General features: G+C 70.1%; 107 protein-coding genes, 2 tRNA genes and 2 pseudogenes. 58 read left to right on the top strand and 53 right to left on the bottom strand.

All coding sequences use genetic code 11. The features are described 5' to 3' along the window. Positions 1–146: 146 nt before the first annotated feature. Positions 147–1,130, top strand: coding sequence for a sulfonate ABC transporter substrate-binding protein (locus VFE82_RS20000; RefSeq protein ID WP_414708790.1), 984 nt, complete (start codon positions 147–149; stop codon positions 1,128–1,130). 243 nt (positions 1,131–1,373) lie between these two features. On the opposite strand, the gene VFE82_RS19995 is transcribed toward VFE82_RS20000, so the two are convergent. Then, positions 1,374–3,035, bottom strand: a complete 1,662-nt coding sequence (locus VFE82_RS19995; RefSeq protein WP_325002098.1) for a serine/threonine protein kinase — start codon at positions 3,033–3,035, stop codon at positions 1,374–1,376. A gap of 393 nt (positions 3,036–3,428) precedes the next feature. Between VFE82_RS19995 and VFE82_RS19990 the strand changes: the two genes are divergently transcribed. Genes VFE82_RS19990 through VFE82_RS20055 form a run of 13 tightly spaced genes read left to right on the top strand, consistent with a single transcriptional unit; the run spans position 3,429 to position 13,644 of the window. Continuing rightward, the gene (locus VFE82_RS19990; protein ID WP_325002097.1) at positions 3,429–3,695 is read left to right on the top strand and encodes a flagellar biosynthetic protein FliQ; all 267 of its coding nucleotides are present in this window, start codon (positions 3,429–3,431) and stop codon (positions 3,693–3,695) included. Positions 3,696–3,754: 59 nt separating this feature from the next. After that, positions 3,755–4,507, top strand: a complete 753-nt coding sequence (locus VFE82_RS19985) for a flagellar biosynthetic protein FliR (RefSeq protein WP_325002107.1) — start codon at positions 3,755–3,757, stop codon at positions 4,505–4,507. Then, the gene (locus VFE82_RS19980; protein WP_325002096.1) at positions 4,507–5,595 is read left to right on the top strand and encodes an EscU/YscU/HrcU family type III secretion system export apparatus switch protein; all 1,089 of its coding nucleotides are present in this window, start codon (positions 4,507–4,509) and stop codon (positions 5,593–5,595) included. The genes VFE82_RS19985 and VFE82_RS19980 overlap by 1 nt, the downstream gene beginning before the upstream one ends. Then, positions 5,592–7,649, top strand: coding sequence for a flagellar biosynthesis protein FlhA (gene flhA, locus VFE82_RS19975; protein WP_325002095.1), 2,058 nt, complete (start codon positions 5,592–5,594; stop codon positions 7,647–7,649). The genes VFE82_RS19980 and flhA overlap by 4 nt, the downstream gene beginning before the upstream one ends. A gap of 4 nt (positions 7,650–7,653) precedes the next feature. After that, positions 7,654–8,412: a flagellar hook-basal body protein gene (locus tag VFE82_RS19970; RefSeq protein WP_325002094.1), complete on the top strand. Its 759-nt coding sequence runs from the start codon at positions 7,654–7,656 to the stop codon at positions 8,410–8,412. 34 nt (positions 8,413–8,446) lie between these two features. Beyond that, positions 8,447–9,223 (top strand): flagellar basal-body rod protein FlgG, encoded by a 777-nt coding sequence (flgG, locus tag VFE82_RS19965; RefSeq protein WP_325002093.1) that lies wholly within the window; start codon positions 8,447–8,449, stop codon positions 9,221–9,223. A 50-nt stretch (positions 9,224–9,273) separates the two neighbouring features. After that, entirely contained in the window at positions 9,274–10,182 is a 909-nt protein-coding gene (gene flgA, locus VFE82_RS19960; protein WP_325002092.1) for a flagellar basal body P-ring formation chaperone FlgA, read from the top strand. Between the two features lie 20 nt (positions 10,183–10,202). Then, on the top strand, positions 10,203–10,757 hold the full coding sequence (locus tag VFE82_RS19955) for a flagellar basal body L-ring protein FlgH (protein ID WP_325002091.1): 555 nt from the start codon (positions 10,203–10,205) through the stop codon (positions 10,755–10,757). A 1-nt stretch (position 10,758) separates the two neighbouring features. Continuing rightward, positions 10,759–11,877 (top strand): flagellar basal body P-ring protein FlgI, encoded by a 1,119-nt coding sequence (locus tag VFE82_RS19950; protein WP_325002090.1) that lies wholly within the window; start codon positions 10,759–10,761, stop codon positions 11,875–11,877. 22 nt (positions 11,878–11,899) lie between these two features. Continuing rightward, positions 11,900–12,283: a flagellar basal body protein gene (locus VFE82_RS19945; protein ID WP_325002089.1), complete on the top strand. Its 384-nt coding sequence runs from the start codon at positions 11,900–11,902 to the stop codon at positions 12,281–12,283. 2 nt (positions 12,284–12,285) lie between these two features. After that, a complete protein-coding gene (flgC, locus tag VFE82_RS19940; RefSeq protein ID WP_325002088.1) occupies positions 12,286–12,720 on the top strand; it encodes a flagellar basal body rod protein FlgC in 435 nt (144 codons plus the stop codon). After that, positions 12,717–13,034: a flagellar hook-basal body complex protein FliE gene (fliE, locus tag VFE82_RS19935; protein ID WP_325002087.1), complete on the top strand. Its 318-nt coding sequence runs from the start codon at positions 12,717–12,719 to the stop codon at positions 13,032–13,034. The genes flgC and fliE overlap by 4 nt, the downstream gene beginning before the upstream one ends. Positions 13,035–13,074: 40 nt before the next feature. Next, positions 13,075–13,644 carry a hypothetical protein gene (locus VFE82_RS20055; RefSeq protein ID WP_422662647.1) on the top strand — a complete coding sequence of 190 codons (570 nt, stop codon included), beginning with the start codon at positions 13,075–13,077 and terminating at the stop codon, positions 13,642–13,644. 94 nt (positions 13,645–13,738) lie between these two features. Here the strand turns inward: VFE82_RS20055 and VFE82_RS19920 are convergent, their stop codons facing one another. From VFE82_RS19920 to VFE82_RS19895, 6 genes are all read right to left on the bottom strand, one after another. Then, positions 13,739–14,113: a hypothetical protein gene (locus VFE82_RS19920; protein ID WP_325002086.1), complete on the bottom strand. Its 375-nt coding sequence runs from the start codon at positions 14,111–14,113 to the stop codon at positions 13,739–13,741. 10 nt (positions 14,114–14,123) lie between these two features. Further along, positions 14,124–14,690, bottom strand: a complete 567-nt coding sequence (locus VFE82_RS19915) for a hypothetical protein (protein WP_325002085.1) — start codon at positions 14,688–14,690, stop codon at positions 14,124–14,126. A gap of 410 nt (positions 14,691–15,100) precedes the next feature. Further along, positions 15,101–16,135 (bottom strand): bifunctional nicotinamide-nucleotide adenylyltransferase/Nudix hydroxylase, encoded by a 1,035-nt coding sequence (locus VFE82_RS19910; protein ID WP_325002084.1) that lies wholly within the window; start codon positions 16,133–16,135, stop codon positions 15,101–15,103. Positions 16,136–16,146: 11 nt separating this feature from the next. Continuing rightward, positions 16,147–17,844 carry an NAD+ synthase gene (locus tag VFE82_RS19905; RefSeq protein WP_325002083.1) on the bottom strand — a complete coding sequence of 566 codons (1,698 nt, stop codon included), beginning with the start codon at positions 17,842–17,844 and terminating at the stop codon, positions 16,147–16,149. 12 nt (positions 17,845–17,856) lie between these two features. Next, complete coding sequence (gene pncB / locus VFE82_RS19900) at positions 17,857–19,056, bottom strand: nicotinate phosphoribosyltransferase (RefSeq protein ID WP_325002082.1); 1,200 nt, start codon at positions 19,054–19,056, stop codon at positions 17,857–17,859. 31 nt (positions 19,057–19,087) lie between these two features. Continuing rightward, positions 19,088–19,846 (bottom strand): cysteine hydrolase, encoded by a 759-nt coding sequence (locus tag VFE82_RS19895; RefSeq protein WP_325002105.1) that lies wholly within the window; start codon positions 19,844–19,846, stop codon positions 19,088–19,090. 123 nt (positions 19,847–19,969) lie between these two features. Here VFE82_RS19895 and VFE82_RS19890 point away from each other — a divergent pair, with 123 nt between their 5' ends. The 5 genes from VFE82_RS19890 to VFE82_RS19870 all read left to right on the top strand — a co-directional run bounded on the left by VFE82_RS19890 (position 19,970) and on the right by VFE82_RS19870 (position 27,995). Then, entirely contained in the window at positions 19,970–20,707 is a 738-nt protein-coding gene (locus tag VFE82_RS19890) for an NUDIX hydrolase (RefSeq protein WP_325002104.1), read from the top strand. Positions 20,708–20,848: 141 nt separating this feature from the next. Beyond that, positions 20,849–23,077 (top strand): TonB-dependent hemoglobin/transferrin/lactoferrin family receptor, encoded by a 2,229-nt coding sequence (locus VFE82_RS19885; RefSeq protein ID WP_325002081.1) that lies wholly within the window; start codon positions 20,849–20,851, stop codon positions 23,075–23,077. 8 nt (positions 23,078–23,085) lie between these two features. After that, entirely contained in the window at positions 23,086–27,138 is a 4,053-nt protein-coding gene (cobN, locus tag VFE82_RS19880; protein ID WP_325002080.1) for a cobaltochelatase subunit CobN, read from the top strand. 54 nt (positions 27,139–27,192) lie between these two features. Continuing rightward, positions 27,193–27,684 (top strand): MotA/TolQ/ExbB proton channel family protein, encoded by a 492-nt coding sequence (locus VFE82_RS19875; protein ID WP_325002079.1) that lies wholly within the window; start codon positions 27,193–27,195, stop codon positions 27,682–27,684. 2 nt (positions 27,685–27,686) lie between these two features. After that, positions 27,687–27,995: a DUF2149 domain-containing protein gene (locus tag VFE82_RS19870; protein WP_325002103.1), complete on the top strand. Its 309-nt coding sequence runs from the start codon at positions 27,687–27,689 to the stop codon at positions 27,993–27,995. A gap of 121 nt (positions 27,996–28,116) precedes the next feature. On the opposite strand, the gene VFE82_RS19865 is transcribed toward VFE82_RS19870, so the two are convergent. Together VFE82_RS19865 and VFE82_RS19860 are read right to left on the bottom strand one after the other, a co-directional pair. Next, complete coding sequence (locus VFE82_RS19865) at positions 28,117–29,802, bottom strand: GMC family oxidoreductase (protein ID WP_325002078.1); 1,686 nt, start codon at positions 29,800–29,802, stop codon at positions 28,117–28,119. A gap of 382 nt (positions 29,803–30,184) precedes the next feature. Next, positions 30,185–30,940 carry a 2OG-Fe(II) oxygenase gene (locus VFE82_RS19860; protein WP_325002077.1) on the bottom strand — a complete coding sequence of 252 codons (756 nt, stop codon included), beginning with the start codon at positions 30,938–30,940 and terminating at the stop codon, positions 30,185–30,187. 208 nt (positions 30,941–31,148) lie between these two features. Between VFE82_RS19860 and VFE82_RS19855 the strand changes: the two genes are divergently transcribed. Continuing rightward, positions 31,149–32,468 carry an esterase-like activity of phytase family protein gene (locus tag VFE82_RS19855; RefSeq protein WP_325002102.1) on the top strand — a complete coding sequence of 440 codons (1,320 nt, stop codon included), beginning with the start codon at positions 31,149–31,151 and terminating at the stop codon, positions 32,466–32,468. Between the two features lie 111 nt (positions 32,469–32,579). Next, positions 32,580–33,197, top strand: a complete 618-nt coding sequence (locus VFE82_RS19850; RefSeq protein ID WP_325002076.1) for a pyridoxamine 5'-phosphate oxidase family protein — start codon at positions 32,580–32,582, stop codon at positions 33,195–33,197. A gap of 147 nt (positions 33,198–33,344) precedes the next feature. Here the strand turns inward: VFE82_RS19850 and VFE82_RS19845 are convergent. The 6 genes from VFE82_RS19845 to VFE82_RS19820 form a co-directional block, all read right to left on the bottom strand. Further along, positions 33,345–33,420: transfer RNA gene (locus VFE82_RS19845), tRNA-Lys, on the bottom strand. 42 nt (positions 33,421–33,462) lie between these two features. After that, positions 33,463–33,538 (bottom strand) — tRNA-Ala (locus tag VFE82_RS19840). Between the two features lie 15 nt (positions 33,539–33,553). Continuing rightward, positions 33,554–34,423: an NAD(P)-dependent oxidoreductase gene (locus tag VFE82_RS19835; RefSeq protein ID WP_414708789.1), complete on the bottom strand. Its 870-nt coding sequence runs from the start codon at positions 34,421–34,423 to the stop codon at positions 33,554–33,556. A 60-nt stretch (positions 34,424–34,483) separates the two neighbouring features. Continuing rightward, positions 34,484–35,842, bottom strand: a complete 1,359-nt coding sequence (locus tag VFE82_RS19830; protein ID WP_325002075.1) for an NAD(P)H-dependent oxidoreductase — start codon at positions 35,840–35,842, stop codon at positions 34,484–34,486. A 93-nt stretch (positions 35,843–35,935) separates the two neighbouring features. Then, entirely contained in the window at positions 35,936–36,817 is an 882-nt protein-coding gene (locus VFE82_RS19825) for a phytanoyl-CoA dioxygenase family protein (protein ID WP_325002074.1), read from the bottom strand. 10 nt (positions 36,818–36,827) lie between these two features. Then, positions 36,828–37,514, bottom strand: coding sequence for a GntR family transcriptional regulator (locus tag VFE82_RS19820; RefSeq protein ID WP_325002073.1), 687 nt, complete (start codon positions 37,512–37,514; stop codon positions 36,828–36,830). Positions 37,515–37,578: 64 nt separating this feature from the next. Between VFE82_RS19820 and VFE82_RS19815 the strand changes: the two genes are divergently transcribed. Beyond that, positions 37,579–38,430, top strand: coding sequence for an alpha/beta hydrolase (locus tag VFE82_RS19815; protein ID WP_325002072.1), 852 nt, complete (start codon positions 37,579–37,581; stop codon positions 38,428–38,430). Between the two features lie 67 nt (positions 38,431–38,497). On the opposite strand, the gene VFE82_RS19810 is transcribed toward VFE82_RS19815, so the two are convergent. Next, positions 38,498–39,475: a GMP reductase gene (locus VFE82_RS19810; protein ID WP_325002071.1), complete on the bottom strand. Its 978-nt coding sequence runs from the start codon at positions 39,473–39,475 to the stop codon at positions 38,498–38,500. A 130-nt stretch (positions 39,476–39,605) separates the two neighbouring features. Next, positions 39,606–40,256 carry a hypothetical protein gene (locus VFE82_RS19805; protein WP_325002070.1) on the bottom strand — a complete coding sequence of 217 codons (651 nt, stop codon included), beginning with the start codon at positions 40,254–40,256 and terminating at the stop codon, positions 39,606–39,608. Positions 40,257–40,320: 64 nt separating this feature from the next. Here VFE82_RS19805 and VFE82_RS19800 point away from each other — a divergent pair, with 64 nt between their 5' ends. The 5 genes from VFE82_RS19800 to VFE82_RS19780 all read left to right on the top strand — a co-directional run bounded on the left by VFE82_RS19800 (position 40,321) and on the right by VFE82_RS19780 (position 46,878). Continuing rightward, positions 40,321–42,717, top strand: a complete 2,397-nt coding sequence (locus tag VFE82_RS19800; RefSeq protein ID WP_325002069.1) for a UvrD-helicase domain-containing protein — start codon at positions 40,321–40,323, stop codon at positions 42,715–42,717. 288 nt (positions 42,718–43,005) lie between these two features. Next, positions 43,006–43,983, top strand: coding sequence for a ferritin-like domain-containing protein (locus VFE82_RS19795; RefSeq protein ID WP_325002068.1), 978 nt, complete (start codon positions 43,006–43,008; stop codon positions 43,981–43,983). A 50-nt stretch (positions 43,984–44,033) separates the two neighbouring features. Next, a complete protein-coding gene (locus tag VFE82_RS19790) occupies positions 44,034–44,945 on the top strand; it encodes a ZIP family metal transporter (RefSeq protein WP_325002067.1) in 912 nt (303 codons plus the stop codon). A 107-nt stretch (positions 44,946–45,052) separates the two neighbouring features. Beyond that, positions 45,053–46,378: an aromatic ring-hydroxylating dioxygenase subunit alpha gene (locus VFE82_RS19785; protein ID WP_325002066.1), complete on the top strand. Its 1,326-nt coding sequence runs from the start codon at positions 45,053–45,055 to the stop codon at positions 46,376–46,378. Further along, positions 46,375–46,878, top strand: a complete 504-nt coding sequence (locus VFE82_RS19780) for an aromatic-ring-hydroxylating dioxygenase subunit beta (protein ID WP_325002065.1) — start codon at positions 46,375–46,377, stop codon at positions 46,876–46,878. The genes VFE82_RS19785 and VFE82_RS19780 overlap by 4 nt, the downstream gene beginning before the upstream one ends. A gap of 41 nt (positions 46,879–46,919) precedes the next feature. On the opposite strand, the gene VFE82_RS19775 is transcribed toward VFE82_RS19780, so the two are convergent. From VFE82_RS19775 to tsaE, 3 genes are all read right to left on the bottom strand, one after another. Next, on the bottom strand, positions 46,920–47,135 hold the full coding sequence (locus tag VFE82_RS19775; protein WP_325002064.1) for a glycine zipper 2TM domain-containing protein: 216 nt from the start codon (positions 47,133–47,135) through the stop codon (positions 46,920–46,922). A gap of 153 nt (positions 47,136–47,288) precedes the next feature. Beyond that, complete coding sequence (locus tag VFE82_RS19770; protein ID WP_325002063.1) at positions 47,289–48,605, bottom strand: N-acetylmuramoyl-L-alanine amidase; 1,317 nt, start codon at positions 48,603–48,605, stop codon at positions 47,289–47,291. Beyond that, a complete protein-coding gene (gene tsaE, locus VFE82_RS19765; protein WP_325002101.1) occupies positions 48,602–49,111 on the bottom strand; it encodes a tRNA (adenosine(37)-N6)-threonylcarbamoyltransferase complex ATPase subunit type 1 TsaE in 510 nt (169 codons plus the stop codon). The genes VFE82_RS19770 and tsaE overlap by 4 nt, the downstream gene beginning before the upstream one ends. A gap of 27 nt (positions 49,112–49,138) precedes the next feature. On the opposite strand from tsaE, the pseudogene queG reads away from it, so the two are divergent. Next, positions 49,139–50,173: pseudogene (gene queG, locus VFE82_RS19760) on the top strand (tRNA epoxyqueuosine(34) reductase QueG); the annotation flags it as partial. Here queG and VFE82_RS19755 read toward each other — a convergent pair. Next, the gene (locus VFE82_RS19755) at positions 50,162–51,067 is read right to left on the bottom strand and encodes an AEC family transporter (protein ID WP_325002062.1); all 906 of its coding nucleotides are present in this window, start codon (positions 51,065–51,067) and stop codon (positions 50,162–50,164) included. The pseudogene queG and the gene VFE82_RS19755 sit on opposite strands and share 12 nt — an antisense overlap. 128 nt (positions 51,068–51,195) lie before the next feature. On the opposite strand from VFE82_RS19755, the gene VFE82_RS19750 reads away from it, so the two are divergent. The 6 genes from VFE82_RS19750 (at position 51,196) to VFE82_RS19725 (ending at position 56,477) form a co-directional block, all read left to right on the top strand. Then, positions 51,196–52,167, top strand: a complete 972-nt coding sequence (locus VFE82_RS19750) for a tripartite tricarboxylate transporter substrate binding protein BugE (RefSeq protein ID WP_325002061.1) — start codon at positions 51,196–51,198, stop codon at positions 52,165–52,167. A gap of 10 nt (positions 52,168–52,177) precedes the next feature. Next, positions 52,178–53,104 (top strand): site-specific tyrosine recombinase XerD, encoded by a 927-nt coding sequence (gene xerD / locus VFE82_RS19745; RefSeq protein ID WP_325002060.1) that lies wholly within the window; start codon positions 52,178–52,180, stop codon positions 53,102–53,104. Between the two features lie 14 nt (positions 53,105–53,118). Then, positions 53,119–54,099, top strand: a complete 981-nt coding sequence (locus VFE82_RS19740; protein WP_325002059.1) for a tripartite tricarboxylate transporter substrate binding protein — start codon at positions 53,119–53,121, stop codon at positions 54,097–54,099. A gap of 19 nt (positions 54,100–54,118) precedes the next feature. Further along, entirely contained in the window at positions 54,119–55,087 is a 969-nt protein-coding gene (locus VFE82_RS19735) for a threo-3-hydroxy-L-aspartate ammonia-lyase (RefSeq protein WP_325002058.1), read from the top strand. Positions 55,088–55,155: 68 nt separating this feature from the next. After that, on the top strand, positions 55,156–56,337 hold the full coding sequence (locus tag VFE82_RS19730) for an MFS transporter (RefSeq protein WP_325002100.1): 1,182 nt from the start codon (positions 55,156–55,158) through the stop codon (positions 56,335–56,337). An 11-nt stretch (positions 56,338–56,348) separates the two neighbouring features. Further along, complete coding sequence (locus tag VFE82_RS19725) at positions 56,349–56,477, top strand: hypothetical protein (RefSeq protein ID WP_325002057.1); 129 nt, start codon at positions 56,349–56,351, stop codon at positions 56,475–56,477. 41 nt (positions 56,478–56,518) lie between these two features. On the opposite strand, the gene VFE82_RS19720 is transcribed toward VFE82_RS19725, so the two are convergent. From VFE82_RS19720 to VFE82_RS19710, 3 genes are all read right to left on the bottom strand, one after another. Continuing rightward, positions 56,519–56,755: a hypothetical protein gene (locus VFE82_RS19720; protein WP_325002056.1), complete on the bottom strand. Its 237-nt coding sequence runs from the start codon at positions 56,753–56,755 to the stop codon at positions 56,519–56,521. A 56-nt stretch (positions 56,756–56,811) separates the two neighbouring features. Next, positions 56,812–57,057: a hypothetical protein gene (locus tag VFE82_RS19715; protein WP_325002055.1), complete on the bottom strand. Its 246-nt coding sequence runs from the start codon at positions 57,055–57,057 to the stop codon at positions 56,812–56,814. Positions 57,058–57,148: 91 nt separating this feature from the next. Beyond that, positions 57,149–57,367: a cold shock domain-containing protein gene (locus VFE82_RS19710; RefSeq protein ID WP_325002054.1), complete on the bottom strand. Its 219-nt coding sequence runs from the start codon at positions 57,365–57,367 to the stop codon at positions 57,149–57,151. A gap of 272 nt (positions 57,368–57,639) precedes the next feature. On the opposite strand from VFE82_RS19710, the gene VFE82_RS19705 reads away from it, so the two are divergent. Then, on the top strand, positions 57,640–58,530 hold the full coding sequence (locus VFE82_RS19705; protein WP_325002053.1) for a transglutaminase family protein: 891 nt from the start codon (positions 57,640–57,642) through the stop codon (positions 58,528–58,530). A 10-nt stretch (positions 58,531–58,540) separates the two neighbouring features. Here the strand turns inward: VFE82_RS19705 and VFE82_RS19700 are convergent, their stop codons facing one another. Together VFE82_RS19700 and VFE82_RS19695 are read right to left on the bottom strand one after the other, a co-directional pair. Then, on the bottom strand, positions 58,541–59,323 hold the full coding sequence (locus tag VFE82_RS19700) for a ferritin-like domain-containing protein (protein ID WP_325002052.1): 783 nt from the start codon (positions 59,321–59,323) through the stop codon (positions 58,541–58,543). 33 nt (positions 59,324–59,356) lie between these two features. Then, positions 59,357–60,577 carry an EAL and HDOD domain-containing protein gene (locus VFE82_RS19695; protein ID WP_325002051.1) on the bottom strand — a complete coding sequence of 407 codons (1,221 nt, stop codon included), beginning with the start codon at positions 60,575–60,577 and terminating at the stop codon, positions 59,357–59,359. Between the two features lie 106 nt (positions 60,578–60,683). Between VFE82_RS19695 and VFE82_RS19690 the strand changes: the two genes are divergently transcribed. Beyond that, complete coding sequence (locus VFE82_RS19690) at positions 60,684–61,208, top strand: gamma carbonic anhydrase family protein (RefSeq protein ID WP_325002050.1); 525 nt, start codon at positions 60,684–60,686, stop codon at positions 61,206–61,208. A gap of 36 nt (positions 61,209–61,244) precedes the next feature. After that, complete coding sequence (locus tag VFE82_RS19685) at positions 61,245–62,222, top strand: Hsp33 family molecular chaperone HslO (protein WP_325002049.1); 978 nt, start codon at positions 61,245–61,247, stop codon at positions 62,220–62,222. A 9-nt stretch (positions 62,223–62,231) separates the two neighbouring features. On the opposite strand, the gene VFE82_RS19680 is transcribed toward VFE82_RS19685, so the two are convergent. The 8 genes from VFE82_RS19680 to VFE82_RS19645 form a co-directional block, all read right to left on the bottom strand. Then, entirely contained in the window at positions 62,232–62,633 is a 402-nt protein-coding gene (locus VFE82_RS19680) for a response regulator (RefSeq protein ID WP_325002048.1), read from the bottom strand. Between the two features lie 68 nt (positions 62,634–62,701). Further along, positions 62,702–62,998 (bottom strand): hypothetical protein, encoded by a 297-nt coding sequence (locus VFE82_RS19675; protein ID WP_325002047.1) that lies wholly within the window; start codon positions 62,996–62,998, stop codon positions 62,702–62,704. A gap of 103 nt (positions 62,999–63,101) precedes the next feature. Next, entirely contained in the window at positions 63,102–63,746 is a 645-nt protein-coding gene (locus tag VFE82_RS19670; RefSeq protein ID WP_325002046.1) for an ATP-binding protein, read from the bottom strand. A 23-nt stretch (positions 63,747–63,769) separates the two neighbouring features. Beyond that, positions 63,770–64,051, bottom strand: coding sequence for a septum formation initiator family protein (locus VFE82_RS19665; protein ID WP_325002045.1), 282 nt, complete (start codon positions 64,049–64,051; stop codon positions 63,770–63,772). After that, on the bottom strand, positions 64,051–65,334 hold the full coding sequence (gene eno / locus VFE82_RS19660) for a phosphopyruvate hydratase (protein ID WP_325002044.1): 1,284 nt from the start codon (positions 65,332–65,334) through the stop codon (positions 64,051–64,053). Before eno ends, VFE82_RS19665 begins: the two co-directional genes overlap by 1 nt. Before the next feature lie 90 nt (positions 65,335–65,424). Continuing rightward, the gene (locus tag VFE82_RS19655) at positions 65,425–65,718 is read right to left on the bottom strand and encodes a DUF1330 domain-containing protein (RefSeq protein WP_325002043.1); all 294 of its coding nucleotides are present in this window, start codon (positions 65,716–65,718) and stop codon (positions 65,425–65,427) included. Further along, entirely contained in the window at positions 65,711–66,565 is an 855-nt protein-coding gene (gene kdsA, locus VFE82_RS19650) for a 3-deoxy-8-phosphooctulonate synthase (RefSeq protein ID WP_325002042.1), read from the bottom strand. The genes VFE82_RS19655 and kdsA overlap by 8 nt, the downstream gene beginning before the upstream one ends. A gap of 61 nt (positions 66,566–66,626) precedes the next feature. After that, complete coding sequence (locus VFE82_RS19645; RefSeq protein ID WP_325002041.1) at positions 66,627–68,294, bottom strand: CTP synthase; 1,668 nt, start codon at positions 68,292–68,294, stop codon at positions 66,627–66,629. Between the two features lie 78 nt (positions 68,295–68,372). On the opposite strand from VFE82_RS19645, the gene coaBC reads away from it, so the two are divergent. From coaBC to VFE82_RS19630, 3 genes are all read left to right on the top strand, one after another. Further along, the gene (gene coaBC / locus VFE82_RS19640; RefSeq protein WP_325002040.1) at positions 68,373–69,593 is read left to right on the top strand and encodes a bifunctional phosphopantothenoylcysteine decarboxylase/phosphopantothenate--cysteine ligase CoaBC; all 1,221 of its coding nucleotides are present in this window, start codon (positions 68,373–68,375) and stop codon (positions 69,591–69,593) included. Then, the gene (dut, locus tag VFE82_RS19635) at positions 69,590–70,036 is read left to right on the top strand and encodes a dUTP diphosphatase (RefSeq protein WP_325002039.1); all 447 of its coding nucleotides are present in this window, start codon (positions 69,590–69,592) and stop codon (positions 70,034–70,036) included. Before coaBC ends, dut begins: the two co-directional genes overlap by 4 nt. 158 nt (positions 70,037–70,194) lie before the next feature. Then, positions 70,195–70,740: a glycine zipper 2TM domain-containing protein gene (locus tag VFE82_RS19630; protein ID WP_325002038.1), complete on the top strand. Its 546-nt coding sequence runs from the start codon at positions 70,195–70,197 to the stop codon at positions 70,738–70,740. Positions 70,741–70,845: 105 nt separating this feature from the next. Here the strand turns inward: VFE82_RS19630 and VFE82_RS19625 are convergent, their stop codons facing one another. Beyond that, positions 70,846–71,367 carry a peptidylprolyl isomerase gene (locus tag VFE82_RS19625; RefSeq protein ID WP_325002037.1) on the bottom strand — a complete coding sequence of 174 codons (522 nt, stop codon included), beginning with the start codon at positions 71,365–71,367 and terminating at the stop codon, positions 70,846–70,848. 22 nt (positions 71,368–71,389) lie between these two features. Here VFE82_RS19625 and VFE82_RS19620 point away from each other — a divergent pair, with 22 nt between their 5' ends. The 3 genes from VFE82_RS19620 to VFE82_RS19610 all read left to right on the top strand — a co-directional run bounded on the left by VFE82_RS19620 (position 71,390) and on the right by VFE82_RS19610 (position 73,455). Continuing rightward, complete coding sequence (locus VFE82_RS19620) at positions 71,390–72,520, top strand: cupin domain-containing protein (protein WP_325002036.1); 1,131 nt, start codon at positions 71,390–71,392, stop codon at positions 72,518–72,520. Further along, positions 72,517–73,008 (top strand): hypothetical protein, encoded by a 492-nt coding sequence (locus VFE82_RS19615; protein ID WP_325002035.1) that lies wholly within the window; start codon positions 72,517–72,519, stop codon positions 73,006–73,008. The genes VFE82_RS19620 and VFE82_RS19615 overlap by 4 nt, the downstream gene beginning before the upstream one ends. A 150-nt stretch (positions 73,009–73,158) precedes the next feature. Next, the gene (locus tag VFE82_RS19610; protein ID WP_325002034.1) at positions 73,159–73,455 is read left to right on the top strand and encodes a hypothetical protein; all 297 of its coding nucleotides are present in this window, start codon (positions 73,159–73,161) and stop codon (positions 73,453–73,455) included. Between the two features lie 177 nt (positions 73,456–73,632). Here the strand turns inward: VFE82_RS19610 and VFE82_RS19605 are convergent, their stop codons facing one another. From VFE82_RS19605 to VFE82_RS19575, 7 genes are all read right to left on the bottom strand, one after another. Continuing rightward, on the bottom strand, positions 73,633–74,406 hold the full coding sequence (locus VFE82_RS19605) for an MBL fold metallo-hydrolase (protein WP_325002033.1): 774 nt from the start codon (positions 74,404–74,406) through the stop codon (positions 73,633–73,635). Between the two features lie 54 nt (positions 74,407–74,460). Continuing rightward, positions 74,461–75,543 (bottom strand): outer membrane protein assembly factor BamC, encoded by a 1,083-nt coding sequence (gene bamC / locus VFE82_RS19600; RefSeq protein WP_325002032.1) that lies wholly within the window; start codon positions 75,541–75,543, stop codon positions 74,461–74,463. A gap of 19 nt (positions 75,544–75,562) precedes the next feature. Next, positions 75,563–76,450, bottom strand: coding sequence for a 4-hydroxy-tetrahydrodipicolinate synthase (gene dapA / locus VFE82_RS19595; RefSeq protein WP_325002031.1), 888 nt, complete (start codon positions 76,448–76,450; stop codon positions 75,563–75,565). 30 nt (positions 76,451–76,480) lie between these two features. Further along, positions 76,481–77,017: a class I SAM-dependent methyltransferase gene (locus VFE82_RS19590; RefSeq protein WP_325002030.1), complete on the bottom strand. Its 537-nt coding sequence runs from the start codon at positions 77,015–77,017 to the stop codon at positions 76,481–76,483. Between the two features lie 4 nt (positions 77,018–77,021). Then, positions 77,022–77,867: an SDR family oxidoreductase gene (locus VFE82_RS19585; RefSeq protein ID WP_325002029.1), complete on the bottom strand. Its 846-nt coding sequence runs from the start codon at positions 77,865–77,867 to the stop codon at positions 77,022–77,024. A gap of 63 nt (positions 77,868–77,930) precedes the next feature. Next, positions 77,931–78,062: a hypothetical protein gene (locus tag VFE82_RS19580; protein ID WP_325002028.1), complete on the bottom strand. Its 132-nt coding sequence runs from the start codon at positions 78,060–78,062 to the stop codon at positions 77,931–77,933. Continuing rightward, the gene (locus VFE82_RS19575) at positions 78,062–79,282 is read right to left on the bottom strand and encodes an MFS transporter (RefSeq protein WP_325002027.1); all 1,221 of its coding nucleotides are present in this window, start codon (positions 79,280–79,282) and stop codon (positions 78,062–78,064) included. The genes VFE82_RS19580 and VFE82_RS19575 overlap by 1 nt, the downstream gene beginning before the upstream one ends. 156 nt (positions 79,283–79,438) lie before the next feature. Here VFE82_RS19575 and VFE82_RS19570 point away from each other — a divergent pair, with 156 nt between their 5' ends. The 7 genes from VFE82_RS19570 to VFE82_RS19540 all read left to right on the top strand — a co-directional run bounded on the left by VFE82_RS19570 (position 79,439) and on the right by VFE82_RS19540 (position 86,759). Then, on the top strand, positions 79,439–81,412 hold the full coding sequence (locus tag VFE82_RS19570; RefSeq protein ID WP_325002026.1) for a DNA topoisomerase IV subunit B: 1,974 nt from the start codon (positions 79,439–79,441) through the stop codon (positions 81,410–81,412). Positions 81,413–81,420: 8 nt separating this feature from the next. Beyond that, positions 81,421–82,029: a hypothetical protein gene (locus tag VFE82_RS19565; protein ID WP_325002025.1), complete on the top strand. Its 609-nt coding sequence runs from the start codon at positions 81,421–81,423 to the stop codon at positions 82,027–82,029. Further along, entirely contained in the window at positions 82,026–82,580 is a 555-nt protein-coding gene (locus tag VFE82_RS19560) for a GNAT family protein (RefSeq protein WP_325002024.1), read from the top strand. Before VFE82_RS19565 ends, VFE82_RS19560 begins: the two co-directional genes overlap by 4 nt. Next, positions 82,577–83,512, top strand: a complete 936-nt coding sequence (locus VFE82_RS19555) for a lytic transglycosylase domain-containing protein (RefSeq protein ID WP_325002023.1) — start codon at positions 82,577–82,579, stop codon at positions 83,510–83,512. Before VFE82_RS19560 ends, VFE82_RS19555 begins: the two co-directional genes overlap by 4 nt. A gap of 80 nt (positions 83,513–83,592) precedes the next feature. Beyond that, the gene (gene parC, locus VFE82_RS19550) at positions 83,593–85,947 is read left to right on the top strand and encodes a DNA topoisomerase IV subunit A (protein WP_325002022.1); all 2,355 of its coding nucleotides are present in this window, start codon (positions 83,593–83,595) and stop codon (positions 85,945–85,947) included. A 6-nt stretch (positions 85,948–85,953) separates the two neighbouring features. Next, the gene (locus VFE82_RS19545; protein WP_325002021.1) at positions 85,954–86,322 is read left to right on the top strand and encodes a hypothetical protein; all 369 of its coding nucleotides are present in this window, start codon (positions 85,954–85,956) and stop codon (positions 86,320–86,322) included. 23 nt (positions 86,323–86,345) lie between these two features. Further along, positions 86,346–86,759, top strand: a complete 414-nt coding sequence (locus VFE82_RS19540; protein WP_325002020.1) for a PaaI family thioesterase — start codon at positions 86,346–86,348, stop codon at positions 86,757–86,759. 8 nt (positions 86,760–86,767) lie between these two features. On the opposite strand, the gene VFE82_RS19535 is transcribed toward VFE82_RS19540, so the two are convergent. From VFE82_RS19535 to VFE82_RS19510, 6 genes are all read right to left on the bottom strand, one after another. Beyond that, positions 86,768–87,223 carry a RidA family protein gene (locus VFE82_RS19535; protein WP_325002019.1) on the bottom strand — a complete coding sequence of 152 codons (456 nt, stop codon included), beginning with the start codon at positions 87,221–87,223 and terminating at the stop codon, positions 86,768–86,770. Continuing rightward, positions 87,220–88,149 carry a transglutaminase family protein gene (locus VFE82_RS19530; protein ID WP_325002018.1) on the bottom strand — a complete coding sequence of 310 codons (930 nt, stop codon included), beginning with the start codon at positions 88,147–88,149 and terminating at the stop codon, positions 87,220–87,222. Before VFE82_RS19530 ends, VFE82_RS19535 begins: the two co-directional genes overlap by 4 nt. 14 nt (positions 88,150–88,163) lie before the next feature. Then, positions 88,164–90,740, bottom strand: a complete 2,577-nt coding sequence (locus VFE82_RS19525) for a circularly permuted type 2 ATP-grasp protein (RefSeq protein ID WP_325002017.1) — start codon at positions 90,738–90,740, stop codon at positions 88,164–88,166. A gap of 74 nt (positions 90,741–90,814) precedes the next feature. Next, entirely contained in the window at positions 90,815–92,074 is a 1,260-nt protein-coding gene (locus tag VFE82_RS19520) for a phospholipase D-like domain-containing protein (RefSeq protein ID WP_325002016.1), read from the bottom strand. Positions 92,075–92,222: 148 nt separating this feature from the next. Continuing rightward, on the bottom strand, positions 92,223–92,615 hold the full coding sequence (locus VFE82_RS19515) for a DUF4148 domain-containing protein (RefSeq protein WP_325002015.1): 393 nt from the start codon (positions 92,613–92,615) through the stop codon (positions 92,223–92,225). Positions 92,616–92,799: 184 nt separating this feature from the next. Next, the gene (locus VFE82_RS19510; protein WP_325002014.1) at positions 92,800–96,273 is read right to left on the bottom strand and encodes a transglutaminase family protein; all 3,474 of its coding nucleotides are present in this window, start codon (positions 96,271–96,273) and stop codon (positions 92,800–92,802) included. Between the two features lie 130 nt (positions 96,274–96,403). Here VFE82_RS19510 and VFE82_RS19505 point away from each other — a divergent pair, with 130 nt between their 5' ends. The 4 genes from VFE82_RS19505 (at position 96,404) to VFE82_RS19490 (ending at position 103,007) form a co-directional block, all read left to right on the top strand. Continuing rightward, complete coding sequence (locus VFE82_RS19505) at positions 96,404–98,803, top strand: DNA internalization-related competence protein ComEC/Rec2 (RefSeq protein WP_325002013.1); 2,400 nt, start codon at positions 96,404–96,406, stop codon at positions 98,801–98,803. A 58-nt stretch (positions 98,804–98,861) separates the two neighbouring features. Further along, entirely contained in the window at positions 98,862–100,358 is a 1,497-nt protein-coding gene (locus tag VFE82_RS19500; protein WP_325002012.1) for a circularly permuted type 2 ATP-grasp protein, read from the top strand. An 83-nt stretch (positions 100,359–100,441) separates the two neighbouring features. Beyond that, positions 100,442–101,401: an alpha-E domain-containing protein gene (locus tag VFE82_RS19495; protein WP_325002011.1), complete on the top strand. Its 960-nt coding sequence runs from the start codon at positions 100,442–100,444 to the stop codon at positions 101,399–101,401. Positions 101,402–101,585: 184 nt separating this feature from the next. Next, the gene (locus tag VFE82_RS19490; protein ID WP_325002010.1) at positions 101,586–103,007 is read left to right on the top strand and encodes a hypothetical protein; all 1,422 of its coding nucleotides are present in this window, start codon (positions 101,586–101,588) and stop codon (positions 103,005–103,007) included. Between the two features lie 6 nt (positions 103,008–103,013). Here the strand turns inward: VFE82_RS19490 and VFE82_RS19485 are convergent, their stop codons facing one another. From VFE82_RS19485 to VFE82_RS19465, 5 genes are read right to left on the bottom strand one after another with little or no spacing between them, the layout of a single operon-like run. Continuing rightward, positions 103,014–103,643 (bottom strand): N-methyl-D-aspartate receptor NMDAR2C subunit, encoded by a 630-nt coding sequence (locus tag VFE82_RS19485; RefSeq protein WP_325002009.1) that lies wholly within the window; start codon positions 103,641–103,643, stop codon positions 103,014–103,016. Further along, positions 103,640–104,746 carry a lytic murein transglycosylase B gene (mltB, locus tag VFE82_RS19480; protein ID WP_325002008.1) on the bottom strand — a complete coding sequence of 369 codons (1,107 nt, stop codon included), beginning with the start codon at positions 104,744–104,746 and terminating at the stop codon, positions 103,640–103,642. Before mltB ends, VFE82_RS19485 begins: the two co-directional genes overlap by 4 nt. Beyond that, entirely contained in the window at positions 104,743–106,803 is a 2,061-nt protein-coding gene (locus VFE82_RS19475) for a transglutaminaseTgpA domain-containing protein (RefSeq protein WP_414708788.1), read from the bottom strand. Before VFE82_RS19475 ends, mltB begins: the two co-directional genes overlap by 4 nt. After that, positions 106,797–107,762 carry a DUF58 domain-containing protein gene (locus VFE82_RS19470; RefSeq protein ID WP_325002007.1) on the bottom strand — a complete coding sequence of 322 codons (966 nt, stop codon included), beginning with the start codon at positions 107,760–107,762 and terminating at the stop codon, positions 106,797–106,799. Before VFE82_RS19470 ends, VFE82_RS19475 begins: the two co-directional genes overlap by 7 nt. Positions 107,763–107,770: 8 nt before the next feature. After that, positions 107,771–108,691 (bottom strand): MoxR family ATPase, encoded by a 921-nt coding sequence (locus VFE82_RS19465; RefSeq protein WP_325002006.1) that lies wholly within the window; start codon positions 108,689–108,691, stop codon positions 107,771–107,773. 38 nt (positions 108,692–108,729) lie between these two features. On the opposite strand from VFE82_RS19465, the gene VFE82_RS19460 reads away from it, so the two are divergent. The 4 genes and pseudogenes from VFE82_RS19460 to VFE82_RS19445 form a co-directional block, all read left to right on the top strand. Then, the gene (locus VFE82_RS19460; RefSeq protein WP_325002005.1) at positions 108,730–109,689 is read left to right on the top strand and encodes a histone deacetylase family protein; all 960 of its coding nucleotides are present in this window, start codon (positions 108,730–108,732) and stop codon (positions 109,687–109,689) included. A 15-nt stretch (positions 109,690–109,704) separates the two neighbouring features. After that, entirely contained in the window at positions 109,705–110,490 is a 786-nt protein-coding gene (locus tag VFE82_RS19455; RefSeq protein ID WP_325002004.1) for an enoyl-CoA hydratase, read from the top strand. Positions 110,491–110,529: 39 nt separating this feature from the next. Beyond that, the gene (locus VFE82_RS19450; RefSeq protein ID WP_325002003.1) at positions 110,530–111,792 is read left to right on the top strand and encodes a mechanosensitive ion channel domain-containing protein; all 1,263 of its coding nucleotides are present in this window, start codon (positions 110,530–110,532) and stop codon (positions 111,790–111,792) included. Positions 111,793–112,006: 214 nt separating this feature from the next. Next, positions 112,007–112,159 (top strand): annotated as a pseudogene (locus VFE82_RS19445) (electron transfer flavoprotein subunit beta/FixA family protein); the annotation flags it as partial.

The following is a 112,159-nucleotide window of genomic DNA, read 5'->3' as shown; positions in this document are numbered from 1 at the left end:
GAGGCGGTCCGCTTGCCTGTCACCAGGACCGGCGCTACCAACGATCTACAAGGAACGATGCCGTTCGTGGGCCGCCACAGATAAGTTCGTTCTGTACAAACCAGAAATCACCATTTCCATCATCTGCTCCTTGCACCTAGAGTCCGATGCTTTCGAAGGAGGGCAGATTGGGCTTCAAACAGATTCACCAGCGGCGGGAACTGCTGATTGCGGCAACGGCGGCAACACTGGGCACACCCGTCTTCAATGCATTTGCGCAGCCATCGCGCGAACTTCGCGTTGGGCACCAGAAGGGGACCCTCAGCCTGCTGAAGGCCCGCGGAACGCTCGAAAAACGTCTGGCGCCCTTGGGTGTTTCACTGAAGTGGATCGAGTTCACGGCAGGCCCAGTGCAACTGGAGGCGCTGAATGTCGGCTCGATCGATTTCGGCGACGTGGGTGAGGCGCCGCCGATCTTCGCCCAAGCGGCGGGCGCCCCGCTCGCCTATGTCGCGGCGACGGTCCCGCGGCCTCGCACGGAAGGTGTCCTCGTGCCCAAGGGTTCTGGTCTCCGGAGCGTGCCTGAGCTCCGAGGACGCAAGATCGCATTGAACAAGGGCAGCAATGTTCACTACTTCCTGGTGAAGCTGCTGGAGAAGCACGGTTTGCGCTACGCCGACGTCCAGCCCGTGTTCCTGCCGCCAGCTGATGCGCGTGCCGCATTCGAGAAGGGCTCGGTCGACGCTTGGGTGATCTGGGACCCCTTCTTTGCCGCAGCCGAGAAGACGCTGGACGCGCGTCTGCTGGCGGACGCGACCGGAGTGGTGGGCAACCGGGCCTACTATTTTTCTTCGTTGACCTACGCCGATCGCAACTCTGACGTGCTGCGCATCGCTGTGGAAGAAATCAACAAGGTGGACATCTGGGCCAAGGTCAATCGCGAGCTGCTGGCCGCCGAACTGGCGCCGTTGTTCGGCCTGCCGCGCCCGGTGGTGGATCTCTCGACGTCCCGTGCAGAGTACGGAACAGGGCCCGTCACGCCCGCCATCCTGTCCGAGCAGCAGAAGATTGCGGACACCTTCCACGAGTTGAAGTTGATCCCGAGGCGGATCCAGGTGCGGGACGTTGCGCGCTCTCCGTGGCAGGGTTGACCATGATTCGCGGGTGACATGGTTCGCCGCGCGCGATGCGGTGAGGGCGTCGGCAATCGCCCGCGCTGCACGCCCGCCGCTGCGCGGGGGCGGGCGACCGACGGTTGAGGGCGCTGCGGGCTGATGAACCGGTGCTGAGTCCGTCGCATGCATACGCTGCGGGCGGGACTTTGTCGTCGAGGCATGCAGCCGGGCGGCCTGCGGCGGGAACGCGCAGATGACAGGTCCTCTGGGGCCGAACATTCAGGAGCCGCCGCGGGCTTGTGCGAGTCGTTCGCGGGCGCGGCCCTCGGCGTGCATCCGCACGCAGATCGGATGGCTGCGGAACTCGGCCGCGGCGCATCGGAACGCTGTGCAGACACCGCGCGCGAAGGCGAGACCCTGGCGGCAACTGGGGTCAGGCGCCGCAGCGTGCTGCGTCCTCTGCAGACGAAGGTCATGGCGTCGGTCCTGTTGCTCTGGCTGAGGGACGCGCACGCTGGCGCGCCGAGCAAGGGCTTGCGTCGGACGGGCGTGCTCCCCGCGCGCCACCTGGTCACGGGATGGTGCGACCTCGGGGTTGCGACTCGCTGACATAGCGGGTGCCGGCACGTTCCGATCTGGTCTCGCCTCGACGGCGACAGGGGGCGCAGTGACCTTTGACGCCTCCGACGAACCTGGTGGATCCGCTGGCACCCATGCGGTCGCGGACGACGGCTGTGCGCCCACCACGACGGCCGGTGGTTCTTGGGCGACGACAGCCGCCGGACGAGGCGGGATGGTGGCCGGCGCAGGACTGGCCCGCTGCGACGGGCCGCCCAGCAGACTGACCGCCAGAACTGTCGCGGCTGCGCAGCCTGTCGCCAGGACCAGCCCTACCCGATGACAGGCTTGCGCGATCGATGCCGCGCCGTGAGGAGCGTTGGCGACGGGTGCAGCCACGTGCACTCCCGATCCGGGAGAGGGAACCGTACCGAACGCAACGGCCGCAGGAGCGACAGCAGCACCAGTCGCAGCAGCAGGAGCAGAAGCAGGAGCCATGGCTCGCGAATCCCTGGTCGTCGCTGAGCCGTTCGACGAGGCACGCGCCAATGCGGGCCGCGTCCAGAGCGGTGGGCCGATCGCTGCCTGCAGGGCCAGCGACAGGTCGGCGGCGCACGCGATCCGCGCGTGCGGGTCCGGTGCCAAGGCCCGCTCGAACAAACCGTCCAGCGACGCGGGCAACGCGGGGCGCGCGGCGCGGACCGGGCGCGGGTTCCGGCGCAAGCTGGCGCTCGTTGCAGCGGCGTCCGCATCCGGAAAGGGCAACGTGCCCGTCAGCAACTCATACGCCACCACCGACGCCGAGTAGAGATCGGCAAGTGCGGTCGGCTCGCACCCGAGGACCTGTTCCGGCGCCAGATAAGCGCAGGCTCCGGGTGACGGGGCGCTGCCCCGCATGAACTCGCCCATCCAGCCGAACCCGGTGACCACCAAGCGGCCGCTGCAGGTGACCAGCAGGTGGTCGGGATGGATCCGGGAATGCACGACGCCACGACCATGCGCTTGTTGCAGGGCCGAGAGCAGCTGGACGGCCATCGCCAGCGCCTGGTGTGCAGGAAGCCTGCCCAGCTGGCTTCGATAGCGCGTCAGCGTCTGGCCTTGCACCCAGGCAGTTGCGACGAACGGCGACTGTCCATGCCAGCCGATCTCGTGGAGGCGGGCGATGTTCGGATGCACGAGCTCCACAGCCGCAACCCCGCGGGCACGCATCCCCGCTTTCATCTCCGCGCCGTGAGACTCCCGCCGCGGGGGGAGGATCCGCACCGCCAAACGTTCGGCGGCGTCAGGGTCCCAGGCTTCGTAGACGGTGCCCCATGCATCCGTCTGAACGGCTCGCTGCAGCTGGAAGCGGTCGATCGTGCCAAGCGAGGTGTCCTGGCTCACGGCAGGGCCCCCCTGAGCGGAGCGGCGAACCGACAAGGCGGACGAGCCCGAAGGCGGGGCTGCCGGCTCGCGGAACAGACCAGTTGTTCTTGCATCGCTGCGCATGGTCCTTGTTCCCATCCACCCACCGTGTAGGACGGCGGAGGGTGCGAACGTGCGGCCTCTGCCGAGGCGGCCGGAAGGCCGCACCCAGACAAGGACCGTGGCGTTCGCCGCAAGCAGCCCGGGCTGTCCGGCGTCCTGCGGGAGACGGGTTCATCAGTACTAACCCCCGCCTCGTCAACGTTGACGGCGTCCGGTGTTGGTCGTTTCCTTCAACCAAGTTACACCGCTTACTACGGTTGAGTCGACGCGATCGAGGCACCGCAGAGGTGCCTCCGACTGGGAGGGAATATGCACAGCGATCTGGCATTGAAGATGGCCGCGGACCTGTTCTGGACAGGCCTTCTCGTGTCCCTGCCCGTCCTCGGGCTCACGATGCTCGTGGGCGTTGTCATCAGCATCCTGCAGGTCGTCACGCAGGTGCAGGAGATGTCGCTGACCTTCGTGCCGAAGCTGGTCACCGCAGGAATTGCCTTCGTGGTTTTCGGCCCGTGGATGCTGCGCACGCTGTGCCAGTACGCATCGCGCCTCTGGTCGACCATTCCGGCCATGTTCTGAGCACGCAGGTGACGACCGACATGGTCTCGGCCCTCGGGGCGCCCTGGATCTGCGCCGTGATGCTGCTGTCGGCACGCCTTGCAGCCCTGTTCCTGATGACACCGCTGCTCTATGCGGTGCCCATGCCCGGATCGGTGCGCGTCCTGTTCGCGCTGGGCCTGTCTGCCGCTCTGTCCCTGCCGCTCGCCTGGAGCGCCGACGTGCTTCCCACGGGTCCTGGAGACCTGGCGGCGTCCTTCCTGAGCGAACTCGCGCTCGGTGCGACGCTGGGACTGGGCATCCTCATGGCCTTCAGCGGCTTCGAGACGGCCGGGCGCCTGCTCGACGTGCAGATCGGCTTCGGCATGGCCCAGGTGCTGGACCCTGTCACGCGACGTCAGGTGCCGGTGCTCACCTCGGTGTTCGGTTCGCTGGCGTTGCTGATCTTCTTCCTGGTCGACGGCCATCATGCGCTGCTGCGGGGTGTGGCCTTCAGTCTCGAACGCTTTCCTGTCGGACGCGCCTGGTCCATTGGCAGCACCGCGGAGCCGCTGGTCCGCCAGGCGGCCGGCCTCTTCACGCTTGGCTTCGCACTGGCGGCGCCGGTCGTCCTGAGCCTCCTGCTCCTCGAGTTCGCGCTCGGCGTCGTGTCGCGCAACCTGCCGCAGGCCAACATGCTGGCGCTTGGCATTCCGGTGAAGATCGTCGCCGGCATGCTCGCGCTCTCGATCTTGGGCGGCGGCATGGGGGCCGTCATGCTTCGCGTGTACGCCGACATCTACCGGACCTGGGCCGGCATGTTCGAGCTCGCTCCCGCGGGAGGGCGCAGGTGATGGCGGAGCAGGATCTCGACCGCAGTGAGGCGGCCACGCCGTTCAAGCTGGAGAAAGCCAGGGAGCAGGGGCAGACCGCACGCAGCATGGACGTGGTGAACGCCACCGTGTTCGCGGTGGCGCTCGCCTATGCGGCATGGCACGGGCTGGAGAGCGTCGACGCGACGTTCCAGCTTGCGCGCGTGGCGCTGGTGCATGCAGGGAGCGGCGCGCCATTCGAGACCACGGCCGGGCCGCTGGTGCTGCACCTCCTGAAGGAGGCAGCCTTCATCGTCATGCCATTCATGGTCGCCCTCATGCTGTCGGCCGTCGTCGGCACGGTTGCCCAGACCGGCCTGGTCCTCTCCGCGGGCCCGCTCAAGCTGGATCTGCAACGGGTCAACCCCATGACGGGGCTCCGGCGGATCTTCTCGATGCGCACGCTGTTCGATGGCGCGCGGGCATGCCTCAAGCTGGCCGTGCTGCTGCTCGCGGCCTGGTACGCACTCAAGAGCCTGCTGCCGCAGTTCTACCTGGTCGCCGCGCTGCCGCCGCAGGCTTTCCTTCGCACGCTGGTCCACGACGCCGCGGACCTCGGGCTGAAGATGGCCCTCGTCCTCGCGTTCATCGCCTTCGTCGACCTGCTCTACACCCGGCGAGAGTTCGGCCGGAAGATGCGCATGAGCCGGCGCGAGCTGAAGGACGAGCACAAGAACCGGGACGGCGACCCCCGCATCCGTGCGCGCCTCCGAGAACTCCGGCGAGAGACGCTCAAGCGCAGCCAGGCGTTGCGCAACACCCGCAGTGCGGACGTCGTGCTGACGAACCCGACCCACTACGCCGTGGCCTTGCAGTACGTGCATGGCGAGATGCACGCGCCGAGGGTGGTCGCCAAGGGCGCCGGGCAGCTGGCCGCGCGCATGCGCGAGATCGCGTACCGGCACCAGATCGCGATCGTGCGCAATCCGGCGCTGGCTCGCAGGCTGTTCCGCGAGCTCGACATCGAGCAGACCGTTCCGCCCGCGTTCCACGCCGAGGTGGCGCGCATCATCGTCTGGGTGTTCGCGATGCGCGAGCAGCGGGCCGCCAGGCAGGACAGTGCCGCATGAGCCACCTGCGCCAATTCTTCGGTCGCCATTCCGACATCGCCATGGTCCTGGCCGTGCTGGGCGTTCTGATGGTCCTCTTCGTGCCGATCCCAAAGGCGCTGCTGGACTTCCTGATCCTGGCGAACTTCAGCTTCGCCTTCCTGGTCCTGCTGCTGACGTTCTACATGGCCCGGCCGGTGGAGTTCTCCACCTTCCCCTCCCTGCTGCTAATCGCCACGCTGTTCCGGCTCTCGCTCAACGTTGCAGCCACCCGCCTGATCCTCGCGCAAGGGGACGCAGGGCGCGTGATCGGCGCGATCGGCGAGTACGTCGTCGGCGGCAACTACGTCGTGGGCCTGATCGTCTTCCTGATCCTGATCGTCGTGCAGTACGTGGTGGTGACCAACGGAGCCCAACGGGTGTCCGAGGTGGCCGCCCGCTTCACGCTGGACAGCATGCCCGGCCAGCAGATGAGCATCGATGCCGACTTGAACATGGGGTTCATCGACCAGGCCGAGGCGCAGCGGCGCCGGAAGAACCTGGAGAAGGAAGCCGGGTTCTACGGCGCCATGGACGGCGCGAGCAAGTTCGTCAAGGGTGATGCGATCGCAGGCATCATCATCCTGCTGATCAACATCGTGGGCGGGCTGGTGATCGGCATCATGCAGCACCGGATGCCCTGGGCAGACGCTCTGCGAACCTACACCTTGCTCACGATCGGCGATGGCATCGTGACCCAGGTCCCGGCGCTCGTGATCGCGGTGGGCACCGGCATCATCGTCACCCGCTCCGCCTCGGATGGAAACCTGAGCCAGGAGGTGCTGCGCCAGGTCACCTCCTTCCCCAAGACGCTGCTCCTGGTGGCCGGGGCGCTGGCCGGCCTGCTGCTGCTGCCGGGAATTCCGGCCATCCCGACCCTCGGGCTGCTGGCCGGCGTTGCGCTGGTCGCCTGGCTGTCCTACCGTGCCCACGCCACCCGAACTCCTGGCCCCGACGATGCGGCGCTGCCGGCGAAGTCGGAGACCGTCGCAGAAGACCTGGAGCAGCTCCTGACGGTCGAGCCCATCGAAGTGCTGGTGGGCACCGGCTGGACCACCAGGGTCAACGATGCCAGCGGGCTCTTCATCGAACGTATCTCGGCTTTCCGCAAGCAGCACGCGCAGGACTACGGCCTGGTGCTCCCACGGATCCGCTTCAAGTCCGGAGCACGGCTGGCGGCCCACGGCTACGAGATCCACATCGATGGCGCGGTCATCGCGCGAGGCGAGGCGCGGGACGACCGGCTCCTGGCGATCCATGCGGCGGGTGACCAGCGATCCATTCCCGGCGAGCCGACGCGTGACCCGACCTACGGCCTGCCGGCGCTGTGGATCGACGTGGGCCAGCGCGAGGCTGCCACGGCGGCGCGCTACACCCTCGTGGACGCCTCGACCGTGTTCATGACGCACCTCACCGAGGTGCTGCGGCGCGAGTCAGCCACGCTCCTGACACGCGGCGAGACGGACAAGCTGCTGAACCGCGTCCGACAGACCCAGCCGCCGCTGGTCGAGGAACTGGTTCCGACCGTGCTGTCCGTCGGCGACGTGCAGAAGGTGCTGCAGAACCTGCTGCGCGAGAAGGTGTCGATCCGCCACATGGAGGCCATCCTTGAAACGCTGGCCGATGCTGGCCGCTCGACCAAGGATGCCGCCCAGTTGACCGAAGCCGTGCGCCAGCGGCTCGGCCACGCAATCTGCCAGAGCCTGGCGGGGGACGCGAGCTCATTGCACGTGCTCACGCTCGATCCGGCGATGGAGAGCCGCTTCATGCAGAACCTGCAGACGGCCCAGCGTGAAGGCGGTACAGGCCAGTTCGTGCTGGAGCCCAAGCTGGTGGAGAAGTTCCTCATCCACCTGATGCAGCAGGCCGAGAAGATGATGAAGAACAACCTGCTGCCGGTGCTGCTGTGCGCGCCGGAACTGCGGCGCCACGTCCGTTCGCTGTCCGAGCGCGGCCTGCCCCACTTGCGCGTCCTGTCCATGGCGGAGATCCCGCACGCCATCGAACTCAAGTCCTTCGGCACCGTCACCGCCTGAATCCATGAACGACATCCTCGCCGTCACCCTCCAGAACATGCAACTCGACATGGCCAAGGTCGATCGGGTCGCGCTGAACCTGGCCAATGCGCAGACCACCGGCTACAAGCGCGAGATCGTCGCGGGCCTTCCGTTCGCCCGCTCGCTCGAAGCCGCCGCCGCACGGGGGCAGCCCGAGCCGGCGCTGCCATTGACGACGCGCATCGACCTGCGCCCGGGCACGCTGCGCATGACGGGGCAGAGCCTGGACATTGCCCTCGCCGGCCCAGGCTGGTTCGAGGTGATGACCGACAACGGGGCGGCCTACACGCGGCAGGGCGACTTCCGCCTGGACGCGCAAGGGCGGCTGGTGACGCAGCAGGGGCGGCTGGTGATGGGCCTCGGCGGCGAGATCCAGCTGCCGCATGGCAACCCCGTGATCGACGCCCAGGGACGCATCTTCGAAGGCCAGCTGCCAGGTGGCGCGCCAGCCAGCGCCGGCTCGTCACCGCTGGGCCAGCTCAAGATTGTCCAGTTCGACTCCGCCGCCACCCTGGAACGGCGGGGCGACGGCCTCGTCCAGGCGAGCGACGAGGCCGTCGCCAGCGTCGACGGGCAGACCGAGGTGCGCCAGGGCCACCTGGAGAACTCGAACGTGAGTTCGATGCAGGAGATGGTGCAGCTGATCCAGACCATGCGCCATTTCGAATCCATGCAGAAAGCCGTGGTCGGCTACGACGAGATGCTCGGCACTGCCATCCGCAGGCTCGGCGACAGCGCCTGACCGCAAGCAATGCAAGCAACAGGAGGCTCCCCCAATGTTCGACGCCCTCTACATCGGTGCCACCGGCATGCAGGCGCAGCAGACGCAGGTCGACGCTATCGCCAACAATCTGACCAATGCCAACACGCCGGCCTACAAGAAGACGCGTGTCAGCTTCACCGACCTGGTGTTGAAGGCGGCACGGCCTGCCGGGCTGGCTGCGCCGCTTGGCGCGGTGCAGGGTACAGGTGCTGGCGTGGCCCTGGCATCGGCCATCCGGCTGTTTGACCCGGGCGAGCTGAAGAAGACCGACTCGCCGATGGACGTGGCCATCCAGGGCGATGGATTCCTGGAGCTTGCGATGGCGGACGGGACACGGGCCTACACCCGCGGCGGCACGCTCAAGGTCAATGCGGATGGCCAGTTGGCCACCCAGGCCGGGATGCCCCTGAAGCCGGGGATTTCCATCCCGGATGGCGCGAGCGCGGTCGTCATCTCGCCGACGGGCCGGGTTCAGGTGCAGATGAACGGGCAGTCCACGCCGGTCGAGGCCGGTCAGCTCGAGGTGGTGCGCTTCACGAACCCGCAAGGGCTGCTGGCCCAGGGCGGCAATGTGTACCGCGCGACGGAGGCATCCGGCGAGGCCATCGGCGGGAAACCGGGCGAGGACGGAATGGGGAGCATCGCGCAGGGTTTCGTCGAGGGCTCGAACGTGAAGATGGTCGAGGAGATGGTGAGCCTGATGGTCGCGCAACGAGCCTACGAGGCCAGCGTCAAGGTGGTCCAGGCTTCGGACGACATGCTCGGCATGGTCAACGGGCTGCGCCGGTGAGCCGGCACCGCATCCTGGCAGTCGCCTGGGCGCTCACCTGGAGCGGCCAGGTGTTTGCGTCCCACGTGGCCATCGAGCTGCTGCCGCAGGCGCGGGTGGGTGCCGGCGCCGTGGTCCTGGGGCAGGTGGCAACGATCCAGGGGCAGGACCTAGACCTGATGCGCGCGCTCGTGGATCTCCCGCTCGGTCGGGCGCCGGCAGCAGGAGAGGGCGTCGTCCTGGAACGGGAGGCCCTCGCCGCATGGGTGCAGCAGCGCTTGCGCAAGCCGGCCACGATCGCCTGGTCCGGCCCTGCCCGCAGCCAGGTCGTGACGGACAGCCGCCCGGTGCTCGGCGAGCAGGTGGCTGCCGCCGCGATGGGCGCTCTGCGCGAGTGGCTCGCAATCCGCAGCGAACGCAGCGAAGTCGAGATCGCGTGGGTTCCCCGCGCGGTCGAAGTACCTCAGGGCCAGGTGCGGCTCCAGCCACGTCCTCTGGGCGCTGCGCCGGTGCGCAGCCGCATGGTGGTGTGGGTCGATGTGGCAGCGGACGGGCGCTTCGTCCGCGCCGTGCCGGTGTCGTTCTCGGTCCAGGCATGGCGCACCCATGCAACGGCAGCGCACGACCTCGGGCCCAGGGCGCCCCTGGAGGCAGCCGACCTGCTGCACCAGGAGGTGGACGTGGCGAAGCTGGAGGGCTCGGCGCCAGCGTTTCCATCTTCCGGAGAAGGCGCATGGCTGCGCCGGGCGGTTCCGGCAGGCGGGGTGCTGCGATCGCCGGACCTCGGCACGGCCCCGGCGGTGCTCAGAGGACAGTGGGCTTCCCTGCATTCTGGCGTCGGCACGGTGCTGTCGGAGACGCGGGTCGAAGTGCTGCAGGACGGCCGCGCGGGCGACAGCGTGCGGGTGCGCCAGCCCGGTGCCATGGCGCAAGTCACCGCCCGCGTCCTCGGCCCCGGTCAGCTGGAGATCGCGCGATGAGATGCATTGCCGCTGGCGCCATGGCGCTCGTCCTGTGGGCGGGGCTGCTCCCCGTCCAGGCCCAGAGCCTGTTCCGGGAGGAGATCTGGCGCGGCTTGACCGCCGACAACAAGGCGTTCCGGCCCGGCGACGCGCTGACCGTGCAGGTCTACGAGAACTCCAGCGCCGTGACCAGCGCCGACACCGGGACCCGCCGCAGCAACAACCTCAACGCGGAACTCGCCCATGGCGCCGTGCCCGTCGCCCAGACCCAGGTGCGCGTTGCCGGTGATTTCGATGGCGGGGGACGCACGCAGCGGGCCAGCCGACTGCTCACGACTGTCACGGTGACCGTGCAGGAGGTGCTGCCCGGCGGGCAACTGCGCATCGCCGGGACCCAGTCGGTCACCGTCAACGACGAACTGCAGCGGGTGACGCTGGAAGGCTTGGTCCGGCCGATCGACATCAGCGATGGCAACGTGGTGCAGTCCACCCGCATCGCCGACGCCAGGATCACCTACATCGGCGAAGGCGACCTGACCGACCGCCAGCGGCGCGGCTGGTGGCGCCAGCTGGTCGACGCATTGGGGTTCTGACATGGAGGCCTTCCTGCTCGTCCGCCCGGCAATGCGCTTCCTCGCGCTGGCGCTCCTCGCCTGCACGGCCGCGGCGGCCCCGCTGCGCGTCAAGGACCTCGGCAAGGTCCAGGGCTGGCGCGACAACGTGCTGGTCGGCACCGGAATCGTCACCGGGCTGGCCGGCACTGGCGATTCGCCTGGCAATCGCGCCACCCGCCAGGCACTGTCCAACGTGCTCTCGCAGTTCAACCTCACCGTCGCGCCGGAACAGGTGAACAGCCGCAATGTCGCCGTCGTGATGGTCAGTGTGCAGCTGCCGGCCTTCGCACGCGAAGGTGACACGCTGGATGTCCATGTCGCCTCCAGCGGCGACGCCCGCAGCCTGCTGGGCGGCAACCTGCTGCTCACCGCGCTGCGGGCTCCCAACGGCCGGGTCTACGCGCTGGCGCAGGGGCCGGTGTCCATCGGCGGCCATCGGTACGACGCGAACGGCAACGTCTTGCAGAAGAACCATCCGACCGCAGGCTCCATCCCGAACGGCGCGACGGTGGAAGTCGGCATGGAAGCGCCCCAGGCGCGCAGCCAGGTGATGTTCGTGCTCGCCGAGCCCGACTACACGACGGCCAGCCGCATTGCCACGGCGATCAACACGCAGCTGGGCGGCGGCCTCGCGCGGGCACGGGATGCGGCCGGCATCGAGGTGCAAGTGCCGCAGAGCCTGCGCGACGAGCCGGTTGCCTTCCTCGCGCGCCTCGAGAGCGTGCTGGTCGAGCCCGATCGGCGCGCCCGCGTGGTGATCAACGAGCGCACCGGGACCGTCGTCGCAGGCGGCGACGTGCAGATCTCGCCGGTGTCGATCTCGCACGGCGACCTGAAGGTGACCATCGCCACGCAGAACAGCGTGTCACAACCCTCCTTCCTGGACCGCACCGGCCCGGGTGTGGTGACGGCGGTGGTGAGCAACACGCAGCTGGACGTGGCCGAGCCGACGGGCGTGGGCTTCCTCGCGAGCGCGGGCACTGTTTCGGACCTGGTGCAGTCGCTCGCCCGGATGAAGACAAGCACGCGGGACATCATCTCGATCCTGCGTGCGGTGAAGGCCGCCGGCGCCCTGCATGGGGACCTGGTGATCCAGTGACGGACATGGAAGGAGCAATGCAGTGAACCAGCAACTGGAAGCGATCACGACCGCAGCGCTGTCGCTTGGACTGGAGGCCGCCAGCCGGCGCCAGCAGGCCATCGCCGCGAACATCGCCCATGCGGGCATCGAGGGCTACACGCCCGTGCGGCTCGCGTTCGAGAGCCATCTGGCGGAAGCCCGGCAGGTTCTCAGGGACATGGGCGGCCTGGATCCGTTTGCCCTGGCCGGCGTCCGCATCGAACTTGAGCCGGTCCTCGAGGCCGACGGCCAGCCGGCCAAGGTGCAGGTCGACGTGCAGATGGCCGAGATGGCGCGCAACGCCGTGCAGTACCAGGCCCTCACGCAAGGCCTGTCGCGCCACCTCTCCATCCTGGCCGCTGCCGCGGCCGACGGGAAGAAATAGCCATGGACTACCTCCAGTCGTTTGCCGTCAGTGCCGCCGGGATGGCCGTGGAGCGGACCCGGGTCGAGGTCGCCGCCATGAACCTGGCCAACGCCAACACCGTGCAGGACCCGGCCACCGCCGGCTATCGGCCACTGCGCGTGCTTGCCCTCGCGGCGCATGCCGCATCGTTCGGCAGCCTGGTCGACAGCGGCCTCGAGGGAGCAGGTTTGCCGACCGCGAGCGTCGAGCCGATGGCCGTCGCACCGAGGCTTGCGCCAGAACCCGGCCATCCGCTCGCGAACGTGCAGGGTCTCGTCGCCTATCCCGCCGTGGACACCGCGGCGGAGATGGTCAGCATGATGAGTGCGACCCGCGCCTACGAAGCCAACGTAGCGGCCCTGAACACGGCCCGCACCCTGGCCCTGAAGGCCCTGGAGATCGGACGGAACGCATGAACATCGAGGCCATCCAGAGTCTGGGCGTGCACGACGAGGTGCCGGGCGTCGCGCCGCTGTCGCAGGCGCTGCCCGTCGCCATGCAGGGCGTGCAGGAGCCGTTCGGCCAGCTGGTGGCCGAAGGGCTCCAGAGAGTCAACGAGCAGCTGAAGACGAGCCAGCTCGACTTGCAGCAGCTCGCGCTGGGCGACGCCCAGAACCTGCACGAGGTGATGGTGCGGCTGGAGGAGAGTCGCATCGCGTTCCAGCTGACGCTGCAGGTGCGCAACCGCGTGCTCGAGGCGTACCAGGAAGTGATGCGGATGCAGGTCTGAAGCGGCGGCGCGGCGACTCGGGGCAACAAGGGGGGACGACATGAACGTCTGGTGGGACGCGCTGGAGCGGCGCGCAAGGATTGGTCTTTTGGCTGGCGCCGCGGCCATCGCGCTGGCGACCTTGGTGGCCGGATGGTGGCTGCTGCGAGTGGAGTCGGCCGTGCTGTTCTCTGACTTGAAGCCCGAAGATGCGGCGGTCATGGCGGCGGAGCTGGATCGCCAGAAGGTGCCCTACACCGTCGCCGACGCTGGAACCACTCTGCTGGTCGACAAGACGCACGTGCATGCCACTCGCCTGAAGCTCATGGGCAAGGATCTGCCGCTGCATGGTGCCGTCGGGCTGGAGCTGTTCAACAACGCCGAGTTCGGCATGACCGAGTTCGCGCAGAAGATCAACTACCAGCGTGCGCTCCACGGTCGCCTTGCCGCTCAAGATCCTCATGTTCATCCTGGTGGATGGCTGGAGCCTCGTGCTCAAGGCACTGGTCGGCTCGTTCCACTGACATGGCCGTGGTCTGCTCCGCCGCTGCACGTGCCAGGGCAGGCGAGGCCCAGCTCTGGCAACGGCTGCGCCTGCATGGCGGCGTCGAGGCGCGCGAGATCCCCCTGACGCGGCATCTGCCAGACCCCCGATCGGCAGGCGACTGGGTGACCCGGGTCCCAAGCCCGGCAGAGATCGCGCTCAGCCGGCCCCGCCCGGACCGCTAGCGTCGGGCCGGGTCTGCCAGCAGGATCTCGCTGAGCGCTGCGGCTGCTGCCGCGACCTCGCGGTCCGCCTCCATCTGGACTTGCACCGAGTCCACCATCTCGGCAAACGACGAGTCCCGCAGCAGGTCTTGACCGAACTGCTGCAGCAAGAGGCACTCGAGGAAGATCCGCAGGGCTTTGCGCTTGCGATCAGGGTCTTCCGGCGACAAGGCCTGGATCCGCCGCGCCGCCAGCGCCGCAACGTCGGCGGGCGGGCCGGCTCCGTGCGAAGCTGTTTTGCGCTTCGGATGTGCGGCCTGGGGAGCTTTGAAGGCCGAGACCTGGGTGCGCAGCAACAGCGCAAGACGATGGCTGGCGTCGATGGCAGTCATGGGCGCCGGCTCAGTGCAACCCGCGCGCGTAGCCCGACAACAGGACGTGGCTGGCCCCGGCGTCCTCGGCGGCCTCTGGAACCTGCTCGTCTGGATGCGCGAGTCGCTCGACCTGCTGCACGATCTTCTGGATGTCCGCGGACACGGCCGGAGCCGGCTGCTCACAGGCCAGCCCGACACGATAGTGGTGCAACGCGTCCTCGAATCGGTTCTGCACCAGGGCCGCGAAGCCACGCACGAAGTGGTGCAGGGGGTCGGAAGCAGCCAGGTCGAGCAGAGGCTGCCAGGTGAGCAGGCCGACCGCGTCCCGTCCTGCGCTGAACTGGAGCAGGCCGAGCTGGTAGCGCGCCATGTGAAAGCCCGGGGCCAGCAGCACGGCGTCGGCGAAGGCCGCTTCCGCGGCTTCCATGTTGCCGGCGCCCGCGTGTTCGGCGGCGATCAGGAACGAGGGCACGCCGGATGTCGGCGCCAGGGCACCGGCCTCCGAGAAGAATGCGAGTGCGGCCTCGTCGCGGCCATCGTGGCTCGCGGCAAGGCCGTCGGCGATCAGCTGGTCGAAGCGCGATTCGGTCTTCATGGGCGGTGATGGAGGAGTTGACGCGCCGTGCGCGCGCGGCCGTTCAGGCCCTGATCGGGCCTGTCTTCCATACATCCGGAGATATCCCGGCCTGTTTAGCCGCTCAACGCTTCGCGGTTCGTCCGGATGTACTTGCCCAGGAGACCCCAACGGGCAGGGCGTCTACGTGGATGTGGGCAAGGCCTGCTGGTGGTGCAAAACCTGGGCGCCGACCTCGTCACCACCGCCAGCGGCGACACCACGTTCTACGACGGCGTCGGCAACAAGCTGCCCAGGTGCGAATCGCGGCCGGCGGCGTGACCAGCACCCACGGCAGTAGGGGTACGGTCGTCAGTTTTCCGCTCGGCGCTCAGCCGCCCCTGGTTCCCGTCTGGGTTCCAGCGTCGGCCTGTGTCGCCCGTGGGTCCGTCTCATGTGAGGCCCAGGAAAGCATCGAGCATGTGGAAGTGGTCGTCATGGAACTGGTCTTCCAAGGAAGTCAGTTGCGCAATCGGAACCCACATCGCGTCCGCTGCATCATCGCTTCCGATGATCTCGGGCAGCATGCGTGCGCCGAACGCGAAGTAGTGCGCATGCGTGATGACACGGCCCCGCTGGCTGCGGTCGGGATGGTCGAAGACGCGCACCTCCTTGAGGGCTGTGGCCATCTCGGAGGGAAGCAGGCGCAGGCCCGTTTCCTCCGCAAGCTCGCGCAGGGCAGATTGGTACACCGTCTCGCGCTGCTCGATGAACCCGCCTGGGAGCGCCAGCAGGCCGCGGCCTGGTGCACGTCCCCGGCGGATCAGGAGCACATGGTCCCCCATGCGCACCAGGGCGTCCACGGTGACGAAGACGGGCGGATAGGGCGAGTCGGCCCACCTGTCGTGCTCGGCAGCCAGTTGCTGCCAGCCGTCGCGTAGCTGCTCGAAGAAGGGGAGCTGCGTCCATGCGCGCAGGAACTCCACCGTGGACGGCGGAACCTGGCCGGCGATCGCGGCCAGTGCCGCCGGCATGCTGGGGGTCGCGAACAATGCCGCCCTGAGCGCCTTCGCATGCAGATCGCCCTGCAGGCCTGGGTCGTCCAGCTCCCAGGCAGGGAAGTTGTTCAGGTATTCGCTCGTGGGGTCCTTGCGGTGCCCCACCAGCACCACCCGGGCCTGGTCCCCGCCGGCAGCCTGAACGACCTCCTTGCGCACCGCTTGCACCCAGCGCTCCTGGTCGTAGAAGTCCCGCACCGGCACGAACACGGTCCGGGCGCGCTCGTTCTCTGCCAAGGCCAGCCGGACCATGTCGGCCCGCTCCTGCCAGGTGAAGGGGTTCTTTGGCGACCGGGCCTGGTGCGCCGAGCCGATCACCACGACGCACTTGGGCGCCAGCTCGAGGGCCCGGCGGATCAGTGCAAGCTGGGCGTTGTGCAGGAGCTGAAAGCGCCCGATGCACACGGCGGTGTCATGGGTCTGGGTCATGGATGATCTCCTCACGGATAGACGGCCGCGATCGGCAGTTGCCGGCCGGAGCCGAATGCGCGGCAGCGCACCCGGATGATGGGCGGCGACTGGCGCCGCTTGTACTCGTTGCGGGCCACCATCCTGTGAATGCGCTGCACCAGCGCAGCGCCTTCTGGCGTGGACAGTAGGCCGTCGACGCAGCGTCGAGCGGTTTCCGCTTCCCAGTCGGCCAGGCGCGATCCCTCGATGTGCAGCTTCAGGACCTGGTCCAGCAGTTCGTAGGGCGGGAGACTGTCGGTGTCCTGCTGATTCGGCGCGAGTTCCGCGGACGGAGGTTTGTCAATGATCGCCGCCGGAATGAGGTCGCGGCCGGCCGCCTCGTTCAGGTGCCGCGCCAGTGCGAACACCTCGACCTTGTAGAGGTCGCCCAGTGGACCCAGGCCGCCGTTGGTGTCGCCATACAGCGTGCAGTAGCCCACCGAGATCTCGCTCTTGTTGCCCGTCGTCAGCACCAGGTGTCCGAGGCTGTTGGAAATCTCCATCAGGACGGTACCGCGGACGCGTGCCTGGAGGTTTTCGAGCGCAATGCCCTGCAGGGCCGCTCCACTGCTCTGCGCATAGGCTGACTCGAAGGAGCTCACGATCGCCCCGATCGGATGCTCCAACAGCTCGATCCCAAGATTCCGGCACAGCTGCTGCGAATCGGAGACGGACCCTGGCGACGAGAACCGCGACGGCATCGTGATGGCCAGCACGTTCTGCGGGCCTAGTGCCTCGGCGGCAAGGGCCAGCGTCAGGGCCGAGTCGATGCCGCCCGAGCACCCGACTGCAGCCTTCTCGAACCCGCATCGGCGCGCATAGTCGCGGATGCCTAGCACGATCTGCTCACGGTAGAACGCCAGGGTCGGGAGGCCTTCGACCGGAACCGGTGACGGCAAGTCCCCGCGCCGAAGGAAGCGGCCCGTCTCGAAATCGATCGCCTCCAGATGCGTGGAAAAGCGAGCCGCCTCCCAGACCACCCGCCCGTCCGCCTCGACTGCGAACGAGCCGCCGTCATAGACCAGCTGGTCGTGTCCACCGACCTGATTCACGTAGAGGATGGGCAACCGTGTGCGGAGCGCGGCCGCGGCGAAGACGTGGTGGCGCTGCTCGCGCTTGCCCACATTCGAGGGGCTGGCGTGGATGGAGACCACCAGGTCCGGCGCCGCATCGCGCAGCCGGTCGAAGGGGTTCAGCGCGTACTCCGTTCCCTCGCCCGCCCATCCGTCCTCGCAGATCAGGAAGCCCACGCGGGCACCCGCGACCGGCAACACCCGGGCCGTGTCCGGTCCCGGCTCGAAGTGCCTGCGTTCGTCGAAGACGTTGTAGGTGGGCAGGAGCTGCTTGGCGTACTCCAGCAGGACTTCGCCCCCGCACACCACGCGAAGTGCGTTGTGCAGTGGCTTGCCTGGCCCAGCCTTTGCAACGGGCATTCCGATCACCCAGTGCACCGAGGAAATCTGGCGACTGGCCAGGAGAAGCTCGCCGAAGGCTTCGTCCACCCGGCGGAGGAACGATGGGTCATCGAGGAGATCGCCAGGGTAGTACCCGGTCAGCGCCAGCTCCGGAAAGACGACCATCTGCGCATCCTGCGTCCGCGCAGCGCGCGCGGCGTCCGTCATCAGTCGGACGTTCCCGACCAGGTCTCCCACCGTCGGGTTGATCTGGGCGATCTGGATCCTGAGCATCGGTCGTCCTCCTCACGCGGCCTGCAACTCACGCACGCCGAACACCTGGCGCAGATAGGCCAGGAACGTCTCGTCACGGCAGATCGTCTTGCCGGGCGCATCGGAAAGCTTGGCCACCGGCTGGCCGTTGGCTTCGACCAGCTTCATCACGATGTTGATCGGCTGCAGGCCCATGTCATTGGTGAGGTGCGTGCCGATGCCGAACCCCAGCTGGACGCGGTCGGCGAAGGCGTCGTAGATCCGCAGTGCGCGGTCCACGGTGAGGCCATCGGAGAACACCAGTCGCTTGGTGTGCGGATCGATCCGCAGCCGCTCGTAGTGCGCCAGCGCCTTCTCGCCCCAGGTGAGCGGGTCGCCCGAGTCGTGCCGCAAGCCGTCGAAGAGCTTGGCGAAGTACAGGTCGAAATCCGCCAGGAACGCGTCCATGCCCACCACGTCGGTCAGGGCGATCCCCAGGTCGCCGCGGTACTCCTGCACCCAGGCCTCCAGCGAGGCGCGTTGGAAGTCGCGCAGGCGCACGCCGAGCGCCTGGTACGTTTGCAGGTACTCGTGAGCCATCGTTCCGATCGGCACCAGGCCCAGGTCGCGGGCGAGCAAGACGTTGCTGGTGCCCTTGAACTGGCCGGGTAGCCGGTCCCGCAGCGCCGTCACCACCTCGCGCTGCCAGGCGCCCGAGTAGCGCCGGCGCACACCGAAGTCGAAGAGCTCGAGCGGGTGGCGGCGCGACGCGCTGCGACCGAAGGCCTGGAGGCTGCCGATCTTGGCATCCAGGCGGCGTCGTCCCTCGGCCATCGCCGTCTTCTGGCCGCCCAGACGGGTGAAGTACAGCTCGTTCACGATGGCCAGCACGAAGATCTCGAAGAACATCACGTGGACCTGCGGACCGGCGGCACGCACGCGCAACTGGCCGTCTTCCACGCGCACGTCGATGAAGCGGCGCTGGAACTGGAACAGGCGCAGGAAGTCGACGAAATCGCTCTTGATGAAGCGCAGGCCCGAGAGGTAGGCCAACTCGTCCTCGGCAAAGCGCAGCGTGCACAGGTGGTCCAGTTCCGAATTCAGCTCCGCGGCGAGATCGCCGAGATGGAATTGCGGCGCATTGCGGCAGACGAACTCGTATGCGGCCGTTGTTTGTGGATTCCGGTGCAGCATTGCCTGCCACATGGTGAACTTGTACAGATCGGTGTCCAGCAGGCTCTGGATGAGGGGCATGTGTCCTCCTGATGTCGCGCGTTGATCGTGCCTACGACCGGAGCCACTCCTGGCTCGTCGTGACGGTGGCTCCCATCGCCTGCATGGTGGCCAGGAACTGTCGCGCCTGCTCCTCGAATCCCGCGACGGGGCTCATGCAGTCCTGCAGCAGCACGATCTTGGAAGCCCTGCCCGAGGGCAGGTGGCTGGCGAGGTGCTCCGTTGTCGCCTTGACGCAGTGGCTGGAGGCCTCTCCGGCGATCAGGACCGTGTCGGCCTGGTCGAGCCTCGCGATCAGACTGTCGTTGCGTTGGGTCAGCGGGTCCTGCACGTCGGGCACCTCGGGCTGCAAGGCGCTGTAGTGCTCGGTCCAGGCATTCATTCCCTTGAAGACCTTGTGCACGGGCTGGAGCTTTGCGCGTTCCCAGCGGTTGTACGCTGCGCGGACATCCTCCTGGATGTTGTGCCCCCAGGTGCCGATCTCGCAGTGCGGCGGCCAGACCATCAGGCTGTACCGCCCGCCTGCCTCCAGCGCGTCGAGGTAGGACAGTACCCGAGGAAGGTCGCCGGCCTCGCGCGGCAGGAACTTGCCGTTGCGCACGTCGCACGCCCGGATCGTGGTGAACGGTGCCACCTCGCCACCATCGCCGGTTCGCCACATGCCCGGGCGCTCGATTCCCACGCTGTGGTGCGAATCGAGCGTCACCGTGATCCCGTCGATCCTCCAGCCGGCCGCATCGATCAGATGAGCCAGGCGCTCCATGTCCCGGGCGGCACCCACCACCGGCAGGGCGGCGCCAGGAATGTCCATGAAATCGTTCTGGGGGTCGATGATCAGCAGCTGGTTGCGCACGGGAAAGGCCCTCCTGTAGTAGGTTGCACTGTGCAACTTTGATGGTTGTATAGTACAACCAAAATCGTGGAAGTCAAGGACATGGCAAGGATCCAGAAGCACGTGGGTGTCGAGTTGCGGTTCGAGCGTCCGCTCGTCACGGTCGACGTCATCATCTTCACGGTGCTGGACGAACAGTTGCACGTGCTGCTCGTCCAACGACCGGAAACACGCGGCGAGCCTTTCCCCGGCCGTTGGGCACTGCCGGGCGGCTTCATCGATGTGGGGCAGGACCGCGATCTGCTCCAGTGCGCCAGGCGCAAGCTGAAGGCGAAGACGGGCGTCTCGTCGCCCTACCTCGAGCAGTTGGGGAGCTGGGGCAGCGCCGACCGGGACCCGCGCGGCTGGTCCGCCACGCACGCCTACTTCGCCTTGGCGCCGATCGGACACCTCGAGTTGCGGGTCGAGTCGCAGGAGGACGGTACGTTCCTGCCGACGATGTGGGCGCCGGTCGACGAGGCGCTCGGGATGAGCCTTGCGTTCGACCACGGGGAGATCCTGCAGGCGGCAGTGGAGCGGCTGCGCGGAAAGGTGGAGTACACCTCGTTGCCCGCCTTCCTCCTGCCCGAGCCCATGACACTGCCGCAACTGCAGCACGTCTACGAGGTCGTGCTCGGTCGAGCCTTGGACAAGAGCGCCTTCCGTCGCCGCATGCTCGATGCCGGCTTCCTGGAGGAGGCTGGAACCGTCTCGATGGGCGGGCGCGTGGCCCAAGGCTTCCGCTTGCGTGATCGTCGAGAGCCGACCGTCTTCCCGCGATCCTTCAAGGCGGCCGAGTGAGGCAACGGGCACGTTCTCTGGAACGTGATTGCCTTCAAATGAGAGTGATTCGCATTACGGTATAGTCGCGGGGAAGCCAGCAGAGACCCCCGGGCGCCGCGTCGCCATGTCCAGCCAGCCGACAACCGGAATGGACATGGAATGAAGAAACGCAACGACGTGGCAGGCCTGCGCCTGTCCAAACTCACGCTCTGCATCGCGCTCGCCTGGGGCGCTTTTCCCGTCTGCGCGCAGGACGCCAGCGTGGGCAAGCCCGCGCCGGAGGGGGCACTCAAGCCCGTGGTGGTCAGCGGCAGCCGCGTCGAGCAGGATGCCGACGCCGTCCCCGCCACGATCACCAGCATCGGCGCGCAGGAGATCCAGGAGCAGAACCCGGGCGATCTCGAAGACCTGCTCAAGGGAGAGGTCGGCGTCTCGGTCCGCGCGTTGCCGAACCGGGCCTCGGGCGTCTTCAGCGCGGTGGGGCGGGGTGGCAACGAGGGCGTGAACATCCGCGGCCTCGAGGGGGACCAGGTCCGCCTGCAGGTGGACGGCGTCAACCTCCCGTCCACCTATGCGAGCGGCCCGTACGCGGCCGGCCGCGGCGACATGATCGATCCCGAAGGCTACCGCCGCGTCGAGATCCTGCGCGGGGCTTCCAGCACGCAGTACGGCTCCGACGGCCTGGCCGGCGCCGTGACCTTCGTCACCAAGGAGCCTGGCGACTTTCTCACCCTCGGCAAACCCCTGCAGTTCACGCTGAAGACGGGCTACGCGAGCGTCGACCGGTCGACCCAGCTCGCGCCGAGCGTCGCGTTCCAGGGGCAGGAGATCCAGGGATTCCTGTTGGGCAGCTTCCGGCGTGGCCACGAGACCGAGAACATGGGCACGAACAACGCTGCCAATGTCACCCGCACCACGCCCAACCCCGCCGACACCGAGAGCAACTACTTCCTTGGCAAGCTCCAGTTCGACCCCAGCCGCCACCACCGGTTCAAGCTCACGGCCGAGAGCATCCGCCGGCGCAACGAGACCGACGTCCTGAGCTTCTTCGGCGATCCGTTCGCCGCCGCGACCCTGACCGACGTGAACGTGCGGGAGGACATCCGACGCGACCTGCTCAAGCTGGACTACCGCCACACGCCCGCTGCCGCCTGGTACGACGTGCTGTCGACGTCGCTCTACGTGCAGCGGGCGCTGAACGCCCAGTACGGGTATGAGGCGCGCTCGGCCGCACCGCTGGTGCGCACCCGCGACACCGACTACGGGGAGGACACCGTCGGCGGCAGCGTGCAGCTGGAGAGCTACCTCGGCGCGCAGTCCCAGCACCGCCTGGTCTACGGGGTGGATGCCTCGCTCACCGACGTGCATTCGATGAAGGTAGGGTTCAACAGCTCCGGCGGCGCCTTCGTGCCGAACAAGAGCTTCCCGGACACCGACTACCGCGTGCTCGGCGCCTTCGTGCAGGACGAGATCCGGCTCGGAGCGGTCAGCGTCACGCCCGGCCTGCGCTACGACAGCTTCAAGCTGACGCCCAGACCCGATGCGCTCTACACGGTGAACAACGCCGCGGCCCCGTCACCCCTGAGCGATTCCGAGCTGTCGCCCAAGCTAGGCGCGGTCTGGCGGCTCGCGCCGGCCCTGCAGCTGTTCGGCCAGTACGCCCACGGCTTCCGTGCACCCCGGCCCGGCCAGGTCAACGGCGGGGTGACCAACCTGACGGCCCCCAACCCCTACACCTCGATCGGCAACCCGTCGCTCAAGGCCGAGACGAGCAACTCGTTCGAGACGGGCGTGCGCGGGCAACTGGGGAACGGGAGCAGCAGCTACAGCGTTGCCGTGTTCCGCAACCGCTACAAGGACTTCATCGCCAGCAACGTGCTGGTGCGGGAGAACACCGCGCCCGCGCCGGATGTCTTCCAGTCGATCAACCTGAACGACGTGACCATCAGCGGCTTCGAGGCGCGCGTGCACTGGGAAGTGGCGCGCGGCACGAGCCTCTCGGCCGCCTACGCCCATGCGCGCGGCGACGTGAAGGACCACGGCGCGACCACGCCGCTGGCCACCATCGATCCCGACAAGGTCGTCCTCGGCGCCCGCTACGAGCCGAACGCCCGCTGGGGGCTGGAGGGCCGCCTGACCGCGGCGGAACGCAAGAAGCGCAACCCCAGCCCGACCACCGTCACGCCGGGTGGCTACGGGGTGGCCGACCTCGCCGGGTGGTACCGCTTCAGCAAGGCGACGCTCCTGAACGTCGGACTGGGCAACGTGTTCGACAAGAAGTACGTGGAATGGGCCGACGTGCGCGACCTGGCGGCGTCCAGCGCGATCGTCGACGCCTTCACGCAGCCGGGACGCCACTGGAAGGTGAGCGTCACCCACAGCTTCTGACGCGCGCCATGCGACGCTTCCTCGACACCTGCACGGCCCGCTGGCGGCGGCTCTTGCGCGCCCTGCTGGCCGTGGCCGGCTTCGCGGCCGGCTGCCCGGCCATCGCCGCCTCCCTGCTGTTCGTGACCACCAGCCCGATCGCGCCCGGCAAGTTCCAGATGCTGGCGCAGGCAGCCCAGCCGCACGGCATCGTGGTGGAAGCGCGTTTCGTCGAGAAGCTTGCGCGCATCGATGCCAGCCTCTGGGAAGGGCACGACATGGTGTTCTTCGACGCGCCGCGCGACCACATCCGCGACCAGATCGCCGCCCGGCTGGCGCCGGCGGTGCCGGCCCTGGCCCGCTCGGGCACGCCGGCCGTGTGGCTGCACGCCAGGGAGCCGACCTGGCAGCACCTGCCGGACGAGCTGGCCCGGCAGCTGCACGCGTACTACGTGAACGGCGGGCCCGCGAACAGCACGAACTTCTTCGCGGCTGCCGGGGCCTACCTGGGCGGCCGGCCGTGGCAGTCCACTGCGCCGCCGCAGGTGTTTCCGGCCACTGGCATCTACCACCCGGCGGCGCCCGGGCTGGTGTTCGCCGAGACGGCGGCCTACCTGGACTGGAAGGGCGGCACGGCCGGCCGGCCCGTCGTCGCCATCGCCTTTCACCAGCAGGCGGTGGCGTCCGCGCAGACCGGCTTCATCGACGACCTGATCGCCCGCATCGAAGCGGCCGGCGCCGTGCCGCTGGCCTTCTACAGCCCGGTGATGGGCAAGCGCGACATCACCGACGTGCTGGCGCCCGCGGGCCGGACCCTGGCCAACGTGCTGGTCAACACGCAGATCATGCTGAACCCGGAAGGCCGTCGTGCCGAGTTCGAGGCGCTCGGCATTCCCGTCATCCAGGCCATGGCGTACCGCCAGGGCGACCGTGACGCCTGGCTGCGCGATCCGGCCGGCATCGCACTGGCGGACGTGCCCTTCTACCTGTCGCAACCGGAGTACGCGGGCGTGCACGACGTGATGGTGGCCGCTGCCACCGAAGGCTCGGAGCAGTTGCGCGCCATTGCTCCGCAGGCGCAAGCCGTGGTGGCCAAGGCGCTGGCGCTGGCACGCCTGCAGCACCAGGACCGGGCGCACAGGAAGGTGGCGATCATGTTCTGGAACTACCCGCCGGGCGAGAAGAACCTGGGCGCGTCGTTCATGAACCTGCCGACCAGCCTGCAGGCCACGCTGGAAGCGCTCCAGGCCCAGGGCTACCGCACCGAGGTGCCGGATGCGGCGATGCTCACCCTGCAGTTGCAGCGGTTGCTGCGCCCCTACTACCGGCCCGCCCGCGTGGCCCAGGAGCTGGAGGAGCTGTTGCGCGACGGCCTGGCCGACCTGCTGCCGCTCGCCGAGTACCGCCGATGGCTCGCGGACCTGCCGGCGCCCCAGCGCGACGCCTGGCTCGCGCACGCCGGCCGCCCCGAGCAATCCGTGCTGCTCGTCACACGGGCCGGACGGCCGCACTTCGTGGTGCCGCGGCTGAAGCTCGGCAACGTCGTCATCCTGCCGCAACCCCCGCGCGGCGAGCCGACCGGCGGCGGGCTCGATGCCAGGACCAAGGAGCTCTACCACTCGACCAGCGCCGCGCCACCCCACTCGTACATGGCCAGCTACCTGTGGCTGCGTGCCGGCTTCCGGGCCGACGCGCTGGTGCACTACGGCACGCACGGCACGAAGGAGTGGCTGCCCGGCAAGGAGCGTGGCCTGCGGGTGGAGGACTTCCCGCTGCTGGCGCTGGGCGACCTGCCCGTGGTCTATCCGTACATCGTCGACAACATCGGCGAGGCGACCCAGACCAAGCGGCGTGGCCGGGCGGTGAACATCAGCCACCAGACGCCGGCGATGGCGCCGGCCGGCCTGCACCGGGTGCTCACGCAGCTGCACGACGACCTGCACGCCTGGCTGGCGCAGGTGGACGGCGGGGTGAAGGAGCGGCTGCAGGAGCAGGTGATCGCCGCGGGGCTGCGGGAGCGGCTGGACCAGGACATGGGCTGGAGCCGCGATCGCATCCGGGCGGATTTCCCGCGCTTCGTGCAGGTGCTGCACGACCACCTGCACGAGCTGGCCGAGACCGTGCAGCCCCTGGGCCTGCACACCTTCGGTCGCGGCGCCGGCGAGGAAGGGCGCCTCTACACGGTGATGATGATGCTGGGGCGTCCGTTCTGGGAGGCGGCTGCGAACGCCGCCACGGGGAACCCCGGGGAAGCGGACGAGGCGATCATCGCCGACTACACCCGCATGAAGGACACGGCCCCGTACCGGCTGCTGCGCCGGCACGTGATGGAAAGTGGCGATGCCGCGGGGCTGCCGCCGGCGCTGCGTGCGCAACTGGAGCAGGCGCGCCGCTGGTACGCGGACCTGGGCGCGCAGGGGGAGACGCGTGGGCTGCTCGCAGCGCTGGACGGGCGCTACGTGCCCACCTCCTACGGCGGCGATCCGATCAAGAACGCGGACAGCCTGCCGACGGGCCGCAACCTCTACGGCTTCGATCCTTCGCGCGTGCCGACCCGCGCCGCCTGGGAAGCCGGCAAGGCGGCGCTGGAGCAGCTGGTCGCGGCGCAGCAGCAGAAGACCGGCCGGGCGCCGTCCAAGCTGACCTTCACGCTCTGGTCGGTGGAGACCATGCGCCACCAGGGCCTGCTGGAGGCGCAGGCCCTGTGGGCCCTGGGCGTGGAGCCGGTGTGGGATGCAGGCGGCCGCGTGACCGGTGTCCAGCTGGTGCCGCGGGCCACGCTCGGGCGTCCGCGCATCGACGTCGTGCTCTCGGCCACCGGCCTCTACCGCGACCACTTTCCCAACGTGATGCGGCAGCTGGCCCGCGCAGCGCAACTGGCATCGGAGGCGACGGACGAGCCGGACAACGCGGTAGCGCAGCATGCGGTGTCGATCGCGCAGCGGCTCGTCGCGCAGGGCTGGCGCGCGGAGGCGGCCCGCAGCGCGGCGCAGACGCGCATCTTCGCGTCCGCCTCGGGCAGCTATGGATCGGGGCTGGACGATGCCGCGCTCGCCACCGACACCTGGAAGACGATGGAGGAGGGCGACCGCCAGCTGGCGCAGCTCTACCTGCGCAAGATGCAGTTCGCCTACGGACCGGCCGAGGCCGACTGGGGCAAGAGCGGCGCCGACCTGGCGCGCGATGCCGGGAGCACCCAGGCCGAGCCTGGATTCAACCTCTACGCCACGCACCTGCGCGGCACCGAGGCAGCGGTGCTGGCGCGCACCTCCAACCTGTACGGCATGCTCACGACGGACGATCCGTTCCAATACCTGGGCGGCATTGCCACGGCGGTGCGCCACCTGGACGGCAAGGCGCCGGAGTTGTTCATCTCCAACCTGCGCGGACCGGGCGCCGGCAAGGCGGAGGCGGCCGGCCAGTTCCTGGCGCGGGAACTGGCGACCCGCAACCTCCACCCCGGCCACATCGAGGGCCTCATGAAGGAGGGCTACGCGGGCACGCTGCAGGTGCTGGACGGCATCAACAACTTCACGGGCTGGACCACGGTGGCGCGGGAGGTGGTGCGCGACGACCAGTGGCAGGCCTTCGTGGACGTCTACGTGCGCGACCGGCACGGGATCGGCGTGCGCCGCTGGATGGAGCGGGAGAACCCCCATGCGCTCGCGCAGGTGATGGAACGCATGCTGGAGATGGCACGCCAGGGCTACTGGCAGGCCGACCCGGCCACGGTGCGCGAACTGAAGGAGGGCTACCGTGCCCTGGCGCGGCGGCACGACGTGCGGACCGACAACACGACCTTCCAGCGGTACGTCGGGTTGTCGGGCCACGGACTCGCCCGCCCCGCGGCAGCGGCCGCTGCGACACCGGCGCCAACGCCCAGCCGGGCGGCGGCGCCTCCACCGGCGGCCGCGGCCGCACCGCCGCCCGAGCCGCCGGCGCCGCCGCCTCGCGTGCGCGGCATGCAGCTCGAACAGGTCGTCCAGCAGCCGGCGGTGGGCACGCTGTTCGCGGCGGCAATGGGGCTGCTGCTGCTCGCACCGCTGGCGGGTGCGGCCCGCCAGTGGAGGCGCAGCGCCTGATGCCAGACCCCTCCAGATGAAGAAGACCCGACGGACGAGAAAGAAGGAAGACACATGATCGAGAGCTCCACCATCGAAACCGCCATGTACCAGGTCGGCCAGCTGTTCCTGCTGCCGGTGCTGGCGCTGGTCGCCCTGCTGTTCCTGTACGCGCTCTACGCGCTCGGAGGCTTCGCCGTGCAGGCCTGGCAGCGGCGCGACCCGCAGGCGCCGGCCGGCTACCCGCTGCGCCGGTACGTGCAGCAGCGGCCCACCGCGACGGAGGACGAGCTCGATCTCGTCGCGCACCGCCTGCTCGAGAAGGAGCGCCTGGCCAGCCGCATCGCGCCCATGCTCGGCCTGGTCGGCACGATGATCCCGATGGGGCCGGCGCTGCGCGCGCTGGCCGACGGAAACCTGGCGCGGGTGTCGGACAGCCTGACGGTGGCCTTCTCGGCGGTGATCCTGGCTCTTATCGCCGCCAGCATCACCTACTGGGTGTCGAACATCCGGCGGCGCTGGCTCGCGGAGGAACTGGTCGCCTTGCAGCGGAAGGGTGCCGCATGAGCCTGAAGCTGCTGCACGAGCCCGAGAACGACGATCCCATCCTGTCGGTGGTGAACATCATCGACATCTTCCTGGTGATCATCGCCGCGCTGCTGATCACGGTGGCCAAGAACCCGATGCTCCATGCCTTCGGCAGGCAGGACGTGACGGTGATCACCGACCCGGGCCGCCCCACCATGGAGATGCTGGTGAAGAAGGGCGAGAAGATCGAGCGCTACAAGGCCAGCGGCCAGATCGGCGAGGGCGAAGGCGCCAAGGCCGGCACGGCCTACCGGATGAAGGACGGCGCCATCGTCTACGTGCCCGAGTAGCGGTCGCCCTGGGTCGCCGCCTGGCCTGGCGACGAGGACGGATACGCGAGCACCGGGCCCCCGGCGTTCGCTTGCGCCCGGCGGCGCGGCCGGGTGTGGCACACCGCCGGCGACGTGCCGTTCAGGCGTAGACCTGCACCGCGGCCGCGCGGCGCGCCTGCAGCCGCTGGGTGAGGCGGTCCGCCAGCCGCAGGGCGAGTGCGACGATGGTCAGGGTGGGGTTGGCCTGGCTGGATGTCGGGAAGACTGCGCTGCCTGCGATGTAGAGATTGCCGACATCGTGCACCCGGCAATCGGTGTCGACCACGCTGGTCTCCGGGCGGGTCCCCATCCGGGCCGTGCCGATGTGGTGGCCTCCGTACGCGCCATACCGCATGAGGTCCTGCTCGAGCGTCTCGGGGTTGAACTCGTAGCGGCCGACACCGGTGCGTTCCATCTCCGCAGCGATCAGGGTCAGGGTGCGGGAGACCGATTGCACGTCGGCCTGGCAGTAGCGCCAGTCCACCCGAAGCTTGCGCATGCCCAGGGCGTCGACGTCCTGCGCCAGCAGCACGCGGCTGGCAGCGTATGGCTGCTGCTCGCCGTGCACCTCGAGGCTGAAGCGGTTGGTCCGGTTGGACAGGATGACCGAGGGGAACTTGCGTTGGGCAAGCGCGCGGTGGCGCAGCCAGTGCGTGAGGAACGTCGCGATCTCCACTGGCTCGCGGACCACGTTGAACATGTGCCGGGCCACCATCCCGGCGGGGACGGGTGCCGTGTCCCGCAGCCGCTTGGCGTACTCGTAGCTCACCAGGCTGCGCGCGAGGAACAGCCCCGACAGGACGCCGCTGCGATGGGCCGGATCCGTGATCTTCGGGAAGTGCAGGCGCGCCACCATGTTGTGCAGGCCATGCCGGCGCTGCATCGCCGGATCGATGCTGAGCCGGCGGCGGCAGTAGACGCCGTCGGCTGCGATCTCGTAGCCGTGACGCACCTGCCGGGTGGAGCCGAATATCGTGAGCGTGCCGACGTTGCCGGCGATGTGGCACTGGTAGTAGCGGCCCACCACGTCGAAGCGGTTGCCGATCCCCTGCGGCACCACGTCGTCCGATTGCAGCAGCAGCCGTGCCGTCTCCAGGCCGCCGGTGGCGAGCACGACGGCCCTGGCCGACACGTGCAAGCGGTTCCCCGACAGCGTGGCCACGTCGAGCGCGCGCACGTTGCGGCCTTCTTCGTCGAGCCGCACGGCGGTGCAGTGCGCCCCGGTGAGCACGCGCACGTCGCGGGCCAGTTCCAACCGCCGGCGATAGCGCTTGCCGAAGTCGGTCGGGCAGGAGAACCGCTCCAGGCTGTGGGTGCGCACGATGTCGCTGTCGAAGCCGGCGAACATCGGCGGCGCCTCGGGCAGGGCGGTGCGCGCGTCGTAGGCGAAGCGGCCGGCCTCGACCCAGGTGTTGGCCTTGGCGTACCAGGGCAGGAGGCCCTCGTACGAGATCGGCCATCCGCTGCCCGGCACGAAGGAGCGGCGCTCGAAGTCGATCGGGTCGTAGGGCACGCAGCGGCCTCCCCACAGGCTCGTGGAGCCGCCCAGCCCGCGCAGGCGGTACCGGTGCACAGGGCTGTGGATCCGCTCGTCCGCGACCTCTCCCTCGTAGTGCGCCTGTGCCTGGCGGTCGCGGGCCCGCGAGCCCGCCTCCAGCAGCAGCACCTGCAGGCCCTGGTCCGACAGCGACAACGCCAGCGTGATGCCTGCGGCACCGGCCCCGACGATGCACACGTCGGCGTGCAACGTGGTGCCGCGCGGAACGTCGTCGGCGCTCTCGATCATGGGCACACCTCGACGTGCGCGCGGGCGGCAAACCGGGCCAGCACCGCGAAGGCGCCGTGCCTGCAGTTGCGCAGGTCGACGCCAGCGACGTGTGCCGCATCGAGGTCCTCTGGCCATCGATCCTCGGGAACATCCAGCTGGACCGGCTTCCTTCTCATCGGCTTCCCCGGCGCGCGAACGCGCAAAGTCACTTGCTCGGCGATTGCGAGGCGAGTGTAAGGCTCAGCTACCGCGATGGCGAGTGGGGCTCGGCCATTCGGGGGACCGCTGGGGGCCGAGCTCTTCGTTGCCGATGATGGATCAGTTGGGACACCGCGGCCCGAGCTGCCGGGGCGCCGGGCGCGGCGCTGGAGCGAGATGCGGCGCCGCCGGAAGAGCTGCCTCAGGCGGCGTCGTGGAAGATCAGGCCTGCCGTGAAGCGCGTGCCGCGGCGCACGCGGCTGACCCCGTGCCGCATGTGGACGCGGTAGGTGCCGCGAACGCCCTGCACCGGGCGATGGCGGACGGCGAGCACCGCCGCGTCCCCTCGGCCGATCGGCACCACGAGCGGGCGGGTTTGCATCCGCGGCCGCTGCTCCGTCATCACGAATTCGCCGCCCTCGAAAGCCACGCCCGGCTCCGACAGCAGGATCACCACTTGCAGGGGGAACACCAGGTCGCCGTACAGGTCCTGGTGCAGGCAGTTGAAGTCGCCCGGCCCGTACCGCAGCAGCAGCGGCGTGGCGCGGGTCTGGCCAGCGGCGTGGCACTGCGCCAGGTAGTCGGCATGCGAGGCCGGATACAGCGGCCGCAGCCCGAGCAACGTGTTCCAGCGGTTCGCGATGGGCACCAGGCGGGCGTAGAGCGCTCGCCGCAGCTGGGAGAGCAGGTCCGGCAGCGGATGGTCGAAGTACTTGTATTCACCCCGGCCGAAGCCGTGGTGCGCCATCACCACCCTGCTGCGGGACGCCTGCGTTCCAGCGTCGTAGAGCCTCGCGAGGCCATCGCATTCGTCCGGCGCGAGCAACCCGGGCAGCACCGCGACGCCCTCCTCGTCGAGGCCGTCTGCCACCTGGTCCCAGTCGTGGCCGGCCAGGCGCGCCGCGGCATCGGGACCATCGGCCGTCCGGCGGGAGTGCTCTCGGGGAAGGTGTGCCATGGGGTGAGAGTACGGCGGCAGCGGCCGGGCTTCCGGCCGGATCCGGACATGTGTCTGCGTCGGTGGCCCCGGCAAGCGACGATCAGCGGCGCCGCCGCAGCCACGTGGTCTTTCATGGCTGTGTCACGGGAGCCCGGCAATGTCCCGGCTTTTCCAATCGCAAGGCTCCATGAACCCAACAGGAATTGCCATCGTCGCCGGGCTGTGCATGCTCGCGGCCGCTCCCACTGTCGCGCAGCAGGCGTTTCCGGCGACGCTGGCCGGCCATGCCGTGATGCCGGCCGCCACTTTCATCCCGGCACCCCAGGACGCGCCCCGCGACCTGCAGGTCAGCGGCAAGTTCACGACCGGCGTGCGGGTCGACAGGCTGGGCAGCGTCGAGGGCCAGTCGGGCGGCCGCCCGACCGGGATGTCGGTTCCGTTCCAGGGCCAGGCGGCCCAGGGGCACTCGGGCATCAAGCGCATGGCCGACGGCAGCTACTGGCTGCTGACGGACAACGGCTTCGGCGCCAAGGCCAACTCGCCCGACGCAATGCTGTTCCTCAACCGGTACGCGGTGGACTTCAAGGGCGGCCGCCTCCAGCGCCTGGAAACCGTCTTCCTGCACGATCCGGACCGCAAGGTGCCGTTCCGCATCGTCCATGAAGGCACGGCCATGCGGTACCTGACCGGCAGCGACTTCGACACCGAGAGTGTCCAGGTCGCCGGCGATCACTTCTGGATCGGCGACGAGTTCGGGCCTTTCCTGATCAAGGCCACCCTGAAGGGCAGGGTGGTGGCTGTCTTCGACACGCGGGTGGACGGCAAGGCGGTGCGTTCGCCCGACCATCCGGCCGTGACCACGCCCGGCGCGCCTGGCGAGACGGTGGCCTTCCAGGTGCGCCGCTCCAAGGGTTTCGAAGGCATGGCCGCCAGCAAGGATGGCACCAAGCTCTACGCCCTGCTGGAGGGCGCGCTCTGGGACGAGCAGGCCAAGGCCGCCGAGAACGTGGAGGGCAGGCAGTTCCTGCGCGTGCTGGAGTTCGACCTGAAGACCGAGAAGTGGACTGGCCGCCATTGGAAGTACGTGTTGGAAGCCAACCACCATGCCATCGGCGACTTCAACATGATCAGCGACACCCAGGGCCTGGTCATCGAGCGCGACAACGGCGAGGGTACGGCCGACAAGGCCTGCCCGGACGGCCAGAAAGCGGCGGGCTGCTTCCACGACGTCGCGAAGTTCAAGCGCATCTACAAGGTGGAGCTGACCGAGGCGAACGTCAACGCGCCGCTCAGGAAGGTCGGCTTCATCGACCTGCTGCAGATCGCGGACCCCGGCAAACTCTCGCGCAAGGCGCTGACCAACGGGGTCCTGGCGTTCCCGTTCTTCACCATCGAGAACGTGGACGTGGTGGACGAGCGCCACATCGTCGTGGGCAACGACAACAACCTGCCGTTCTCCTCCAGCCGCGACCCGGGACGTGCCGACGACAACGAACTGGTGCTGCTCGAGGTCGGCGACTTCCTCCGGGCGACCGGCGCGCCCTGAGACCGTCCGAAGCAGCCCGGGTCCAGTCCAGGGCTGCAGGAGGCGGGCGGGCCGCTCGGCTTGCGGCCCCAGCACTTGACGAGCGGCTGGGGCGCGCGATAGCGTCGCGCGATGTCATCTTCCCATGCGATCACGAGCCTGGAGCAGCTGCTGGGACTCTTCGGCACGGTGGGCGAAGCGTCGCTGCGCAAGGAGACCGACGCCATCCACCCGGTCTACCGGCGCTGGATCGAGGCCTCGCCCTTCGCGGTGCTGGCCACCAGCGGCCCCGGCGGCCTCGACGCGTCGCCGCGCGGTGATCCCGCGGGCTTCGTGGTGGTTCGGGACGACAAGACCCTGCTGCTGCCGGAGCGTCGCGGCAACAATCGAATCGACAGCCTGCGCAACATCCTGGCCGATCCGCGCGTGGCGCTGCTCTTCCTCATCCCGGGCGTCGGCGAGACCCTCCGGGTGCGAGGTCGGGCCTCGATCAGCACGGCCCCCGAGTTGCTGGACCGCTTCACCATCGGCGGCAAGGCGCCGCATTGCGTGCTGGTGATCTCCGTCGACGCGGTGTTCTTCCAGTGCGCCAGGGCCATGCAGCGCTCGGGGCTGTGGTCCGGGGCGCCGGCCCGTCCTGCCGGCGTCCCAACCGCTGGCGAGATGCTGGAAGCCCTCTCGGACGGCGGCATCGACGGCGCCGGCTACGACGCCGCGCTGCCGTCGCGCCAGCGGGCGACGCTGTACTGATCCAGGCCGCGCAGCCAAGCGGCTTGGCTACGCGGGGCCGGCACACTGGCGGTGCACGTGCTGCCGCGCCCAGCCGTTGGCGCGATTGAACGCGCTCCTGCTGTCGGCGCAGGTCCGTCAGGCGAGAGAAGAGGAAGGGGGGAGAAGTGGTGGGTCCTGTAGGATTCGAACCTACGACCTACGGATTAAGAGTCCGCTGCTCTACCAACTGAGCTAAGAACCCACTTCGGGTCGCCGCAAGCGCGGCAACCGGCAAACAGTGTCGTGGTGGAGAGGAGGAGGATCGAACTCCCGACCTTCGCATTGCGAACGCGACGCTCTCCCAGCTGAGCTACCCCCCCGCGACGATCGATATTCTAACGCATGCCGTTGCGGCTCGCGAGCTCGACGAACAATCCGGCGTGGTCGAGGTCCGCGAGGCCATGCTCCAGGGCCTGGGCATACAGCTGTCCGAACAGCCGCGTGATGGGGGCGTCGAAGCCGATTTCCTCGGCGGTCGCCAGTGCGTTGCGCATGTCCTTGGCCTGCACCGACATCCGGGCGCGGGGTGCGAAATCGCGCTCGACCATGCGTTGCCCGTGCAGCTGCAGGATGCGGCTGTCGGCAAAGCCGCCCGTGATCGCCTCGCGCACCTTGGCCATGTCGGCCCCGCCCTTGGCGCACAGCAGCAGCGACTCGGCCACCGCGCCGATGGTGATGCCCACGATCATCTGGTTGGCCAGCTTGGTGAGCTGGCCGGTGCCGTGCGGACCGACGTGGGTGGCGCGCCCGAACACCTGGAACACGGCCCGTGCACGTTCGAAGTCGGCCGGCCGGCCGCCCACCATGATCACCAGCGTGCCGTTCTCGGCCCCGACCGTTCCCCCGGACACCGGCGCGTCGAGGCAGCCGACGCCGAGCTCGCCCAGCCGGGCGGCGTGGTCGCGGGCCTCGCGTGGCTGGATCGATGCCATGTCGATGAAGAGCGAACCGCTGCGCATGGCCTGCGCGGCGCCCTGGCCGAACAGCACGTCCTGCACGATCGGCCCGCTCTCCAGCATGCCGACCGTCACCTCGGCGTCGCGCACCGCCTCGGCCGGGGTGTCACCGATGCGGGCACCGCAGCCCGCCAACGGCTCCGCCTTGGCGCGGGTGCGGTTCCAGACCCGCACCTCGTGGCCGGCCTCGCACAGGCGGCGCGCCATCGGCAGGCCCATGCGGCCCGTTCCCAGCAACGCGATCTTCATCGATGATTCTCCGGCAGTGGACCGGCGCGCATCATCGGGCGGCCGCTCGCCAGTTGGCTGTCACGCGGCTTTCAGCCGCGGTGCGCCAAAGAGCTCCTCCATCTGCCGGCGCACCTGCCAGGCCCGGGTGCTGGTGTCCACCGCGACGTCGTTCCACGACAGGCTCTGCCCCTTGCGCACCGGCCGCACCACCTTCACGTCGTGCGCCAGGCCCAGCGGCAGACCACCCATCTGCACCGAGGTGTCGGCCGGCAGGAGCTTGCCCCACACGGTGTAGCCGCCCTCGCCGTCGAGCACGTCGCCGGGCACCAGGTCGCGCTTGGCGGTGGCCACGACGTCCGCGTTCCAGCCGATGGCCACGCCGGTGGGTTCGCCGCGCAGGGCGACCGATGCCACCGACACGCCCACCTCCAACCCGATCAGGTGCCAGCGCTTGTAGAGCGTGAAGTAGCGCCCGCTCGGGTCGGTGTGCGCGTTGTATTCCTCGAAGCAGTTGCGGATGTACTCGGTCTCGGCTTCGACCGTCACCCACACGCCCATCCGGATGTCGTAGGGGATCTGGCGTCCGTCGGGCTCCAGCGAGGAGATCACCTCGACCATGCCTTTGCGTTCGAGCACGCCGCCTTCGCTGCGCGGCCGGGTCACGAACGGGATGTCCTCCACGCTGGCCGGCGGGTAGAGCAGGCCGTTGCTGGGCACGCCCAGCCCGGTGGCGTTGGCGACCGCGGTGCTCTCGATCGATGGCTTGGAGCCGTCGAGGAAGCTGTTGAACATCTTCGGGTTGAGGCCGCCGCGGCGGGCCTGCTCGGGTGTGAGCCCGTAGTAGCCCCACACGGTCTCCGGCGTCGATTCGCAGAAGTGCGGCAGCCACTTGTGCCCGCGCCCGGCCGCCACCACCGGGAAGCCACAGGTGCGGGCCCAGTCCACCAGGTCGCAGATCAGGGCCGGCTGGTCGCCGAACGCCAGCGAGTAGACGACACCTGCTTCCGCTGCCTTGCGCGCCAGCAGCGGGCCGCAGAACGCGTCGGCCTCGACGGTCACGTTCACCACGTGCTTGCCGTGGGCGAAGGCCTCCAGGCAGTGGTCGACCGCCGCGATGGGATGGCCCGTGCATTCGACGATCACGTCGACCGCGGGATGCCGCACCAGCGCCTGCCAGTCCTCGCCGACGTGGGTGGTGCCGGTGCGGATCGCCGCATCGATCGAGTCGGCCTGGCTGCGCACCGGGTCCCAGCCGACGCGGGCCAGGTTGGCCTGGGCGTTCGCGGGCGAGAGGTCGGCGATGCCGGCCAGGTGGACGCCGGGCGTGCGCGGCACCTGGGCCAGGTACATGGAGCCGAACTTGCCGGCGCCGATCAGGCCGATGCGCACGGGCTTGCCCTGGGCGGCGCGTTGCTGGAGTTTGGTGTGCAGGTTCATCGATGCTCCGGATGCAGGGCACGCGCGGCGGCGGCCCGGACGGTGGCGAAAGTCGAAGCCTGCGCGGCCGCGCAGGCGGCGGGGACGGCGGGCTCAGGCCGCCTGCTTCATCTCGTCGAACGGCACGCTGCTGGTCTGCAGGGCGCTGGCGGGCAGGCCGTCCTTCCAGGGCACGTCGACCGGATAGTCCCTCACCAGGCAATCGTCGGGCAGGCACTCGATCGGGCGGAAGTCCCGGTGTGCGATGTACTCGGGGCGCTTGAAGCGGCGGATGTGGTTGGACACCGCGCACAGGCTCAGGTAGACGCTCACGCGGTTCCACGGCGACAGGTTGCTGCTGGAGGCGTGCAGCAGGCAGCTGTGGAACAGGATCATCGAGCCGGCCGGCCCCTTGGGGCTGACGATGCCGTGGTCACGGCCGCCGGCCCGGTCCACCAGCGTGGCGATCAGCTCGTGGTCGACCGTCCACAGCGGATAGCTGGTGGTGGTGAGGTCGTGCCGGGCCTGCACCACGCCCTTCTTGTGGCTGCCGGGGATGAACATGAGCGGGCCGTTGTACTCGTTCACCTCGTCCAGGAAGATCGCGACGTTCATGGCCCGCTCGGTGGGCATCATGTCGTCGTTCAGCCAGGTGCCGTAGTCCTGGTGCCACTGCCACACATCGCCTTCGAAGGCCATCTTGCCGTTGACCTTGAACTGGTGCATGTAGACCGCCTCGCCGAACAGGTCGACCACGGGTTCCACCATGCGCGGATGCCGCGCCAGCCGGGCGAACGGCTCGCTCACCATGTGCGCCGCGAAGTTGGTGCGCACCGCGTCCTTGCCCTTCTCGCGCACGTTGTAGGCTTCGCGGCGGCTGTAGAGCTCGGGGACCGCGTCGGTCAGCGTCCGGGTTTCCTGGGGCGAGAACAGGCCGGGGAAGAACAGGTAGCCGTCACGGTCGAATTGCTCGAGCTGGTCCGGTGTCAGGCGCATCGCATGTCTCCTAGGTGGGGGTCTGCAGGGCAGGGGAGGTGAGCAGCTGCGGCAGACGCTGCGCCAGGTTCTCGGCGGCGTGCTGCCCATGGTGTTCCATCAGGCGGGCGGCGCCCTCGACGTCGCCGGCGGCGATCGCGCGCGCGACCGCCTCGTGCTCGTCCCAGACTGCGTCGCGCTGGCGCGATTGCTGCAGCACGGCGCCCATCACGCGGCGCAGGTGGCGCCAGTGCTGGTGCGCGGTCTCGGCGATCAGGGGATTGCCGGACGCGGCATAGATGGCATCGTGGAAGGCCAGGTCGGCATCGATCATCGCCTTGACGTCGCGACCGCGCGCCGCCTGCCGCCCCTGGGCGATCAGCGCCGGATCGAGCTGGAACCGCGCCGCCGCCGCCAGTCGGGCGGCCAGGGAGTCGAGTGCGCCGCGCACCTGGTAGATCTTCAGCGTCCAGCCGGCGTCCAGCGGCGCGACCAGCACGCCGCGCCCGGGGGCGTCCTGGACGAACCCGTCCTTCTTGAGCAGGCGCAGCGCCTGCAGCACCGGCTGACGCGACACGGCCAGCTGTTCCGCGATATCTTCCTGGGTGATCCGCTGCCCTGGCGCCAGCGACCCGTCGCTGATCGCATCGAGCAGCCGTCGGTAGACCTGCTCGACGAGATCGGGTGCGGCCTCCAGACGGACGAGCTTGGCGGACATGCGGAGAATCTGGTTGGATGTCTGTATACAGAATACAGCAACGCACGTGAGAGGTGGGTATCCGATGGCGAAACACGATCCGGTCTGGCTCGACCGCATGTACAACAACCGCGCGCTGGTGCCCGACCACGCGCAGCATTTCGAGCGCTGGGCGGAGGCCTCGGCCGTGGCCCGCAAGTGGCCGGAGGCCGTGCTCGACGTGCCCTACGGCGAGGGCCCCGGCGAGACGCTGGACGTCTTCCCGGCCGAGCAGGCCCGCTCGCCGGTGGTGGTGTTCATCCACGGCGGCTACTGGCGGTCGCTGGACAAGAACGACCACTCGTTCGTCGCGCCGGCGTTCAACGAGGCCGGCGCCTGCGTGGTCATCCCGAACTACGACCTGTGCCCGGCCGTCACCATCCCGGACATCACGCTCCAGATGGTCAAGGCGCTGTCCTGGACCTGGAAGCACGCGCCCGACCACGGCGGCGACCCGCGGCAGATCACCGTCATCGGGCATTCCGCTGGCGGCCACCTGGCAGCCATGATGCTGGCCTGCGACTGGAGCCGCTGGGATCCCGAACTGCCCAGCGACGTGACCCGCAAGGCGCTGTCGATCTCCGGGCTGTACGAGCTGGAGCCGCTGCGGCACACGCCGTTCCTGCAGGAGTCGCTGCGTCTCACGGCGGCCGATGCCCTGCGGGCCAGCCCGGCGCGCCTGCCGGCGCCGCAAGCTGCGACGCTGTACACGGTCGCGGGCGCCGATGAGAGCGCGGAGTTCCTGCGGCACAACCGCCTGATCCGGGAGGCCTGGGGCGAGGAGTGCGTGCCGGTGTGCGAGGCCCTGCCGGGCCTGAACCACTTCAGCGTGCTCGAGACGCTGGTCGACCCGGGGCAGCCCCTGCACCAGCTCGCGCTGGAACTGATGGCCCGCTAGGCAGGCGGCGCACCCCGGGCCTGACGGGCCGGCGGGGCCGCTGGTGCGTCGGGGGATGCCCCCGATCTCACATCAGCAGGTGCTCGCCCGCGTTGTCGCCGCCCAGGATCACGTAGTTGACCTTGCGGATGTCCATCAGCCGCTTGCCGCCGGCATAGCTCACCGAGCTCTGGATGTCCTCCTGCATCTCGCGCAGGGTGGCCGAGAGCCGGCCCTTCACCGGTTCGAGGATGCGCTTGCCTTCCACGTGCTTGTACTCGCCCTTGTTGAAGTCGGACGCGCTGCCGTAGTACTCCTTGAACAGGCGGCCGTCGACCTCGACGGTCTTGCCGGGCGACTCCTCGTGGCCGGCCAGCATGGAGCCGATCATCACCATGCTGGCGCCGAAGCGGATGCTCTTGGCGATGTCGCCGTGCTCGCGGATGCCGCCGTCCGCGATGATCGGCTTGGTGGCCACGCGGGCGCACCACTTGAGCGCCGACAGCTGCCAGCCGCCCGTGCCAAAGCCGGTCTTCATGCGGGTGATGCACACCTTGCCGGGACCGATGCCGACCTTGGTGGCGTCGGCGCCCCAGTTCTCCAGGTCGATGATCGCCTCGGGTGTGCCCACGTTGCCGGCGATCACGAAGGTGCCCGGCAGCTTCGCCTTGAGGTGGGCGATCATGTTCTTCACGCTGTCGGCATGGCCGTGCGCGATGTCGATCGTCACGTACTCGGGTACCAGTCCGTCGCGCGCGAGCTGGTCGACGGTGTCGTAGTCGGGCTTCTTGACGCCCAGCGAGATCGACGCGAACGCGCCCTGCGCGTGCATGTGCCGCACGAAGGCCGCGTTGTCCAGGTCGAAGCGGTGCATCACGTAGAAGTAGCCGTTCTGCGCCAGCCAGAGGCAGATCGTCTCGTCGACCACCGTCTTCATGTTGGCCGGCACCACGGGGATGCGGAAGCTGCGACCACCCAGCTCGACGCTGGTGTCGCATTCGGAGCGGCTGTCCACGCGGCACTTGCGCGGCAGCAGCAGGACTTTGTCGTAGTCGAAGATTTCCATGCCAAGCCTCTCGGGAGAGTGAGTCGTCGAAGAACGAGTGAGGCGCTTGGACTGGGCCCGGTCCTGGCCGCCGGCAGGACGCCGGGCCAAAAAAAACCGGGTCCCAAATGCTTGGGCCCGGTGCGCAATTCTAGCGTCGGGGCCGCGCCGGCCTGCATCCGGATTCCGATATGGCCCTGATCACGCCGCGTGCATCCTGCAGCCAGCCGACCACGCGCAGACGCTCGGGATGGCTGCCTGCCGGAATGTTCATCGGGCGCGACTCGGTGCGCGGGCCCACGCCCGCCGGCCAGGGCACCTGCAGCACGTTGCGCACGAGGTTGCGTTCCACCGGCGAACCTTCGGTCCCCGCCGGCAGCGTCTCCACCAGGGCCAGCCAGGCAGTGACGGGTTGCGGCGCGGCCCCGCCGGCGTCGATCGAGGCGCCGATGTAACCGTTGAATGGCAGGCCATGCGCGACCCGCAGCGGCTGCCCGCGGCCGGCGCGTGCAGTGCGGGCGGCTGACAGCGGCAACGGCCGCTGCCGGCCGAGCGCGTCCAGGCGCTCGAGCCCATCGCGGCGGGCCGCGGCCGCCAGGGCGGCATCGTCGCCCCGGGCGCCCGGCACGATCCAGTCGATCGCGAGTTCGCCGACGCGGGCCCGGGGCGTGTCCGGGTCGCTCCAGCAGGTCTCGCAGTCCGCGTTGATGAAGCGCTCCAGCAGGGCCGTCGGCCGGGGCTGCCCGTCGCTGGAACAGGACGATTGGGCCTGGGCGCCGGCCGCAAGGGTCAGGGCCAGCACGGCTGCCGGCAGGATTCGCGCGCTTGGTGACATTTCGATGCGGGGCGGGTTTTTACAATGTCGCATGTTCCCAGAAGCCGACGCCGCCTCGCCGCTGCTCCACAACCTCAACCCCGAGCAGCGCGCCGCCGTCACCCTGCCCAACGAGCACGCCCTGATCCTGGCCGGGGCCGGCTCGGGCAAGACGCGGGTCCTCACCACGCGCATCGCCTGGCTGCTGTCCACCGGCCAGGTGTCGCCCGGCGGCATCATGGCCGTCACCTTCACCAACAAGGCGGCCAAGGAGATGATGACCCGGCTGGGCGCCATGCTGCCGGTGAACGTGCGCGGCATGTGGATCGGCACCTTCCACGGGCTGTGCAACCGCTTCCTGCGCGCCCACTACAAGCTGGCCAACCTGCCGCAGAGCTTCCAGATCCTGGACACCCAGGACCAGCTGTCGGCCATCAAGCGGCTGATGAAGCAGTTCAACATCGACGAGGAGCGCTTCCCGGCCAAGGAAACCCAGTGGTTCATCGCCGGCTGCAAGGAGGACGGGCTGCGTCCGGCCGCGGTCGAGGCGCGCACCGAGGAAGACCGCCGGAAGGTCGAGATCTACCAGCTGTACGAGGAGCAGTGCCAGCGCGAGGGCGTGGTCGATTTCGGGGAGTTGATGCTGCGCAGCTACGAGCTGCTGCGCGACAACGATCCGATCCGGGCCCACTACCAGCGCCGCTTCCGGCACATCCTGATCGACGAGTTCCAGGACACCAACCGGCTGCAATACGCCTGGATCAAGATCTTCACCGTCAACCCGGACGGCAGCGCCGGCGCCGCCAACTCGGTGTTCGCGGTCGGCGACGACGACCAGAGCATCTACGCGTTCCGCGGCGCACGGGTGGGCAACATGGCCGACTTCGTGCGCGAATTCGACGTGCGGCACCAGATCAAGCTGGAGCAGAACTACCGCAGCTACAGCAACATCCTGGACTCGGCCAACGCCCTGATCAGCCACAACAAGGGCCGCCTGGGCAAGAACCTGCGCACCGACCAGGGACCGGGCGAGCCGGTTCGGGTGTACGAGGCGCCCACCGACCTGGCCGAGGCCCAGTGGCTGGTCGAGGAGATGCGCCACCTGGTGCGCGGCGACGGCCCGGAAGGCAGCACCCTGCGCCGCGAGATCGCGGTGCTCTACCGCAGCAATGCGCAGAGCCGCGTGATCGAGACCGCGCTGTTCAACGCGGGCGTGCCCTACCGCGTGTACGGTGGCCTGCGCTTCTTCGAGCGCGCCGAGATCAAGCACGCGCTGGCCTACCTGCGGCTGCTGGAGAACCCGCACGACGACACCAGCTTCCTGCGGGTGGTGAATTTCCCGCCGCGCGGCATCGGCGCGCGCAGCATCGAGCAGCTGCAGGACGCCGCACGGGCGGCCGGCTGTTCGCTGCACGACGCGGTGAGCGCCACCACCGGCAAGGCCGGCGCCAACCTCGGCGCGTTCGTTGCCAGGATCGACGTGCTGCGCGAGCAGACCCAGGACCTGAGCCTGCGCGAGATCATCGAGCTGGTGCTGCAGCACTCCGGCCTGGTCGAGCATTACAGGGCCGAGCGCGAGGGCGCCGAGCGCATCGAGAACCTGGAGGAGCTGGCCAGCGCCGCCGAGAGCTTCGTGATGCAGGAGGGCTTCGGGCGCGATGCCGTGGCGCTGCCGGTGGACGAGCTGGCGCAGAGCCCCGCCAGCCAGGGGCTGGACCCGAACCAGCCGGTGCTGAACGAGCCGGCGCCCGACTACGTGGAGCCCGACGCGGAGACCGGCGAGACGCTGTCGCCGCTGGCGGCCTTCCTCACCCATGCCGCGCTGGAGTCGGGCGACAACCAGGCCCAGGCCGGGCAGGACGCCGTCCAGCTGATGACGGTGCATTCGGCCAAGGGGCTGGAGTTCGACTGCGTGTTCGTCACCGGCCTGGAGGAAGGCCTGTTCCCGAGCGAGCGCTCCATGTCCGACTACGAGGGCCTGGAGGAGGAGCGCCGCCTCATGTACGTGGCGATCACGCGGGCCCGCAAGCGCCTGTACCTGAGCTATTCCCAGACCCGCCTGCTGCACGGCCAGACCCGCTACAACGTGCGCAGCCGCTTCTTCGACGAGCTGCCGGAGCCTGCCCTCAAGTGGCTGACGCCCAAGAACCAGAACTTCGGCGGTTCCGCCTTCGGTTATGGCGCGGGGTATGCCAGCACGCGGTCGCCGGCAGGCGGCAACTGGAACCGCGAGGCGACCACCTTCGCCAGCCCGCCGGTGCCGGTCCAGAAGGCGGCGCCCTCGCATGGGTTGCGGGCGGGCCTGCAGGTGTTCCACACCAAGTTCGGCGAGGGCACCGTGCTGTCGATCGAAGGGCAGGGCGACGATGCCCGGGCCCAGGTCAAGTTCGGCCGGCACGGGGTCAAGTGGCTGGCGCTCGCGGTCGCCAAGCTGACGCCGGTCACCTGAGCAGAGCGCGGCACAAGGCGCTGTCGGCGGCCATCAGCGCGACGCGGGCTGGCGGCACCGCCGGAGGACCGTCGGGCTACACCGCTCACGGACCCTTACACGCTGGGCCGGGATCCGGCCTGCCGCCGCCCACGTATCCCCCTGGAGAGATGCATCCGGCCAGCGCGTCTGGCACGGCCGCATCCTTGTCCCCCTCCCGCAAGGGCGGCTTCGGCAATACGCGCCCATGGGCAGACGCAAGCCTGTCCTGATGGCGCACCCCAGGAGTTCGAAATGTTAGGCCACTACATGACCCGCGAGCAGGTGCAGGACATCGCGGAGAAGCGCGCAAGGCGCCGGGAGTTCTTCCGCAGGAGCGGCGGTTTCGCCGCCGGCATGGCCGGGGGGGCCGTGCTCATGGCCTGCGGAGGCGGCGGAACGGGTGCGATCGCCCAGTCCGCCGCAGGTGCCGTGGGGCAGGGATCCGGACCCTCGGACGCGGACATCCTGAACTTCGCGCTCAACCTCGAGTATCTGGAGGCGCAGTTCTACGTCACGGCAGCAACCGGCGCCGGGCTGCCTGCGGGCCAGCTCACCGGCACTGGCACCCAGGGCGCAGCGAGCGGCGGGCGCGCGGTGACCTTCACCGATCCCGTGGTGCGCCAGTACGCCAAGGAGATCGCCGCTGACGAGGCAGCGCACGTCGCCTTCCTGCGTTCGGCACTCGGCTCGTCCGCCGTGGCGCAGCCGACGATCGACATCGGCACTTCGCCGACGGGCGCGTTCTCCAGCGCGGCACGCGCAGCAGGCCTGATCGGCCCGGGGCAGTCCTTCGATCCCTATGCGAGCGACGAGAACTTCCTGCTGGCTGCCTTCATCTTCGAGGACGTTGGCGTCACCGCGTACAAGGGTGCCTCCCCGCTGATCCAGAACAAGACCTTCTTGGAGGCGGCCGCCGGCATCCTGGCGGTCGAGGCTTACCACAGCGGACTGGTGCGCTCGGCCCTGTACGCGAAGGGCGTGGGGACCCCGGGCCTGCGGAGCGCCGCTGACGCCATTTCCGAGGCGCGGGACAGCCTCGACGACAGCCAGGACACCGACCAGGGGATCAGTCCGACTGGCGACGTGTCCAACATCGTGCCGGCGGATGCCAATGGCATCGCGTTCAGCCGCACGCCGGCAAACGTGCTGAACATCGTCTACCTCAGCCGGGACCAGGTGAGCCAGGGAGGCTTCTTCCCGGCGGGCGTCAATGGCGCGCTGGCGCTGAGCAGCGCATACGCCTGATCGGCGCAGGTGTCCGCTCCGCCGGACACCTCTGCACCCAGGAGTCCTCCATGATCCCCTCGATCACCAGCGGCCCGCCACGTGGGTCCGCACGTTCCTGGCGGCGGCGCCATCTGCTTGGCCTGGCCATCGTGCTGGCCGGGGCCGCCGCTCTGCTCCTGGACCTGCTTGGCGCGCTCGCGCACCAGGATCCCCGCCTCGCCGGTGCGCTGGTGGGCGGCGGCATGGCCGCGGCGGCGACCGCCCTGGGCACCCTCCCGGTGCTCTTGTCGCAGCAGTTCTCCCAGCGGACCTACGACAGCATGCTGGGCTTCGGCGCCGGTGTGATGCTGGCCGCCAGTTCCTTTTCGCTGATCATTCCGGGCCTGGCCGCCGCCAAGGCGCAGGGTGCCGGTCCATGGGGTGCCGGCGCCATCGTCGGTTCCGGGGTGGTGCTTGGTGCGTTGTTGCTGCTGCTGATCGACCGCGCGGTCCCGCACGAGCATTTCGTCAAGGGACTCGAAGGGCCCAGGGCCCAGGCCATGAAACGGGCCTGGTTGTTCGTCCTGGCGATCGTGCTGCACAACGTTCCAGAAGGCCTGGCCATCGGGGTCGCCTATGCCGGTGCCGATCCGGTCGGCGCGCTGGCGCTGGCGACCGGAATCTCGATCCAGGACGTGCCGGAGGGCATGGTGGTCGCACTCGCGTTGCGCGGAGTCGGCTATGGGCGCGTCGCGAGCGCGGGGCTGGGTGTGCTGTCCGGCCTGGTGGAACCCGTGGCCGCACTGTCCGGCGCGGCCGTCATCAGCATTTCCGCCGGCATGCTGCCATGGGGGCTGGCGATCGCGGCCGGGGCCATGCTGGCGGTGATCAGCCACGAAATCATTCCCGAATCGCACCGCAAGGGCCACGAGCGCTTTGCAACCGCCGGGTTGATCCTGGGCTTCGTGGTCATGCTGCTGCTGGACACCGCGCTCGGCTGACCGTCCGGCGCTGCCTGTCGTCACCGGGCGAGAGTCCGGGAAGGTCTCCGACCACGATAAGCATGCTTATTGATGGACGTATCATCCCGCACGATCGGAGACCTTGGATGAACGCTCCCGAAACCTTGTCGCGCTGGGCCCAGCCGGACTCCAGCCGTGTGCCGTTCTGGGCCTACACCGATCCACAGCTGTACCGGCGCGAGCTCGAGCGCATCTTCCACGGACCGCACTGGTGCTATGTCGGCCTGGAGGCCGAGGTCCCCGAGGTCGGCGACTTCAAGCTCAGCTGGGTGGGTGAGCGGCAGGTGATCCTGGCGCGCGACCGCGTGGCGCCCAAGGACCGCGGGACGGACCCCGGCCTGCGGGTGGTGGAGAACCGCTGCGCCCACCGCGGCGTGCGCTTCTGCCAGCAGCCGCATGGCCGTGCGCGCAGCTTCGTCTGCCCGTACCACCAGTGGACCTACAAGCTCAACGGGGAACTGGCCGGCCTGCCGTTCAAGGACGGCGTCAAGGCCGTCGGACCGGACGGTGCCGAGTGCGTGCAGGGCGGCATGCCGCCGGGCTTCGACGTCAAGGCCAACGGTCTGAGGCGGCTGCGCGTGGAAGTGCTGCACGGCCTGGTGTTCGCCACCTTCAGCGACACGGTCGAGCCGCTGCGCGACTACCTCGGCCCGCAGATCCTGCCGTGGCTCGACCGCATCTTCGCGGGCCGCCAGCTCAGCCTGCTGGGCTACAACCGGCAGCGCATCCCGGGCAACTGGAAGCTGATGATGGAGAACATCAAGGATCCGTACCACCCGGGCCTGCTGCACACCTGGTTCGTCACCTTCGGCCTGTGGCGGGCCGACCAGAAGAGCCGCATGGTCATGGACGACCATGGGCGGCATGCGGTGATGGTCTCGCGCCGCAACGACGGCGGCGAGAACAAGACCGTGACCGCTGGCGTCAGTTCGTTCAAGGCGGACATGGTGCTGAACGACCCGCGGCTGCTGGACGTCGTGCCCGAGCCCTGGTGGAAGATCCCGGATCCGGCCAACCCGGGGGCCGACATCACGCCGACGGTGACGATGATCACGCTGTTCCCCAGCCTCATCGTGCAGCAGCAGGTCAACTCGCTGTCCACCCGGCACATCGTACCCCGCGGCGAGGGAGAGTTCGACTTCGTCTGGACCCACTTCGGCTTCGCCGACGACACGCCCGAGATGACCCAGCGGCGCCTGCGCCAGGCCAACCTGTTCGGGCCCGCCGGGTTCGTGAGCGCCGACGACGGCGAGGTCATCGCGTTCAGCCAGGACGGCTTCCGCCAGGGCGGCGAGGACGGCAGCACTCTGTGCCAGCTGGGCGGCACGGGCACCGGCGGCACCGAGCACATGGTGACCGAGACGCTGATCCGCAGCATGTACGCCTACTGGCGCAAGGTGATGGGCGAATGAGCGCGGTGCCGATGGAGCGCCTGCTGCTGCAGCTGGAGATCGACCAGCTCAACGCCGCGTACGCCGCCGCGCTGGACGAGAAGCGGTTCGACGAGTGGCCGGCCTTCTTCGTCGAGGACGGCCGCTACTGGGTGCAGGGGCGCGAGAACTTCGACCGCGGGCTGCCGCTGGCGCTGATCGCGCTGGAGAGCCGCGGGATGATGCAGGACCGCGTCTACGGCATCAGCCAGACCATCTACCACGGGCCCTACTACACCCGGCACGTGGTCGGCACGGCGCAGCTGCTGTCGATGCAGGAGGGCAGCCAGGCCGGCGGCGTCATCCGGGCGCAGGCCCATTACGCGGTGTTCCGCACGCGCCCGGGCGATGCCAGCGAGGTCTACAACGTGGGCCGCTACCTCGACGAGATCGTGCGCACGCCGCAGGGCCTGCGCTTCAAGAGCCGGCGCTGCGTGTACGACAGCGAGATGGTGCTCAACTCGCTGATCTATCCGATCTGACCCGGGAGCGCCGGCCCGCCCGGCCGGCGCGACGTCACCGGTTACTTGCGCTCCGGATCGGTCGCACGGTTGCCGATGTAGCCACCGGCTGCGGCGCCGCCCAGCGTGCCCAGCGTGCCACCGAACACCTGGTTGCCCAGCACGCCGCCCACGGCGGCACCACCCACGGTGCCGGCAGTCTGGCGGTCCATGGTGCCGCAGCCGGTCAGGCCCATCAGGGAAGCGGCGGCGATCGCCGCGAAAAGCTTGGTCTTCATACCGTTCACCTTGTCTCGAATGGGACCGCGAAGAGGCGCGGCCAACCTGTGCCTTGCACTCTAGGAAGCAGCCCGTCCGCGGGTTGTAGGAGGGGCGAGACAGGGGGTGTCGGCACCCCCCGTGGGCGGCTGCCAGCCAAACGACCGGGGCGCTCAGAGGCTGCGGTTGCGCGCGAGCGGCGGGTTGGCCGCGAAGTAGCGGGTGATGCCGCGCATCAGGGCGTCGGCCAGCTCGTCCTGGTAGGACTGGCTGCGCAGCTTGGCTTCCTCTTCCGGGTTGCTGATGAACGCGGTTTCGACCAGCACGCTGGGGATGTCGGGTGCCTTGAGCACTGCGAAGCCGGCCTGCTCGACGTGGCGCTTGTGCAGCCGGCCGACGTGGCCGATCTCCCCCAGCAGGGCACCGCCCAGCTTCAGGCTGTCGCGGATCTGCGCCGACGTGCTCATGTCCAGCAAGGCCTGGGCCACGTGCGCATCCTGCGCGCGGATGTTCACGCCGCCGATCTGGTCGGCCTTGTTCTCCTTCTCGGCCATCCAGCGCGCGGCGGTGCTGGACGCGCCACCCTGGCTCAGCGCGAACACGCTGGCGCCACGGGCGGTGGGCGTGATGAAGGCGTCGGCATGGATGCTGACGAACAGGTCGGCCTGCACGCGCCGCGCCTTCTGCACGCGCACCTGCAGCGGCACGAAGAAGTCGGCGTCGCGGGTGAGGAAGGCCCGCATCGGGTTGCCGTTGACGACGGTGGCATTGATCCGCTCGCGCAGCCGGTGCGCCACCTGCAGCACCACGTCCTTCTCGCGCGTGCCGTTGGGGCCGATGGCGCCCGGATCCTCGCCGCCGTGGCCAGGGTCGAGCGCGACGATGATCAGCCGGTCGGTCTTGGACGCCGGTGCCTCGCGCGGGGCGGCCGGCTCGCTGCCCCGGGCGGGCGGCCGCGGGCCCTGCTGCCGGGCGATGAGTTCCTCGAGTGCGTCCGGCGTCGGGGCGGGCGGCGGCGATGGCGCGGCCTCCCGGTCCTTCAGGCGCTCGGCGATCAGGGCCTCGAGCGGATCGACGGGATGGACCGGATGCAGGTCGACCACCAGCCGGTGCTGGTAGGCGGCCACGGGCGGCAGGGTGAACACCTGCGGCAGTGCGGTCTGCTTCAGGTCGACCACCAGCCGCACGACGCCGGGGGCGAACTGCCCCACCCGGATGCCGGCGATGAACGGGTCATCGGTCTGCACCTTGGCCACCAGCTCGCGCAGCGCCGGGTTCAGGTCGATGCCTTCGATGTCGACGGCCAGCCGCGGCGGGCTCGGCACCACGGTCTGCCGCGAGGTGAGCAGGCCATCGGACTCGATGGTGACGCGCGAGTAGTCGGGCGCCGGCCAGATGCGCACGGCCACGATGGTCGCGCCGCGCGCGATGTGGGCCGTGCCCAGCAGCAGCACGAGCGAGCCGCCGCGCAGCAGGTCGCGCCGTCTCATGCGAGCAGCTCCCGGCCGCGTGCCGTGCCGGCCTCGATGCGGACCTCGCGCTGGCCATCCGGCAGCAGGGCGATGCGCAGCACCAGGTCGGCCGGCGGCAGCAGGCCCGCCGCCTTCTCGGGCCACTCGGCCAGCTTCAGCCCGGGGCTGTCGAAGACGTCGCGGAAACCGGCGTCCTCCCACTCGCGCGGGTCGTCGAAGCGGTAGAAGTCGAAATGCCAGGCCGCCAGCCCCGTCGCCTGGTGCGGTTCGACCACCGCGTACGTGGGGCTCTTGATTCGCCCGGTGACACCTAGCGCCCGCAGCAGGTGGCGCACGAAGGTCGTCTTGCCGGCACCCAGGTCGCCGTGCAGCTCGATGAAGGCGTCGGCCAGCTGCGGATGCCCGGCCAGCCGACGGGCAAAGGCCTCGGTGTCGGCTTCGTCGGTCCACCGCAGGACGGCTGCGCCGCTGCCCGGCGGTGGGGAGCTTCCTACAATCGGCGGGTGATTCGGCGCGGCGCTCAGATCGACGGTCCTTCGCTGGTGGCAGCCATCCGGCAGTGGGGCCGCGAGCTCGGATTCTCCCAAATCGGCGTGGCGGGCGTGGACCTGTCGGATGCCGAGCCGGGGCTGCTGCAGTGGCTCTCCAACGGATTTCACGGCGAAATGGCCTACATGCAGACGCACGGCCTGAAGCGGGCGCGCCCGGCGGAACTGGTGCCCGGCACGCTGTCGGTGATCACCGCGCGGATGGACTACCTGCCCGCGGCCACGCCCGAAGGCTGGCAGGCGGTGGAGTGGGGCCGCCTGGAGCGCCCGCGCGAGGCGGTGGTGTCGCTCTATGCACGGGGACGCGACTACCACAAGGTGCTGCGGCAGCGGCTGCAGAAGCTGGCCGAGCGCATTGCAGCGCAGGTGGGGCCCTTTGGCCACCGGGCCTTCACCGATTCCGCGCCGGTGCTGGAGGCGGAACTGGCCGCGCGCAGCGGCCAGGGCTGGCGCGGCAAGCACACCCTGGTGCTCAGCCGGGAGGCGGGCTCGATGTTCTTCCTGGGCGAGATCTACGTCGACCTGGCCCTGCCCGCGACGCCGCCGGAGACCGCCCACTGCGGCACCTGCTCGGCATGCATCGACGCCTGCCCGACCGGGGCGATCGTCGGGCCGCAGCGGGTCGACGCGCGCCGGTGCATCTCGTACCTGACGATCGAGCATCCTGGTGCGATTCCCGAGGAACTCCGCCCGCGGATGGGCAACCGCATCTACGGCTGCGACGACTGCCAGCTGACCTGCCCCTGGAACAAGTACGCGCAACGCAGCCCGCTGCCCGATTTCGATCCCCGGCCCGACATGGCCGGTGCCACGCTGGCGGCGCTGCTGGCCTGGACCGAGGAGGAGTTCCTGCGCCGCACCGAAGGCAGCCCGATCCGCCGCATCGGCCACGAACGCTGGCTGCGCAACCTGGCGGTGGGGGCCGGCAACGCGCTGCGCACGGCGGCCGACGAGGACCTGCGCCGCGCACTGCAGCAGCGCCTGGAGCACTTCAGCGTGCTGGTGCGCGAGCACGTCGCCTGGGCGCTAGCGCAGCAGCCCGAGCGCGAATGTCAGGCTGAAGACGCCCAGCACGGTGGAGAGGGTGACCAGGCCGGCGACGTACGCGCCGTTGTAGCCCATGCGGGAGGCCAGCACGTAGCAGCTGGAGGCGGTCGGCAGGGCCGAGAACGCCAGCAGCACGACCGCCTGGGTGGGGTCGAGGTGGAACAACCGCACCAGCACCCACGCCACCAGCGGCAGCAGGGCGTGGCGGATGGCCAGCACGCAGACGGTGAGCAGCCGCTGGCGGGCCAGGCTGCCGAACTGCATGCCCGCGCCGGCAGCCATCAGGCCCAGGGCCAATGAACTGCCCCCGATGCGGTTGGCGGTCGGCTCCAGCCAGCCGGGGATCGACAGATCCAGCAGGTTGAACGCCAGCCCGGCGCCGGTACCCACGATCAGCGGGTTGCGCGCGAGCGCGGCCAGGAAGCCCGTCTGCGCATGCCGGGCCATCGGCCAGACCGCGCCGATGTTGAACAGCGGCACGCACACGCCGATCAGCACCGCGATCAGTTGCAGGCCCTGCGGCCCGGCCACCCGTTCGGCCAGCGTGAGCGCCATGAACGAGTTGAAGCGGAAGGCCACCTGCGCCGCGCCGGCGTGGTCGCGCGGGTCGATGCGCCGGCCGATCACGGGCAGGTGCGGGATGGCGTAGGCCAACCCGATCCCCGCCAGGCCCATCAGCAGGCCGGCCCCGATCAGGCTGGACGTCTCGCCGAGGTCGAGCGGGCTGCGCACGATCGACAGGAACAGCAGGATCGGGAACAGGAAGTAGTAGACCAGGCTCTCGACCCCATCCCAGACGCTGCGGTTCAGCGCGGTGTAGCGGCACAGCAGGTAGCCGCAGACGATCAGCGAGAAATCGGGGAACAGCAGGCGGGCAAAATCCACCGGCCGAGGATAGCCCAGCCATCTGCGCGGCCCCGGGTTCCCCCGTATGTGGATCCCACACCGCCGGCGCCTGCGCGGGACGTTAGGATCGGCGGGTTTGACGTCCGTTTGACTGAAGGAGAGTTCGCATGAATCGCCGTGACTGGATCGCCCTGTCGGCAGCCGCGCTGGCCCTGTCCGCCGGGCCCGCACTGGCCCAGAGCTACCCGAACAAGCCGATCAGGCTGGTCGTGCCGTTCGCCCCCGGCGGCACCACCGACATCGTGGCCCGGGTGATCTCGGATCCGCTGGGCAAGGCGCTGGGGCAGAGCGTGGTGGTCGAGAACAAGGCCGGCGGCGGCGGCATCATCGGCGCCACGCAGACTGCACGGGCCACGCCGGACGGCTACGAGCTCGGCGTCGCCACCGTGTCCACCACCGCGGCGAACCCGGCGATCAATCCCAAGATCCCGTACAACCCGATCTCGGACTTCACGCCGATCATCAACATCGCGGCCACGCCCAACGTGATCGCGGTCCACCCGAGCTTCCCGGCCAAGGACTACAAGAGCTTCGTGGCCGAGCTCAAGAAGAACCCGGGCAAGTACTCGTACTCGTCCTCCGGCACCGGCGGCATCGGCCACCTGCAGATGGAGCTCTACAAGAGCCTGTCCGGCACCTTCGTGACGCACATCCCGTACCGCGGCGCCGGCCCGGCACTGAACGACACCGTCGCCGGCCAGGTGCCGATGATCTTCGACAACCTGCCCTCGGCGCTGCCCTTCATCCGCGAGGGCCGCCTGGTGCCCATCGTGGTGGCCGCCCCGCAGCGGCTGAAGGACCTGCCGAACGTGCCGACGTTCAAGGAAGTGGGGCTGGAGCCGGTGAACCGCCTGGCCTACTACGGCATCTACGGTCCCAAGGCCCTGCCCAAGGACGTCGTCGAGAAGATCCATGCCGGCGTGACCAAGGCGCTGACCGATCCGGCGGTGCGCAAGCGCATCGAGGACACGGGCTCGCTGATCGTGGCCAACACGCCGGAGCAGTTCGGCCAGCAGATCCGCGCCGAGTACGACGTGTACAAGAAGGTGGTGGATTCGGCCAAGCTCAAGCTCGACTGACACACCGCCGGTGGTCGCTTCCGCCGCCGCCCGAGCCAAGCCGCCTGCGGGCGGCTTGTTCGCTTGCGTCGACGATTTCATCGACGCGCTCTGGCTCGAGGAGGGGCTGTCGGCCAACACGCTGGCTGCGTACCGCCGCGACCTCACGCTGTATGGCCGGTGGCTGCAGGGCCACGGCCGCGAGATCGAGGCGACCGCCGAGGTCGATCTGCACCGCTACTTCGCCGACCTGCACGCGCGCACCAAGGCGACCACCGCCAACCGCCGGCTGACCGTCTTCAAGCGGTTCTTCCGCTGGGCGCTGCGCGAGCGCCGCATCCACGCCGATCCGACGCTGAAGCTGCAATCGGCCCGGCAGCCGCTGCGGGTGCCCAAGACCTTGAGCGAAGCCCAGGTCGAGGCACTGCTCGGGGCGCCCGATGTGGACACGCCGCTCGGTCTGCGCGACCGGACCATGCTCGAGCTGATGTATGCCAGCGGGCTGCGCGTGAGCGAGCTGGTCACGCTCAAGATGCACCACCTGAGCCTGGCCGACAACGTGGTCCGCGTGATGGGCAAGGGATCGAAGGAGCGGCTGGTGCCGTTCGGCCTGGTGGCGCGCGACTGGATCGCCCGCTACCTGGAGGACGCCCGGGCCGCCATCCTGGCCGGGCAGCAGACCGACGACCTGTTCGTGACGGCGCGCGGCCACGGCATGACCCGTGCCATGTTCTGGGTGATCGTGAAGAAGCAGGCGCAGGCCGCCGGCATCCGGACACCTCTGTCGCCCCACACCCTGCGGCACGCCTTCGCCACCCACCTGCTCAACCACGGCGCCGACCTGCGGGCCGTGCAGATGCTGCTCGGCCACGCGGACATCGCCACCACCACCATCTACACCCACGTGGCGCGCGAGCGCCTGAAGCAATTGCACGCGCACCACCATCCGCGCGGCTGAACCCACCTTTGCCCATGCTCCCGAACACCACCCGCCGCGCGGCACTCGTCGCGCTCGCTGCCAGTCCCTTCGCCGCCGCCGCGCAGGGGGTCTCCTGGCCTGCCAAGCCGATCCGCCTCATCGTGGCCTATCCACCCGGCGGCGTGAGCGACGCAGTCGCCCGGGCGCTGGCCGACCGCCTGTCCACCGCCCTCGGCCAGTCGGTGCTGGTCGAGAACAAGGCCGGCGCCAGCGGCAGCATCGGCCTGGATGCGGTGGCCAAGGCACCGAAGGACGGCTCGGTCTTCGGCTTCTCGGCGATCAGCCCGGTGGCCCTCAATCCCCACCTCGGCAAATCCCCGTTCGACCCGGTCCGCGACCTCGTGCCCGTGGCCAGCGTGATGTATTCGCCCGTGCTGCTGCTGGGCACCAGCGCGACGCCCGCCCAGGACCTGCGCGAACTGCTGGCCGCGGCGCGGTCCCGCCCGGGTGCCGTGCGCTGGGCCACGTCGGGGCCTGCCTCGCTCGGGCACGTGATGCTCGAGCAGCTGAAGGCGGCGGCCAAGGTCGACATCACGCACGTGCCCTACAAGGGCGGCGGCCAGCAGATCACGGATGCCCTGAGCGGGCAGTTCGAGGTGCTGTCGGTCAACACCGGCCCGGCGATCACCCAGCACGTCAAGGCCGGCAAGCTGCGCCTGCTTGCCGTGGGCGCGCCCGCCCGGCTGGATGCCTTTCCGGCCGTGCCGACGTTGGGGGAACTGGGATTTGCTGCCGCCAACATGACCTCGCTGTTCGGGCTGTTCGCGCCGGCGGGCGTGCCCGCCGCGGTGATCGAGCGCCTCAATGCCGAGGTGAACCGCGCCCTGGCCGCGCCGGACCTGCGCTCGCGCCTGGTCGCCACCGACAACGTGCCGACCGGCGGCACCGCCCCGGAGTTTGCGCGCCAGATCGCGCAGGAGTCGGAGAACAACGCGCGCATCATCCAGTCGGCCGGCATCCAGGCCGAGAAGTGACGTTCCACGAGAAGGCCCCATGCTGCAATTCGCCGAGATCCAAGCCGCCGCCGCGCGCCTCGCGGGCGTGGCCCACCGCACGCCGGTCCTGACCTCGCACACCCTGGACGACCTGCTCGGCGCCCAGGTGTTCATGAAGGCCGAGAACCTGCAGCGCATGGGCGCCTTCAAGTTCCGCGGCGGCTACAACGCCGTCAACGCGCTCACCGAGGCCGAGCGTGCCCGCGGCGTGGTCGCCTTCTCCTCGGGCAACCATGCCCAGGCCGTGGCGCTGGCCGCCCGCCTGCATGGTTGCCGAGCGACCATCGTGATGCCGCACGACGCGCCGGCCCTCAAGCTGGCGGCCACGCGCGGCTACGGTGCGCAGGTGATCGTCTACGACCGCTACAAGGAAGACCGCGCCGCCATCGCCGCCCGGCTGGTGGACGAGCAGGGCGCCACGCTGATTCCGCCCTTCGACGACCTGCGGGTCATGGCGGGGCAGGGGACCGCCGCCCTGGAGCTGCTGCAGGACACGGGTCCGCTGGATGCACTCATCGTCTGCGCTGGCGGTGGCGGGTTCCTCTCGGGCTGCGCCGTCGCCGCAAAGCACCTCGCGCCCGGCATCCGGATGTTCGGTGCCGAGCCGGAACGCGGCGACGACATGCGCCAGTCGCTGCGCGCAGGCCGCATCGTCAGCATCGACGTGCCGCGCACCATCTGCGACGGCCAGCAGACGCAGGCCGTCGGTCGCCACACCTTCGAGGTCATCCAGGCGCACGTCGAGGACGTGCTCACGGTGCCCGATCCCGTGGTGGTCGAGGCGATGCGGTTCGCGTTCGAGCGCATGAAGGTGGTCCTGGAGCCCTCCGGTGCCTGCGCGCTGGCGGCACTGATGCACCACCGGGACCGCCTGCGCGGCCTGCGCGTGGGCGTCACGCTCTCCGGCGGCAACGTCGGGGCCGACCGTTTCGCGGCCCTGCTGACGGGCGCGGAGCGGGTCGACTGACACGACTGCCGGGCCGTCGCGTGTCCACGTCCTCCGCTGCACCGGACACCGCACGCACCGCGTGGGTCATGCTGCTGGCCCTCACCGCGGGCTTCGCGCTCAGCCAGGCGTTTCGCACCGTGGCCGCCATCCTGGCGCCGCCGCTGCAGCAGGAGTTCGGCCTGACGCCACGGCAGCTGGGCGTCTTCGCCGGCGCATTCCATGTCGCCTTCGGATCGCTGCAGCTCTTCATGGGCATGGGCATCGACGTCTGGGGGCCGCGCCGCACGGTGCTGGCCGTGTCGCCGCTCGCGATCGTGGGGGCACTGCTGGCGGCCACCGCGCACGGCTTCCCGCAGCTGCTGCTGGCGCAGGTCGTCATCGGCGTCGGCTGCGCGCCGGCCTTCCTGGTCTGCACCGTGTTCATCGCCCGCCGCTTCCCGGCGCCGCGGTTCGCCGCCGTCTCCGGCTCGGTGCTGGGCATCGGCTCGGTCGGCCTGCTGCTCACCGGCACGCCGCTGGCCTGGGTGGTGGAGCAGCTGTCCTGGCGCGCCGGCTTCGTGGCGCTGGCGTTCGGATCGGCCGCGGCCTGGCTGGCCATCCTGCTGCTGGTGCGCGAGGCGCCGCCGCAGCCCGACGAAGGAGCCCGGCCCGGCCTGCTGCAGGCGTTGCGTGGCTACGGCGAACTGTTCGCGCTGCCGCACACCTGGGGCATCCTGCTGCTGGCCACGTTCACCTACGCCTCGTTCCTCGCGCTGCGCGGGCTCTGGCTCGGCCCGTTGCTGGTGGAGCGGCACGGCTTCAGCCTGGTGCAGACCGGCCACGTGGCGCTCGCGGTGTCGGTCGTCGGCATGGCCGGCCCGCCGCTGTTCGGCCGGCTCGACCCGGGGGATGCGCGCCGGCGGGGGTGGCTGGTCTCGTACACGTTCGTCGTCGCCGCCCTGTACGCCGCGATGGCGTTCAGCCGCAGCGCGGCGCTCGACGTGGCGCTGAGCGTGGTCTCCAGCCTGGTCTCCGGCTACATGGTGCTGCAGTACGCCGACGTGCGCGCGGCCTACCCGGCGCGCATGACGGGGCGCGCGATGGCGGTGTTCACGATGGCCTTGTTCCTGGGCGTCGGGCTGATGCAATGGACCACCGGGCTGGTGGCCTCCGCCGCGCCGGGGCTGCACGTGGAGACCTACGCCGCGGTGCTCGGGTCGATCGCGCTGCTGCTCGTGTTCGCGGCGGTCGGCTTCCGGCTGCTGCCCGGCCCTGGCCGCCAGCCCTGACGGGTCAGGAGATGGGCCGCGCGACCGGCGGCTCGATCCGCTCCGTCGATCTCGTGCTGCTGCTGGTGCTGATGCTGATGCTGACGTTTAACCTGCCCGGCGGCGGCCTGCGCGACGCGCCGAATCCGCGCCAGGGCTGACCGGGCGACCGGGGCCGGCCATCCCGGCCGACCGGATGCGCTCACGCGGGCGGCTTGGCGTCCATCACCATGGCCCAGCGGCCCCAGGCCGCGTCGCTGTCGTGGCGAGCGGCCATCCAGGCATTGAATTCCTCCGAGCGCAGCGCGTGCTCCTTCACGCCCGCCTGCTCGGCCCGGGCGAGGGCCTCGTCGAACAGGCGCTCGGCGGCTTCCTCCCTGGCCTGGATCCGCAGTGCGGCCTGTTCCATCAGGGCGAGTTCCTCGAGCCAGTAGTCCATGTCCGACCTTTCAGCGATAGCGCGGTGGGGAGCGTCCGATCCGTGGACGGCGGGTGTCATGTCGCGGCTGCGGCCATTGGCGTGGCACCGATCCAGCGCAGGCCTTCGTCGCGGGCGTAGGCCGCGGCGGCGGGGAGGTCGCGGAACAGGCGCGTGAGGCGCACCACCCGGTCGGTGGTGCCGCTGCCCGTGCCGGAGCGGACGGAGACGGAGCAGCCGATCCAGCCGTTGTCCAGGCGCTTGGTGAGGGGAGAGATCAGGTACTTGCCCACCTGGGTCGGCGGGTGTTGGGGTTGGGTCATGTGTCGATTGGCGAAAGAGTCGATCCCGCGCCCCGGGATCGCCGGGGCATGGCTGCGCGTTGCGCGCTCGCGGCCGCAAGGCCGCACGGGATCAGGCGCCGGCCAGCGGCCGGATGTTGGAGGCGAGCCCGCCACGCGGGCCCTGGGTCAGGGTGAACTGGACGCGCTGGTTGTCCTGCAGCGTCCTGGAGCCGTCGGACAGGAAGTCGCGGCCGTGGGCGAACAGGTCTTCGCCGCCGCCGTCCGGCACGATGAAGCCGTAGCCCTTGTTGTCGTCGAACCCGGTCACGGTTCCGGTGAGAGTCGTCATGTCGATCCGTCGGGAGTTGCCGCGCGGCGAATCGGCCGGCACGGCGCGCAACGCCAAGAAGATCAACAGGAGGGGATTTCGACAGCGACTCGCCGGTGGCGGGAGGGAGAAGAGGGACCTGGGGTTGACGTCTTGAACACGTCTGGCAGGCCCATGGTAACCCATCGTGGCTGCCCGCGGGGCGCCGAGGTGATCCGCCCGGCTCGGGCGCCCCGCGCCGCCGCGCACGGGGGTTGCCCCCACGGAACCGCGGCAGTGCGCTAGCATGGCCAATGAACTCCCCGATTCCCGTCCGGCTCGCCTACGAAGTGGACCTGTCGTACGCCGTGCAGGCCGCAGGCGCGGACTTCATCTTCAACGTGCAGGCGGCGCGGACCCCGCGCCAGCATGTCCTGGGCGAGACCCTGTCGCTGCCCGGCGGCGCGCCGGTGCGGGAAGACACCGATCCCGAGACCCGCGGCCGCTTCCTGCGGGTGCGCGCCGATGTCGGGCCGATCACCTTGCGGTACGCGGCCACGGTCGAGATCGTGCACCACCTGGAGGATCCCACCGGGATCCAGGAAACCGGGATCCCGGCACTGCCGGGCAGCGTGCTGCCGTTCCTCTATCCGAGCCGGTACTGCCCGTCGGACACGCTCAACGCGTTCGCGATGGCCCAGTTCGGCTCGCTCTGGCAGGGCTACGGGCGCGTGCAGGCGATCTGCGACTGGGTCCAGCGCAACGTCGCCTTCGTGCCGGGCAGTTCCTGCGGCACCACCACGGCGGCCGACACGCTGCGGCAGGGCCAGGGGGTGTGCCGCGACTTCGCCCACCTCATGATCGCGCTGTGCCGGGCGATCAACATCCCCGCGCGGTTCACGACGGGGCTCGACTACGGTGCCGATCCGGCGCTCGGGCCCACCGATTTCCATGCCTACGTCGAAGCCTACGTGGGCGGCCGCTGGCGCATCTTCGATCCGTCCGGCACTGCGATCCCGATGGGGTTCGTGCGGCTGACGTCCGGGCGCGATGCCGCCGACTCGGCCTATGCCTCGATCTTCGGCAACGTCGTGCCGCAGGCCCGGCGGCTGGCCATCTGGGCGGTGCCCGGACAGGACGGCGTGGTGCGCGAGCCCTACCGGGGTTGGGAGGCGGTCTCGACCGACGACGGCCCGTCCGCCTGACGACACGCGATCAGGGCGCGATCAGGGCGGCCAGTTCGCCCTCGTCGAATCCGGCGGCCCGACGCGCATCGAGATTGAACGGGCCGCGTGGCCGCGGCGCACCGTACCGTGCGGCCAGTTCGGCATAGGTGGCCACGTGGTCGAGCCCGCGCTCGCGGCACAGGACGCGGTACCAGTGGTTGCCCACGGCCACGTGCCCGATCTCGTCGCGCAGGATCACGTCCAGGATCTCGCCGGCGCGCACATCGCCGGCGGCCACCAGCTTGGCCTTGATGGGCGGCGAGGCATCGAGCCCGCGTGCCTCCAGCGTCCTGGGCACGAGGGCCAGGTGCGCCAGCAGGTCGTGCCGCGTCTTCTCGGCCATCTCCCAGAGCGCGTTGTGCGCGGGGAAGCTGCCGTAGTCGTACCCCAGGGACCGCAGGTGGTCTCGCAGCAGCTGGAAGTGCAGGGCCTCCTCGCGCGCGATCACCACCCACTGGCGGTAGAAGGCGGCCGGCTGGCCGGCAAAGCGCCAGACGATGTCGGCGGCCAGGTCGACCGCATTCAGCTCGATGTGCGCCAGCGCATGCAGGAGGGCGGCGCGGCCCTCGGTGGTGCGCACGGACCGCTGCTTGAGCTCGGTGTGCGGGACCAGCTGCGGCTGCTCGGGGCGGCCGGGAATGCCGGCGGGCTCGTCCAGCACCTCGTTCTCGCCGAACGGCCCGTCCGTGCCCAGGTCGCGCGCCCTGCGCGCCTTCTCCCCCGGATCGCGCTCCAGGAGCACGGCCAGGGCGTCTCGTCGAACCGATCCCATCCGGCGAGCATAGACGCTCGCGCGAGCGGTGCCTCAGGCCGCGAGCAGGTCCTCGGCCCAGGCCAGCGCCTGCAGGTGCGCCATGTTGACCTGGTGGCCGGAGAGCAGCAGGCGGTCGGCGTTGGCCGCGAACGCCTCGTCGTTGGCGCCTTCGCAGGCCTCTGCCAGCGAGAGGAAGGGCTCGAACAGCCCCTGGCGGCGCAGCAGCGCGTCGTTGACGGCCTCCGGCAGCGCCAGTCCGTCGAGCGCGCGTTCCAGCGGCACGCCGGTCATCGAGTCGAGCAGCGAGAACACCCCGACCACGAAGGCCTGGTCGCACTGCTCACTCGTGAGCAGCTCGGCCGCCAGCAGCTCCATCAGGCGGCCGCGCACGACGGCCGTGTGGCCCAGGGCAGGCGCGCCGCTGGCCGATGAGGCCATCAGCACGGTGGCCCAGCGCAGCAGGCGCTGCATGCCCACCAGCATCACGGCACTGCGAAACGAGCTGACCTCGGTGGTCAGGCCGAAGGCGCCCGAGTTAATGTAGCGCAGCAGGTTGAAGCTCAGCGCCGCGTCGCGCTTGAGCAGCGACTCGACTTCGGCGGTGTCGGCCTCGCGGCGCAGCAGCGCGATCAGCTCCAGGATGATCGCCTGGTTGGGCCGCAGCGACCGGGTCTCCACCTTCACCGGCTGCGAGAACCAGGCGCCCTGGAACAGCTCGATGCCCAGCGAACTGGCCAGCTTGTGCTGCTCCTGGTCGTCGATGCCGCAGGCGATCAGCTTGGGCGGCAGCTGACGCGCCGCCTTGATCACGGCCGGGATGGCGGCCGGCGGCAGCCGACCGAAGTGCAGCTTCAGGAAGCTGGCGTGGGCCAGCCAGGGACGCCAGGCCGAGCCCATCACGTCATGGGCGAACGCCAGCCGGAACCCGCGCTTGCGCAGCGATGCCAGCAGCTGGGCGCCTTCGAGCACCTGCTCGGGCGTGAAGCCGGACGGCAGCAGCACTTCGAGCACCGTGTGCTCGGGGTCGACGGTGGCCAGCGCCTCGCTGCCCAGCGTGGCCCAGCTGCACGGGATGAACAGCAGCCGGCGTTCGGCCAGCGCCTGGCTCGTCAGCAGCATGCCGGCGTGGCCGAGCAGGGTGACGTCGCGCGCCATGTCGGGCGTGCCGTCCGAGCGGTCGACCAGTTCGTAAGCGAAGATGGCGTTGCGCTGGTCGAGGATGGAATGCCTCGCCACGGACACGTCACGGGTGGGGGCGGAGATCTCGCTCATGCAATGGGCCGGTGAAAGGAATTGCGGTCCATTCTCGTGGCGCGCTGCGCCGGGCAAGCCGGGAACAGCGTCCCTACAATGCCTCTTTTCGACAGGCAGGAACGGTATGGCGGTTTACGAACTCGACGGCAAGGCGCCGAAGCTGGGGCAGGGCGCCTGGGTTGCCGAGACGGCCACGGTGATCGGCACGGTGGAACTGGGCGACAACGCGAGCGTCTGGTTCGGCGCGGTGATCCGGGGCGATACCGAGACCATCCGCATCGGCGCCGACACCAACATCCAGGACGGGTCGGTGCTGCACGCCGACGCGGGCAAGCCGCTGGTGATCGGCTCCGGCGTCACGGTGGGCCACCAGGTGATGCTGCACGGCTGCAACGTCGCCGACGGCTCCCTGATCGGCAACCAGGCGGTCATCCTCAATGGCGCGCGCATCGGCCGCAACTGCATCGTGGGAGCGGGCAGCGTGGTGACCGAGAACAAGGAATTTCCCGACAACTCCCTCATCATCGGTGCGCCCGCTCGCGTCGTCCGCACGCTGGACGACGGCGCCGCCAAGATGATGGCCCAGAACGCCCGCCACTACGTCGAGAACGCGCGGCGCTTCGCCGCCGGCCTCCGGAAGATCGGCTGAGGGCGGCCCGGCGGCAGCTCTCCGACCAGCAGTTCCATGTCCGAGCTCCATAAATTCCTGTTCGACGGCCTTCCCGTCCGCGGCGCGCTCGTGCGCCTGACGGACGCCTGGACCGAGATCCTGGCGCGTCGCCAGGTCAACAGCAGCACCGGTGCCTGGCCGCCGCCCGTGGCCGAGCTGCTGGGCGAGATGGCCGCCGCCGGCGTGCTGATGCAGTCCAACATCAAGTTCAACGGCGCCCTGATCCTGCAGATCTTCGGCGACGGACCGGTGAAGGTGGCCGTGGCCGAGGTCCAGCACGACCTCAGTCTGCGCGCGACGGCCAAGGTGGTCGGCGACGTCGGCGTCGGCGATCGCCTGCCCGAGCTGGTGAACCTGCACAACCAGGGCCGCTGCGCGATCACGCTCGATCCGCGCGACAAGTTTCCCGGCCAGCAGCCCTACCAGGGCGTGGTGCCGCTGCACGGGGACCGGCGCGAGAAGATCGGCCGCCTCAGCCAGGTCCTGGAGCACTACATGCTCCAGTCCGAGCAGCTGGACACCACGCTGGTGCTGGCTGCCGATGCGAAGGTGGCGGCTGGCCTGCTGATCCAGCGGCTGCCGCTCGAGGGGGAAGGCAATCTCGCGGGTTCGATGGTGAGCAAGGCCAACGAGGACGAGATCGGCCTGAACGAGCACTACAACCGGATCGCCACGCTGGCGTCCAGCCTGCAGCGCGAGGAACTGCTCGAACTCGACGTCGACACCATCCTGCGCCGCCTGTTCTGGGAAGAGAAGGTGCTGCGTTTCCCGGCCCAGACGCCGCGCTTCGCCTGCACGTGCAGCCGCGAGCGGGTGGCCAACATGATCCGGGGGCTCGGCCAGGCCGAAGCCGACAGCATCCTGGCGGAACAGGGGCAGATCGAGGTGGGGTGCGACTTCTGCGGCCAGCAGTACCGCTTCGATGCCGTCGATGCTGCCCGGCTGTTCACCTCACCGGGCGACCAGCCGCCCGTGACGTCGGCGATGCAATGACGACCGCAGCTACTGCGCGACCATCGGCGGGGGCGCCTGGCCGGCCGCCAGGGCGGCGCAGTAGTCGGTCAGGGCATTGACGTCCTCGCTCTTGGGAAAGACCTGGTCGGCACCCAGCCGCAGGCAGTGGTTGCGGATGCCGGGCGTCGCATAGTCGCTGAAGACCACGATGCGGGCGGAGGGTGCCGCCTGCCGGCACTTGGCCACCACTCCCATGCCGGTGCCTTCGGCCAGGATCAGGTCGACCACCGCGAGGTCGCAGCCGTCAGGATGCTCATCCAGCCAGAGTCCGGCCTCGGCCTCGGTTTCCAGTTCGCCAGCGATGGCGAAGCCGCCGATGGTGTGCAGCAGGTCCCGCATCACGGCACGCAGGTGCCTGGAGTCTTCGACGAGAAGGGCGCGAACCGGCAATCTGGATTCCAAGGATGAGAAGGCGCTCATTATCAGCGGATGGGCCGCACGGGGCGGCCGGGCAGTCCTCAGCGACGGGCAGCGCGCGCCAGGGCCAGTTCGTGTTCCAGGCGGGCCCGCTCGGCGACCTCTTCCTCGAGCAGTTCCTTGACGTCGGCCAGGTCGGCAGCGGCCTCGTGCACCTTCTCCTCGATCGCGGCGTTCTGCACCAGGGCACGTCCCACGTCGCCGCGCTTGGCGGACGCCGGCAGCGACGTCTGAAGCGCGGTGTTCGTCAGGTGGAGTTCGGCGCCGACGACCTGCAGGTCCTGGTGGATGCGGCCCGTCTTGCGCCGTGCGGCATGGATCGAAGTGGATGCGCTCATGGCTGGACTGTTGATGAACAGGCTGCACAGCTTAGGCAGCCAAGCCCAGCGGCTCTGTCATCCATCTTCCCCCCGCCGCGCCGTCCAGCCGCGCCAGCGCCTGTCACCGTTCGCGACGGCGCAGCTGGGAGAACAGGCGGTGCTCGCACGCCGGATCGCCGCACTTCTGGCAGGACCACTGCCAGCGCCGCCATGCCTCGTCCTCGCCGGTCGGTGCGGCACCGAGCAGCGCGAGCACCGGCGCCAGCGCATTGCGGTGGCGTTCGTCGCCGGTGCCGTACACCACCCGGTACGGCAGGGATTCGCGGGCCAGCACCTGGCGCAGTTGTCCGTCGACCTGCGCTCGCACCATCGGTCCCGCGCGGTGCAACCCGTCGTCGACCCAGGGCAGGTCCAGACCGCTCACCAGGATGAGGTGGTAGGTGCGCAGGCGGTCGATGGCGAACCGGTAGAGCACGCCGTCCTCGAACAGCATCGCTGCGTAGATCGCCACCATCAGCGCCGTGGTGTCCGCGATCACCACGCGCGTGGCCGCGTCGTCGACCGCCTGCTCCTGGGCCTGGGCGATCGCGAGCTGCTCCTCGGGGCGGGGTTCCCGGCCTTCTCGGGCGCACCAGTCGCGCAGCAGCTCCGGCACGACGCCGGCGTCGTGGCCGGTGGTGCGCAGCGCGCCGGCCATCGCATGGGCCAGGGTGGTCTTGCCGGTGCTCTCGGCGCCCAGCAGGGCGACGCGCAAGCGGTCGTTCACGTGCGGACGTGCGCCGCGCGCCGTCACTTCTGCGGCACGATGTTGACGTAGATCTCGTTGGGCTTGACCATGCCCAGCTCCAGGCGGGCCTTTTCTTCCACCATCTCCAGGCCTTCCTGCAGGTCGCGCACTTCCGCCGCGAGCCGCTCGTTGGCCTGCAGCGAGGCGGCGTTGGTGGACTGCTGCTGCTGCAGCTTGCGCTGCATGTCGCTGACGCTGCCCACGCTGCCCCGGCCGAACCACAGCTGCGCGTGCACCACCGCCAGCAGGGCGACGAGCAGGGCCGGGACGAAGCGGGAGGCCATCAGCGCAGGTTGTAGAAGGCGGCGCGGCCGGGGTACTGCGCGATGTCGCCCAGGTCTTCCTCGATGCGCAGCAGCTGGTTGTACTTGGCCATGCGGTCCGAGCGCGACAGCGAGCCGGTCTTGATCTGCCCGGCATTGGTGCCCACGGCGATGTCGGCGATGGTGGAGTCCTCGGTCTCGCCCGAGCGATGGCTGATCACCGCGGTGTAGTTGGCGCGCTTGGCCATCTCGATGGCGGCGAAGGTCTCGGTCAGCGTGCCGATCTGGTTGATCTTGATCAGGATCGAGTTGGCGATGTTCTTCTGGATGCCTTCCTTGAGGATCTTGGTGTTGGTGACGAACAGGTCGTCGCCCACCAGCTGCACCCGCTTGCCCAGCCGGTCGGTCAGCTGGCGCCAGCCGTCCCAGTCGCCTTCGGCCATGCCATCCTCGATGCTGATGATCGGGTACTTGTCGACCCAGCTGGCGAGGATGTCGGTCCAGGCGCCCGCCTCGAGCACCTGGCCTTCGGCCTCGACGTGGTAGCGGCCGTCGCGGTAGAACTCGCTCGCCGCGCAATCCAGGCCCAGGGCGATCTGCTCGCCGGGCCGGTAGCCGGCGGCCTCGATGGCCTGCAGGATCATGCCGATGGCGGCCTCGTGGTTCTCGACGTTGGGCGCGAAGCCGCCTTCGTCGCCGACGGCCACGCTCATGCCCTTGTCGTGGATGATCTTCTTGAGCGCGTGGAACACCTCGGCGCCGTAGCGCACCGCTTCGCGGAAGCTGGGCGCGCCCACCGGAATGATCATCAGCTCCTGCAGGTCGAGGTTGTTGTTGGCGTGCGCGCCGCCATTGACCACGTTCATCATCGGCACCGGCAGCAGCATGCCGTTCATGCCGCCGAAATAGCGGTACAGCGGCAGGCCCGACTCCTCGGCTGCGGCACGCGCCACGGCCATCGACACCGCCAGCATCGCGTTGGCGCCCAGCTTGCTCTTGTTCTCGGTGCCGTCCAGGTCGATCAGCGTCTTGTCGAGGAAGGCCTGCTCGGAGGCGTCCAGGCCGAGCACCGACTCGGAGATCTCGGTGTTGATGTGCTCGACGGCCTTGAGCACGCCCTTGCCCAGGTAGCGGCCCTTGTCGCCATCGCGCAGCTCGATCGCCTCGCGCGAGCCGGTGGACGCGCCGGAGGGCACGGCCGCGCGGCCCATGGTGCCGGACTCCAGCAGGACGTCGCACTCGACGGTGGGGTTGCCGCGCGAATCCAGGATCTCGCGGCCGACGATGTCAACGATGGCGCTCATGTCAGTTCTTCCAAGTTTTTCGAGTCTGTTCTTCTCCCTCCCACGCGGGGAGGGGCCGGGGGGCAGCCACGGCGCATCCGAAGGGAGGCGTCAGGCCATCCCTTCGATGAGGACCATGCGCATCGTCGCGGCGCCTTGCCGGGCGGCCTTGGCCGCCTGGTACTCGGGCGAATCGTAGAACGCCCGCGCAGCCTCAGCTGTAGGAAACTTCAGCAAGACGACGCGGTTGGGCGCCCAGTCGCCTTCCAGCACCTGCACGGCGCCGCCGCGCGCGCAGACCTGGGCGCCGTGCACCTGCATCGCGTGGGAGGACAGCTTCTTGTACTGCTCGTACTGCTGGGGGTCGGTCACGTCGACGTTGGCGAGGATGTAGGCGCTAGGCAAAGTCGTTCTCCAGGAATCCGTTCTTCTTGGTGACCTGGTCGAGCGCGAGCAGCGTCTCGAGCAGGGCCTTCATGTGCCTGAGGGGCACCGCGTTGGGCCCGTCGGACAAGGCGTTGGCCGGGTCCGGATGGGTTTCCATGAACAGGCCCGCGACACCCACGGCGACGGCGGCGCGCGCCAGCACCGGCACCATCTCGCGCTGGCCGCCGGAGCTGGTGCCCTGGCCGCCGGGCAGCTGCACCGAGTGGGTGGCGTCGAACACGACCGGCGCGCCGGTCTCGCGCATGATGGACAGCGAGCGCATGTCGCTCACCAGGTTGTTGTAGCCGAAGCTGGCCCCGCGCTCGCACGCCATGAAGCTGTCGTCCGGCAGGCCCTTCTCGCGTGCGGCGGCGCGGGCCTTGTCGATGACGTTCTTCATGTCGTGGGGCGCGAGGAACTGGCCCTTCTTGATGTTGACCGGCCGGCCCGACTGTGCCACCGCGCGGATGAAGTCGGTCTGGCGGCACAGGAAGGCGGGGGTCTGCAGCACGTCGACCACCTTGGACACTTCGGCGATCTCGGTTTCCGCGTGCACGTCGGTGAGGATCGGCAGCTGCAGCTCGCGCTTCACCTTGGCCAGGATCTCCAGGCCGCGGCCCATGCCCGGGCCGCGGAAGCTGGTGCCGGACGAGCGGTTGGCCTTGTCGTAGCTGCTCTTGAAGATGAAGGGGATGCCGAGCGAGGCGGTGATCTCCTTGAGCTGCCCGGCGGTGTCCATCTGCAGCTGCTCGGACTCCACCACGCAGGGGCCGGCAATCAAGAAAAAGGGCCTGTGCAGGCCCACGTCGAAGCCACAGAGCTTCATGTCAGAGACTCCGGAAGGCCAGGGCAGCGCGCCATGGCGTGGATGGGGCTGGCGAAGGCGCTCACGCCACCGCCTTGAGCTTGTTGCCGGCGGACTGGTGGTCCAGGGCGGCCTTGATGAAGGCGTTGAAGAGCGGGTGCCCGTCCCAGGGGGTGGACTTGAACTCGGGGTGGAACTGCACGCCCATGAACCACGGGTGCACGTCCTGCGGGAGTTCGACGATCTCGGTCAGGTGCTCGCGCTGTGTGAGCGCGGAGATCACCAGCCCGGCCTTGCGCAGCTGGTCGAGGTAGTTGACGTTGGCCTCGTAGCGGTGCCGGTGCCGCTCGGTGACCACGTCGCCGTAGATCTTGTGGGCCAGCGTGCCCTTGGCGACATCGGAGCTCTGTGCGCCCAGCCGCATGGTGCCACCGAGGTCGGAGTGCTCGTCGCGCTTGTTCACCTTGCCGTCGGAGCCGTGCCACTCGGTGATCAGGGCAATGACGGGGTGGGGGCTGTTCGGCTCGAACTCGGTGCTGTTCGCGTCGGCCAGTCCGGCGACGTGACGCGCGTACTCGATGGTGGCCACCTGCATGCCCAGGCAGATGCCCAGGTACGGAAGCCTGTTCTCGCGGGCGAAGCGGGCCGCCTGGATCTTGCCCTCGATGCCGCGCTTGCCGAAGCCGCCCGGCACCAGCACGGCGTCGTACTTGGCCAGCTGCTGCACGTTGCCGGTTTCGAGCGTCTCGGAATCGAGGTAGTCGATCTTGACGCGCACGTGGTTCTTCATGCCCGCGTGGCGCAGCGCCTCGTTGAGCGACTTGTAGCTGTCGGACAGGTCGACGTACTTGCCGACCATCGCGATGGTGACCTCTCCGCGCGGATGCTCGGTCTCGTAGACGAGATCGTCCCAGCGCTTGAGGTTGGCCGGCGCCGTGTTCAGGCGCAGCTTGTCGCAGATCAGGCCGTCCAGGCCCTGCTCGTGCAGCACGCGCGGCACCTTGTAGATCGTGTTCACGTCCCACATGGAGATCACGCCCCACTCGGGCACGTTGGTGAACAGCGAGATCTTGGCGCGTTCCTCGTCGGGGATCTTGCGGTCGGCACGGCACAGCAGGGCGTCCGCGGAGATGCCGATCTCGCGCAGCTTCTGCACCGTGTGCTGGGTGGGCTTGGTCTTGAGCTCGCCGGCCGCGGCGATCCACGGCACGTAGGTGAGGTGCACGAACGCCGTGTTGTTGGCGCCCAGCCGCAGGCTCATCTGGCGGGCGGCCTCGAGGAAGGGCAGCGACTCGATGTCGCCGACCGTGCCGCCGATCTCCACGATGGCGACGTCGGCCGCGCCGGGCTCGCCGAACCGGGCCCCGCGCTTGATGTATTCCTGGATCTCGTTGGTGACGTGCGGGATCACCTGCACCGTCTTGCCCAGGTAGTCGCCGCGGCGCTCCTTCTCGAGCACCGACTGGTAGATGCGGCCGGTGGTGAAGTTGTTCACCTTGCCCATGCGGGTGGTGACGAAGCGCTCGTAGTGCCCCAGGTCCAGGTCGGTTTCGGCCCCGTCGTCGGTGACGAACACCTCCCCGTGCTGGAAGGGCGACATCGTGCCCGGATCGACGTTGATGTACGGATCGAGCTTGATCAGGGTGACTTTGAGGCCCCGCGATTCCAGGATCGCAGCGAGGGAGGCTGAGGCGATTCCCTTGCCCAGGGAAGACACCACACCGCCGGTGACGAAGACGAATTTGGTCATGTCGATCGGAAGGGCTGGGCTTCCGGGAGGTGGTAAAGCGGAATTATACGGGGGCGCTCTTCGGCTACAGTCCCGCCGATGGACGACCTCGCCGGCAAACACATCGTGCTCGGGCTGACCGGCGGCATCGCCTGCTACAAGGCAGCCGAGTTGTGCCGCGGCTTCGTGAAGGAAGGCGCCACGGTGCAGGTGGTGATGACCGACGCCGCCGCGCAGTTCATCACGCAGGTGACCATGCAGGCGCTCTCGGGGCGTCCGGTGTTCGGCTCGCAGTGGGATGCCCGCGAGGCGAACAACATGCCGCACATCAACCTCTCGCGCGAGGCCGATGCGATCGTCATCGCGCCGTGCAGCGCCGACTTCATGGCCAGGCTGGTGCACGGGCGCGCCGACGAACTCCTCAGCCTGATGTGCCTGGCCCGGCCCATCGAGCGGGTGCCGCTGCTGCTCGCGCCCGCCATGAACCGCGAGATGTGGGCCCATCCGGCCACCCATCGCAACATGGCGCAGCTCGCGCAGGATGGCGCGACGATCCTGGGCGTCGGCTCGGGGTTCCAGGCCTGCGGCGAGACGGGCGACGGGCGCATGCTGGAGCCGGCCGAACTGCTCGAGGACATCGTCGCCTTCCTGCAACCGAAGCCGCTGCGCGGTCGACGCGTCGTGGTGACCGCGGGTCCGACCTTCGAGGCGATGGACCCGATCCGCGGCATCACCAACCATTCGTCCGGCAAGATGGGGTTCGCCATCGCGCGGGCGGCGCGCGAGGCCGGTGCCGAGGTGACGCTGGTGGCCGGGCCGGTGCACCAGCCGACGCCCCGCGGCGTGCGGCGCATCGACGTGCAGTCGGCACGCCAGATGCTCGACGCGACCGTCGGCGCGGTGGCGCAGGCCGACGTCTTCGTCGCGACCGCGGCGGTGGCCGACTGGCGGCCGGCCATGCAGAGCGAGCACAAGATCAAGAAGGACGGATCGGGGCCGCCGACCGTCGCCTTCGCCGAGAACCCGGACATCCTGGCCACCGTGGCGCAGAGCGACAGGGCGCGCAGCCGGGAGCTGTTCTGCGTCGGCTTCGCTGCCGAAACCCGTGACCTGCTGGCCAACGCGCAGGCCAAGCGCGCCCGCAAGGGCATCCCGCTGCTGGCCGGCAACATCGGCCAGCTCACCTTCGGCCAGGACGACAACCAGCTGCTGCTGGTCGACGAGCAGGGCACGCAGGAACTGCCCCGGGCCCCGAAGCTGCAGCTGGCGCGCACCCTGGTCGCCGAGATCGCACGCCGCCTGGCGCCCGTCCGCCCATGAACATCGACGTCAAGATCCTGGATCCGCGCATGGCGGACCAACTGCCCACCTATGCCACGCCCGGCAGCGCCGGCCTCGACCTGAGGGCGTGCATCGAGCAGCCGCTCGAGCTCGAGGCGAATGCCTGGCGCCTGGTGCCCACCGGCATCGCGATCTGGATCCGCGACCCCGGGTACGCCGCGCTGATCCTGCCGAGATCCGGCCTCGGCCACAAGCACGGCATCGTGCTGGGCAATCTGGTCGGCCTGATCGACAGCGACTACCAGGGCCAGCTGATGGTCAGCTGCTGGAACCGCAGCGACACGCCCTTCGTCCTGCATCCGATGGAGCGGCTGGCGCAGCTGGTCGTCGTTCCCGTCATGCAGGCGCAGTTCAATGTCGTCAGCGAGTTCCCCCCCACCCAGCGTGGCGAGGGCGGCTACGGATCGACCGGCAAGGGCTGAGCGGCGCCGGTCGGTTGCTTCCGACAGGGCCAGGCCAGGGGTCCTACAGGCAGGCGCGGCATTGGCGCTGCCGCAGCCGGCGCGCCACTGCCTGTAATGGAGGCCACGAGGCGCGCCTGCCGGGCTGCGCCAGGCATCCAGAACCGAAGGAGATTTCCATGCGCAATTCCCAGCGTTTCGCCACCGTCGTCGGCGCCACCTCGCTGGCCGTCCTGCTGGCCGCCTGCGGCACCAACCCGACCCAGCCGATGGCGCAGGGCTATCCCGCCGGCGGGGCCTATCCGTCCGCCGGCGTCCAGGGCACCCAGGCCGCCGCCATCGAGACCGGGCGCGTGACCGACATCCAGACGGTGCAGATGGGCGCCACCAGCGCCACCAACCCGAACGTGGGCCGCGCCATCGCAGGCGGCATCATCGGTGCGGTGGTCGGCAACGTCGTCGGCAAGAACGTGAACAACGGCCACAACCGCAGCGCCGCGACCGCGATCGGCGGCGCGGCGGGTGCTGCGGTGGGCAGCGGCGCGGTCGGGGGGCTCGGCCGCAACGACAGCAGCACGGCCAGTTCGGGCGCGGCCGCCCCGGCCTACCGCGTCACGGTCCAGACCGACCAGGGGGCCTGGCGCACCTACGAGGTGGGCGCCCTGGGCGACCTGCGCGTGGGCGACCGCGTGCGGGTCGAGAACGGGGTGATCTACCGCTCGTGATCCTGAGGGGCCGGGTCGCTGGGGGCGCGGCCCCGTCATGCCCCGCGCCTGTTCCGGAGCCGGGCCCACGCGCAGGGGCCCGGCCGGCCGACCACGCGGTGGCGCTCAGTGCAGCAGCGAGCCGTCGCCAGGGCCTTGCGGCTGGACCCGGAAGAACCCGGTGCCCGTGGTGCCGCGGCCGATTTCCTCCTCGGTGGCCTCGCGCACCGATTCCAGCTTGAGGTTCAGCCGGATCGCGATGCCGGCCAGCGGGTGGTTGCCGTCCAGCACCACGTGGTCGGGATAGATCTCGGTCACGGTGTAGAGCACGTCGCGCGGCGCCTCGGCGTTGCCGCCTGGCGGCAGGCCCTCGAAGGTCATCCCTTCCTCGAGCTCGGCGGGAAACAGCTTGCGCGGCTCCAGGAAGACCAGCTGCTCGTTGTACTCGCCGAAGGCATCCTCGGGCTCCAGGTGCAGGTCGAGGCGTGCGCCGGGCTCATGCCCCTGCAGCGCCTCCTCGATCTTGCCCAGCAGGTCGTTGCCGCCCACCAGGAACTCCACGGGTTCGTCGAGCACGTCCAGTTCCTCGCCTAGGGTGTCCTTCAAGGTCCAGGTGAGCGCGACGACGCATTGCGGGGTGACTTCCATGGGAGAGAATTGTCGCAGTTCCATGGACATCGACATCGCCCTTCCGCTCCTCGGCGGCCTCACTCCCCGGCAATTCATGAAGCGTCACTGGCAGCGCAAGCCGCTGCTGGTGCGCGGTGCCGTGCCCGGCCTGCGGCCGGTACTCGAGCGCGGCGCGCTGCTCGACCTCGCGTCACGCGACGGTGTCGAGTCGCGCCTGGTCGTGCAGGGGGAAGGCGAGGGTGGGTGGCGCATGCGCCGGGGTCCGTTCGCGCGGCGCGCGCTCCCCGCGCTGTCGCGGCCGGGATGGACACTGCTGGTGCAGGGCGTCGACCTGCACGTGGATGCCGCCCACGCGTTGCTGCAGCAGTTCAGTTTCGTGCCGCAGGCGCGCCTGGACGACCTGATGATCAGTTTTGCCACCGATGGCGGCGGCGTCGGCCCCCACTTCGACAGCTACGACGTCTTCCTGCTCCAGGCGCAGGGCCGCAGGCGCTGGCGCTACGGCCGCCAGGCCGACCTGACGCTGCAGGAGGGCGTGCCGCTGAAGGTCCTGGCGCACTTCGAACCCGAGGAGGAGCATGTGCTTGAACCCGGCGACATGCTCTACCTGCCGCCGCGCTACGCCCACGACGGCATCGCGCAAGGCGAGTGCCAGACCTACTCGATCGGCTTCCGCTCGCCCGCGCGCGGCGAGCTCGCGCGCGAACTGCTGCAGCGGCTGGCAGACGATGCGGCCGCGGAGGCCGGCGACGCGCTGTACCGCGACCCCTCGCAAGCTGCGGTCGACGCGGCCGGTGCCATTCCACAGTCCCTGCAGGACTTCGCGCAGGACGCGCTCCGGCGCGCCCTCGGTCAGCCCCAGGCGCTGGCCCGCGCGCTCGGCGAGTACCTCAGCGAACCCAAGGCGGACGTCTGGTTCGATGCCGGGCGCGCACCACGGCGCGGCGAGTCGCTCGTGCTCGATCGGCGCACGCGCATGCTCTACGACGCGCGGCACATCTTCGTCAACGGCGAGAGCTGGGTGGCCTCGGGCGCCGACGCCCGCCTGATGCGACGGCTGGCCGATCGGCGCCGCCTGGACGGGCCGGAGCTCGCGCGCGCGAGCTCCGGTGCCCTGGAACTGCTGGCCGACTGGTGCGAGGCCGGCTGGGCGCGCGGGGAGCCGGTGTGAGCGCCGCCGGACTGCCGCAGGGCCGCTTCGAGGGCCGCGACGCGTTCCTGGGCCTGGTGCGGGACGCGCTCGCCACGGCAGCGGCGCAAGGCTGGCGCGAGATCATCCTCAGCGATGCCACGTTCGCGGACTGGCCGCTGGGCGAGCGTTCCGTGGCCGCGTCGCTCCAGGCCTGGTCGGCCAGCGGGCGCCGCTGCATCCTGCTGGCCCGCCACTACGACGAGGTGCCCAGGCGCCATGCGCGCTTCGTCACGTGGCGCCAGACCTGGTCGCACATCATCGAAGCGCACGGCTGCCGCTCGGCCGATCCCCTGGAGCTGCCCAGCGCGATCTGGTCGCCGGGCTGGGTGATGCACCGGCTCGATCCGGAGCGCTGCAACGGCGTGTGCGGCGCCGAACCCGAGCGCCGCCTCGCACTGCGCGAACTGCTGGCCGAATGGCTGCAGAAGAGCGCTCCCGCATTTCCGGCGACCACCCTCGGGCTGTGAGCGTCGACGCTGCCGTACGGCCCGGTCGCATCGGGGAATCCACCTATAATGTCCGGCTGAGCAGACAGAGCTCGCGTCCTTGCTGTTCAGCCAGCGCTCCATTTCCGGCGCGCGGCGTTCCGGAATCGATCATCCCTAGAGGAAACTGAAATGAAGAAATCCCTCGTCCTGGCGACCCTGATGGCGGCCGTGGCCCTGGCTGCTTGCGGCAAGAAGGAAGAACCGGCTCCCGCGCCCGCCCCGGCGCCCGCCGCTGCTCCGGCCCCGGCTCCGGAAGCCGCTGCTTCCGCTCCCGCCGCTTCCGCGTCCGCTCCGGCCGCCGACGCCGCCGCTGGTGCTGCTTCCGCTGCCGCTGCTGCCGCCGCCGGCTCCGCTGGTGCTGCTGGTGCCGCCGCTTCCGCTCCGGCCGCCGCTCCGGCTGCTTCGGGCGCCAGCGCCGCCAAGTAAGCGGTCCAGCCGTTTCGCAAGAGCCGCCTTCGGGCGGCTTTTGTTTTTTGGCGGGTGCGGCCAGGCCCGCCCTTGCGTGAGGGGCTTCGACAACGACGCCCGGCTTTGCCGGCGCGGCGGGTTCCCGGAAGGCGCAGGCGATGCTTCCACCGACGCCGTGCGCCGGCGCGAGGCCGCTCAGGCGCTGAGCCAGTCGCTGCCGGTGGGGCCGTCGGCCACGTGGATTTCCACCCCGCCGCCCAGTGCCGCCGCCAGGGCCGAGCGCGCCAGATCAGGGCGGTTGTTCTGCTCGCTCAGGTGCGCGGCCACGACCTGTCGCAGGCCGTGCGGCTGCACCGCGGCCGCCACGGCAGCGGCAGCCTCGTTGGCCAGGTGGCCCCAGTCGCCGCCCACGCGGCGCTTGAGGAACCAGGGATAGGGCCCCGCCTCCAGCAGCGCCGGATCGTGGTTGCATTCCAGCAGCAGCGTGGCACTGCCGCACAGCCGCTCGATCACGTGCGGCGTCGCGTGGCCCAGGTCGGTGAGCACGCCCAGCATCACGCCGCCGTCGCTGCACGTCAGTTGCAGCGGCTCACGCGCGTCGTGGGGAACGGTGAAGGGTCGCACCTGCAGTTCCCCGAGCTCGATCGCCTCGGCGTCGCAGGCAATGCGCAGCAGCCCGTCGAAGTCGGGCGACCCACAACCCAGCCAGGTGCCCTCGCTCATCCAGACCGGGATGCGTTCGCGCAGCGCGAGCGTCCTGGCGCTGCCGATGTGGTCGGCATGTTCGTGGGTGATGAAGATCGCATCGATCTGGTCGGCCAGCATGCCGGCCTGGCCGAGCCGCTTGTCGAGCTGGCGGATGCCCAGGCCACAGTCGATCAGCAGGTGGGTAGTGTGCAGGTTGCCGCGCGCCTGCACCACCGTCGCATTGCCCGTGCTGCCGCTGCCCAGGCTCTTGAAACGCAACATTCGATCTCGCGTGGGGCGAGACGGCACGACGGCGCGCCGTGCCGCTTCGCCCGGTTACTTCAGGTCGTCGGCGATCACCTGCACGATGCGCTGGGCGTTGACCGAACGCTCCGGCGCACCCTGCGCATCGAGCACCGACACGGTGGTCGATTCGCCCTGGCTCTTGACGGCGATGCGGTACTTCAGCGGCGCCTCGGTGCGCTCGCGGCTGAAGAGGCGGCCGAAGAAGCCGGGATCCTTCTTGTCGGGGTTGGGCGGCACGTAGCGCACGAAGTACGTGCCCTGGCTGCGGTCGCGGTCCTCGACGGTGAACCCGGTGCGGTCCAGGGCCAGCCCGACGCGGCGCCAGGCCCGGTCGAAGGCCTCGTCGATCTGCACCACGGGTGTGTCGTTGACGGCGGCCACCCGGGAGGTGGAGCGGGGCGTGCTCGAGGCGACCAGCGCCTTGCTCTGCTCCTCGCCCACGCCCAGCTTGACCATCAGCCGGCGCAGGAACTCGGCCTCGAGCTCGGGGTCGGCCGGGCGCGGCTGCCACACGGTCTGGTCCTTCTGCTGCGCGCTGGCGTAGACCTCCTGCATGCCGCGGTGCGAGATGTAGATCTCGGTGCCGCCGTTCGCAGCGCGCTCCAGGCGGGTGCGGAAGCGGTCGCGCTCGGAGGTGGAGTAGAACGAGTCCAGCACCTTGCCCAGCGCATTGCGGATGAAGTCCTGCGGGATCTTCGCGCGGTTCTCGGCCCAATCGGTTTCCATGATGCCGAGGTTGGGCTGGTCGAGCACCAGCTGGAAGCCGCTGTCCTGCCAGAAATCGCGCACCGGCCCCCAGACCTGGTCGGCCGGACGGTTGACCACCAGCCAGCGCTGCGTGCCCGCGCGCTCGATGCGGACGTCGCCGACCGTGCTGGCCGCCGTGGGCAGCGTGGGCGCGGCCTGGCCGATGGCGTAGCTGCTGGCGGTGACGGGGCCGCCCGGAACCTGGTACCGCGAATCGCGCGCCAGCTGCGTCAGGTCGGGCGGCACCTCCAGCGTGGGCGCCTTGGTGGCGCTCTTGTAGTCGATGCGTTCGGCCTCGAGCATCGAGCAGGCGGCCACCGCCGCACACGTCGCGCCCAGCAGGCTCAGTCTTGCGATTCGCTTCACGTCTTTCGTTCCTTGATGATCAGCCGAGCAGGCCCGCGGCCTTCAGTGCGTTCTCGACCTGCGGCTGGAAGGCCGGCGCCAGCGGTGTCATCGGCAGGCGCAGCGTCGGACCGCACAGGCCCATGCGCGCCATCGCCCACTTCACCGGAATCGGGTTGGCCTCCACGAACAGGTGGCGGTGCAACGGCAGCAGCCGGTTCTGGATGGCCATCGCGCCGCGGCAGTCGCCGCGCATGGCGGCCACGCACAGCTCGTGCATGAGACGGGGCGCCACATTGGCGGTGACGCTCACGTTGCCATGGCCCCCGCACAGCATGAGGGCGACCGCGGTCGGGTCGTCGCCCGAGTAGATGGCAAAGCCCTTGGGCGCATCGCGCAGCAGCCACTGGGCGCGTTCGATGTTGCCGGTGGCTTCCTTGATGCCGACGATGCCGGGCACTTCGGCCAGGCGCAGCACGGTGTCGTGCTGCATGTCCGCCACGGTGCGGCCGGGCACGTTGTACAGCACCATCGGCAGGTCGCCAACCGCCTCGGCGATGGCCTGGAAGTGGCGGAACTGCCCCTCCTGCCCCGGCTTGTTGTAGTAGGGCACCACCTGCAGCTGGCAGTCGGCGCCGACCTTCCTGGCGAACTTCGCCAGCTCGATCGCCTCGGCGGTGGAGTTGGCGCCGCAGCCGGCCATGATGGGCACGCGTCCGCGCGCCTGTTCGACCGCCACCCGGATGATCTCCTGGTGCTCCTGCACGCTGACGGTGGGCGACTCGCCGGTCGTGCCCACCACGCCGATGCAGTCGGTGCCTTCGGCGATGTGCCAGTCGATCAGCTTGCGCAGGGTGGGGTAATCCACGCTGCCGTCGTCGTGCATCGGAGTGGCGAGGGCCACGATGCTGCCGGTGATGGGAGTCATTGTCGGGTCGGAGGGAATGGCGGATTCTAACTAGAGCGTGTAGCGAGCCCTTCCGTTCCCGGCAAGGGGGCGGACGGCGGCGATGCGCTGCACGAAACGGTCGGGGTCGGGCTGGAACCCGTCCTCGTAGGCGACGATGCGCAGGCCCTGGCACAGCGAGAGCAGCTCGCCCTGGCGCAACAGGAAGTCGGGGCGGGAGGGCTTGCCGACGGTCTCGTGGCCCTCGGCGAAGGTCTCGTAGAGCAGCGCCCCGCCCGGCGCCAGGCTGTCCAGCAGGGAGGGGAACAACGCGCGCCAGAGATAGTTGGTCACCACCACGGCCGCGAACCGCTCGCCCGGCAAGGGCCACGCCCCGTTCTCGAGGTCGGCGACCAGGGTCCGGCCGGCGCTGGCCACGCTGGCGAGCGCGTCGGCGTCCCGGTCGACGCCGGTGACGGGATGTCCCCGCCCGGCGAACCAGCGCAGGTGGCGGCCGCGGCCGCAGGCCACGTCGAGCACGCTGCCGCCTGCCGGCACCAGGTGGCTCCAGCGCCGGATCCAGGGCGACGGGGCTTCGGTCCCGTGCATCGCGTCAGCCCCGCTCGGGCGCAGGGCCCGCAGAGCCGTCCCGTGGCTTGGCTTCGTCCGCCAGCGCGGCGAGCGCCATGGCCTCGACCCGGCCAGGTGCCACCAGCTTCAGGAACCGGCCGAGCTTGCCGCGCGTCGTCATGACGACCTCACGCCGGCGGGCCTCCAGGCCGTCCAGGATCAGCCGGGCGCAGACGTCGACCGGCATCGCCTCGTCTTCCTTCAGTCCGCTGCGGCCGGCGGTCTGGCCGCGGGCGTCCAGTCCGTGCCGCCGGATCTCGGTGGCGACGACGCCCGGATAGGCGGTGGTGACCGACACGCCGGCCGGCTTCAGCTCGGCGCGCAGGGCCTCGAAGAAGCCGGTCATGGCGAACTTGGTCGCGCTGTAGGCGGTGCGCCCCGGCACGCCGATCAGCCCGGCCAGCGAGGAGACGGCGACGAGGCGGCCGCGCGCGGCCTTCAGGTGCGGCAGCGCCGCGTGGGTGCACCACACGCTGCCCCACAGGTTGACCGTCATCAGGTCCTGGTACCACCGCAGGTCCTGCGCGCGGACCTCCTCAAACAGCGCGTGGGCGGAGACACCGGCGTTGTTGACCAGGCAGTCGATCCCGCCGAAGCGCTGGACGGCCGCATCGATCAGGCGGCGGCACTGCGCCTCGTCGGTCACGTCGGTGGGCACGACGAGCGTGTCGGCGCCCAGGGCCTGGCAGCGGGCGGCGACCTCGTCGAGGCGCTCGCGCTGCCGCGCCGCGAGCACCAGCGCCGCCGCGCCGCGGTGCCGGGCGGCGATCTGACGCGCCAGTTCGGCGCCGATGCCGTCGGACGCGCCGGTGATGACATAAGTGTTCATGGAGCAGGCTTCGTGGTTCGTGCCGCCGCCCGGCCACCGGATGGCCGGACCGGCTTCACCCGGTCACTGGAAGCAGGCCCAGAACCGGTCCGCCAGCATGACCATCGTGTCGGGACGCGTGTAGAGGGCAAACACGGCCCCGAGCACCGCGGTGGCAGCCGTCCAGCCGAGGACCTGGCGCACGCGGCGGGCCATCACGCAGGCTGGGCCGCCGGGGCCCGCGCGATCGGTGCTTCGCGCACCGGCAGGTTCACCAGGGCGGCGAACACGCCCAGGGCGATCGAGATGTACCAGACGATGTCGTAGCTGCCGGTGCGGTCGTACAGCAGGCCGCCCAGCCACACGCCCATGAAGGAGCCGATCTGGTGGCTGAAAAAGACGAAGCCGCCCAGCATGGACAGGTGCGCCACGCCGAAGATCTGCGCCACCGTGGCGTTGGTCGGCGGCACCGTGGACAGCCACAGCAGGCCCATCACCCCGGCGAAGACGTACACGGACAGCGGCGAGAGGGGGGCCCACAGGAACACCGCGATCGCCAGCGCACGGCCCAGGTAGATGGCCGCCAGGATCTTGCGCTTGGCCAGCCTCTGGCCCAGCGAGCCGGCGATGTAGGTGCCGAACACGTTGAACAGGCCGATCAGGGCCAGCGCGTAGCTGGCCACCTGCGGCGACAGGCCCTTGTCCTTCAGGTAGCTGGGCATGTGGACCCCGATGAACACCACCTGGAAGCCGCAGACGAAGTAGCCGGCCATCAGCAGTTGGAAGCTGGGGTACTTGAACGCCTCGCGCAGCGCCTGGCCGATGGTCTGCTCGCGCCGTGCGGGCGTCGCGCCCGCGCCGAACCCGGGCTCGCGCAGGCCGAACGCCAGCGGCGCGATCAGCAGGACGACGATCGCCAGCGCGAGCAGCGCCTGCTGCCAGCCCAGGCCATCGATCAGGAAACCCTCCACCGGCACCATCAGGAACTGGCCGAAGGAGCCGGCCGCCGCGGCCACCCCCATCGCCCACGACCGCCGGGCCGGATCGAGCTGGCGGCCGATCACGCCGTAGACCACCGCGTAGGTGGTGCCCGCCTGCGCCGCCCCGATCAGGACGCCCGCGGTGAGCGAGAACAGCAGCGCGTTGGGTGACAGCGCCATGCCCGCCAGGCCCAGTGCATACAGGACGCTGCCCGTGATCAGCACCCGGAAGGCGCCGAAGCGGTCGGCCAGCATGCCGGCGAAGATGCCGAAGAAGCCCCAGGCCAGGTTCTGGATCGCGATCGCGAAGGCGAAGGTCTCGCGCGTCCAGCCCTGGGACTGCGTGATCGGCTGCAGCCACAGCCCGAAACCATGGCGGATGCCCATGGACAGGGTGACGACGGCGGCCCCGCAGACGAGGACCTGGCGCATGGAAAGGCGGGCGGGGGAATGCATCACGCGACTGTAGCCAATCGGCTCCGCCCCGACGCGTCGCGGGGCCGACAGCGCCATGAGACTCGCAGCGGGCACTGATGACATGCGAGCATCAATCCCTGCCGGGCTGTATGCCCGTACAGTTTGTTTCGACCGCACGACTACAATCCGCCGCTCATGGCCACCCGTCCTTCCTCCGTTCCCGAGTACTCCGAAGGTTCCATCCGCGTGCTCAAGGGCCTCGAGCCCGTCAAGCAGCGGCCGGGCATGTACACGCGCACCGACAACCCGCTGCACATCCTCCAGGAGGTGCTCGACAACGCCGCTGACGAGGCGCTGGCCGGCCACGGCAAGCGCATCAAGGTCACCCTCCACGGCGACGGCTCGGTCAGCATCGAGGACGACGGCCGCGGCATTCCCTTCGGGATGCACCCGGAGGAAAAGGCTCCGGTCATCGAGCTGGTGTTCACCCGCCTGCACGCGGGCGGCAAGTTCGACAAGGGCAAGGGTGGCGCCTACAGCTTCTCCGGCGGCCTGCACGGCGTCGGGGTGTCTGTCACCAATGCGCTCGCCAAGCGGATGGAGGTCACCAGCCACCGCGAAGGCCAGGTCGCCACCATCGTGTTCTCCGGCGGCGACGTGGTCGAGGCGCTGAAGCTGCGCAAGGCGGCCGAAGGCGACCGCCGCCAGGGCACCACCGTGCGCGTGTGGCCGGATGCCAGGTACTTCGAGTCGAGCCAGCTGCCGATGGCCGAGCTGGCCCACCTGCTGCGCAGCAAGGCGGTGCTGATGCCCGGCGTGGCGGTCTACCTGGTCAACGAGAAGACCCGCGAGACCCAGAGCTGGCAGTACAAGGGCGGCCTGCGCGACTACCTGATGCAGACCCTCACCGGCGATCCGGTGATCCCGATGTTCGAGGGCGAGGGCTACGCCGAGAACAACGAGACCTTCGCCGAAGGCGAGGGCGCCGCCTGGGCCGTCGCCTTCACGGAGGATGGTGCGCCGGTGCGCGAGAGCTACGTCAACCTGATCCCCACCAGCGCCGGCGGCACCCACGACAGCGGCCTGCGCGACGGCCTGTTCAACGCGGTCAAGAGCTTCATCGAGCTGCACTCGCTGCTGCCCAAGGGCGTGAAGCTGCTGCCCGAGGACGTCTTCGCCCGCGCCTCCTACGTGCTCTCGGCCAAGGTGCTGGACCCGCAGTTCCAGGGCCAGATCAAGGAGCGCCTGAATTCGCGCGATGCCGTGCGGCTGGTCTCCAGCTTCGTGCGACCGGCGCTCGAGCTGTGGCTGAACCAGCACGTCGACTACGGCAAGAAGCTGGCCGAGCTCGCCATCAAGGCCGCCCAGACGCGCCAGAAGGCCGGCCAGAAGGTCGAGAAGCGCAAGGGCTCCGGCGTGGCGGTGCTGCCGGGCAAGCTGACCGACTGCGAGAGCAAGGACATCTCCCACAACGAGGTGTTCCTGGTGGAGGGCGATTCCGCCGGCGGCAGCGCCAAGATGGGCCGCGACAAGGAATGCCAGGCCATCCTGCCGCTGCGCGGCAAGGTGCTCAACACCTGGGAAGTCGAGCGCGACCGCCTGTTCGCCAACACCGAGATCCACGACATCGCGGTGGCCATCGGCGTCGACCCGCACGGCCCGAACGACACGCCCGACCTGTCGGGCCTGCGCTACGGCAAGGTCTGCATCCTGTCGGACGCCGACGTCGACGGCTCGCACATCCAGGTGCTGCTGCTGACGCTGTTCTTCCGCCATTTCCCCAAGCTGATCGAGGCCGGCCACGTGTACGTGGCGCGCCCGCCGCTGTTCCGCGTCGACACGCCGGCGCGCGGCAAGAAGCCGGCCGGCAAGCAGTACGCGCTGGACGAGGGCGAGCTCACCGCCATCCTCGACAAGCTGCGCAAGGAAGGCGTCAAGGAAGGCTCGTGGAGCATCAGCCGCTTCAAGGGGCTGGGCGAGATGAGCGCCGAGCAGCTGTGGGAGACCACGCTGAACCCGGACACCCGCCGCCTGCTGCCGGTGCAGCTGGGCCGGTTTGATTTCTCCGGCACCGAAAGCCTGATCACCAAGCTGATGGGCAAGGGCGAAGCGGCCGCGCGGCGCGAGCTGATGGAACTGCACGGCGACGACGTCGAGGTGGACGTCTAGGCAGCTGCATGGCGCACCCCCAATCCAGGCTGCAAGTCGGCAGCGGCAGCCCTCCGGCCGAGTGGCGAAGCCGCGAGATTCCAGGCTCGTACGTGGCGCGTACCGCGGTCATGCTGTTCGTGACAAGCGTCGCTGCCTTGGTGACGATCCAGGGGTGGCGGCTGCGCTCGCTACTGCTCTCCGCCGTCGGCCTGCTCATGCTCGGCGGTTTGGCGCTTGATCTCCGCCGGGACCGCCGCGATCGCGCACTCGAGCGGGCCCAAGGCGGCGTCCTGGGATTCGACCTGGAAGGTATCCATTTCAAGGACCTGCCATCCTTGCGCTGGACGTCCGTGGTGTCCCTGACCGTGGAAGAACTGCGTTTCGCGAAAGGCTGGGCACCGTTCCTCGTGATCGAGCTCGGGCCTCAGGAGACGGCCCGGGTGGGCAAGCTTGTTCCGAAGGGGCGTATCGATCATCGAGAGGTCGATATCGACGTGGGTCGCGGCCGGATCGGCGTGAACCTGCGTGCCCTGGAGCATGAACCTTCTTTCATCCTTTCGATGGGCAGGCGTTACCTCGCTCGGCAGTGTGCGGACTCCGACGTCGAAAGCGGCCTCGCAGGTGGTGCTGCATGACCGCTGTGAACTCGCTTGCCGCGAACCGCACCCCCGCCCGCGTGCGGCTGCGGCCGACGATGCAGAGCGACATCGACTTCGTGCTGACGCTCGAGCACGACCCGGAGAACCTGCCGTTCATCACGCCCTGGGAGCGCACCCAGCACGAGGCCGCGATCCGCTTTCCGGACTTCCGGCATTTCATCATCGAAGCCGGCCAGGACCTCGCCTCGGCCGGCTTCCTGATCCTGATCGGCTGCCGCAGCCCGCACCAGGCGCTGGAGCTCAAGCGCATGGTGGTGCGCCACAAGGGCGAGGGCCACGGGCGGGCCGCGCTGCGCGTGGCCAAGAAGGTGGCGTTCGACGACCTCGGGGCGCACCGCTTCTGGCTGGACGTGCGCACGCACAACCACCGCGCCCGCGCCCTGTACGACACCGAGGGTTTCGCGCCCGAGGGGCTGCTGCGCGAGTGCGTCCGCGGCGCGTCCGGCTTCGACTCGCTGGTCGTGATGTCGATGCTGCAGGCCGAATTCGCCGACCGGCGGGCGCTGGCGCTGGAGCTGCCCGCATGACGGCGCGCCGGCGTTGCCTGGCCCCGCTGCTGGCCGCGGCCCTGGTGCTCGGCGCGGGCGCGGGGCGGGCCGAGATCTGGGGCTACGTCGACGGCAAGGGCGTGGCCCATTTCGCCACCGAGCGGGTGGACGAGCGCTACGAGCTGTTCTGGCGTGGCGGCGAGGCCTTCGACACGGCCGCCGGGTTGCCCGAGCGGGCCACCACGCCGCGGGCCGTCGCCGTGCCCAGCACCAGCGCCGCCCGGCTGGTCGCGTATTTCGAGATCTCGCCGGGCTACCGGCAGGTCAAGCACCACCTGCGCGAGGCGTCGCGTGCGCACGGCATCGAGCTCGAGCTGCTGCAGGCGCTGATCGCCACCGAATCCGGCTTCGACGCCGCGGCCGTGTCGCCCAAGGGCGCGGTGGGCCTGATGCAGGTGATGCCCGCCACGGCCCAGCGCTACGGCGTGCAGGGCGACCAGCGCGCGCCGATCGAGAGGAAGCTGGCCGACCCCGGGACCAACATCCGCGCCGGCAGCCGCTACCTGCGCTACCTGCTCGACCTCTTCCCGGGCCGGCTCGACCTGGCGCTGGCGGCCTACAACGCCGGCGAAGGCGCGGTGCAGCGCGCCGGCAACCGCATCCCGAACTACCGCGAGACCCAGAACTACGTCCGCACCGTCCTGCAGCTGTATTCCATGCTGCGGCCACCTGCGCTGGGCGCCGCGCCCGGCGTGCGGGTGCCGGGACGCGTGCGCATCGAGCTGGCCGGCCGGGCCGAGCCGGGGCCCGACACTGCGGCGCTTTCCGGGGCCATGGGAGGCCCCGCGGCAGCGGCGCCGCCCTCGCCAGGGACGGTGCCGGCCGGCGGCGCCCTCCACCGCGGGAACATGCCCGCGCTCCTGCCCGAGGCCGGGACGGAATCCCCGCCGCGCGACCCGTGCTGCCATTGATCGCCCGGCGGCACCGGGCCGGCCGGCGCTGACCTGCTGCTCCTGAACACCGACTCCTCACCTTTGCCGATCGCATCCGAATGAGCCAAGACGAACTGATCACTTCCGACGACGGAGGAGACGACACCCAGCTGGACCTGGCCACCTACGCGCAGCGCGCCTACCTCGAGTACGCGCTCAGCGTGGTGAAGGGCCGCGCGCTGCCCGATGTGACCGACGGCCAGAAGCCGGTGCAGCGCCGCATCCTCTACTCGATGTGGCGCATGGGCCTGGGCTTCGGCGGCGGCGCCGGTGCCAAGCCCGTCAAGAGCGCGCGTGTCGTGGGCGACGTGCTGGGCCGTTTCCATCCCCACGGCGACCAGGCGGCCTACGACGCGCTGGTGCGCATGGCACAGGACTTCAGCCAGCGCTACCCGCTGATCGACGGGCAGGGCAACTTCGGCAGCCGCGACGGCGATGGCGCGGCGGCGATGCGCTACACCGAGGCGCGGCTGTCCAGGATCACCAACCTGCTGCTCGAGGAGATCGACGAGGGCACGGTCGATTTCACGCCCAACTACGATGGCAGCACCCAGGAGCCGCTGCAGCTGCCGGCCCGGCTGCCGTTCGCGCTGCTCAACGGCGCCAGCGGGATCGCGGTCGGCCTGGCCACCGAAATCCCCAGCCACAACCTGCGCGAGGTGGCCGACGCCTGCGTGGCCCTGGTGAAGAACCCCAAGCTCGCGGACGACGAACTGCTGGCCCTGCTGCCGGGCCCGGACTACCCGGGCGGCGGCCAGATCATCAGCAGCGCGGCCGACATCGCCGAGGCCTACCGCAGCGGCCGCGGCTCGCTCAAGGTGCGGGCCCGCTGGAAGATCGAGGACCTGGCGCGAGGCCAGTGGCAGCTGGTGGTGCACGAACTTCCGCCGGGCGTGAGTTCGCAGCGCGTGCTGGAGGAGATCGAGGAACTCACCAATCCCAAGGTCAAGGCCGGCAAGAAGGCCCTGCTGCAGGAACAGCTGCAGCTGAAGCAGACGGTGCTGTCGGTGCTGGACGCCGTGCGCGACGAATCGAGCAAGGACGCCGCGGTGCGGCTGGTGTTCGAACCCAAGACCAGCCGCATCGAGCAGGCCGAGCTGATCACCACGCTGCTGGCGCACACCAGCCTGGAGACCACCGCGCCGATCAACCTGACGATGGTCGGGCTGGATGGCCGGCCGGTGCAGAAGTCGCTGCGGCAGATGCTCACCGAATGGATCGAGTTCCGCCAGCGCACCATCGAGCGCCGCTCGCGGCACCGGCTGGACAAGGTGCTGGACCGCATCCACATCCTCGAGGGCCGCCAGCTGGTGCTGCTGAACCTCGACGAGGTGATCGCGATCATCCGCAACAGCGACGAGCCCAGGCAGGCGCTGATCGACCGCTTCCGCCTCTCGGAGCGCCAGGCCGAGGACATCCTGGAGATCCGGCTGCGCCAGCTGGCACGCCTGGAGGCGATCCGCATCGAGCAGGAGCTCGGCCAGCTGCGCGAGGAGCAGAAGAAGCTGGAGGAGATCCTGGGCAGTCCGGCGGCCCTGCGCCGGCTGATGGTCAAGGAGATCGAGCAGGACGCCAAGTCCTTCGCCGACGCCCGCCGCACCCTGATCCAGGCCGAGAAGCGCGCCGTCGCCGAGGTCAAGGTCATCGACGAGCCGGTCACCGTGGTGGTCTCGCAGAAAGGCTGGGTGCGGGCGCGGCAGGGCCACGGCCACGAGGCCGCCAGCTTCGCGTTCAAGGCGGGCGATGGCCTGTACGGCACCTTCGAATGCCGCACGGTGGACACGCTGCTGGCCTTCGGCAGCAACGGCCGGATCTACTCGATCCCGGTCTCGACCCTGCCCGGCGCACGGGGCGACGGCCAGCCGGTCACGACCTACATCGACCTGGAGTCGGGCACGCAGCTGGTGCACTACTTCGCCGGCGCGTCGGGTGCCTGGCTGCTGCTGTCCAACAGCGGCGGCTACGGCTTCCTGGCCACGGTGGAGAACATGATGTCGCGCCAGCGCGGCGGCAAGTCGTTCATCACCTGCGGCCCCGGCGAGATGATCTGCAAGCCGTCGCCGGCCAACGTGCCACCGCCGGCGGGCGTGGTCCCGGGCGGCCTGCACCTGCCCGCGACGCACGTGGCGGCGGTCTCGTCCGAGCGCCGCATCGTCACGTTCCCGATCGGGGAGCTGCGGCAGCAGCCGAACGGCGGGCGCGGCCTGCTGCTGCTGGCGCTGGAGAAGAAGGAGACGCTTGCCGGCGCGGCTGCATACACGCGCAGCATCGTGATCCGCGGCGTGTTCCGCGGCAAGGAGCGCGAGGAGGTCCTGGAGATCCGGTCGCTCAACAACGCAGCGGGCGCGCGCGGCAGCCGGGGCAAGGCCGGCAACTTCACGTTCGACCCGTCGTCGGTCGACCGGGTGGAGTGACCCGCCATGCAGCTCGTGTTGGCGGACTCGGAGGTCGCGGGAGTCGAGCTGCAGGGTGACACGCTGGTGCTGCGCTTCGCTGCCGCTGCCATCGCGCAGGCGGCGGGCGGCGAGGCCGGCTACCTGCCGGGGCTGGCGCTGGAGTTTCGGCAGGCGCGCTGGCGGGGCGAGCCGTCGGCCTGCTTCGGCCGCCTCGCGCAAGGCGAGTTGTCGGACGGCATCTCGCGACTCACGCGGCTCGAACTGCCGTTCGACGGCCCGGGTCCGTGGCGCGCGGAATTCGTGTTCTCGCAGGGCTCGCAGCTGGTGGTCGATGCGCAGCGCGTCACGGCCTTGCCGGGCGCGGCTCCGTTGCGACCCTCATACGCCTGCTGACCGCTTTCCTGCACACTGCGCGCATGTCAAGCAAGCAAGAGATCGCGGCCTTCATCGCCAGGGAGTTCCCGCAGACGCGGGTGCAGGTGCTGGAGGCCGGGGGCATGGCGGCGACCGTCGCCCACGAGGTCGGCCCCGACGAACTGCGCCCGGGCGGCACGGTGTCGGGGCCGGTGATGATGGCCACGGCCGACGTGGCGCTCTACGTGGCCATCCTCGGCGAGATCGGCATCGTCCCGCTCACCGTGACCACCAGCCTGAACTTCAACTTCATGCGCAAGCCGTCGGCGGACCGGCGCATCGTCGGCATCTGCAAGCTGATGAAGGTCGGCCGCACGCTGGCGGTCGGCGAGGTGGCGCTGTATTCGGAGGGGCTGCCGGAGATGGTGGCGCACGCCGTCGGCACCTACGCCATCCCGCCCGGCGCGCGCTCCTGAAGGTCCGTTCAGCCGATCTCGGCGATCAGCTCGATCTCGACGCAGGCGCCCAGCGGGATCTGCGCCACGCCGAAGGCGCTGCGGGCGTGCGCGCCGCGGTCGCCGAACACCTGGCCGAACAGCTCGCTCGCGCCGTTGGTGACCAGGTGCTGCTCGGTGAAATCGGCGGTGGAGTTCACCAGGCTCATCAGCTTGACGATCCGGCGCACCCGGTTGAGGTCGCCCACCGCCGCCTTCAGCGTCCCCATCAGGTCGATCGCCACTGCACGGGCAGCGGCCTGGCCTTCCTCGGTGCCCAGGGTGCGACCGAGCTGGCCCACCCAGGGTTTGCCGTCGCGCTTGGCGATGTGGCCGGAGAGGAAGACGAGGTTGCCCGTCTGCACGAAGGGGACGTACGCGGCCGCAGGGGTGGCCACGGGGGGAAGGGTGATGCCGAGTTGCTTCAGCTTGTCGTCGACGCTCATGCGGGCTCCTGGTCGGTCGGGTCGGCGATTGTAGGAGCCTGTGGCGGCGACAGCGGCGCGACGGTGACGGCGACGCGCAGCGTGTGGTTGGCCCCGCCGTGGATCACGCCCCGGATGGGCGAGACGTCCGAGAAGTCGCGCCCCGTGGCCAGCGTCACGTAGTCCTCGCCGGGCGCGCGGTCGTTGGTCGGGTCGAGATCGGCCCAGCAACCGGGGCCATGCGCCGCGGGCAGGTAGACCGACACCCATGCGTGCGAGGCGTCGCTGCCCACCAGCCGGGTCTGGCCGGGCGGCGGCTGCGTCAGCAGGTAGCCGCTGACATAGCGCGCCGGCAGGCCGAGGCTGCGCAGGCAGCCGAGCATCACATGGGCGAAGTCCTGGCAGACGCCTTTGCGCAGCGCCAGCGCCTCGAGCGCCGGCGTGCTGGCGTCGGTGGCCTGCGAGACGTAGGCGAAGTCCGCGTGGATGCGTGCCGTCAGCTCGCGCGCGCCATCCAGCAGCGGCCGGCCGGGCCCGAAGCTGGCGCGCGCGTAGTCGACGAAGTCGGCATGCCGGGGCACGTAGGGGGAGGCGAAGACGAACTCGGCCGCAGGGTCGTACTCGGCGCCGCGGTGGTAGCGCAGCCGCTCGCGCGCTTCCTCCCAGGGCAGGCTCTCGCCGGGCAGCGCGTGCGCGCTGGTGGACACGACACTGTCGGCCACGACCCTCAGGTGGTCGTGCGCGGACTGCAGGCCGAAGAAGCAGCGTGCATTGCCGAACACGTCGGTGTCCTCGCTGCGCTGCGCCGGCGCCGGATGGATCGACAGCCGGTGCCGCAGCAGCCGCTGCCCGGCGCCGTCGGCCGGACGCAGGTGCGCCACATGCTGCGCGGTCTTGACGGCCGGCGCGTACGCGTAGCTGGTCTCGTGAAGGACGTGCAGCAGCATGGCGACGTGGAAGATCAGGCGCCCACGCTTTCGCGCGACTCGAACGAATGGGTGAAGTAGCGCGCCCCCAGGTCGTCCGACAGTTGCCAGGCGGCCGTGGCGCACTGGTGCAGCAGCTCCAGCAGCGCGGCGTGCTGGCCGCTCGCATCGGTGGTGCACATCGCCTCGAGCGACCAGCCCTGCGGGTCGGGCACCGTGAGCGCGATGCCGGGCACCTGGCCCGGCGCGCTGCCTTCCAGGCGCGCGAGGCGGCCGCGCAGCGTCTGCGTCACCCAGCCCAGCGAGCGCGGGTTGTCCCGGTCGAGCACGAGCAGGTCGAGCAGGGCGGCGAGGTCGCGCCGCTGCTGGTAGTGGGCGTGGAAGGTGATGGTGCTGTCGAAGAGGGCCACCACCGCCTCGAACCCACCGTCGTCGTGCACGGCCCCGGTCTCGAACCCCCAGGCCAGCGCCGACGACAGGAACGCCAGGCGCTCCAGGTGGCGTCCGGTGGACAGCAGGCGCCAGCCGTCGTCGCGGGTCATGCGGTCGGTCTGCGCGCCGGTCATGGCGGCGGTGTCGCCCGACAGCGCTTCGAGGATGCGCAGCGCCTCGACCGAGGAGAAGTCGCCTTCCTGCTGCCCGCAGCCGAGCAGGAAGGACTGCTCGGCGCGCACGATCACGTTCCACTGCTCCTGCGACAGCCTGTCGCGGACGGCGGCGGCGGCCCCGCGCAGCGCCGCCAGGTTGTAGCCGACGCTGGTGGCGCGCGTGGTGTCGGCCAGCGCGGCGAGGAGCGAGCGCTCGAACACGCGGCGCGAGGCGGTTGCCGGCGGCACGTTCGGCAGCACCAGGCCGTGCTCGACGGAGAGCTCGCTCAGCCAGGCCAGCAGCGGCTGCGACGTCTGGTCCTCGCCGTTGAGGCACTGCAGCACCAGCCGGGCCAGCCGCGTCGTGTTCTCGGTGCGCTCGGTGTACCGGCCCAGCCAGAACAGGTTCTCGGCCGAGCGGCTGGTGACGCTGCGGCCGCGGTGCGAGACGTCGGCGGCCGGCTGCTCGTGCCGCAGCAGGCTGGTCGTGTCGACCTCGCCGTCGGTCAGCACCCAGGTGTCGGCACTGCTGCCACCGCGCTGCATGGTGGCGATCTCGGTCGTCTCGCCAGCCAGCCGCGTCAGCCCACCGGGCAGCACGCGCCACGACCGGGGGCCGTCGCACACCGCGAACACCCGCAGCATCAGCGACCGTGGCTGCAGCCGGCCGGCTTTCCAGGTGGGCATCTGGGACAGCGGCCGGTACGCCTGGACGGTGTGCTCGTCGGGTTCGCGCGCGATGCGGCCGGCCCATTCGTCCAGCTCGCGCCGCGACAGCGACTGGCCCAGCACGGCGCCCGCACCCGATCCGCCGAAGGTCGGCTTCACGACCCCCGATGCGAGGTGGGGCAGGGCGGCTTCCATGGCCGCACGTTCGCCGCACCACCAGGTGGGGATCGACGGGAGCGCGAGCTCCTCGCCCAGCAGGCGGCGCGAGAGCGCCGGCAGGAACCCGAGCAGCGCGCAGGATTCCAGGAAGGCCGAGCCCGGCGCGTTGGCGACCAGCACGTTCCCGGCCCGGATCGCCTGCAGCAGCCCGGGCACGCCCAGCCGGGAGTCCGAGCGCAGCTCCAGGGGGTCGAGGAACTCGTCGTCCAGCCGCTTGAGGATGCCGTGCACCGGCTCCAGGCCGCGCAGCGTCTTGAGGTACAGGCGCTGGTCGCGCACGGTGAGATCGCTGCCCTCGACCAGCGTCAGCCCGAGATAGCGCGCCAGGAAGGCGTGCTCGAAGTAGGTCTCGTTGTAGGGGCCGGGCGTGAGCAGGACGATGCGTGCCTGGGGGCCGCCCGGGCTCATCGCGCGCAGGCCGTCGACCAGCGCGCGGTAGGTGGCAGCCAGCCGCTGCACCTTGAGCGCGCTGAAGGCGGAGGGGAACGAGCGCGAGACGATCAGCCGGTTCTCCAGCAGGTAGCCCAGGCCCGAGGGCGCCTGGGTGCGCTGCGAGACCACCCACCACTGGCCATCGGGGTCCCGGGCCAGGTCGAAGGCGGCGATGTGCAGGAACATGCCGCCGGCCGGCGAGACGCCGTGCATCGGCCGCAGGTAGCCCGGATGGCCCTGCACCAGGGCCGGCGGCAGCAGGTTGCGCTCGAGCAGCTGCTGCGGTCCGTACACGTCGGCCATGATCCGGTCGAGCAGGCGCATCCGCTGCAGCACGCCCGCTTCCACGCGCTGCCAGGTGGCAGGCGGGACGATGAGGGGAAACAGGTCGAGCGACCAGGGGCGCTGCGGGCCGTCTTCGTCGGCGTAGACGTTGTAGGTGATGCCGTTGTCCCGGACCTGCCGGCCGAGCTCGTGCATCCGCTGGTCCAGTTCGCCGAAGCCGCCGGTGCCGAGGTGGTCGAAGAAGCGGGCCCAGTGCGGTGCCAGGCGGCCGTCGCGGCCGCGCGGCGAACCGGGGCGCGACGCTGCGCCCCGCAGCTCGTCGAAGTGGCCGGCCGCGGCGGGCGGCGCGAGCGCCGCCGCGAGGTCGGCGGGGCGTTCCTCGGCGGCGTCGCCGAACAGCGAATCGATGGGCGTGTCCACGGGTGCGGGATTGTCCCATCCCGGGTCGGGGGCGGCCGGCGAAGCAGGTGGCCCTGTTGCCCGGTTGCGACGGGCTAGAGCAGCGGGGCCAGCCAGGTCGATGCGCGCTCGCGGGCCTTCTCGGCCAGCGGCCGCCGCCGCCAGTCCTCCAGCGTGATGCGGCGGCAACGGCCGATGTCGGCCTCGAAGACCTCCGTCATGCGTCGGGCGAACGCCGGGTCGTAGACGTTCAGGTTGGCCTCGTCGTTCAGGTGGAACGAGCGCGGGTCGAAGTTGGTCGAGCCCACCGAGGTGAGCCGCTGGTCGACGATGAGCATCTTGCAGTGGTACATCGTCGGCTGGTACTCGTACATCTCCACGCCGGCTTCCAGCAGCGGGCCCCACAGGCCGGGCGAGGCCCGGCGCACCGTCGCCTGGTCGGTGTGCCGGCCGGGCGTGATGATGCGCACCCGCACCCCGCGTTTCACCGCCGAGCGCAGCGATCGCGTGGCAACGTCGTCGGGGACGAAGTACGCGCTGGCGATGTCGATGCTGCGCACGGCCGCGGTGATGGCCAGCAGCGTCATCATCAGCATGCACTCGCTGCCGCCGCTGGGAGAGCTGGAGAACATCTGCGCCGGCTGGTCGCCGGCCGGCTCCAGCACCGGGAAGTACGCGCTGCCGTGCAGCACGCGCCCCGTGGTCTTGCTCCAGTTGGACAGCATCACGCTCTGCATCTGCGCGACGACCGGCCCCTCGACGCGGAAGTGGGAGTCGCGCCAGTGCTCGGGATCCTGCGCGTCCCCGCACCACTGCGGCGCGATGCCGACACCGCCGGTGAAGCCGAGGCGGCCGTCGACGATCAGCAGCTTGCGGTGCGTGCGGTTGTTCAGCCGGCCCAGGTTGTACCAGCGCAGGGGGTGGTACATCCGCACTTCCACGCCGGCCTCGCGCATCTCGAACACGAGATCCCGGTCGACCCGGGTGCTGCCGACCCAATCGATCAGCACGTGGACCTTCACGCCGGCGCGGGCGCGTTCGGACAGCGCTTCGGCGAACGCCGTGCCGATCTCGCCTGACCAGTAGATGAAGGTCTCGAACAGCACCGTGCGGCGCGCGCCGCGGATCGCCTCGAGCATGGCCGGGAAGATCCGGTCGCCGTTGATCAGCTCGGTGACACGGTTGCCCTGCACGATGGTCGGGCCCACCAGCATGGCCATGGCGCGGCCGAATTGCGGATCGTCGACCGGGTAGAGATGCTCGATCTCCTGCTCGACCCGGCGTTCGGCCGCACCGAAGTTCACGATGAGCAGGGCGACGGCGACGGCCGCGACGATCGACAGCAGGATCAGCACGGCAGGAGGATGGCAGCCGCGCAAACGGATGAGCGTCGGACCGGATCGACAGTTGCCATCCGATGCGCAGCCGTCCGGTCCAGCGGATCGGCTGCGGACGACAAACAGGCCGGGCAAGCCCGGCCTGTTCAACGCGAGTGCAACCCGGTCAGCGCAGGTTGCCCTGGTCGGCCTGGCCGGCCAGGGTGGTGCCGGCCAGGGTGCGGCCGCCGGCCTGCGCCAGGAAGGCCGAACCGCTGTCCTCGCCGGTGAAGGCGCGCACTTCGTCGCGGCTGGCGAGGTAGGCCGCGGTCACGTCGGCGCGGGTGGTCGCGCTCTTGAAGTTGCGCAGCGGGTTGTAGGTGGTGGACCAGGGGTTCACCCGGGCGGCACGGTACTGGTCGAGCTCGGCGCGCACTTCGGCGCGGGTCTTGCTCGGCACGAAGGCGGTGGTGGCGCCACCTTCCTGGCCGTACAGGCCGGCGGACTGGGCGAAGGCCTGGCCACCCAGCGAGGCGGCGGCGAGGGACAGGGTGACGGCGATCAGACGACGGTTGTTCATGGCAGTTCTTCCTTTCAGTGGTTGGAGGCTTGTGTCCGCGGGTCCTGGAGAACCCGTGACGTCACTGTAGGAAGCGACCGTGAGGTGGCACTTAGCGAAGTCTTAGCTGGCCGTGAGCATGTCGGCCCGCGCGGCAAGCCCTGCCGCGCGGCCAGCCCCCGCCGCTCGGCCATCCGCCGCCCGGTCAGCCGCGCGGTGGCGTGCGCAGATCCAGCGTGAGTGGGAACTCGCGGCTGCCGGGCACATCGACCGTCGCGGGCGGGATCTGCAGCCGGCCCGGCGTGTGGCCCATGCGGAAGAAGCGCGCGAGCCGGCGGCTCTCGGCTTCGTAGGCGTTCACCGGGAAGGTGACGTAGTTGCGGCCACCCGGATGCGACACGTGGTACTGGCAGCCGCCCAGCGAGCGGTTCATCCACGTGTCCACGATGTCGAAGGTCAGCGGTGCATGCACGCCGATCGTCGGGTGCAGCGCCGACGGTGGGTTCCAGGCCCGGTAGCGCACGCCGGCGACGAACTCGCCGGCCGTGCCGGTGGGTTGCAGCGGGACCGCCTTTCCGTTCACGGTCACGACGTAGCGGCTCTCGTTCAGGCCCGTCACGCGCACCTCCAGGCGTTCCAGCGACGAGTCGACGTACCGCACGGTGCCGCCGACCGCGCCTTCCTCGCCCATCACGTGCCAGGGCTCCAGCGCGTTGCGCAAAGTCAGCTCCACCCCTGCGGCCTGCACCGCGCCGACCAGCGGGAAGCGGAACTCGAAGTGCGGCGCGAACCAGGCGGGATCGAAGGCGTAGCCTGCGTCCCGCAGCTCCTGCAGCACGTCGTGCAGGTCGGCCTGCACGAAGGAGGGCAGCAGCCAGCGGTCATGGAGCTGCGTGCCCCAGCGCGTGACCGGCGCCCGGTACGGTTCCTTCCAGAAGCGCGCCACCAGCGCCCGCAGCAGCAGCTGCTGCACGATGCTCATGCGCGCGTGCGGCGGCATCTCGAAGGCGCGCAGCTCCAGCAGCCCGAGGCGGCCGGTGCTCGAGTCGGGCGAGTAGAGCTTGTCGATGCAGAACTCGCTGCGGTGCGTGTTGCCGGTCACGTCCACCAGGATGTTGCGCAGCGTGCGGTCGACCAGCCAGGGCGGCATGTCCTGCCCGTAGACCTGCCGGTTGCGCTCGATCTCGCGCAGCGCGATCTCCAGTTCGTACAGCTGGTCGTTGCGTGCCTCGTCGACCCGGGGCGCCTGGCTGGTGGGGCCGATGAACAGGCCGGAGAACAGGTACGACAGCGACGGATGGTTGTGCCAGTACAGCAGCAGGCTGGCCAGCAGCTCGGGCCGCCGCAGGAACGGCGAGTCGGCCGGCGTGGCGCCGCCCAGCACGAAGTGGTTGCCGCCACCGGTGCCGGTGTGGCGGCCGTCGGTCATGAACTTCTCGGCCGACAGCCTGCATTCGAAGGCCGCCTCGTAGAGGAACTCGGTGTTCTTCACCAGTTCGCGCCAGTTGTGCGCCGGGTGGATGTTGACCTCGATCACGCCCGGATCGGGCGTCACCTGCAGCAGCTTCAGGCGCGGGTCGCGCGGCGGCGGGTAGCCTTCCAGCACGATCCTCACGCCCAGATCCCTGGCGGTGGCTTCCACTGCCACGAGCAGGTCGAGGTAGTCGGTGACCTCCGCCAGCGGCGGCATGAAGACGTAGAGGACGCCGGAGCGCTCGCCCACCTGCTCGGCCTTCGGCCCATTGGCCCGGCGCGGATCGCGCACTTCGACGCACAGCGCGGTGCGGGTCAGTCCCTGCGCCGACTGGTGGCGCGCCGGCGGTGCGGCGTCGGCGGGCGCGGGCTGGCCGGGCCGGGTCGCGTGGTCGCCGGTCGCCACGTCGCGTCGACCGAAAGCGTCCTGCAGCACCCGGGGTGCTTCCCCGGCCGCGGGAGCCGGGCCCTGCAGGTAGCGCGCCTGCAGCTGGTCGGCGCGCGGCAGCTCGCCGCGCGGCGCCATCGGATCGGTCTCGACCAGGTACGGGTAGTCGCCCTTGCTCACCCAGGGCAGCGCGTCGAGGGGCAGCCGGTAGCCCATGGGCGAGTCGCCCGGCACCAGGTACATGCGTTCATCGCGGAAGAACCAGGGGCCGGTCGACCAGGCCGGGCCCGCCAGGCGGGCGCCTTCCAGGGGCTTGGACTCCAGCGGCAGGACGTAGCCGACGACCGCATCGAGCTTCTGCTCGAACACCCGGCGCAGGCGGGCGCGCTCCAGCTCGTCGTCCAGCCGGGCGTCGAACGGGTCGACGTTGACCGGCAGGCGGCGTTCGCGCCACAGGTAGTAGAAGACGTCCTCGTAGGCAGGCTGGACGTGGCGGTCGGTGAGGTTCAGGCGGGCGGCCAGGTGCCGGACGAAGCGGCCGGCGTCCTCGCTCGTGTAGTGCTGCGGCTGCGATTCGTCCGCGAACAGCGAGGGATCGCGCCAGCACGGCTGGCCGTCCGCGCGCCAGTAGATCGACAGCGCCCAGCGCGGCAGCTGTTCGCCGGGGTACCACTTGCCCTGGCCGAAATGCAGGAAGCCGCCCTGGCCGTACTCGTCGCGCAGCTTGTGCACCAGCTGCGTTGCATGGCGCCGCTTGGTCGGGCCCAGCGCCTCGGTGTTCCACTCGGGCGCGTCGCGGTCGACCGTGGCCACGAAGGTGGGTTCGCCGCCCATGGTCAGGCGCACGTCGCCGGCCCGCAGGTCGGCGTCGACCTGCTCGCCCAGCGCCAGCACGTCCTGCCACTGCTCGTCGGTGTAGGGCCGGGTGACCCGGGGCGATTCGTAGATCCGGGTGACCTGCATGTGGTGGGCGAAGTCCACCTCCGCCTCGTCGACCAGTCCCTCGATCGGTGCCGCGCCCGAGGGCTGCGGGGTGCAGGCGAGCGGGATGTGGCCTTCCCCGGCCAGCAGGCCGGAGGTGGGGTCCAGCCCGATCCAGCCGGCCCCCGGCAGGTAGACCTCGCACCAGGCATGCAGGTCGGTGAAGTCGACCGCCGTGCCGCTGGGGCCGTCCAGGGCCTTGACGTCGGGCACCAGCTGGATGAGGTAGCCCGAGACGAAGCGCGCGGCGAGCCCGAGGTTGCGCAGCAGCTGCACCAGCAGCCAGCCGGAGTCGCGGCAGGAACCGCTGGCGTTGCGCAGCGTTTCCTCGGGCGTCTGGACACCCGGCTCCATGCGGATGAGGTACTTGATGTCGTGCTGGACCTGCTGGTTCAGCGCGACCAGGAAGTCGATGGTGGGACGGGACGTGCGATCGACACGGTCGAGGTAGCTGCGCAGCAGCGGCGTGACCGGCTCGCAGGCCAGGTACGGCGCCAGCTCCTGCGCCACCAGCGGTTCGTAGCGGAAGGGGAACTTCTCGGCGCTCGGCTCCAGGAAGAAGTCGAACGGGTTGTAGACCGCCATCTCGACCACCAGGTCGACCGTGACCTTGAACTCGGTGGTCGGCTCGGGGAACACCAGGCGTGCCTGGTAGTTCGCGAACGGATCCTGCTGCCAGTTGATGAAGTGCTTGGCCGGCTCGATGCGCAGCGAGTACGAGAGCACGTTGCTGCGGCAATGCGGCGCGGGCCGCAGCCGGACGACCTGGGGTCCGAGCCGCACCGGGCGGTCGTACTTGTAATGGGTGACGTGGTTGAGCGCGGCATGGATGGACATGGACGGGGATGCTAGCAACTCCCATGCTCGACGAGGGGTGCCACGGGCAGGCTTTTGACGATCTGCCCTGGCTCCTTCAGATGGACGGCGCAGAGCGAACGAAGGCACGGCGGGCCGGCTAGGCTGGCGCATGGACCTTCCACCCGCCGGCCGGCTCTGGGTGCCGCTGCTGGCCGGCGCGGTGCTCGGCCCCGCCGTGCAGATGCGGCAGCCGGCGCTCTGGCCGTTCGTGGCGTACGGGGCGCTGGCCGCCGCCACTGCCGTTGCGTTGGCGGTGGTGTTCTGGCGCACGTCGCGGGCGCACCTGCCGGCACGGACGGCGTCGCTGCTCCTGGCAGCCGCCTGCGGCTTCGGCCTGGCCGGCGCCCGGGCCGCGCATTTCCTGTCGCAGGGGCTGGACCCCGCGCTGGAGGGCCGGGACCTTGCCGTCGTCGGCACGGTGGCCGCCATGCCCCAGCGCAACGAGCTCGGCCAGCGCTTCCGGTTCGAGGTGGAGGCAGCCCGGGACGGCGCGGCCGCCGTGCGGCTGCCACCCCTGGTGTCGCTCGGGTGGTATGGCGGTCCGGCGGCCGCGGCCGGGGCCTTCGAGCTGCAGGGTGGGGGACCGGACCTGCACCCGGGTGAGCGCTGGGCCTTCTCGGTGCGCCTGCGCGCCCCGCACGGGACCCTCAACCCGCATGGCTTCGACCAGGAGCTGTGGCTCTGGGAACAGGACCTTCAGGCCACCGGCTACGTCCGCGCCGGCCGCGGCGACCCGGCGCCGGCCCTGCTGTCGACCACCGGGGCGCATCCGGTGGAGCGGGCCCGCCAGTCGGTGCGCGCCAGCATCGAGGCCCGCGTGGCCGATCGGCAGGCGGGTGGCGTGCTCGCAGCGCTGGTGGTGGGCGACCAGAACGCGATCGACCGGACCGACTGGGACGTGTTCCGTGCCACCGGGGTGGCGCACCTGCTGTCGATCTCCGGCCTGCACGTCACCATGTTCGCCTGGCTGGCTGCCGCGCTCATCGGGGCCGGCTGGCGGCGTGTCCCGCGCCTGTGTCTCGCCTGGCCGGCTCCGCATGCCGCGCTGCTGGGTGGGCTGCTCCTGGCTGCCGGCTACGCGCTCTTCAGCGGCTGGGGCGTCCCGGCGCAGCGCACCCTGCTGATGCTGGCATCCCTGGGCTGGCTGCGGCTGTCGGGGCGCCGCTGGCCCTGGCCGGTGAGCTGGTTGTTCGCCTGCGCCATCGTGGTGACGGCCGATCCGTGGGCCCTCATGCAACCGGGTTTCTGGCTGAGCTTCGTCGCGGTCGGCGTCCTGTTCGCGACCGATCCGGGGCACGCTCCGGGGCCACCGCGCTGGCGCGACCGGGCCCTGGGCCTGCTGCGCGAGCAGGCGGTCGTCACGCTGGCGCTGGCACCGCTCACGCTGCTGCTGTTCGGGCAGGTGTCCCTGGTCGGGCTGGCCGCCAACCTGGTCGCGATTCCCTGGGTGACGCTGGTGGTCACGCCGCTGGCCATGGCGGGCGTGCTGGTGCGCCCGGCCTGGGATCTGGCGGCCGTGACCGTCCAGGCGCTCCAGGTGCTGCTGCAGTGGCTGGCCGCCTGGCCGTTCGCCGTCTGGCACGGCGCCGCGCCGCCGTTGTGGGCCGGGGCGGCGGGCGTGGTGGGCGGGCTGCTGCTGGCCATGCGGCTGCCGCCCCCGATGCGGATGCTCGGCGTGCCGCTGGTGCTGCCGGTGCTGCTCTGGCAGGCACCGCGCCCGCCGCCGGGCGAGTTCGAACTGCTCGCGGTCGACGTCGGGCAGGGCAATGCGGTGCTGGTCCGCACGGCGTCGCACACCCTGGTCTACGACACCGGACCGCGCTGGGGCAACGACAGCGATGCCGGCCAGCGGGTGCTCGTGCCGCTGCTGCGCGCCCTGGGCGAACGCGTCGACACGGTGGTGCTCAGCCATCGCGACAGCGACCATACCGGCGGTGCCATGCCCGTGTTGCTGATGCAACCGCAGGCCCGGCTGGCCGGATCGCTGGAAGACGGCCACGTCCTGCAGACCGTCCGGCCGCAGGCGCGCTGCCTGCAGGGGCAGGAGTGGCACTGGGACGGCGTGGCGTTCCGGTTCCTGCATCCGGCCCCGGCGGATTTCGGCACCGCGCAGCGCCCCAATGCCCTCAGCTGCGTGCTGCGGGTGTCGAATCCGCGCCAGGCCGCGCTGCTGGCGGGCGACGTCGAGCGGCCCCAGGAGGACAGGCTGCTCGTCCGGGGCGAGCCGCTGCAGGCGCAGGTGCTGCTGGTCCCGCACCACGGCAGCCGCACGTCGTCCAGTGCGGGTTTCCTCGACGCCGTGCAGCCACGCTGGGCGCTCGTGCAGGCCGGCTACCGCAACCGGTTCGGCCACCCGGCGGCGCCGGTGCTGGAGCGCTACGCCGCGCGCGGCGCGACGGTGGTGGATTCCGCGTGGTGCGGCGCGGCCTGGTGGTCGTCTGCGCAACCAGAGGCGATGCGGTGCGAACGCGATGCGGCGCGTCGCTACTGGCACCATCAGAAACCCTGAGTCGGGCCGGTTCGAGGCTCGGTTATTGCTATCCTGTGGCCGAAGTCCAGCCCACGCCATGCAGAAATTCGACGAGATGTTCCAGCAGCTGCCCGATTCGGGCCCGCTGCAGTTCCAGACCCAGACCATGGGGGGCATGAGCCAGACGCAGCTCCAGGGGGTGCGCGACCACTACCAGCGCTACAGCCAGTGGCTGGCCCGCCAGCCGCAGGACACGATGCGCGCGCGGCGCGACGAGGCCGAGATGATCTTCCGGCGCGTCGGCATCACCTTCGCCGTCTATGGTGCCAAGGACGAGGACGGCGCCGGCACCGAGCGGCTGATCCCGTTCGACCTGATCCCCCGCATCATCCCGGCCCACGAATGGGCTGAACTGGAGCAGGGACTGGTCCAGCGCGTGACCGCCCTGAACCGCTTCCTCCACGATGTCTACCACGAGCAGGAGATCCTGCGCGCCGGCGTGATCCCGGCCGAGCAGGTCCTGAACAACGCCCAGTACCGCAAGGAGATGAAGGGCGTGTACACACCGCACCGGGTGTACTCGCACATCGCTGGCGTCGACATCGTGCGGGCTCCGAACGCGCAGGGCCAGGGCGAGTACTACGTGCTCGAGGACAACCTGCGGGTGCCCAGCGGGGTGAGCTACATGCTGGAGGACCGCAAGATGATGATGCGGCTCTTCCCGGACCTGTTCAGCCAGCACCGGGTGGCGCCCGTGGCCCACTACCCGGACCTGCTGCTCGAGACGCTGCGCGCCTCGGCCCAGCCCGGCGCGCCCGATCCCACCGTGGTCGTGCTCACGCCCGGCATGTACAACAGCGCGTACTTCGAGCACGCCTTCCTCGCCCAGCAGATGGGCGTGGAGCTGGTCGAGGGCCAGGACCTGTTCGTCAAGGACCGCTACGTCTACATGCGCACGACGCGGGGCCCGCGCCGGGTCGACGTGATCTACCGGCGCGTCGACGACGACTTCCTCGACCCGGAGGTGTTCCGCCCGAACTCCACGCTCGGCTGCCCCGGCCTGGTGGACGCGTACAGCGCCGGCAACGTGACGATCTGCAATGCCATCGGCACCGGCGTCGCCGACGACAAGTCGATCTACCCGTACGTGCCCAAGATGATCGAGTTCTATCTGGGCGAGAAGCCGATCCTGAAGAACGTGCCGACGTACCTGTGCCGCGACGCGGACGACTGCAAGTACGTGCTGGACAACCTGGAGGACCTGGTGGTCAAGGAGGTCCATGGCGCCGGCGGCTACGGCATGCTGGTCGGGCCCGCCGCGACCCGGCAGGAGATCGCCGACTTCCGCAAGGCGGTGCAGGCCAATCCCGGCGGCTACATCGCCCAGCCCACGCTCAGCCTGTCGTCCTGCCCGACCTTCGTCGAGAGCGGGATCGCGCCGCGCCACATCGACCTGCGGCCCTTCGTGCTGTCGGGCAAGCAGGTCCAGATGGTGCCGGGCGGCCTCACCCGCGTCGCGCTCAAGGAAGGCTCGCTGGTGGTCAACTCGTCCCAGGGTGGCGGCACCAAGGACACCTGGATCCTGGAGGTCTGACATGTCCAGCGTGTCACGTCCTCGCCACAACACGGCGGCGCGCGAAGCGCGCGCGGGGTTCGCCGCCCGCACCGGAGCTTGAAATGCTGTCACGCACTGCCGACCACCTCTTCTGGATGGCCAGGTACACCGAACGGGCGGAGAACACCGCCCGCATGCTCGACGTCAACTACCAGACCTCGCTGCTGCCGCAGTCGGCCGCGGTCGCCCAGGTCGGGTGGCAGGGCCTGCTCTCGATCAGCGAGCTGGTGCCGGCCTACACCGCCAAGCACGGCGAGATCGAGCCCGGACGGGTGATGGAGTTCATGGTCAAGGACGAGAACAACCCGTCCTCCATCCTGTCGTGCCTGCGGGCGGCGCGCGAGAACGCGCGTGCGGTTCGCGGTTCGCTGACCACCGAAGCCTGGGAGACCCAGAACCAGACCTGGCTGGAGGTCAACCGCATGCTGCGCAGCGGCGACTTCGACCGCGACCCCGGCCAGTTCTTCGAGTGGGTGAAGTTCCGCTCGCACCTGTCGCGTGGCGTGACGGTCGGCACCATGCTGATGGACGAGGCCCTGCACTTCATGCGGCTGGGCACCTTCCTCGAGCGGGCCGACAACACCGCGCGGCTCGTCGACGTGAAGTTCCATGCGGTGCAGAGCGACTTCTTTGGCGCCGCCACCGAGCAGGACCAGGAGTACGACTTCTACCACTGGAGCGCCATCCTGCGCAGCGTCTCCGGCTTCGAGATCTACCGCAAGGTGTACCGCGACGTGATCAAGCCCGAGCGCGTCGCCGACCTGCTGATCCTGCGCCCCGACATGCCGCGCTCGCTGCACGCCAGCATGAACGAGGTGGTGGCCAACCTGCAGATGGTGGGCAACGACCAGTCCGCCGAGACCCAGCGCCGCGCCGGCAAGCTGCGCGCCGACCTGCAGTACGGCAACATCGACGAGATCCTGGCGACCGGGCTCCACGCCTTCCTCACCCAGTTCCTGGACCGCGTGAACGAGCTGGGCAGCCGGATCAGCCGCGACTTCCTGGTTCCCGCGACCGCCTGATCCGGCGGGCGGCGTGTTGGCGCCAACGCGACCGCCGCTGCCACAACCCATCGGTGTGACCGGCCGCCGGCTGGCCTGGGGGCGCGTCATCCCCGTTGCGGCACGCCGACCGGCGTGGCATCGTGCCATGGCGCCACGTCCGCATCGTGCGGCCGGCGCGTGACCAGCCTGGGAGGAGACGTCCGTGCAGTCCATCGTCCAGCACCTGCCGGAGATCCTCCGGGCCGCGGCCGCGAGCCAGCTCGGGATCCTCGCGCTCATGGTGGTCGCGATCGCCGCGATCGCCCATGCGTTCTTCCGCAAGTCCGCCGAAGGCTGGCGCATGGCGGCGCTGGCGCTGCTGTTCGCCGGCTGCGCCGGGTTCGGCTACGCCATGTTCCAGCAGTCCGCGACGCGCGCCGCCGCCCAGGTGGTGAACGTGCGGGAGAGCCTCGACCGCTGGCTGGACGAGGCGGGCAGGGCGCGCGATGCCGGCACCCTGTCGGGCGCGTCCTCGCTGCCGTCGGGCCTGGTCGATGCACGCAACGAGTTCGAGTCGCGCTGGCGCCGCGCAGCGCTGCCCGAGAAGCTCGCACTGCCCGCCGACGCGGTGGCCAGCGGCTTGTCGCTGTTGAACCGCCTGTACCGGGAGGTCGAGAAGGACAGTCCGGTGCAGCAGGCCGCGAACCTGTGGGCCGACGAGGCGATCCGGCACTTCGACGAACGCCAGGATCCGCGGCGGCTGACCGACGCCCTGCTGGACAAGGCAGCCATCTACCTGGACCTGGCGCAACTCGGGCACGACGACCGGCAACAGTTCGAGGCCATGGCGCGCAGCGGCGACGCCCTGATGGCCCGGGCGTTCCGCACGGCGGCGATCGACCAGCAGCCGCAGGTGCTGCGCATCACCTCGCGCTTCTACTACAACCTGGCCCGGCCCAAGTCGTTCCGCCTCTCCGACACCTGGGACAACACCTACCTGCTGCTGGCCTACCAGAAGGCGCGGGCCGCGCACGACCTGCAGCCCGGCGAACTGAAGAACGCGAACCAGCTCGCGCGCACGGTGATCAAGGTGTCCCGCAATCCGCCGCAGGACACCGACCCCGCGTGGGCCGAGAACCTGCGCGACGCCCAGGACGGCATGGCCGCTGCCTGGAGCGCCGCCAAGGCCGGGCTCACCGGGGTCGAGCAGCGGCTCTCGCCGTTGAACGTGCTGGGCGTGGTCACGCTGGAGGCGATCGCGCGCGAATGGACGGCCGCGAGCCCCCAGGAGCGGCGAGCCCGGGCTGGACGCTACCTGATCGAGCTGGAACGCGACGCCTTGCCGGCCTTGCGCGAGGCGGCGGCCCTGCTGCAGAACTCGGCACTGCGCAAGGCCTACGGGTTCGACATCCACTACGACCTGGCACGGGCCCAGGCGCTGAAGACGGCCCTCGTGCGGGTGACGTCGGCGCAGGCCGCGCGGGCCGAGTTCAAGGAGGTGCGCAGCCACCTGGCGGTTGCCCGGGAGAACGCCCGCACCTCGCAGCTCGAGGCCGCGCTGCGCGACCTTGGCAAGGATCCCAGCTTCTCGCTGCTCACCCCAGCCGAGCGGCAGGGCCTGGCCCAGCTGCTCAACCTCGGCTGAGTCCGGTCAGTCCGGCGCGCGCAGCCGCGCCAGCGATCGCTGCAGGTTCTCGCGCGCGCGGGGCTCCAGCGCCTGCCGGTAGCTGTCCGTCCGGTAGATCCAGGGCTGCGCGAGCCAGCCGCCGACCAGCGTCTCGCGCGCAGTGCGGAAGGTGGCGTCGTCCACATGGGCGTACTCGGCGCGCACCTGGCGCTCGTATTCGTCGAAGCGCGCGGACGAGGCGCCGAAGATCGCCAGGTCGATGTCGAGCAGCAGTTGCGTGTCGGGGTCGCCGGCCGGGCCATGGTCGCGGGTGGCGAGCACCAGGGCGGCCACGCGGTCGGCCACCTGCGCGGGGCAGCCGGCCGCCCGCACGCTGGCATGCGCCCAGGCGGCACTGCGGTCCTCGTTGTCCTGCCGGCGGGGGTCGTACACCGCGTCGTGGAACCACAGGACGAGCGCGATCTCGGCCGGCCGGCGTGCCAGCGCCGCCGTCGCCTCGGCATGCGCCAGGCATTCGCGCAGGTGCTGCAGCGTGTGGTAGTGGCGGTGCCGTTCGCTGTGGGCGGCCACCAGCTGGTTCATCAGGCCGCCGTTGACTGTGCCGGCGCCCAGCTCGCCCCACAGCCGCTTCCATTCGACCAGCGACACGTTCACGAGCCGCTCCGGGGCAGGGCCTGCTTCACCTCGCGGCCCAGCTCGATCACCGCCATGGCGTAGTAGCTCGACCAGTTGTAGCGGGTGATGACGTAGAAGTTCTCGGTACCGGCGACATAGCTGGGCGGCTCGGTGCCGTTCTGCAGCTCGATCAGTGCCAGCGGGCCTTCGTGCTGCACGGCCGCTTCGTCGAGCACCGCCCCCTTGGCCAGGAACGCCGGCACGGGGAAGGTGGGCAGGATGTCGGGTGCGAGCAGGGCCTCCTTGTCGAGGCGCTCGGCGTCGAAGCCGACCGGGTAGTGGGTCGGCATGCCGGCCTTCCAGCCGTAGCCCTTGAAGTAGTTCGCCACCGAACCGATCACGTCGGTGGGGCTGCGCCAGAGGTCGATGCGGCCGTCCGCGTCGTAGTCCACCGCCCAGCGCGCCCAGCTGCTGGGCATGAACTGCGGCATGCCCATCGCCCCGGCGTAGCTGCCCAAGGGCCGGGAGGGGTCGACGCCGGCTTCGCGCTGGGTCGCCAGGAACTGCTCGAGTTCGGCGCGGAAGAACGCGGTGCGTTCGCTCGCGCGGGGGTGGGATCCGGGGAAGTCGAACGCCAGCGTGGCCAGCGCATCGAGCACCCGGAAGGTTCCCATCTGCTGGCCGTAGATGGTTTCCACGCCGATGATGCCCACGACGATCTCGGGCGGGACGCCGAACTCCTGCTGCGCCCGCTCGAGGGCTGCACGGTTTTCCTGCCAGAACCGCACGCCGGCCTGGATGCGCACGGCATCGATGAACCGGCTGCGGTACACCGTCCAGTTCTTGGCCGTGCCCGGCGGCGCGGGCTGCATCAGGCGTGCAACCACCGGCAGCAATTGCGCCTGGCCGATCGCCTGGCGGGTCCAGTCCGGGTCGAGGCCGCGCCGCTGCGCCACCTCGTCGGCGAAGCGCATCGCATCGTCACGGCCGGCGTAGGGCACGCCGCGCGGCGCCTGCCGGGCTGCGTTCGGCTTGGACGGCGCCTGCACCTTGCGCCGCGTGTCGGGCGCCTTGGCGGCAGCGGGCAGGCACCAGGCAACGAGCGCCGCCAGCAGGACGGCGGTCGGGACAACACGGATCATCGGAAGACGGGCCAGGGCAATCGGTTCAGTTCGCGCTGCAGCGCGGAAAGGGATGCGGCGGGCCGGGGCGCGTAGCGCTGCGCCTCGAGCCGCAGCAGCCAGTCTGCCAGCGGTCGCGCCTGCTCGCCGCAACGGTTGGTGACGGCGTCCGCCATCCCGCGCGGGCCGCTGGCCGGCGGCAACTCGAGGCCGGCCTTCGCCAGGCGCTGGCGCACGCCGGCCAGCACGCGCAACCACGGGTCCTGCCGGCTGCGCTCCCAGCGCGCCCAGGCGGCGCCCACGAGCGCCGCGGCCACCACCATGGCGATCAGCACGAAGCTCAGGTCTTCCCAGCCAGGGGAGCGGAAGCCCAGGTGGCGCAACAGGTCGAGCTGCTTGCTCTGCGTGTAGTTGAGCACCCACTGGTTCCAGCGGTTGTTGACCGCTTCCCACGCCTGCCGCACGCTGGCCGCCAGCCCGGGGCTGACGGTGCCCAGCGCGCTGGCGAAGGCGCCGGGCGCGGGCTGCAGCCGCCGCAGCGCACCCACGCGACCCGGCGAGACGGCGGCCGTCGGATCGATGCGCACCCAGCCGCGGCCGGCCAGCCAGACTTCGGCCCAGGCGTGGGCGTCGCTCTGCCGCACCACCCAGTAGCCGTCCAGCGCGTTCGGCTCGCCTCCCTGGTAGCCGGTCACGATCCGGGCCGGGATGTCCATGCCGCGCATCAGCACCACGAAGGCCGAGGCGATGTGTTCGCAGAAGCCGGCCTTGCGGTCGAACCAGAATTCGTCGGCGGTGTGCTCGCCATACACGCCCGGCTCGAGCGTGTAGACGTAGCCACCGGTGCGCAGCCGGTCGATCGCCGCCTGCACCAGGGCCGGCTTGTCGGCCGCGCCCCCCGGCACGCTGCGCATCAGCTCGGTCGCCAGCGCCAGCGTGCGGGGGTTGTAGGATGGCGGCAGCTCGCGGTACTGGGGCGGCACGCCTGCCAGCCGGACTTCGGCCGCGCGCCAGTCGACGTGGCTCACCACCGAATAGCGCAGCAGGTCGGTGACCGGCCGGGTGGAGAACCACTGCAGCTCGCCGCCCGGCACTGCCTCCACACCCGGGCCGGCCGGGGCGCTGGTCGCGGCGTCCAGCACCAGCAGCCAGGGCCGGTTGTTCGGCTCGAGGGTGACCGTGTAGCGCACCGGCTCGCCCAGCCCGCGCAGCCCGGTGGGCGGCAGCAGGGCGCTGGCCGAGGCGCCCAGGCGCGGCAGCAGCGGCCGCCACTCGCGGCCGTCGAACGTGGAGAGCACCGGGCCGCGGAAATAGAGGTCGGATGCGGCGGGCACCGGGCCTTCGAACCGCACCCGCAGTGCGATGCCTTCCTCCAGCGCGAGCTGCGCCACGGTGCCCACCTGCATGGTGGACGACAGGCCGCTGCGGCCGGTCATGCCGTCGTTCGGGATGCCCCACAGCGGAGCCAGCCTCGGGAACAGCATGAACAGCACGGCCATGATGGGCGCACCCAGCAGCGCCATCCAGCCGGCGGTGCGCGCCGCCTGCGCCAGCGACGGCCGGCCGACCGGCATGTGCGCATTCACCAGCGCGGTGAGCAGCCCCAGCAGCCCCACCAGCATCGCTCCGGCGGTCACGAGCGACTGCGAGAAGAAGAAGTTGGTGAGCATGGCGAAGAAGCCGAGGAAGAACACCACGAAGGCGTCGCGTCGCGCCCGCAGTTCCAGGGTCTTGAGCGCCAGCAGCAGCACGATCAGGGTGACGCCCGCATCACGACCGAGCAGCGTGCGGTGCGACAGCAGCGTGGCGCCGATCGAGACGGCGAGCAGGCCCAGCACCCAGGCGGTGCCGGGCAGCGCGGCGCCGCGCACCGCCAGCACGCCGCGCCAGACCAGGATCGTGGCGGTGAGTGCCGTGCACCACCAGGGCAGACGGGTGACCTGCGGCAGGACCACCCAGCCGATGACCGCCAGCAGGAACAGGGTGTCGCGCGCATCGCGTGGCAGCGCGGCCAGCCGCGCCAGCGGGCTGCGTTGCGCTGCGGCGGGCGGATTCGATGTCGGTGACGTGCTCAGCACAGCGCGAGCGCCTCCAGGCAGCGGCGCCGGTGCGCCTCGCCGGTGTCCGGCCGGATCTGCTGGCCCGGCAGACGCAGTCCGTAGTCGACCCCGAGCCGGTCCGCCTGCATCACCCAGGCGGCCAGCCGGGCCAGCCGTGCCTCGGCGTCGATGGGCCCGGCCTGGGCGAAATCCAGCCACAGCTCGCGCCGCTGCGCCTGCTGGGCGTCGCGGCTGACCAGTTCGTCGGCCTTGGCGGCCTTCTTCCAGACCACCAGTTTCATCGGGTCGCCGCGCCGGTAGGCCCGCACGCCATCGAAGTCGCCGGCCACCTGGGCGCGTGCCCGGCCCGCGCCGCCGGCTCGCGGCTCGCCTTCCGGCAGGGGAGGCGGCAGCGCCTCCGGCGCCGGGTACACGAGCACCTGGGCGGCGGGCCGCCAGACGGTCCAGACCCGGAAGGTGCCCAGCGGGAACCGGGTCTCGGCCGTCAGCGGAGGAACGCGGTGCAGCCCGCGCCGCAGCGGCTGGAACGCCACCTCCAGCCTGATGCTGCCCTGGGCCGGCACGTCGGTCCACGCCCAGCGGTCATCGCCCTCGCTGTCGAGCACCGCCAGGCCGATCCCGTGGCGGGGCGACTGGCGTGCATTGCCCAGCACGATGCGCAGCGGCGCATGGCTGCCCGCGAACACCGGATCGGGCGGCGAGAGCGTGAGCGTCAGTCCGCGCAGGGTGGCATGGCACACGTGCATGCCCACGACGGCGCTGCCGGCCAGCAGGAAGGTGAGCAGGTAGCCCAGGTTGAGCTGGTAGTTGATCGATGCGACGAGCAGGACCAGCAGCGTCGCCGCCAGCATCAGGCCTGGCCGGGTCGGCAGGATGTAGACGTTGCGCTGGGTGAGCGTGAGCGTGTCGGACAGCGGCAGGCGGGCCTGCCACCATTGCCGGAAGCGCTGCCGCGCGAAGGCGAGAGGGTTGAGCACACCCGAGGTCACGGCAGCGGCACGGCCTCCGCCATCGCGCGCACCTGCTCCACCGGGCCGCGGCCGGCGTTGCCGATCGGCACCAGCCGGTGGGCGATGGTCTGCGGCAGGATGGCCTGCACGTCGTCGGGCGCGACGTAGTCCCGCCCGCTCAGCAGTGCCTGCGCCTTGGCGGCGCGCACCAGCGCGATGGCCGCGCGCGGCGACAGGCCCTGCAGGAACCAGCGGCCGGAGCGGGTGGCCGCCACCAGATCCTGCACGTAGTTGAGCAGGGGGTCGGCGGTGTGCACCGCCAGCACCTGGCGCTGCAGCCGGTCGAGGTCGCCCGGCGTCAGCGTTCCCTGCATGCCGGCCACCATGTCGCGACGGTCGGAGCCGGCGAGCAGCTGGCGCTCGGCGGCGCGGTCGGGGTAGCCGAGCGAGATGCGCATCAGGAAACGGTCGAGCTGCGACTCGGGCAAGGCGAAGGTGCCCAGCTGGTCGTGCGGATTCTGGGTGGCGATCACGAAGAAAGGCGAGGGCAGGGCGCGGGTCTCGCCCTCGATCGTGACCTGCTTTTCCTCCATCGCCTCGAGCAGCGCGCTCTGGGTCTTGGGACTGGCCCGGTTGATCTCGTCGGCCAGCAGCACCTGGGCGAACACCGGGCCGGGATGGAAGACGAAGGCTTCCTTGCCACGCTCGTAGATCGACACACCCGACAGGTCGCTGGGCATCAGGTCGGCCGTGAACTGCACCCGGGAGAAGTGGAGGCCGAAAGCGCGGGCCAGCGCATGGGCCAGTGTCGTCTTGCCCACCCCCGGGACGTCCTCGATCAGCAGGTGGCCCCCCGCGAGCAGGCAGGCCACGCACTCGCGCACCTGGTCGGATTTGCCGACGATCACCGTGTTAAGCTGGTCCAGCAGCGCCTTGAGTTTTTGTTGGGCTTCCATCAGGGCGTGACGTTATCCGAATTTCTGCCGGGCCAACGATGAGTGCGAGCAAGACCGGTTATTTCACACATCCCTCGTGCCGTCGTCACGAGATGGGCCGCGGGCATCCCGAGTGCCCCGAGCGGCTCGATGCGATCGAGGACCGGCTGCTGGCCACCGGCGTCGCCGATGCGCTCGACCGGCGCGAGGCGCGCGAGGCGTCCTCCGAGGAGATCGAACTCGCCCACGACCGGATGCACGTGGCTGCCATCCGCGGCCTGCGCGAGGAGCTCGAGGAGCAGATCGCCGCGGGCGGCTACGCCTACAGCCACATCGATCCCGACACGGCCATGAACCCGCACAGCTGGAGCGCCGCGACGCATGCGGTCGGCGCCGTGCTGGCCGCGACCGACGCGGTGATGGCCGGCGAGGTCGAGAACGCGTTCTGCGCGGTGCGGCCGCCGGGCCACCATGCGACGCACAGCCGCGCCATGGGCTTCTGCATCTTCAACAGCGTCGCCGTCGGCGCCCGCTACGCGCTCGACCGCCACGGGCTCCAGCGGGTGGCGGTGGTCGACTTCGACGTGCACCACGGCAACGGCACCGAGGACATCCTCGCTGGCGACGACCGGGTGCTGATGGTCGGCATCTTCCAGCATCCCTTCTATCCGTACAGCGGCCATCCGGCGCGGGCGGCCAACATGGTCAACCTGCCCGTGCCCGCGTACACCAAGGGCATGGACATCCGCGAGCTGATCGAGGCCGAGTGGATGCCGCGGCTGGAGGCGTTCAAGCCCGAGATGATCTTCGTCAGTGCCGGATTCGACGCCCACCGCGAGGACGACCTCGGCCAGCTCGGCATGGTCGAGGCCGACTACGCCTGGATCACCACGCGCCTGAAGGACATCGCACGCAAGCACGCGAAGGGGCGCATCGTGTCCAGCCTCGAGGGCGGCTACAACCTCGACGCCCTGGGCCGCAGCGTCGAGGCGCACGTGCGCGTGCTGGCCGACCTGTAGCGAACGCGAGGACCGATGGACGACACCAGCGCTCCGGTGACCGAGCACCGCGACGGCCGCGGCGTGGTCACGTTCACCATGAACCGGCCGGACAGCTTCAACGCACTTGGCGAGGAGATGCTTGCGGCGCTGCAGGACGCGCTGGACCGCCTGGCCGGCGACGGCGCCGTGCGCGTCGTGGTGCTGGCGGCCGCGGGCAAGGCTTTCTGCCCCGGCCACCACCTGAAGGAAATGGTCGCCCGGCCCGAGCTGGCCTACTACCAGCAGCTGTTCGCCCGCTGCAGCCGCCTGATGCTGGCGATCCAGAAGCTGCCGGTGCCGGTGATCGCCCGGGTGCACGGGGTCGCCACCGCCGCCGGCTGCCAGCTGGTGGCCCAGTGCGACCTGGCGGTCGCCTCGACGTCCGCGAAGTTCGCCGTGAGCGGCGTGAACCTGGGCCTGTTCTGCGCAACGCCGAGCGTGCCCCTGCTGCGCAACATGGCGCCCAAGCAGGCCATGGAGATGCTGCTCACGGGTGAGTTCATCGACGCCGCGCAGGCGCGCGAGCGCGGGCTGGTCAACCGGGTGGCACCGCCCGAGCAGCTGGATGCCGAAGTCGAGTCGCTGGTGGCCAGCATCCTGGCCAAGCCTCGCCAGGCGATCGCGATCGGCAAGGACCTGTTCTACCGCCAGCGCGAAATGGGCATCGAAGCCGCCTACCAGCTGGCCAGCCAGACCATGGCCGTCAACATGATGGACGCCTGCGCCCAGGAGGGCGTGTCGGCGTTCACCGAGAAGCGCAAGCCGTCCTGGGCCGCGTGAGCCGCACCATCCGGGGCCAGTCGCCCCAGCACTGAACACATGAACGCGATCGATCAACTGGTCCAGGACCTGGGCCATCCGGGGATGCCTGTCGAACTCGCCGTCCTGTTGGGCTGCCTGGGGCTGGCCGGACTGGTGTGCTGGGCCATCGGCCGCAAGCGGGCCAGCGATTCCGTGTGGTTCGGCCGGGCCGTCGTGGACGGCCTGCTGTTCCCGCTGCTGGCGCTGGCGCTGACCTACGCCGCGCGGCGCGTGGTCGAGACGCAGCAGACCGTCGTGCTGCTGCGCCTGGCGGTGCCGGTGCTGGTGTCGCTCGCCGGCATCCGGTTCATCGCACGCGTGCTCACCGTGGCCTTCCCGACGTCCGGGCTGGCCCGCCTGATGGAGCGGATGGTGTCCTGGATCGCCTGGATCGGCACCGTGCTGTGGGTGATCGGCGTGCTGCCGGCGGTCCGCGCGGAGCTGGATGCCGTCCAGTTCGCCTTCGGCAAGTCGCGCGTGAGCGTGCTGAACATGATCGACGGCGTGCTGTCCGCCGGGGTGGTGCTGATCGCCGCGCTGTGGATCTCCGCCGTGCTGGAGCGGCAGGTGCTGCGCCAGGCGGTGCACGACCTGTCGCTGCGCAAGGTGGCGGCCAATGCCGTGCGGGCCACGCTGCTGCTGGTCGGCCTGCTGTTCGCGCTGTCGACGGCCGGCGTCGACATCACGGCGCTGTCGGTGCTCGGCGGGGCGCTGGGCGTCGGCCTGGGCTTCGGCCTCCAGAAGCTCGCCTCCAACTACGTGAGCGGCTTCGTCATCCTGTTCGAGCGCAGCCTGCGCATCGGCGACGTGGTCCGCGTCGACGGGTTCGAAGGCGAGGTGGTGGACATCAAGACGCGCTACACGCTCATCCGGGCGATGAACGGCCGCGAATCCATCGTGCCGAACGAGAAGCTGATCACCGAGCGCATCGAGAACCTGTCGCTGGCCGACACGAAGGTGCTGCTGACCACCGACGTGGCCGTGGCCTACGACAGCGATGTCGACCGCGTGCAGGCCATCCTGGTCGAGGCGGCGGCCGCCCAGGAGCGCGTGCTGGCCGATCCGGGGCCGAGCGCGCGCCTGGTGAAGTTCGGCGCCGACGGGCTCGAGTTCAGCCTCTTCTTCTGGATCGCCGACCCGCTCAACGGGCAGCTGAACGTGCGCTCGGCGGTCAACCTGGCGGTGCTGAAGGGCCTGCGCGAGGCGGGCATCGACATCCCCTATCCGCAGCGGGTCGTGCACGTGCGGCAAACCCTGGACGCCGAGCCGCCGCGCGGTTGAGGCGGCCGGCAGCGCGGCGGCGCGCCTTGTGACGTCTCGTCCCGCCCGCGCGGCACGTGGCGCCCCTATAATCGCAAAAACGAACGGTCGTTCTTTTTTTGTCGGGCAAGGCGCCGCGCTCGGCTGCGCAGCAGGCCCGGCGCCGCACCGCGGCATAGAATTTCCGGTTCACGTCCACGTCCATTCCAACTCCGCAATTCAAGGAGCGCCTCTCATGAAGGTCCTGGTCCCGGTCAAGCGGGTGGTCGACTACAACGTCAAGGTCCGAGTCAAGTCGGACGGCACGGGGGTCGACATCGCCAACGTCAAGATGAGCATGAACCCGTTCGACGAGATCGCGGTGGAGGAGGCGGTGCGGCTCAAGGAG

Source organism: Ramlibacter sp. (assembly GCF_035655895.1).
Classification (GTDB): domain Bacteria; phylum Pseudomonadota; class Gammaproteobacteria; order Burkholderiales; family Burkholderiaceae_C; genus Ramlibacter.
Note: the sequence above shows the minus strand (reverse complement) of the source record. Positions and strands in the feature narration are given on the sequence as shown.

Coding starts and splice junctions, on each gene's coding strand:
- VFE82_RS19575 (WP_325002027.1), bottom strand. CDS start 79,282: ATGCATTCCCCCGCCCGCCTTTCCATGCGCCAGGTCCTCGTCTGCGGG.
- VFE82_RS19715 (WP_325002055.1), bottom strand. CDS start 57,057: ATGACCCAACCCCAACACCCGCCGACCCAGGTGGGCAAGTACCTGATC.
- dut (WP_325002039.1), top strand. CDS start 69,590: ATGAACATCGACGTCAAGATCCTGGATCCGCGCATGGCGGACCAACTG.
- VFE82_RS19700 (WP_325002052.1), bottom strand. CDS start 59,323: ATGGGATCGGTTCGACGAGACGCCCTGGCCGTGCTCCTGGAGCGCGAT.
- VFE82_RS19835 (WP_414708789.1), bottom strand. CDS start 34,423: ATGAAGATCGCGTTGCTGGGAACGGGCCGCATGGGCCTGCCGATGGCG.
- VFE82_RS19450 (WP_325002003.1), top strand. CDS start 110,530: ATGAACGCGATCGATCAACTGGTCCAGGACCTGGGCCATCCGGGGATG.
- VFE82_RS19625 (WP_325002037.1), bottom strand. CDS start 71,367: ATGGAAGTCACCCCGCAATGCGTCGTCGCGCTCACCTGGACCTTGAAG.
- VFE82_RS19770 (WP_325002063.1), bottom strand. CDS start 48,605: ATGAGACGGCGCGACCTGCTGCGCGGCGGCTCGCTCGTGCTGCTGCTG.
- VFE82_RS19920 (WP_325002086.1), bottom strand. CDS start 14,113: ATGACTGCCATCGACGCCAGCCATCGTCTTGCGCTGTTGCTGCGCACC.
- VFE82_RS19885 (WP_325002081.1), top strand. CDS start 20,849: ATGAAGAAACGCAACGACGTGGCAGGCCTGCGCCTGTCCAAACTCACG.
- VFE82_RS19580 (WP_325002028.1), bottom strand. CDS start 78,062: ATGGCCCGCCGCGTGCGCCAGGTCCTCGGCTGGACGGCTGCCACCGCG.
- VFE82_RS19970 (WP_325002094.1), top strand. CDS start 7,654: ATGAACGACATCCTCGCCGTCACCCTCCAGAACATGCAACTCGACATG.
- VFE82_RS19530 (WP_325002018.1), bottom strand. CDS start 88,149: ATGCTGCTGCACGTCCTTCACGAGACCAGCTACGCGTACGCGCCGGCC.
- pncB (WP_325002082.1), bottom strand. CDS start 19,056: ATGCCCCTCATCCAGAGCCTGCTGGACACCGATCTGTACAAGTTCACC.
- VFE82_RS19630 (WP_325002038.1), top strand. CDS start 70,195: ATGCGCAATTCCCAGCGTTTCGCCACCGTCGTCGGCGCCACCTCGCTG.
- VFE82_RS19735 (WP_325002058.1), top strand. CDS start 54,119: ATGCTGCAATTCGCCGAGATCCAAGCCGCCGCCGCGCGCCTCGCGGGC.
- VFE82_RS19725 (WP_325002057.1), top strand. CDS start 56,349: ATGGGCCGCGCGACCGGCGGCTCGATCCGCTCCGTCGATCTCGTGCTG.
- dapA (WP_325002031.1), bottom strand. CDS start 76,450: ATGACTCCCATCACCGGCAGCATCGTGGCCCTCGCCACTCCGATGCAC.
- VFE82_RS19605 (WP_325002033.1), bottom strand. CDS start 74,406: ATGTTGCGTTTCAAGAGCCTGGGCAGCGGCAGCACGGGCAATGCGACG.
- VFE82_RS19705 (WP_325002053.1), top strand. CDS start 57,640: ATGAACTCCCCGATTCCCGTCCGGCTCGCCTACGAAGTGGACCTGTCG.
- eno (WP_325002044.1), bottom strand. CDS start 65,334: ATGAGCGCCATCGTTGACATCGTCGGCCGCGAGATCCTGGATTCGCGC.
- VFE82_RS19665 (WP_325002045.1), bottom strand. CDS start 64,051: ATGGCCTCCCGCTTCGTCCCGGCCCTGCTCGTCGCCCTGCTGGCGGTG.
- VFE82_RS19695 (WP_325002051.1), bottom strand. CDS start 60,577: ATGAGCGAGATCTCCGCCCCCACCCGTGACGTGTCCGTGGCGAGGCAT.
- VFE82_RS20055 (WP_422662647.1), top strand. CDS start 13,075: ATGAACGTCTGGTGGGACGCGCTGGAGCGGCGCGCAAGGATTGGTCTT.
- VFE82_RS19505 (WP_325002013.1), top strand. CDS start 96,404: ATGGACCTTCCACCCGCCGGCCGGCTCTGGGTGCCGCTGCTGGCCGGC.
- VFE82_RS19860 (WP_325002077.1), bottom strand. CDS start 30,940: ATGGCACACCTTCCCCGAGAGCACTCCCGCCGGACGGCCGATGGTCCC.
- VFE82_RS19560 (WP_325002024.1), top strand. CDS start 82,026: ATGACCGCTGTGAACTCGCTTGCCGCGAACCGCACCCCCGCCCGCGTG.
- VFE82_RS19800 (WP_325002069.1), top strand. CDS start 40,321: ATGTTCCCAGAAGCCGACGCCGCCTCGCCGCTGCTCCACAACCTCAAC.
- VFE82_RS19565 (WP_325002025.1), top strand. CDS start 81,421: ATGGCGCACCCCCAATCCAGGCTGCAAGTCGGCAGCGGCAGCCCTCCG.
- VFE82_RS19780 (WP_325002065.1), top strand. CDS start 46,375: ATGAGCGCGGTGCCGATGGAGCGCCTGCTGCTGCAGCTGGAGATCGAC.
- VFE82_RS19980 (WP_325002096.1), top strand. CDS start 4,507: ATGGCGGAGCAGGATCTCGACCGCAGTGAGGCGGCCACGCCGTTCAAG.
- VFE82_RS19510 (WP_325002014.1), bottom strand. CDS start 96,273: ATGTCCATCCATGCCGCGCTCAACCACGTCACCCATTACAAGTACGAC.
- VFE82_RS19775 (WP_325002064.1), bottom strand. CDS start 47,135: ATGAAGACCAAGCTTTTCGCGGCGATCGCCGCCGCTTCCCTGATGGGC.
- VFE82_RS19590 (WP_325002030.1), bottom strand. CDS start 77,017: ATGCACGGGACCGAAGCCCCGTCGCCCTGGATCCGGCGCTGGAGCCAC.
- VFE82_RS19810 (WP_325002071.1), bottom strand. CDS start 39,475: ATGGAAATCTTCGACTACGACAAAGTCCTGCTGCTGCCGCGCAAGTGC.
- VFE82_RS19985 (WP_325002107.1), top strand. CDS start 3,755: ATGCTGCTGTCGGCACGCCTTGCAGCCCTGTTCCTGATGACACCGCTG.
- parC (WP_325002022.1), top strand. CDS start 83,593: ATGAGCCAAGACGAACTGATCACTTCCGACGACGGAGGAGACGACACC.
- VFE82_RS19850 (WP_325002076.1), top strand. CDS start 32,580: ATGTCATCTTCCCATGCGATCACGAGCCTGGAGCAGCTGCTGGGACTC.
- VFE82_RS19535 (WP_325002019.1), bottom strand. CDS start 87,223: ATGAGCGTCGACGACAAGCTGAAGCAACTCGGCATCACCCTTCCCCCC.
- VFE82_RS19830 (WP_325002075.1), bottom strand. CDS start 35,842: ATGAACCTGCACACCAAACTCCAGCAACGCGCCGCCCAGGGCAAGCCC.
- VFE82_RS19675 (WP_325002047.1), bottom strand. CDS start 62,998: ATGAGCGCATCCACTTCGATCCATGCCGCACGGCGCAAGACGGGCCGC.
- VFE82_RS19910 (WP_325002084.1), bottom strand. CDS start 16,135: ATGACCCAGACCCATGACACCGCCGTGTGCATCGGGCGCTTTCAGCTC.
- mltB (WP_325002008.1), bottom strand. CDS start 104,746: ATGATCCGTGTTGTCCCGACCGCCGTCCTGCTGGCGGCGCTCGTTGCC.
- VFE82_RS19585 (WP_325002029.1), bottom strand. CDS start 77,867: ATGAACACTTATGTCATCACCGGCGCGTCCGACGGCATCGGCGCCGAA.
- VFE82_RS19795 (WP_325002068.1), top strand. CDS start 43,006: ATGACCCGCGAGCAGGTGCAGGACATCGCGGAGAAGCGCGCAAGGCGC.
- VFE82_RS19465 (WP_325002006.1), bottom strand. CDS start 108,691: ATGGAAGCCCAACAAAAACTCAAGGCGCTGCTGGACCAGCTTAACACG.
- VFE82_RS19740 (WP_325002059.1), top strand. CDS start 53,119: ATGCTCCCGAACACCACCCGCCGCGCGGCACTCGTCGCGCTCGCTGCC.
- VFE82_RS19545 (WP_325002021.1), top strand. CDS start 85,954: ATGCAGCTCGTGTTGGCGGACTCGGAGGTCGCGGGAGTCGAGCTGCAG.
- VFE82_RS19855 (WP_325002102.1), top strand. CDS start 31,149: ATGCTCGCGGCCGCTCCCACTGTCGCGCAGCAGGCGTTTCCGGCGACG.
- VFE82_RS19540 (WP_325002020.1), top strand. CDS start 86,346: ATGTCAAGCAAGCAAGAGATCGCGGCCTTCATCGCCAGGGAGTTCCCG.
- VFE82_RS19620 (WP_325002036.1), top strand. CDS start 71,390: ATGGACATCGACATCGCCCTTCCGCTCCTCGGCGGCCTCACTCCCCGG.
- VFE82_RS19815 (WP_325002072.1), top strand. CDS start 37,579: ATGGCGAAACACGATCCGGTCTGGCTCGACCGCATGTACAACAACCGC.
- VFE82_RS19460 (WP_325002005.1), top strand. CDS start 108,730: ATGAGTGCGAGCAAGACCGGTTATTTCACACATCCCTCGTGCCGTCGT.
- VFE82_RS19950 (WP_325002090.1), top strand. CDS start 10,759: ATGGAGGCCTTCCTGCTCGTCCGCCCGGCAATGCGCTTCCTCGCGCTG.
- coaBC (WP_325002040.1), top strand. CDS start 68,373: ATGGACGACCTCGCCGGCAAACACATCGTGCTCGGGCTGACCGGCGGC.
- fliE (WP_325002087.1), top strand. CDS start 12,717: ATGAACATCGAGGCCATCCAGAGTCTGGGCGTGCACGACGAGGTGCCG.
- flhA (WP_325002095.1), top strand. CDS start 5,592: ATGAGCCACCTGCGCCAATTCTTCGGTCGCCATTCCGACATCGCCATG.
- VFE82_RS19685 (WP_325002049.1), top strand. CDS start 61,245: ATGTCCGAGCTCCATAAATTCCTGTTCGACGGCCTTCCCGTCCGCGGC.
- VFE82_RS19570 (WP_325002026.1), top strand. CDS start 79,439: ATGGCCACCCGTCCTTCCTCCGTTCCCGAGTACTCCGAAGGTTCCATC.
- kdsA (WP_325002042.1), bottom strand. CDS start 66,565: ATGAAGCTCTGTGGCTTCGACGTGGGCCTGCACAGGCCCTTTTTCTTG.
- VFE82_RS19555 (WP_325002023.1), top strand. CDS start 82,577: ATGACGGCGCGCCGGCGTTGCCTGGCCCCGCTGCTGGCCGCGGCCCTG.
- VFE82_RS19645 (WP_325002041.1), bottom strand. CDS start 68,294: ATGACCAAATTCGTCTTCGTCACCGGCGGTGTGGTGTCTTCCCTGGGC.
- VFE82_RS19955 (WP_325002091.1), top strand. CDS start 10,203: ATGGCGCTCGTCCTGTGGGCGGGGCTGCTCCCCGTCCAGGCCCAGAGC.
- cobN (WP_325002080.1), top strand. CDS start 23,086: ATGCGACGCTTCCTCGACACCTGCACGGCCCGCTGGCGGCGGCTCTTG.
- VFE82_RS19500 (WP_325002012.1), top strand. CDS start 98,862: ATGCAGAAATTCGACGAGATGTTCCAGCAGCTGCCCGATTCGGGCCCG.
- VFE82_RS19455 (WP_325002004.1), top strand. CDS start 109,705: ATGGACGACACCAGCGCTCCGGTGACCGAGCACCGCGACGGCCGCGGC.
- VFE82_RS19915 (WP_325002085.1), bottom strand. CDS start 14,690: ATGAAGACCGAATCGCGCTTCGACCAGCTGATCGCCGACGGCCTTGCC.
- VFE82_RS19710 (WP_325002054.1), bottom strand. CDS start 57,367: ATGACGACTCTCACCGGAACCGTGACCGGGTTCGACGACAACAAGGGC.
- VFE82_RS19875 (WP_325002079.1), top strand. CDS start 27,193: ATGATCGAGAGCTCCACCATCGAAACCGCCATGTACCAGGTCGGCCAG.
- VFE82_RS19785 (WP_325002066.1), top strand. CDS start 45,053: ATGAACGCTCCCGAAACCTTGTCGCGCTGGGCCCAGCCGGACTCCAGC.
- VFE82_RS19890 (WP_325002104.1), top strand. CDS start 19,970: ATGGCAAGGATCCAGAAGCACGTGGGTGTCGAGTTGCGGTTCGAGCGT.
- flgC (WP_325002088.1), top strand. CDS start 12,286: ATGGACTACCTCCAGTCGTTTGCCGTCAGTGCCGCCGGGATGGCCGTG.
- VFE82_RS20000 (WP_414708790.1), top strand. CDS start 147: ATGCTTTCGAAGGAGGGCAGATTGGGCTTCAAACAGATTCACCAGCGG.
- VFE82_RS19905 (WP_325002083.1), bottom strand. CDS start 17,844: ATGCTCAGGATCCAGATCGCCCAGATCAACCCGACGGTGGGAGACCTG.
- VFE82_RS19865 (WP_325002078.1), bottom strand. CDS start 29,802: ATGATCGAGAGCGCCGACGACGTTCCGCGCGGCACCACGTTGCACGCC.
- VFE82_RS19895 (WP_325002105.1), bottom strand. CDS start 19,846: ATGGACATTCCTGGCGCCGCCCTGCCGGTGGTGGGTGCCGCCCGGGAC.
- VFE82_RS19495 (WP_325002011.1), top strand. CDS start 100,442: ATGCTGTCACGCACTGCCGACCACCTCTTCTGGATGGCCAGGTACACC.
- VFE82_RS19690 (WP_325002050.1), top strand. CDS start 60,684: ATGGCGGTTTACGAACTCGACGGCAAGGCGCCGAAGCTGGGGCAGGGC.
- VFE82_RS19750 (WP_325002061.1), top strand. CDS start 51,196: ATGAATCGCCGTGACTGGATCGCCCTGTCGGCAGCCGCGCTGGCCCTG.
- VFE82_RS19790 (WP_325002067.1), top strand. CDS start 44,034: ATGATCCCCTCGATCACCAGCGGCCCGCCACGTGGGTCCGCACGTTCC.
- VFE82_RS19820 (WP_325002073.1), bottom strand. CDS start 37,514: ATGTCCGCCAAGCTCGTCCGTCTGGAGGCCGCACCCGATCTCGTCGAG.
- VFE82_RS19990 (WP_325002097.1), top strand. CDS start 3,429: ATGCACAGCGATCTGGCATTGAAGATGGCCGCGGACCTGTTCTGGACA.
- VFE82_RS19730 (WP_325002100.1), top strand. CDS start 55,156: ATGCTGCTGGCCCTCACCGCGGGCTTCGCGCTCAGCCAGGCGTTTCGC.
- VFE82_RS19720 (WP_325002056.1), bottom strand. CDS start 56,755: ATGGACTACTGGCTCGAGGAACTCGCCCTGATGGAACAGGCCGCACTG.
- flgG (WP_325002093.1), top strand. CDS start 8,447: ATGTTCGACGCCCTCTACATCGGTGCCACCGGCATGCAGGCGCAGCAG.
- VFE82_RS19515 (WP_325002015.1), bottom strand. CDS start 92,615: ATGAACAACCGTCGTCTGATCGCCGTCACCCTGTCCCTCGCCGCCGCC.
- VFE82_RS19825 (WP_325002074.1), bottom strand. CDS start 36,817: ATGCGCCTGACACCGGACCAGCTCGAGCAATTCGACCGTGACGGCTAC.
- VFE82_RS19610 (WP_325002034.1), top strand. CDS start 73,159: ATGAAGAAATCCCTCGTCCTGGCGACCCTGATGGCGGCCGTGGCCCTG.